Source organism: Bradyrhizobium sp. SZCCT0148 (assembly GCF_018129985.1).
GTDB lineage: Bacteria > Pseudomonadota > Alphaproteobacteria > Rhizobiales > Xanthobacteraceae > Bradyrhizobium > Bradyrhizobium japonicum_H.
In genome coordinates this window covers 342,192-457,534 of record NZ_JAFCKT010000004.1, presented here as the reverse complement: position 1 = coordinate 457,534, position 115,343 = coordinate 342,192, and the positions used below count along the sequence as shown (strand labels likewise).

92 protein-coding genes (2 of these 92 cut by a window edge) are annotated in these 115,343 nt (G+C 65.1%); 46 read left to right on the top strand and 46 right to left on the bottom strand.

All coding sequences use genetic code 11. From position 1 onward, the window contains the following. Positions 1-2,611, top strand: the 3' portion of a protein-coding gene (gene ppc, locus JQ580_RS16825) for a phosphoenolpyruvate carboxylase (RefSeq protein ID WP_212281167.1). Its footprint begins 182 nt before the window's first position; the window shows 2,611 of its 2,793 coding nt (coding positions 183-2,793); its start codon lies beyond the left edge, outside the window; it ends in the stop codon at positions 2,609-2,611. A 128-nt stretch (positions 2,612-2,739) separates the two neighbouring features. Here the strand turns inward: ppc and JQ580_RS16820 are convergent, their stop codons facing one another. From JQ580_RS16820 to JQ580_RS16805, 4 genes are all read right to left on the bottom strand, one after another. Beyond that, positions 2,740-3,852 (bottom strand): SMP-30/gluconolactonase/LRE family protein, encoded by a 1,113-nt coding sequence (locus JQ580_RS16820; RefSeq protein ID WP_212281166.1) that lies wholly within the window; start codon positions 3,850-3,852, stop codon positions 2,740-2,742. A gap of 134 nt (positions 3,853-3,986) precedes the next feature. Next, positions 3,987-4,901, bottom strand: a complete 915-nt coding sequence (locus JQ580_RS16815; RefSeq protein WP_106950003.1) for an SDR family oxidoreductase — start codon at positions 4,899-4,901, stop codon at positions 3,987-3,989. Positions 4,902-5,038: 137 nt separating this feature from the next. Then, on the bottom strand, positions 5,039-6,178 hold the full coding sequence (locus JQ580_RS16810) for a thiolase C-terminal domain-containing protein (protein ID WP_212281165.1): 1,140 nt from the start codon (positions 6,176-6,178) through the stop codon (positions 5,039-5,041). Positions 6,179-6,181: 3 nt separating this feature from the next. Next, on the bottom strand, positions 6,182-6,595 hold the full coding sequence (locus JQ580_RS16805) for a Zn-ribbon domain-containing OB-fold protein (protein ID WP_015687523.1): 414 nt from the start codon (positions 6,593-6,595) through the stop codon (positions 6,182-6,184). 178 nt (positions 6,596-6,773) lie between these two features. On the opposite strand from JQ580_RS16805, the gene JQ580_RS16800 reads away from it, so the two are divergent. The 4 genes from JQ580_RS16800 to alkB all read left to right on the top strand — a co-directional run bounded on the left by JQ580_RS16800 (position 6,774) and on the right by alkB (position 10,323). After that, positions 6,774-8,123 (top strand): amidase, encoded by a 1,350-nt coding sequence (locus tag JQ580_RS16800; RefSeq protein WP_212281164.1) that lies wholly within the window; start codon positions 6,774-6,776, stop codon positions 8,121-8,123. Beyond that, a complete protein-coding gene (locus JQ580_RS16795) occupies positions 8,116-8,802 on the top strand; it encodes a DUF2848 domain-containing protein (protein WP_212281163.1) in 687 nt (228 codons plus the stop codon). The genes JQ580_RS16800 and JQ580_RS16795 overlap by 8 nt, the downstream gene beginning before the upstream one ends. 111 nt (positions 8,803-8,913) lie before the next feature. After that, positions 8,914-9,660, top strand: coding sequence for a 2OG-Fe(II) oxygenase (locus JQ580_RS16790; RefSeq protein WP_212281162.1), 747 nt, complete (start codon positions 8,914-8,916; stop codon positions 9,658-9,660). Positions 9,661-9,669: 9 nt separating this feature from the next. Beyond that, positions 9,670-10,323: a DNA oxidative demethylase AlkB gene (gene alkB, locus JQ580_RS16785; protein ID WP_212281161.1), complete on the top strand. Its 654-nt coding sequence runs from the start codon at positions 9,670-9,672 to the stop codon at positions 10,321-10,323. Between the two features lie 123 nt (positions 10,324-10,446). Here alkB and JQ580_RS16780 read toward each other — a convergent pair whose 3' ends face one another. The 6 genes from JQ580_RS16780 to hpaH all read right to left on the bottom strand — a co-directional run bounded on the left by JQ580_RS16780 (position 10,447) and on the right by hpaH (position 16,852). After that, positions 10,447-12,075, bottom strand: coding sequence for a thiamine pyrophosphate-dependent enzyme (locus tag JQ580_RS16780; RefSeq protein WP_212281160.1), 1,629 nt, complete (start codon positions 12,073-12,075; stop codon positions 10,447-10,449). A 20-nt stretch (positions 12,076-12,095) separates the two neighbouring features. After that, positions 12,096-12,965, bottom strand: coding sequence for a fumarylacetoacetate hydrolase family protein (locus JQ580_RS16775; RefSeq protein ID WP_212281159.1), 870 nt, complete (start codon positions 12,963-12,965; stop codon positions 12,096-12,098). Further along, positions 12,965-13,948 carry a 3,4-dihydroxyphenylacetate 2,3-dioxygenase gene (hpaD, locus tag JQ580_RS16770; RefSeq protein ID WP_212281158.1) on the bottom strand — a complete coding sequence of 328 codons (984 nt, stop codon included), beginning with the start codon at positions 13,946-13,948 and terminating at the stop codon, positions 12,965-12,967. The genes JQ580_RS16775 and hpaD overlap by 1 nt, the downstream gene beginning before the upstream one ends. Positions 13,949-14,083: 135 nt before the next feature. Next, complete coding sequence (gene hpaE / locus JQ580_RS16765; RefSeq protein WP_212281157.1) at positions 14,084-15,622, bottom strand: 5-carboxymethyl-2-hydroxymuconate semialdehyde dehydrogenase; 1,539 nt, start codon at positions 15,620-15,622, stop codon at positions 14,084-14,086. After that, complete coding sequence (locus JQ580_RS16760) at positions 15,615-16,013, bottom strand: 5-carboxymethyl-2-hydroxymuconate Delta-isomerase (protein WP_212281156.1); 399 nt, start codon at positions 16,011-16,013, stop codon at positions 15,615-15,617. Before JQ580_RS16760 ends, hpaE begins: the two co-directional genes overlap by 8 nt. Positions 16,014-16,045: 32 nt before the next feature. Continuing rightward, positions 16,046-16,852: a 2-oxo-hept-4-ene-1,7-dioate hydratase gene (gene hpaH / locus JQ580_RS16755; RefSeq protein WP_212281155.1), complete on the bottom strand. Its 807-nt coding sequence runs from the start codon at positions 16,850-16,852 to the stop codon at positions 16,046-16,048. 111 nt (positions 16,853-16,963) lie between these two features. Between hpaH and hpaR the strand changes: the two genes are divergently transcribed. The 8 genes from hpaR (at position 16,964) to JQ580_RS16715 (ending at position 28,945) form a co-directional block, all read left to right on the top strand. Beyond that, positions 16,964-17,518, top strand: coding sequence for a homoprotocatechuate degradation operon regulator HpaR (gene hpaR / locus JQ580_RS16750; protein ID WP_212281154.1), 555 nt, complete (start codon positions 16,964-16,966; stop codon positions 17,516-17,518). 115 nt (positions 17,519-17,633) lie between these two features. Next, positions 17,634-18,410, top strand: coding sequence for an HpcH/HpaI aldolase family protein (locus JQ580_RS16745; protein WP_212281153.1), 777 nt, complete (start codon positions 17,634-17,636; stop codon positions 18,408-18,410). Between the two features lie 170 nt (positions 18,411-18,580). After that, on the top strand, positions 18,581-20,104 hold the full coding sequence (locus tag JQ580_RS16740; protein WP_212281152.1) for a UxaA family hydrolase: 1,524 nt from the start codon (positions 18,581-18,583) through the stop codon (positions 20,102-20,104). Positions 20,105-20,282: 178 nt separating this feature from the next. Further along, on the top strand, positions 20,283-20,804 hold the full coding sequence (locus tag JQ580_RS16735; protein ID WP_212281151.1) for a PAS domain-containing protein: 522 nt from the start codon (positions 20,283-20,285) through the stop codon (positions 20,802-20,804). Then, positions 20,782-22,086, top strand: a complete 1,305-nt coding sequence (locus JQ580_RS16730; protein ID WP_212281150.1) for a methyl-accepting chemotaxis protein — start codon at positions 20,782-20,784, stop codon at positions 22,084-22,086. Before JQ580_RS16735 ends, JQ580_RS16730 begins: the two co-directional genes overlap by 23 nt. A 164-nt stretch (positions 22,087-22,250) precedes the next feature. Next, positions 22,251-25,520, top strand: coding sequence for a transglutaminase family protein (locus tag JQ580_RS16725; protein ID WP_212281149.1), 3,270 nt, complete (start codon positions 22,251-22,253; stop codon positions 25,518-25,520). Positions 25,521-25,547: 27 nt separating this feature from the next. Beyond that, positions 25,548-28,070, top strand: coding sequence for a circularly permuted type 2 ATP-grasp protein (locus JQ580_RS16720; RefSeq protein ID WP_212281148.1), 2,523 nt, complete (start codon positions 25,548-25,550; stop codon positions 28,068-28,070). After that, positions 28,067-28,945, top strand: coding sequence for a transglutaminase family protein (locus JQ580_RS16715; protein WP_212281147.1), 879 nt, complete (start codon positions 28,067-28,069; stop codon positions 28,943-28,945). The genes JQ580_RS16720 and JQ580_RS16715 overlap by 4 nt, the downstream gene beginning before the upstream one ends. A 362-nt stretch (positions 28,946-29,307) precedes the next feature. Here JQ580_RS16715 and JQ580_RS16710 read toward each other — a convergent pair whose 3' ends face one another. The 5 genes from JQ580_RS16710 to JQ580_RS16690 all read right to left on the bottom strand — a co-directional run bounded on the left by JQ580_RS16710 (position 29,308) and on the right by JQ580_RS16690 (position 34,480). Continuing rightward, positions 29,308-30,132, bottom strand: coding sequence for a phosphodiesterase (locus JQ580_RS16710; protein WP_212281146.1), 825 nt, complete (start codon positions 30,130-30,132; stop codon positions 29,308-29,310). Between the two features lie 113 nt (positions 30,133-30,245). Beyond that, positions 30,246-31,526 (bottom strand): ABC transporter substrate-binding protein, encoded by a 1,281-nt coding sequence (locus JQ580_RS16705; RefSeq protein WP_212281145.1) that lies wholly within the window; start codon positions 31,524-31,526, stop codon positions 30,246-30,248. A gap of 29 nt (positions 31,527-31,555) precedes the next feature. Further along, on the bottom strand, positions 31,556-32,392 hold the full coding sequence (locus JQ580_RS16700; protein ID WP_212281144.1) for a carbohydrate ABC transporter permease: 837 nt from the start codon (positions 32,390-32,392) through the stop codon (positions 31,556-31,558). After that, positions 32,389-33,336: a carbohydrate ABC transporter permease gene (locus JQ580_RS16695; RefSeq protein ID WP_212281143.1), complete on the bottom strand. Its 948-nt coding sequence runs from the start codon at positions 33,334-33,336 to the stop codon at positions 32,389-32,391. Before JQ580_RS16695 ends, JQ580_RS16700 begins: the two co-directional genes overlap by 4 nt. After that, entirely contained in the window at positions 33,329-34,480 is a 1,152-nt protein-coding gene (locus JQ580_RS16690; RefSeq protein WP_212281142.1) for an ABC transporter ATP-binding protein, read from the bottom strand. The genes JQ580_RS16695 and JQ580_RS16690 overlap by 8 nt, the downstream gene beginning before the upstream one ends. A 151-nt stretch (positions 34,481-34,631) precedes the next feature. On the opposite strand from JQ580_RS16690, the gene JQ580_RS16685 reads away from it, so the two are divergent. Both JQ580_RS16685 and JQ580_RS16680 read left to right on the top strand, forming a co-directional pair. Beyond that, on the top strand, positions 34,632-35,531 hold the full coding sequence (locus tag JQ580_RS16685; protein ID WP_212281141.1) for a LysR family transcriptional regulator: 900 nt from the start codon (positions 34,632-34,634) through the stop codon (positions 35,529-35,531). A gap of 221 nt (positions 35,532-35,752) precedes the next feature. Then, entirely contained in the window at positions 35,753-36,580 is an 828-nt protein-coding gene (locus tag JQ580_RS16680) for an HD domain-containing protein (protein ID WP_212281140.1), read from the top strand. A gap of 58 nt (positions 36,581-36,638) precedes the next feature. Here the strand turns inward: JQ580_RS16680 and JQ580_RS16675 are convergent, their stop codons facing one another. Beyond that, positions 36,639-38,213, bottom strand: coding sequence for a cryptochrome/photolyase family protein (locus tag JQ580_RS16675; protein ID WP_409363207.1), 1,575 nt, complete (start codon positions 38,211-38,213; stop codon positions 36,639-36,641). Between the two features lie 146 nt (positions 38,214-38,359). Here JQ580_RS16675 and JQ580_RS16670 point away from each other — a divergent pair, with 146 nt between their 5' ends. The 5 genes from JQ580_RS16670 (at position 38,360) to JQ580_RS16650 (ending at position 43,711) form a co-directional block, all read left to right on the top strand. Beyond that, positions 38,360-39,259 (top strand): alpha/beta fold hydrolase, encoded by a 900-nt coding sequence (locus tag JQ580_RS16670; RefSeq protein WP_212281139.1) that lies wholly within the window; start codon positions 38,360-38,362, stop codon positions 39,257-39,259. Between the two features lie 127 nt (positions 39,260-39,386). Further along, a complete protein-coding gene (locus JQ580_RS16665; RefSeq protein WP_212281138.1) occupies positions 39,387-40,598 on the top strand; it encodes an ABC transporter substrate-binding protein in 1,212 nt (403 codons plus the stop codon). Between the two features lie 103 nt (positions 40,599-40,701). Then, on the top strand, positions 40,702-41,916 hold the full coding sequence (locus JQ580_RS16660) for an acyl-CoA dehydrogenase family protein (RefSeq protein ID WP_212281137.1): 1,215 nt from the start codon (positions 40,702-40,704) through the stop codon (positions 41,914-41,916). Positions 41,917-42,174: 258 nt separating this feature from the next. Then, positions 42,175-42,567 carry a response regulator gene (locus tag JQ580_RS16655; protein ID WP_212281136.1) on the top strand — a complete coding sequence of 131 codons (393 nt, stop codon included), beginning with the start codon at positions 42,175-42,177 and terminating at the stop codon, positions 42,565-42,567. 181 nt (positions 42,568-42,748) lie between these two features. Beyond that, positions 42,749-43,711 (top strand): alpha/beta fold hydrolase, encoded by a 963-nt coding sequence (locus tag JQ580_RS16650; RefSeq protein ID WP_212281135.1) that lies wholly within the window; start codon positions 42,749-42,751, stop codon positions 43,709-43,711. A gap of 163 nt (positions 43,712-43,874) precedes the next feature. Here the strand turns inward: JQ580_RS16650 and JQ580_RS16645 are convergent, their stop codons facing one another. Beyond that, positions 43,875-45,614 carry a methyl-accepting chemotaxis protein gene (locus tag JQ580_RS16645; RefSeq protein ID WP_212281134.1) on the bottom strand — a complete coding sequence of 580 codons (1,740 nt, stop codon included), beginning with the start codon at positions 45,612-45,614 and terminating at the stop codon, positions 43,875-43,877. Between the two features lie 316 nt (positions 45,615-45,930). On the opposite strand from JQ580_RS16645, the gene JQ580_RS16640 reads away from it, so the two are divergent. From JQ580_RS16640 to JQ580_RS16625, 4 genes are all read left to right on the top strand, one after another. Beyond that, a complete protein-coding gene (locus tag JQ580_RS16640; RefSeq protein ID WP_212281133.1) occupies positions 45,931-47,313 on the top strand; it encodes an ethanolamine ammonia-lyase subunit EutB in 1,383 nt (460 codons plus the stop codon). A gap of 144 nt (positions 47,314-47,457) precedes the next feature. After that, positions 47,458-49,044 (top strand): B12-binding domain-containing radical SAM protein, encoded by a 1,587-nt coding sequence (locus JQ580_RS16635; protein WP_212281132.1) that lies wholly within the window; start codon positions 47,458-47,460, stop codon positions 49,042-49,044. Positions 49,045-49,050: 6 nt separating this feature from the next. Continuing rightward, complete coding sequence (gene eutC, locus JQ580_RS16630) at positions 49,051-49,836, top strand: ethanolamine ammonia-lyase subunit EutC (protein WP_212281131.1); 786 nt, start codon at positions 49,051-49,053, stop codon at positions 49,834-49,836. A 207-nt stretch (positions 49,837-50,043) separates the two neighbouring features. Next, a complete protein-coding gene (locus JQ580_RS16625; RefSeq protein WP_212281130.1) occupies positions 50,044-52,410 on the top strand; it encodes an efflux RND transporter permease subunit in 2,367 nt (788 codons plus the stop codon). 110 nt (positions 52,411-52,520) lie between these two features. Here the strand turns inward: JQ580_RS16625 and JQ580_RS16620 are convergent, their stop codons facing one another. Next, positions 52,521-53,018 (bottom strand): hypothetical protein, encoded by a 498-nt coding sequence (locus tag JQ580_RS16620; protein WP_212281129.1) that lies wholly within the window; start codon positions 53,016-53,018, stop codon positions 52,521-52,523. Between the two features lie 460 nt (positions 53,019-53,478). Between JQ580_RS16620 and JQ580_RS16615 the strand changes: the two genes are divergently transcribed. From JQ580_RS16615 to JQ580_RS16590, 6 genes are all read left to right on the top strand, one after another. Further along, entirely contained in the window at positions 53,479-53,712 is a 234-nt protein-coding gene (locus tag JQ580_RS16615) for a hypothetical protein (RefSeq protein WP_008144014.1), read from the top strand. 191 nt (positions 53,713-53,903) lie between these two features. Next, positions 53,904-54,788: a squalene synthase HpnC gene (gene hpnC, locus JQ580_RS16610; RefSeq protein WP_212281128.1), complete on the top strand. Its 885-nt coding sequence runs from the start codon at positions 53,904-53,906 to the stop codon at positions 54,786-54,788. Next, the gene (gene hpnD, locus JQ580_RS16605) at positions 54,778-55,617 is read left to right on the top strand and encodes a presqualene diphosphate synthase HpnD (protein WP_212281127.1); all 840 of its coding nucleotides are present in this window, start codon (positions 54,778-54,780) and stop codon (positions 55,615-55,617) included. Before hpnC ends, hpnD begins: the two co-directional genes overlap by 11 nt. Next, positions 55,617-56,873, top strand: coding sequence for a hydroxysqualene dehydroxylase HpnE (gene hpnE, locus JQ580_RS16600; protein ID WP_212281126.1), 1,257 nt, complete (start codon positions 55,617-55,619; stop codon positions 56,871-56,873). Before hpnD ends, hpnE begins: the two co-directional genes overlap by 1 nt. 64 nt (positions 56,874-56,937) lie before the next feature. Beyond that, complete coding sequence (gene shc, locus JQ580_RS16595) at positions 56,938-58,920, top strand: squalene--hopene cyclase (protein WP_212281125.1); 1,983 nt, start codon at positions 56,938-56,940, stop codon at positions 58,918-58,920. Further along, a complete protein-coding gene (locus tag JQ580_RS16590) occupies positions 58,917-59,666 on the top strand; it encodes a phosphorylase (protein ID WP_212281124.1) in 750 nt (249 codons plus the stop codon). The genes shc and JQ580_RS16590 overlap by 4 nt, the downstream gene beginning before the upstream one ends. A gap of 1,157 nt (positions 59,667-60,823) precedes the next feature. On the opposite strand, the gene hpnH is transcribed toward JQ580_RS16590, so the two are convergent. Together hpnH and ispH are read right to left on the bottom strand one after the other, a co-directional pair. Further along, on the bottom strand, positions 60,824-61,984 hold the full coding sequence (gene hpnH, locus JQ580_RS16585; RefSeq protein WP_212281123.1) for an adenosyl-hopene transferase HpnH: 1,161 nt from the start codon (positions 61,982-61,984) through the stop codon (positions 60,824-60,826). Positions 61,985-62,020: 36 nt separating this feature from the next. After that, positions 62,021-62,947 carry a 4-hydroxy-3-methylbut-2-enyl diphosphate reductase gene (ispH, locus tag JQ580_RS16580; protein WP_212281122.1) on the bottom strand — a complete coding sequence of 309 codons (927 nt, stop codon included), beginning with the start codon at positions 62,945-62,947 and terminating at the stop codon, positions 62,021-62,023. A 449-nt stretch (positions 62,948-63,396) separates the two neighbouring features. Here ispH and hpnN point away from each other — a divergent pair, with 449 nt between their 5' ends. Continuing rightward, positions 63,397-65,985, top strand: a complete 2,589-nt coding sequence (gene hpnN / locus JQ580_RS16575; protein ID WP_212281121.1) for a hopanoid transporter HpnN — start codon at positions 63,397-63,399, stop codon at positions 65,983-65,985. Here hpnN and JQ580_RS16570 read toward each other — a convergent pair. Continuing rightward, positions 65,953-66,579, bottom strand: a complete 627-nt coding sequence (locus JQ580_RS16570; RefSeq protein ID WP_212281120.1) for a DUF2147 domain-containing protein — start codon at positions 66,577-66,579, stop codon at positions 65,953-65,955. The two genes, hpnN and JQ580_RS16570, sit on opposite strands and share 33 nt — an antisense overlap. 141 nt (positions 66,580-66,720) lie before the next feature. On the opposite strand from JQ580_RS16570, the gene hpnO reads away from it, so the two are divergent. After that, positions 66,721-68,112, top strand: coding sequence for an aminobacteriohopanetriol synthase HpnO (gene hpnO / locus JQ580_RS16565; RefSeq protein ID WP_094975218.1), 1,392 nt, complete (start codon positions 66,721-66,723; stop codon positions 68,110-68,112). 109 nt (positions 68,113-68,221) lie between these two features. Here hpnO and JQ580_RS16560 read toward each other — a convergent pair whose 3' ends face one another. The 6 genes from JQ580_RS16560 to JQ580_RS16535 all read right to left on the bottom strand — a co-directional run bounded on the left by JQ580_RS16560 (position 68,222) and on the right by JQ580_RS16535 (position 73,676). Further along, positions 68,222-68,986: an anti-sigma factor family protein gene (locus tag JQ580_RS16560; RefSeq protein ID WP_212281119.1), complete on the bottom strand. Its 765-nt coding sequence runs from the start codon at positions 68,984-68,986 to the stop codon at positions 68,222-68,224. After that, the gene (locus JQ580_RS16555) at positions 68,983-69,534 is read right to left on the bottom strand and encodes a sigma-70 family RNA polymerase sigma factor (protein ID WP_212281118.1); all 552 of its coding nucleotides are present in this window, start codon (positions 69,532-69,534) and stop codon (positions 68,983-68,985) included. Before JQ580_RS16555 ends, JQ580_RS16560 begins: the two co-directional genes overlap by 4 nt. A gap of 103 nt (positions 69,535-69,637) precedes the next feature. Further along, positions 69,638-69,973 carry a cupredoxin domain-containing protein gene (locus JQ580_RS16550; protein WP_212281117.1) on the bottom strand — a complete coding sequence of 112 codons (336 nt, stop codon included), beginning with the start codon at positions 69,971-69,973 and terminating at the stop codon, positions 69,638-69,640. Between the two features lie 12 nt (positions 69,974-69,985). After that, the gene (locus JQ580_RS16545; RefSeq protein ID WP_212281116.1) at positions 69,986-70,930 is read right to left on the bottom strand and encodes a metallophosphoesterase family protein; all 945 of its coding nucleotides are present in this window, start codon (positions 70,928-70,930) and stop codon (positions 69,986-69,988) included. A 232-nt stretch (positions 70,931-71,162) separates the two neighbouring features. After that, positions 71,163-72,044 (bottom strand): alpha/beta fold hydrolase, encoded by an 882-nt coding sequence (locus tag JQ580_RS16540; RefSeq protein ID WP_212281115.1) that lies wholly within the window; start codon positions 72,042-72,044, stop codon positions 71,163-71,165. Between the two features lie 12 nt (positions 72,045-72,056). After that, positions 72,057-73,676 carry a GMC family oxidoreductase gene (locus tag JQ580_RS16535; RefSeq protein WP_212281114.1) on the bottom strand — a complete coding sequence of 540 codons (1,620 nt, stop codon included), beginning with the start codon at positions 73,674-73,676 and terminating at the stop codon, positions 72,057-72,059. 213 nt (positions 73,677-73,889) lie between these two features. On the opposite strand from JQ580_RS16535, the gene JQ580_RS16530 reads away from it, so the two are divergent. After that, positions 73,890-75,062: a M20 aminoacylase family protein gene (locus JQ580_RS16530; protein WP_212281113.1), complete on the top strand. Its 1,173-nt coding sequence runs from the start codon at positions 73,890-73,892 to the stop codon at positions 75,060-75,062. Between the two features lie 75 nt (positions 75,063-75,137). Here the strand turns inward: JQ580_RS16530 and JQ580_RS16525 are convergent, their stop codons facing one another. The 3 genes from JQ580_RS16525 to JQ580_RS16515 all read right to left on the bottom strand — a co-directional run bounded on the left by JQ580_RS16525 (position 75,138) and on the right by JQ580_RS16515 (position 79,542). Further along, complete coding sequence (locus tag JQ580_RS16525) at positions 75,138-76,766, bottom strand: inorganic phosphate transporter (protein WP_212281112.1); 1,629 nt, start codon at positions 76,764-76,766, stop codon at positions 75,138-75,140. 98 nt (positions 76,767-76,864) lie between these two features. Next, positions 76,865-78,307, bottom strand: a complete 1,443-nt coding sequence (locus tag JQ580_RS16520) for a UdgX family uracil-DNA binding protein (protein ID WP_212281111.1) — start codon at positions 78,305-78,307, stop codon at positions 76,865-76,867. After that, positions 78,307-79,542, bottom strand: a complete 1,236-nt coding sequence (locus JQ580_RS16515; protein WP_212281110.1) for a putative DNA modification/repair radical SAM protein — start codon at positions 79,540-79,542, stop codon at positions 78,307-78,309. Before JQ580_RS16515 ends, JQ580_RS16520 begins: the two co-directional genes overlap by 1 nt. A 164-nt stretch (positions 79,543-79,706) precedes the next feature. Between JQ580_RS16515 and JQ580_RS16510 the strand changes: the two genes are divergently transcribed. From JQ580_RS16510 to JQ580_RS16500, 3 genes are read left to right on the top strand one after another with little or no spacing between them, the layout of a single operon-like run. Further along, complete coding sequence (locus tag JQ580_RS16510) at positions 79,707-80,495, top strand: ImuA family protein (protein ID WP_212281109.1); 789 nt, start codon at positions 79,707-79,709, stop codon at positions 80,493-80,495. Continuing rightward, a complete protein-coding gene (locus JQ580_RS16505; RefSeq protein ID WP_212281108.1) occupies positions 80,392-82,044 on the top strand; it encodes a Y-family DNA polymerase in 1,653 nt (550 codons plus the stop codon). Before JQ580_RS16510 ends, JQ580_RS16505 begins: the two co-directional genes overlap by 104 nt. Next, on the top strand, positions 82,041-85,499 hold the full coding sequence (locus tag JQ580_RS16500) for an error-prone DNA polymerase (protein ID WP_212281107.1): 3,459 nt from the start codon (positions 82,041-82,043) through the stop codon (positions 85,497-85,499). Before JQ580_RS16505 ends, JQ580_RS16500 begins: the two co-directional genes overlap by 4 nt. A gap of 178 nt (positions 85,500-85,677) precedes the next feature. Here the strand turns inward: JQ580_RS16500 and JQ580_RS16495 are convergent, their stop codons facing one another. Continuing rightward, positions 85,678-86,448 carry an SDR family NAD(P)-dependent oxidoreductase gene (locus tag JQ580_RS16495; protein WP_212281106.1) on the bottom strand — a complete coding sequence of 257 codons (771 nt, stop codon included), beginning with the start codon at positions 86,446-86,448 and terminating at the stop codon, positions 85,678-85,680. 198 nt (positions 86,449-86,646) lie between these two features. After that, positions 86,647-86,934, bottom strand: coding sequence for a hypothetical protein (locus JQ580_RS16490; protein ID WP_008136644.1), 288 nt, complete (start codon positions 86,932-86,934; stop codon positions 86,647-86,649). Positions 86,935-86,991: 57 nt separating this feature from the next. On the opposite strand from JQ580_RS16490, the gene JQ580_RS16485 reads away from it, so the two are divergent. The 3 genes from JQ580_RS16485 to JQ580_RS16475 all read left to right on the top strand — a co-directional run bounded on the left by JQ580_RS16485 (position 86,992) and on the right by JQ580_RS16475 (position 92,937). Beyond that, positions 86,992-88,392, top strand: coding sequence for a CoA transferase (locus tag JQ580_RS16485; RefSeq protein WP_212281105.1), 1,401 nt, complete (start codon positions 86,992-86,994; stop codon positions 88,390-88,392). Between the two features lie 145 nt (positions 88,393-88,537). After that, positions 88,538-89,782: an efflux RND transporter periplasmic adaptor subunit gene (locus JQ580_RS16480; RefSeq protein ID WP_212281104.1), complete on the top strand. Its 1,245-nt coding sequence runs from the start codon at positions 88,538-88,540 to the stop codon at positions 89,780-89,782. A gap of 38 nt (positions 89,783-89,820) precedes the next feature. Continuing rightward, positions 89,821-92,937 (top strand): efflux RND transporter permease subunit, encoded by a 3,117-nt coding sequence (locus tag JQ580_RS16475; RefSeq protein WP_212281103.1) that lies wholly within the window; start codon positions 89,821-89,823, stop codon positions 92,935-92,937. Between the two features lie 2 nt (positions 92,938-92,939). Here JQ580_RS16475 and JQ580_RS16470 read toward each other — a convergent pair whose 3' ends face one another. The 4 genes from JQ580_RS16470 to JQ580_RS16455 form a co-directional block, all read right to left on the bottom strand. Further along, positions 92,940-93,902 (bottom strand): amidohydrolase family protein, encoded by a 963-nt coding sequence (locus tag JQ580_RS16470; protein WP_212281102.1) that lies wholly within the window; start codon positions 93,900-93,902, stop codon positions 92,940-92,942. 167 nt (positions 93,903-94,069) lie between these two features. Continuing rightward, positions 94,070-95,500, bottom strand: coding sequence for a TolC family outer membrane protein (locus JQ580_RS16465; RefSeq protein ID WP_409363206.1), 1,431 nt, complete (start codon positions 95,498-95,500; stop codon positions 94,070-94,072). A gap of 186 nt (positions 95,501-95,686) precedes the next feature. Next, positions 95,687-96,466, bottom strand: coding sequence for an enoyl-CoA hydratase (locus JQ580_RS16460; protein ID WP_212281100.1), 780 nt, complete (start codon positions 96,464-96,466; stop codon positions 95,687-95,689). A 152-nt stretch (positions 96,467-96,618) separates the two neighbouring features. Then, positions 96,619-97,308 carry a hypothetical protein gene (locus JQ580_RS16455; protein WP_212281099.1) on the bottom strand — a complete coding sequence of 230 codons (690 nt, stop codon included), beginning with the start codon at positions 97,306-97,308 and terminating at the stop codon, positions 96,619-96,621. 291 nt (positions 97,309-97,599) lie between these two features. Between JQ580_RS16455 and JQ580_RS16450 the strand changes: the two genes are divergently transcribed. Both JQ580_RS16450 and JQ580_RS16445 read left to right on the top strand, forming a co-directional pair. After that, positions 97,600-98,145: a sigma-70 family RNA polymerase sigma factor gene (locus JQ580_RS16450; RefSeq protein ID WP_212281098.1), complete on the top strand. Its 546-nt coding sequence runs from the start codon at positions 97,600-97,602 to the stop codon at positions 98,143-98,145. Between the two features lie 2 nt (positions 98,146-98,147). After that, positions 98,148-98,786, top strand: coding sequence for an NrsF family protein (locus JQ580_RS16445; RefSeq protein WP_212281097.1), 639 nt, complete (start codon positions 98,148-98,150; stop codon positions 98,784-98,786). Positions 98,787-98,793: 7 nt separating this feature from the next. Here JQ580_RS16445 and JQ580_RS16440 read toward each other — a convergent pair whose 3' ends face one another. Continuing rightward, positions 98,794-99,897, bottom strand: coding sequence for a DUF2336 domain-containing protein (locus JQ580_RS16440; protein ID WP_212281096.1), 1,104 nt, complete (start codon positions 99,895-99,897; stop codon positions 98,794-98,796). Between the two features lie 63 nt (positions 99,898-99,960). Further along, on the bottom strand, positions 99,961-101,118 hold the full coding sequence (locus JQ580_RS16435) for a GGDEF domain-containing protein (protein WP_212281095.1): 1,158 nt from the start codon (positions 101,116-101,118) through the stop codon (positions 99,961-99,963). Between the two features lie 435 nt (positions 101,119-101,553). On the opposite strand from JQ580_RS16435, the gene JQ580_RS16430 reads away from it, so the two are divergent. From JQ580_RS16430 to JQ580_RS16415, 4 genes are all read left to right on the top strand, one after another. Continuing rightward, a complete protein-coding gene (locus JQ580_RS16430) occupies positions 101,554-102,123 on the top strand; it encodes a sigma-70 family RNA polymerase sigma factor (protein ID WP_162307447.1) in 570 nt (189 codons plus the stop codon). Continuing rightward, a complete protein-coding gene (locus tag JQ580_RS16425) occupies positions 102,120-102,815 on the top strand; it encodes a hypothetical protein (RefSeq protein WP_212281094.1) in 696 nt (231 codons plus the stop codon). Before JQ580_RS16430 ends, JQ580_RS16425 begins: the two co-directional genes overlap by 4 nt. Positions 102,816-102,832: 17 nt before the next feature. Further along, on the top strand, positions 102,833-104,545 hold the full coding sequence (locus JQ580_RS16420; RefSeq protein WP_212281093.1) for a S8 family serine peptidase: 1,713 nt from the start codon (positions 102,833-102,835) through the stop codon (positions 104,543-104,545). A gap of 607 nt (positions 104,546-105,152) precedes the next feature. Beyond that, positions 105,153-105,920 carry a TIGR03809 family protein gene (locus tag JQ580_RS16415; protein WP_212281203.1) on the top strand — a complete coding sequence of 256 codons (768 nt, stop codon included), beginning with the start codon at positions 105,153-105,155 and terminating at the stop codon, positions 105,918-105,920. A gap of 29 nt (positions 105,921-105,949) precedes the next feature. Here JQ580_RS16415 and JQ580_RS16410 read toward each other — a convergent pair whose 3' ends face one another. The 6 genes from JQ580_RS16410 to JQ580_RS16385 all read right to left on the bottom strand — a co-directional run bounded on the left by JQ580_RS16410 (position 105,950) and on the right by JQ580_RS16385 (position 112,299). Continuing rightward, on the bottom strand, positions 105,950-107,320 hold the full coding sequence (locus JQ580_RS16410) for a TIGR03808 family TAT-translocated repetitive protein (RefSeq protein WP_212281092.1): 1,371 nt from the start codon (positions 107,318-107,320) through the stop codon (positions 105,950-105,952). 203 nt (positions 107,321-107,523) lie between these two features. Then, complete coding sequence (locus JQ580_RS16405) at positions 107,524-108,180, bottom strand: pyroglutamyl-peptidase I (RefSeq protein WP_212281091.1); 657 nt, start codon at positions 108,178-108,180, stop codon at positions 107,524-107,526. After that, on the bottom strand, positions 108,177-109,166 hold the full coding sequence (meaB, locus tag JQ580_RS16400; protein WP_212281090.1) for a methylmalonyl Co-A mutase-associated GTPase MeaB: 990 nt from the start codon (positions 109,164-109,166) through the stop codon (positions 108,177-108,179). The genes JQ580_RS16405 and meaB overlap by 4 nt, the downstream gene beginning before the upstream one ends. A 51-nt stretch (positions 109,167-109,217) precedes the next feature. After that, positions 109,218-110,729 (bottom strand): tripartite tricarboxylate transporter permease, encoded by a 1,512-nt coding sequence (locus JQ580_RS16395; RefSeq protein ID WP_212281089.1) that lies wholly within the window; start codon positions 110,727-110,729, stop codon positions 109,218-109,220. Positions 110,730-110,736: 7 nt separating this feature from the next. Further along, the gene (locus JQ580_RS16390; RefSeq protein WP_212281088.1) at positions 110,737-111,231 is read right to left on the bottom strand and encodes a tripartite tricarboxylate transporter TctB family protein; all 495 of its coding nucleotides are present in this window, start codon (positions 111,229-111,231) and stop codon (positions 110,737-110,739) included. Between the two features lie 75 nt (positions 111,232-111,306). Then, the gene (locus tag JQ580_RS16385) at positions 111,307-112,299 is read right to left on the bottom strand and encodes a tripartite tricarboxylate transporter substrate binding protein (protein ID WP_212281087.1); all 993 of its coding nucleotides are present in this window, start codon (positions 112,297-112,299) and stop codon (positions 111,307-111,309) included. 216 nt (positions 112,300-112,515) lie between these two features. Between JQ580_RS16385 and JQ580_RS16380 the strand changes: the two genes are divergently transcribed. Next, complete coding sequence (locus JQ580_RS16380; RefSeq protein ID WP_212281086.1) at positions 112,516-112,983, top strand: SRPBCC family protein; 468 nt, start codon at positions 112,516-112,518, stop codon at positions 112,981-112,983. 7 nt (positions 112,984-112,990) lie between these two features. On the opposite strand, the gene JQ580_RS16375 is transcribed toward JQ580_RS16380, so the two are convergent. Both JQ580_RS16375 and scpA read right to left on the bottom strand, forming a co-directional pair. Beyond that, positions 112,991-113,743 carry an RsiV family protein gene (locus JQ580_RS16375; RefSeq protein ID WP_249134234.1) on the bottom strand — a complete coding sequence of 251 codons (753 nt, stop codon included), beginning with the start codon at positions 113,741-113,743 and terminating at the stop codon, positions 112,991-112,993. A 74-nt stretch (positions 113,744-113,817) separates the two neighbouring features. Further along, positions 113,818-115,343: the 3' portion of a methylmalonyl-CoA mutase gene (scpA, locus tag JQ580_RS16370; RefSeq protein WP_212281084.1), read on the bottom strand. Its footprint extends 631 nt past the window's final position; 1,526 of the gene's 2,157 nt are visible here — the last part of the coding sequence; its start codon lies off the right edge, out of view — the gene reads right to left on this strand; it ends in the stop codon at positions 113,818-113,820.

Genomic DNA, 115,343 nt, shown 5'->3' with positions numbered 1-115,343 from the left:
CCAGACCTCGATCAGGTTCCACCGCGATGAGGACCGGCTCGCCCGCCGCGAGCTCGAACAGATCCTCGACAGCATGTCGACGTCGGAAACGGTGCGGATCGTCCGTGCCTTCAGCTATTTCTCCCACCTTGCCAACATCGCCGAGGACCAGAACAACATCCGCCAGATGCGGGCACGCAGCGCCGGCAAGAGCACCGGCGTGCTGGCCGAGACGCTGGCCCATGCCAAGGCGGCGGGCATCGGTCCCGATCAGCTCCGCAGCTTCTTCAAGTCCGCGCTGGTCAGCCCGGTCCTGACCGCGCACCCGACCGAAGTCCGCCGCAAGAGCACCATGGACCGCGAGATGGAGGTCGCAGGCCTGCTCGACCGCCGCGAGCGCGTGGCGCTGACCGCGGAAGAGGCTGATGCCAGCGACGAGCAGCTGCGCCGCGAGGTGCTGACGCTGTGGCAGACCAACCTGCTGCGCCGGACCAAGCTCACCGTGCTCGACGAGGTCGCCAATGGCCTGTCGTTCTACGATTACACTTTCCTGCGCGAGGTGCCGCGGCTGGTCAACGCGCTCGAAGACCGGCTGGATGAGGGCGGCGAGCAGGCGGCCTCCGAGCTCGCCTCGTTCCTGCGCATGGGCAGCTGGATCGGCGGAGATCGCGACGGCAATCCTTTCGTCACCGCCGACGTGATGCGCGGCACGCTGCGGCTGCAGTCCAGCCGGGTGATGCAGTTCTATCTGGAGGAGCTGCATGTGCTCGGCTCCGAACTGTCGATCGCAGCCCATCTCGCCGACGTCTCCGAGGAGTTGCGCAAGCTGGCAGAGCGCTCGCCGGACACCTCGCCGCATCGGAGCGGCGAGCCTTATCGGTTGGCGGTCTCCGGCATCTATGCGCGCCTGACCGCCACGGCCGAAATGCTCCAGGTCGAGATCACGCGCCGGCCGGTCGGCAAGGGCGCGCCTTACGGCAGCGTCAAGGAATTTCAGGCCGATCTCGACGTGCTGCACCGTTCGCTGATCTCCAACAACGCCCGCGTCATCGCGCGCGGCCGGCTGCGTCTGCTGCGCCGCGCGGTGGACTGCTTCGGCTTCCATCTGGCGCGGCTCGACATCCGCCAGAACTCGGCGGTGCACGAGCGCACCATCGCCGAGCTGATGGACGCCGCCAATCCCGGCATGTCCTATCTCGCGCTCGGCGAGGACGCCCGCATCTCGCTGCTGACGAACGAGCTGCGCTCGACGCGCGCGCTGGTCTCGCCCTTCGTCAAGTACAGCGACGAGACCATGGGCGAGCTCAACGTGTTCCATGCCGCCGCGGAAGCGCATGCGAAGTTCTGCTCGGACTCCATTCCCCAATGCATCATCTCGATGTGCAAGGGCATGTCCGACATGCTCGAGGTCGCGGTGCTCCTGAAGGAGGTCGGCCTCGTTCATCCCTCCGGCCGCAGCGCGATCAACATCGTGCCGCTGTTCGAGACGATCGAGGATCTGCAGGCCTCCAGCGCCATCATGGATCGCATGCTGTCACTGCACGATTACCGCCGCCTGGTCGACAGCCGCGGCAGCGTGCAGGAGGTCATGCTCGGCTATTCCGACAGCAACAAGGACGGCGGCTTCGTCACATCCGGCTGGGAGCTCTATAAGGCCGAGATCAACCTCGTCGAAGTGTTCGAGCGGCATCACGTGCGCCTGCGCCTGTTCCACGGCCGCGGCGGCTCGGTCGGCCGCGGCGGTGGTCCGAGCTATGACGCGATCATCGCCCAGCCCGGCGGCGCCGTGAACGGGCAGATCCGCATCACCGAGCAGGGCGAGATCATCTCCTCGAAATATTCCAACGCCGAAGTCGGCCGCAACAATCTGGAGATCCTCGCAGCCGCGACGCTGGAGGCGAGCCTCCTGCATCCGCGCCAGAGCGCGCCACGCCACGAGTATCTGACGACGATGGACGAGCTGTCGAACCTCGCCTTCAAGGCCTATCGCGGCCTCGTCTACGAGACCGACGGCTTCGTGGATTATTTCTGGTCATCCACCGTCATCAACGAGATCGCGACGCTGAACATCGGCAGCCGTCCGGCTTCGCGCAAGAAGACCCGCGCGATCGAGGACCTGCGCGCCATTCCCTGGGTGTTTTCGTGGGCGCAATGCCGCCTGATGCTGCCGGGATGGTACGGCTTTGGCAGCGCGGTCGAGCAGTGGATCGCGCAGCATCCCGACAAGGGCATGCCGTTCCTGAGGGAGCTCTACCAGGAATGGCCGTTCTTCCGCATGCTCTTGTCGAACATGGACATGGTGCTGGCGAAAAGCTCGATCGCGATCGCCTCGCGCTATGCCGAACTGGTGCCGGACGAAGCCTTGCGCGAGAAGATCTTCGGCCGAATCCGCCGTGAATGGCACTCCTGCATCGAGACGTTGCTCGACATCATGGGCCAGGACCGCCTGCTACAGGGCAACCCGCTGCTGGAGCGCTCCTTGCGCCATCGCTTCCCCTATCTCGATCCGCTCAACCACGTGCAGGTCGAGCTGTTGAAGGAGCACCGCGCGCAGAACCCGGACGAGCAGGTGCTGCGCGGGATTCAGCTGACGATCAACGGCATCTCGGCGGGGCTGAGGAATACGGGTTAGCGCAACGCCGCGACCACACCCTCAGTCATCATGCCCGGGCTTGTCCCGGGCATCCACGTTGTTCGCCGCACACCAAGTCGTGGATGGCCGGGACAAGCCCGGCCATGACGAGGATGAGAGAGCACGCCTCAACAGAAATGCGCGCCTTGCGTCTCCACATAGACCGCATAGAGCGACTGGCTCGCGGTCATGAACAGGCGGTTGCGCTTCTTGCCGCCGAAGCAGACATTGGCGCAGGTCTCGGGCAGCAGGATCTGCCCGATCCTCGCGCCGTCGTTCGGCGCGAACACCTGCACGCCGTCATAGCCGGGGCCGACCCAGCCGGCGCCGACCCAGATGTTGCCCTCGGTGTCGACCCGCAAGCCGTCTGGAAAGCCCGACTTGCCGTCGAGCGTCATGTCGATCAGCTTCTTCGGATTGGACAGCTTGGCACCGTCGATGTCGTAGGCCCACACCACGTTCTTGGCTTCGGGATAATGCGTGATGCCGGTGTCGCAGACATAGAGCTTCTTGTAGTCGTGGGAGAAGGCGATGCCGTTCGGCTTGAACGGCTCGTCGGCGACCTTGGCGAGCTGCCCCGACTGGGTGTCGAGACGATAGACGGCTTCCTTCTGGTGCGGCTGCAGCGAGCCGGTGTTGGCGAGCTTGCCCTCGTAGATGCTGATCGCGCCGTAGCCGGGATCTGTGAACCAGATCGACTTGTCGTTGGGATGCACGACCATATCGTTCGGCCCATTGAGCGGCTTGCCGCCGGCCTGCTCGGCCAGCGTCGTCACCGAGCCGTCATGCTCGTAGCGGACGAGGCGGGTGCGCTCGGCGCTGAGCTGGCGGCCCTCGGTGTCGAACGAATTGCCGTTGGCCTCGTTCGACGGCTTGTGGAATTGCTCGGAGATGTGACCATCGTCGTCGAGGTAGCGCAGCTGCCGGTTGGCGGGGATGTCGCTCCAGACGAGATATTGTCCTTGCGCATTCCACGCCGGTCCCTCCGCCCACAGGCAGCCGGTGTAGAGCCGCTTGATCGCGGTGTTGCCGACCTTGGCCTTGAAGCGCTTGGGGTCGACGGCGATGATGTCGGGGTCGGGATAGCGCTGCGGCTCGGCATTGGCGCCGAAGTCGCGGGCGTCCGCATTGGAGGCGAGCAGGGTCGATGCGGCGAGTGTCGCGGCTCCCTGCAGCAACGCGCGGCGGCCGAGACCGCCGCTTGCAGTGGTGTTGTCGGAGTTGGTCAGTATTCTTGTCATGGTTTCCTCCCAAAGTGTGTTGGGAGGCGCACCATTCGCCTGCAATCAGGCTTAAAGCGGAGCGATCTCCGGCTGAGACAACCGGAGATCGCAGGGCAGGGATGCCGGAAATGCGGCTGGACGGGATCCCAAGCCTAGACTGGATCCCAGGTGAAGATGTCGGCGGAGCGGTCGAGCTTGTAGAACGACCCCTTCAGCGCCGGCATGCCATGCTCGGCGATCGATTGCGGCGTCCAGCCTTCGCTTCGCTGCACCGAACGGATCGGACGGTTCTGGCTGAACAGGAAGATCTCGTTCATGCGCACGCCGAAAATCTGGCCGGTGACGTCCTTGGCGGCATCGGAGATCAGATAGCCGCAGAGCGGCGCGATCTTCTCCGGGCCCATCTGCTTGATCTTCTCGACCCGCGCCTTTTCGGCGTCCGTCTCGGTCGGGATGGTGCCGATCATGCGGGTCCAGGCGAACGGCGAGACGCAGTTGGAGCGGACGTTGAAACGGCCCATGTCGAGCGCGATCGATTTGGAGAGCCCGACGATGCCGAGCTTGGCGGCGGCGTAATTGGCCTGGCCGAAATTGCCGATCAGGCCGGAGGTCGAGGTGAAGTGCACGAAGGAGCCCGACTCCTGCTCGCGGAAGATGCGCGCGGCGGCGTGGCTGACGTAGAACGAGCCCATCAGATGAACCTTGATGACGGCCTCGAACGCCTCCACGCTCATCTTGTGGAAGATCATGTCGCGCAGGATGCCGGCATTGTTGACGACACCGTCGAGCCGGCCGAAATGATCGGTCGCGGTCTTCACGATCTTGCTGGCGGGGATGGCTTCGGCGACCGACTCGAAATTGGCGACTGCAGTGCCGCCGCGCTTCTTGATCTCCTCAACCACCTCCTCGGCGGGCGCCGCGTTGGAGCCTGCGCCGTCGGCGGCGCTGCCGGGATCGTTGACCACGACCTTGGCGCCCTCCGCCGCGCAGAGCAGCGCGATCTCGCGCCCGATGCCGCGGCCTGCGCCGGTGACGATGATGACCTTGTCTTGCAGTGATTTGCTCATGTGGGTTCTCCGCTAGCCGTTCCAAGTTTTGCTGTCATTCCGGGGCGCGCCGCTTGGCGCGAGCCCGGAATCCATACTCCTGATCGTGGTTATGGATTCCGGGCCTGCGCCTTCGGCGCATCCCGGAATGACAGCCACTACCTCTCGTTCGTGAACACGATCGTGCCACTCGCGGCGAACATGCCGCCGACGCCATGACACACCGAAATGGTCGCGTTCGGCACCTGTGCCGGCGCGATGCCGCGCATCTGTCGCACGCTCTCCTGCAGCGCGTACATGCCGTACATGCCCGAATGCATGTAGCTCAAGCCACCACCATTGGTGTTGAGTGGCAACTTGCCGCCGGGCCGCGTGTTGCCGTCTGCGATGAACTTGCCGGTCTCCTCATGCGGCATGAAGCCGAGGTCGCCAAGGCCGAACAGCGGCAGATGCGCAAACGCGTCGTAGATCATGAGATGATCGACGTCCTTGTGCGCGATGCCGGCTTCCCTGAAGGCCAGCGGCCCCGCGGTCTTGAACGCGCGCGAGGAATTGAACGTCTCCATCTGGCTGACCATCGGCGTTTCCACGCTCTCGCCGGTGCCCATGATGTAGACGGGCTTGCGCGGAAAATCCCTGGCGCGGTCGGCCGAGGTCAGGATCAGCGCGCCGCCGCCGTCGGTGACAAGGCAGCATTGCAGCAGTCGGAACGGATACGCGATCATGCGCGAATTGAGCACGTCGGCAATCGTGATCGGGTCCTTCATCATCGCCCGCGGATTCTTCGCCGCCCATTCGCGCTGCACCACGGCCACCGAGGCGAGCTGCTCATGGGTGATGCCGTAGGTCTTCATGAAGCGCAGCACGGGGATCGGGAACATGCTGGGCGGACCGTAGACGCCGTAGGGCGCCTCGAACTGGCCCTGCAAACTGTCGGCCGGGATCGAGCGTGGCGCCTTGCCGATCATCGACTTGCCGCTCTCGGCGTGCGTGATCAGCACGGTCTTGCACAGGCCCGCTTCGATCGCCGCAGCCGCGTGCCGGACATGAAGCATGAACGAGCAGCCGCCGACCGAGGTGCCGTCGACCCAGGTCGGCTTGATGCCGAGATAGTGGCAGACCTGCTGCGGCGTCTCGACCGCGGTCGCGAAGCCGTCGATGTCGGACAGCTTGAGTCCGGCATCCGCGATGGCGTTGAGCGCGGCATCCGCGTGCAACTGGAGCTGCGAGGCATTGGGGATGACACCGAGCTCGGTGGTCTCGGCCGCACCGACGACGGCAACCTGATTGCTGCGCATGGCCTATCCCTTCGCCGGACGAAACACGGGGAGGGTGATCTTGTCGTCGAGCGCCTCGAAGGCGACCTCGAGCTTCATGTCGAGCTCGAGCGCCTCAGGCGTCTGCGGGCAGTCGATGATGTTACTCATCATCCGCGGACCCTCGTCGAGCTCGACCACCGCGATGGCATAAGGCGGCGTGAAGCCGGGCGCGGCGGGGCGATGGTTGATCACGTAGCTGTAGAGGAAGCCCTTGCCGCTCGCCTTGAAGATGCTGACCTTGCGCGAGGCGCAGGACGGGCAGAACGGGCGCGGCGGGAAGTAGACATGTGCGCAGGCGTCGCAGCGCTGTAGGCGCAATTCGCCGGCTTTGGTGCCATCCCAGAAATGCTGGGTCTCCGGCGTCGGTTTCGGTCGCGCGCGCTGCGGTTCGGCCATGTCGGAACGCCCTCCCAAAGGCTCAGGCTCACGCCCGCCCGTTTCGATCTTGATGCGACAATCGACCATGGTGCGTCAACGGTCCAGCAATACGCATGCATGCCATCATGCGCACAATGCTTGTGTCGAACTGAGGCAGCGCTATAGATTGCGCGCGACAATATTCCGTGAGACAGACATGCCCGAATTCCCGACACTGGCGAAGCTCGCCGACGACCTCGAAAGCGGCCGCACCACCTCCCGCAAGCTGGTCGAGGCCTGCATCGCCAGGATCGCCGATCCCTCAGGCGAAGGCCAGCGCGTCTTCCTCCATGTCGACAAGGACGCCGCGCTCGCCGCGGCGGACGCGATGGACGGCTTGCGCAAGGCCAAGGCGGCGCCGTCGCGCTATGCCGGCATCCCGGTCTCGATCAAGGACCTGTTCGACATCAGGGGCCAGGTGACACGCGCCGGCTCCCGTGCCCTCGACGATTCCCCGCCGGCCGAGCAGGATGCCGCGACGGTGGCGCGGCTGCGCCGGGCCGGCTTCGTCGTGATCGGGCGCACCAACATGACCGAGTTCGCCTATTCCGGCATCGGCATCAATCCGCATTACGGCACGCCGAAGGGAGCCTGGAACCGGACGGTGGGACATGTGCCCGGCGGCTCGTCCTCGGGCGCGGCGGTGTCTGTGCTGGACGGCATGGCGCATGGCGCGCTCGGCACCGACACCGGCGGCTCCTGCCGGATTCCGGCGGCCTATAACGGCATCGTCGGCTACAAGCCGACGCAGCGGCGCGTGCCGCTCGACGGCTCAGTGCCGCTGTCGTTCTCGCTGGACAGCATCGGGCCGCTGGCGCGATCGGTCAGTTGCTGTGCCATACTCGATGCCGTGCTCGCGGGCGAGCCGATCGTCCCGTTGAAGCCGCGGCCGGTTCAGGGCATGCGGCTGGCGGTGCCGACCACGATCGCGCTCGACGATCTCGACGCAGAGGTGGCCGCGACGTTCGAACGCGCCTTGAAGACGCTGTCCGATCACGGCGCGATCATCGAGCGCATCGAGATGGCGGAATTTCATGACATCGGGCCGATGAACGCCAAGGGCGGCTTTGCAGCCTCCGAAAGCTACGCCTGGCATCGCTATCTCATCACGGCGAAGGGCGACGTCTACGATCCCCGCGTCTCCGTGCGGATCATGCGCGGCGAGGCGCAGAGTGCGGCCGACTACATCGATCTCCTCAACGAGCGCCGCTCGCTGATCGCCCGCGTCAATGCGCGCATCGCGGCGTATGATGCGCTGGTGCTGCCGACCACCGCCAACACGCCGCCGAAGATCGCCGATCTCGCCGACGACAAGGCGTTCACCGCGCAGAACCTGCGCGCGCTGCGCAATTGCACCCTGATCAACATGATCGACGGCTGCGCCATCTCGCTGCCCGCGCATCGCGAGGGCGAAATTCCCGTCGGCCTGATGTTGGCCGGTGCGGGCGGCACCGACCGCCGTATCTTCGAGCTTGCTGCCGGCATGGAGGCTGTCATTCGTGTTTGACCTCACTTTCACCGTCGACGCCCAGGACAGCACCACGCCGCTGACGCTGGCGATCGAGCAGATGGTCATCGCCGGCTGGACCGGCCGCGATCCCGTCGCGCGCGACAAGCACATCAAAGAGCTGCAGGAGATGGGCATCGCCCCGCCGGCCTCGACGCCGATCTATTATCGCGGCGCGGCGCGGCGACTGACCCAGGAAGACAGCATCGAATGCACCGGCGGCGACTCGTCGGGTGAGGTCGAGTTCGTGCTGATCGGCTGGCAGGGCCGCATCTTCGTCGGCTGCGGCTCGGACCACACCGACCGCAAGGTCGAGGCCTACAACGTTACGGTGTCAAAGCAGATGTGCGACAAGCCGATCGCCTCCACGCTGTGGGAGCTGGAGGACGTCATCGGCCACTGGGACAAGATGATCCTGCGCTCCTATGCCACCATCAAGGGCGAACGCGTGCTCTATCAGGAGGGCACACTGGACGCGATGCTGCCGGTCAACGACCTGATCGCGCGCGGCTTCGAGGGCGGGAAGTTCCCCGACGGCTGCGCCATGTTCGGCGGCACGTTCGCGGCCAAGGGCGGCATCCGCCCGGCGGACCGCTTCGACTTCGAGCTGGAAGATCCCGTGCTGAAGCGGACGATCAGGCATGGGTACGACGTGGTGACGCTGCCGGTGCGGGGCTAGGTCCAGCCGGAAATCGGGTGGTCGTCGTCGCTACGATCTGCCAGACATTATCCGTCATTCCGGGCTCGCGACTGCGTGGCGCCCCGGAATGGCGGAAGGATGAATATCGTTATGGCAATCGCGAAACGTGCTCCCCCAATCGATGAAGCGATCAACCCCGCGGCCCATATTGACGCCCTCAATTGGCCCGAGATCACCGGCGAACTCGACTCTCAAGGCTGCGCCGTCCTGAAAGGCCTGTTGACGCCGGACCAATGCCGCGAGATTGCCGCGCTCTATCCCGACGACGCCAACTTCCGCAGCCGCATCGTCATGGGGCGCCACGGCTTTGGCCGCGGCGAATACAAGTATTTTTGCTACCCACTGCCCGATCGGATCGCGCAATTGCGCCCGGCGCTCTATAAGCATCTGCAAGGCGTCGCCAATCGCTGGAACGAAGCGATGGGGATCGACATCCGTTATCCCCAACAGCATGCAGCGTTTCTCGAGCGCTGCCACGATGCGGGCCAGGGCCGTCCGACGCCACTGCTGTTGCAATACGACGCGGGCGATTACAATTGCCTGCATCAGGACCTCTACGGCGAGCATGTGTTCCCGCTCCAGGTCGCGATCCTGCTCTCCGAGCCCGGCCGCGACTTCACCGGCGGCGAGTTCGTGCTGACCGAGCAGCGGCCGCGCATGCAGTCCCGCGCCGAGGTGGTTCCGCTGGCGCAGGGCGATGCGGTCGCGTTCGCTGTGCATCACCGCCCGGTGCAGGGGACACGCGGCAACTACCGCGTTAATCTGCGCCATGGCGTCAGCCGGATCAGGTCCGGCCGGCGCCATACGCTGGGTGTGATCTTTCACGATGCCAAATGAGTACTGCGATTGACGGCTGATCTGTTCGATAGCGTTGCCGAGGCGCAGCCGTCGCGCGAGGAGATCGCCGACGGCGCCGTGCTGCTGCGCGGCTTCGTCAAGCCGATCGAGACCGAACTGATCGCCGCCGTGCGCACGATCGTGGCGCAGTCGCCATTCCGCCGCATGACAACGCCCGGCGGTCATCTGATGTCGGTGGCGATGACCAATTGCGGCGAGCGCGGCTGGATCACCGATCACACCGGCTATCGCTACGATCCCATCGATCCGCGCACCGGCGCGCGATGGCCGGCGATGCCTCCGGTGCTCCGCGATCTCGCGCGCGGCGCAGCTGAGCAAGGCGGCTTCCAAAACTTCGCGCCCGATGCCTGCCTCGTCAACCGCTACGAGCCCGGCACGCGGCTGTCGCTGCATCAGGACAAGGACGAGCTGGATTATACGGCGCCGATCGTCTCGGTCTCGCTCGGCCTGCCCGCGGCCTTCCTGTTCGGCGGCATGGCGCGCAGCGACAAGCCGCGCCGCTTCCGCCTGGTGCATGGCGATGTCGTGGTCTGGGGCGGGGCCAGCAGGCTTGCCTATCACGGCGTCGCGCCGCTCGCCGATGGCGAGCATCCGCTGCTCGGGCGCAAGCGTATCAACCTGACGTTTCGCCGGACACGGTAGAAGCCCGTCATTCCAGGATGCGCCGTGAGGCGCAGGCCCGGAATCCATACTCCCGATCGTGGTTATGGAGTCTCAATGCGCAATTGCGCATCATGGTTCGCGCTGCGCGCGCTGCTGAACGCGTCAAGGCTTCGGCGGATGAATGAACGCCCACGGGCTGACTTCCGAATCCCTGGTCACCTCGACCGAGATCAGATACGGCCCGCCATGGGCCAACGCCTTCTCCATCGCCGCCTTGAACTGATCCGGTGCGGTGACACGCGCCGCCGCCACGCCGAAGGACTCCGCGAGCTTGACGAAATCGGGATTGACAAGGTCGGAGGCGACCACGCGGCCGTCGAAGCGCTCGCGTTGGTCGCGGCGGACGTTGCCATAGGCGTTGTTGTTGAACACCAGCGTCACCACGCCGATGTTGAACTGCACGGCGGTCGACAGCTCCTGCACGGCGAACATGAAGCCGCCGTCGCCGGTGATGGCGACCACCGGCTTGTCGGGATTGGCGACCTTGGCACCCAGCGCGGTCGGGAAGCCCGAGCCGAGCGTGCCCTGATAGCCCGAGGTGATGAAGGTACGCGGCTGGTAGACCGGAAAGCCGTACCAGGAGGCGAAGCCGACTTGCGACAATTCATCGGTCACGATCGCGTTCGGCGGCAGCACCTCGCGCAGGATGTCGAGATAGGCCATCTGCGGCTGGATGCGCTGGATCTCGGCTTGCGCGGTCGCGGTGGCCTTGCGGATGTCCTCCCGCCGGTTCCGGGTTCGCGCATAGCCGGCTTTTTTCACGGCTGCGACGAGATCGGCGGTGCCGTCACTGGCGTCGGCGACGATGGCGACATCGGCGACGAGGCGGCGCATCTCGACCGGATCGATGTCGATCCGAATGGATTTCAGTCCGCTCGGTTGATAGGGCCAGCGGAAGCCGGATGCCGGAAGCTCCGCGCGGGTGCCGATGGCGATCATCAGATCGGTTGTCGGCCACAGCTTGTAGGCGGCCGCCATGGTGAGCCCCAGCTCATGCGCATTGGAGACGATGCCGCGGCCGCTGCGGAAGGCGACGACGGGCGCGTCGATCGTCTCGGCGAGCTCGAGGATCTCCCCGCCCGCCTCGATCGCGCCGCTGCCGACGAAGATCATCGGCGCTTTGCTCGCCTTGATCAGCGTGGCGGCCTGCTTGACGAGATCCGGATCGGGCTGCGGCGCGGGCAGCGGCTCCAGCATCCGGGCAGCGGCGGTGTCCGCGCGCTGGGTGAAGACGTCCCAGGGCATCTCGACCGAGGCGGGGCCGCGCCGTCCGGACATCATCTCCTGGAAGGCGCGCGCCACGGTGGTCGGTGCGTTGCCGGGATATTCGATCCGGTCGGCCCATTTCACGTAGGTGCGCAGGGTCGCGAGCTGGTCCGGCATCTCGTGCAGATGGCCGCGGCCCTTGCCGAGGAATTGCGTCGGCACCTGGCCGGTGACGCACAGCACCGGCTCGTTGCAGCCGAACGCGGTGAGCAGCGCGGCGCTGGCGTTGAGCACGCCGGGACCGGGCACCACGCTGAACACGCCGGGCCTGCCGCTGGAGCGCGCGTAGCCGAATGCCATGTAGCCGCAGGCCTGTTCGTGCCGCGCGCCGATCACCTTGAGCTGGGCCTGGTGGAAGGCGTCGAACAGGCCGTAGACCTGCGCGCCGGGCAGGCCGAACACGGTGTCGACGCCGTGGGCGACCAGGCCGCTTACGATTGCTTCGCCGCCGGTGAGGGTGGTCATTGCATCATTTCCAATCTTGTTCAGGCTTCGTCGACGACGCCGTTGCGCAAGCTGCCGATGCCCTCGACCGCAATCTCGACGACGTCGCCGGGCTTCAGGTACCGCGGCGGATCGAACCGGGCACCGGCGCCGGTCGGCGTGCCCGTGACGATGATATCGCCCGGGACGAGCGTTGCGAAGGTGGAGATATAATTGATGAGGGTGCGGAACGGAAAGATCAGCCGACTGGTGCGATCGTCCTGCCTGAGTTCGCCGTTGACATGCGTGGTCAGCCTGACGTCGGCGATCTGGGATTCCCTGACGTAAGGGACGAGCCAGGGACCAAGGCTGCCGCTGGAATCGAAGTTCTTGCCCTGGGTGACGTTGAACTTGGCGTGGCGCAGCCAGTCGCGCACCGAGCCTTCGTTGCAGAGCGTGAGCGCAGCGATGTGGTCGAGCGCGCTGCTTTCGGGGATGTGCCGGCCCGACTTGCCGATCACCAGCACGATCTCGCCTTCATAGTCGAGCTGCGCGGAGGCGCGCGGACGCACCAGCGGCGTGTCGTGGCCGACGAAGGAGCGGGGCGAGCGCATGAACATGCTCGGATATTTCGGCGCCTCCTGACCGTCCTTGTATTCGGCGTTACGATCAGGGTAGTTGACACCGATGCAGATGATCTTCTCCGGTGCGGGCACCGGCGGCAGCCAGGTGATGTCGTCGAGCGCGTGGTCCGGCGTGCGACCGGCGGCTTCCTCGGCAAGACTGACGAGCTTGCCGGCTGCGATCACCTCGCGCAGCGTCGGATAGTCCTTGGCGTAGCGTGCGGAAAGGTCGACGATGCCACCCTGCAGGACGGCACCGTAGCCGATATCACCCTTGGCGGAATAGGTGGCGAGGCGAGGGAGCTTCATCAGTCGGCCACCAGCACGTCGGCCACGAATTTCGGCTCTCGCACTGCCTGCCCGCTAAACGGCGAGCCCTGCTCGAACCAGGAGCGCGGGGCGGGTGCGCCCCAGAGCGTCTGGCGGCGCGGATCGCGCAGCGACCAGCGCAGCGGCTCGTGGTCGTGATCGCCGGTGAAGTAATCGCTGGTGTAGAGCTCGAGGCGGTGTCCGTCGGGGTCGCGCACATAGAGGAAGAACGCGTTGGAGATGCCGTGACGTCCGGGGCCGCGCTCGATGTTCTTAACGAAGCCTTGCGAGGCCATGACGTCGCAGAGATGGATGATGTTCATCGCCGTCGGCGTCCAGTAGGCGAAATGGTGCAGGCGAGGGCCCTTGCCGTTGGTGATGGCGAAGTCGTGGACATTGCCCTTGCGATGCATCCAGGCGGCGGCAATGCGCCCGTTCGGTCCATCCTCCTCGGCGTATTCGGTGAGGCGGAAGCCGAGCCGGGCGTAGAAATCGACGGTGTCCTGCACCTCGGCGGCGAAGACGTTGAAATGATCGAGCCGTTGCGGGTGGCAGCCCCTGTAAAGATCATAGCGGCGCAGGAGATGCGGCCGGCGGTCCATCGACGCATAGAGCTCGATCTGGAAGCCGAAGGGATCGGTGAACTGCAGGGTGCGGCCCTGGAACGGCTGGTCGACAAAGGCGTAGGCGAGGCCGTTTTCGGACAGGAAGGCGGCAGCCTTGTCGAGATCTCCGTCGTTGCCGACCTTGAAGCCGAGCCGGGCGCATGCCGGCGCTGCCGCTTTCCGCAGGACCAGAGAGTGATGCTGATGCTCCTCGGCAGCGCGCAGGTATACCACCTTGTCGTCGGCGTCCTCGACATGCAGGCCGACGGTAGTCTCGTAGAAATCGCGGCTCAGCTTCAGATCGGTAACGTCGAGCACGACGTGACTGGAGCGGATGATGTTGAATGGCGGCTCGAAGACGTGTTGCGGTACGGGCATTGGCGTTTTCCCCCTCGGTCTCCCGTCATTCCGGGGCGGCTTGAAGAGCCGAACCCGGAATCCATTGCGCAGCAGAGTTGGTTGATGGTTGGATTCCGGGCTCGGACTTGGTCGCGCCCCGGAATGACACTGCCGCTAAATTCCCAGTTTCTGAATCTTGTGCGTGCCCCGCGCCAGCGAGACGTGCTTGGTTTCCATGTAGAAATCGAACGAATAGTCGCCGCCGTCGCGGCCGATGCCGCTGGCCTTCATGCCGCCGAACGGCGTCGGCAGATGGCGCACGTTTTCTGAGTTCAGCCAGATCATGCCGGCCTCGAGCGCATCCGCAACGCGCAGCGCGCGGCCGACATCGTTGGTCCAGACATAGCCGGTAAGGCCATAGCGGGTGTCGTTGGCGATCTCGATCGCATCAGCCTCGTCCTTGAACGGCAGCACGGTGAGGAACGGACCGAACACCTCTTCCTGCGCCACGCGCATCTTGCCATGCGCACCAGTCACCAGCGTCGGCTCGACATAATGTCCGCCGCCCGGGCCGTCATGGGCCTTGCCGCCGACCGCGATCACGGCGCCCTCCTGGCGTGCGACATCGAAATAGGAGCAGACTTTTGCCAGATGGCGTTCGTGGATCAGCGGCCCGATCTCGGTGGCGGGATCGAGGGGGTGGCCGACCTTCAGCGCCTTCACGCGCGCGGTCAGCTTCTCCGTGAACGTTTCGGCAATGCTGGCCTGCACCAGGAGGCGGCTCGATGACGTGCAGCGTTCGCCGTTGAGCGAGTAGATCATGAAGACGACGGCATCGAGGGCGCGGTCGAGATCGGCATCGTCGAACACGATCACGGGATTCTTGCCGCCAAGCTCGAAATGCACGCGCTTCAAGGTCGGCGCGCCCTGCACCATGATCGCCGAGCCCGTGGCGCTTTCGCCGACGAAGCCGATCGCCTTGATCGCGGGATGCTCGGTCAGGGCTTTGCCGGCCTCTTCGCCGAAGCCGTGGACGGTGTTGAGCACGCCGTCGGGCACGCCGGCTTCCTTGACCAGCTTGGCCAGAATGGACGCCGTCACCGGCGACCACTCCGCCGGCTTGTGCACGACCGTGCAGCCGGCCGCCAGCGCCGGGGCGATCTTCCAGGTCGAGAGCATGAACGGCGTGTTCCACGGCGTGATCACGCCGACCGGGCCGATCGGAACGCGCGTCGAGATGTTCCAGTGCTCGTCGCTCGGCGTGTTGAGGCCGTCGCGCGCCTCCGCGCATTTGTCGGCAAAGAAGCGGAAATTCTCGGCGGCGCGGACCGCAGCCTTGGCCATGAAGCGGTAGGCCTGGCCGGTGTCGATGCATTCGAGCACCGCGATGTCGTCGGCATTGTCCTCGATCGCGTCGGCGACGCGGTGCAGCAGCTTCTTCCGCATCGCCGGGCCCATGTCGCGCCAGGACTTGAAGGCGAGCGCCGCGGCCGTTGCGGCGCGGTCGATGTCCTCGGCGGTGCCGCGCGCGACGCTCGCAAGCGTGCTGCCATCGACCGGCGATTTCGTCTCGAAAGTTTCGCCGGAGATCGAGGCGACGGTCTTGCCGTCGATCATGTGACCGATGCCGTCAGCCCGCAGCTTCTTCAGCAGCGGTGCGACGCGGTCGCGATTGGCCTGGAACACATCGGCTTTCGGGCTCGGTTTATCCATGGGCAGCTTCCACTTTCAATGCATCGTGGATGTTGTTGCGCTTCCAGCTGGTGTCCTTGTCGTTGATCTGCATGTCGAACGACAGAGCGAACTTGCTGTCGGCAAAGACGGGATCGAGATGGCGGGACAGTGCCTGGAAGACGTGCTCGCCGGCTTTTTTGCGGGTGGGGAGGTCGCGGCCTTCGCCGATGCGCAGCACCATGTCGAGGAAACCATAGTCATTCCGCGCGTCGGCGATCGCATAGTGCTCGCAGCGAATGGCGCGGACGCGGATGCCGCCGAGCGGAAAGATGCCGGTCTCGACTGCCGCCTTGCGCACGACTTCGCAGACCAGCTTCATATCGAGGCGGCTGTCGAGATTGGCGGAATATTCGATCGTGAAATGCGGCATCGCGGTTTCACTCCCTGTGTCGTCTTGTTGCTTTACGCGAAGTAGCAGCTCACCGAGCCGTAGGCGCCATAATCGGCCTGAATTGTGTCGCCTCTGCGGGTCTCGATCGGGCGGATGAAGGAGCCGGCAAGCACGACCTGTCCGGGCTCGAGCGCAAGACCGAGCGGCGCGATCTTGTTGGCGAGCCAGGCGACGGCGGTCGCGGGATGATTGAGCACGCCGGCGGCGAGGCCGGTCTCCTCGAGCTGGCCGTTCTTGAAGCACAGCGCGCCGATCCAGCGCAGGTCTGCATCCAAAGGCCGGATCGGCCGCCCGCCGAGCACGATGCCGGCATTCGCCGCATTGTCGGCGATGGTGTCGAAGATCTTTCGCGTTGCCTTGGTTTGGGGATCGACGCGCTCAATTCGCGTGTCCAGAATCTCCAGCGCGGGAACCACGAAGTCGGTGGCGTTGAGCACGTCGAACAGCGTGCTATCAGGCCCTGCGAGCCGCTTGCTCATGACGAAGGCGAGCTCGGCCTCGACGCGCGTGGCGATGAACCGGTCGGTCGGAATGATCCCGCCATCGGCGAAGAACATGTCGTCGAGCAGCACGCCGGAATCCGGCTCGTCGATGTCAAGCGCGCTCTGCATCGCCTTCGAGGTCAGGCCGATCTTGTGGCCCTTGACGATGCGCCCCTCGGCGATCTTGACGTCGACCCAGGCCTTCTGAATCGCGTAGGCGTCGGCGATGGTGATGCCGGGGAAGTCCTGCGATAGCTGCCGGATCTGCAGGCGGGTTTTCTCCGCCTGGTGAAGACGCCTTGCGCAGGCTTGGATATCGTCGTTGGAAAGCGCCATTTGTGATCTTACAAATTGGGGTGCCGGAAATTGCTTAACATGTTAAGTGAATGCGTCCAACACAATTCCTGCTTGCTGCACTGCAAACATTTTGCGGTTTGAAAGGGCGTCATGGTGAAGAGACCGGCTGATCCAGCCAACGGAAGTGTGCCGGCCGCAGGACCTGTCTCAAGGCCTGTCTCAAGGCCTGCCGCAAGGCAGGTGCCGATGCGCGATTTCTCGCGCTCCCTGCCGATGTCGCTGCTGCGGGCACGCGAAGCCGTGATGCGGCAGTTTCGCCCCGCGCTGCGCGAACACGGCTTGACCGAGCAGCAATGGCGCATCCTGCGCGCGCTGGCGGCGATCGACGCGGTCGAGGTCACGGAACTGGCGCGCACCGCGTTCCTGCTCGGGCCGAGCCTGTCACGCATCCTGCGCGATCTCGAGGCGCGCAATCTGATCGAGCGCAAGACGGCCAAGGCGGACCAGCGCCGCAGCATGGTCTCGATCTCCAAAGAGGGCGTGAAGCTGATGGCCTCGGTGGCGCCGAACTCGGAGGCGATCTATGCCGAGATCACGCGACGCTTCGGCGCACGCAAGCTCGCCGAATTGCAGGAGATGCTCGGCGCGCTCGAACTGTGTCTTGCAGAGCTTGGCGGCGCGGACGATACAATCGCGGAGGGATGAACCCAGATATGCGTGCGTGCGTGGCGAGAGCCATGGACATTCACGGTTTTTTTCGCTCAAAGTGCGGCCCGACCCGATCCGCGGCGAGTGAGAGCAACAGGGAAGGAAAGAGAACGTGGCGAACAAAGTCAAAGAGATCTGGAAGTCGGGCAAGGCCGTGGTCAACGCGTGGCTGGCTATTCCCTCGGGCTTCTCGGCCGAGATGATCGCGCAATGCGGCTTCGACAGCGTCACCGTCGACATGCAGCATGGCGTGCAGGATTATCTCTCGATGGTGCAGTGCTTCCAGGCGATGGACAAGCATCCGGTCACGCCCATGGTCCGCGTGCCCTGGAACGAGCCCGGCATCATCGGTAAGGTGCTGGACGGCGGCGCCTATGGCGTGATCTGCCCAATGGTCAACACGGCGCAGGAAGCCAGGAACCTCGTTTCCTATTCGAAATATCCGCCGCAGGGCGTCCGCTCCAACGGCCCGATCCGCGCCGGCATGTACGGCACCGCGGGCTCCTACCAGAAGACCGCGAATACCGACACCATCCTGCTGCCGATGATGGAGACCAAGACCGCGGTCGAGAACATGGAAGCGATCCTCGATGTCGAGGGCATCGACGGCGTCTATATCGGACCGTCCGATCTCGGCTTCTCCTACGGCCTCGAGCCCAAGCTCGACCGCAGCGAGCCCGAGATCCTCGCGATCTACGAGAAGATCATCAAGGAATGCGGCAAGCGCGGTCTCAACCCGGGCATCCATTGCAGCGGCGCCGAAGGTGCTGCGCGTGCCATCAACATGGGCTTCAAGCTGGTGACGCTCTCGAACGAGGTCGGCCTGATGACCACCTATGCCAAGATGCAGGTCAATGCCACCCGCAAGGATTCGGGCGGCAAGGCCTGATGCTCTCTCTGTGTCCCGGACGCGATCCTGCGCGTAGTGCTGCTTCGCAGAGCCGGGACCCAGAAGCCAGCGACGTACATGACGTGACAACCGGGCCCCGGCTCAGCAGCGCATCGTTTCACGCTGCGCTGCGTCCGGGGAACGATACTTGAAGACCCAAGGAGACTGCCATGACCATCAGCCCCGTCATCCGCTTGCATCCCGATGATGGCGTGCTGATCGCGCGCGCCAGCCTGCCGCCGGGAACGCTCGTCGCAGACGGCGTGACCACGGTCGAGCGCATCCCCTCAGGCCACAAGGTTGCGATCAAGCCGATCGCAATGGGCGAGCCTGTCATCCGTTACGGCCAGATCATCGGCTTTGCGACCCAGGCCATCGCACCGGGTCAGCACGTGCACGTGCAGAACATCGGCATGGGCGATTTCGCCAAGGACTATGCCTATTGCGCCGACGTCAAGCCGACGCCGAATTTCGACCTGCCCGCGACCTTCGAGGGCATCCGCCGCCCGGACGGCCGCGTCGCGACGCGCAACTATATCGGCATCCTCACCTCGGTGAACTGCAGCGCGCATGTCGCAAGCCTCGTCGCCGACGTGTTCAAGAAGAACCCTTTCACCGGCGACAATCCGCTGGCCGATTTTCCCAATGTCGACGGCGTGGTCGCGCTGACCCACAAGACCGGCTGCGGCATGACCCAGAACGAGCCGCTGGCGCTGCTCCGCCGCACGCTCGGCGGTTATGCGCGGCATGTGAACTTCTCGCATGTGATCGTGCTTGGCCTCGGCTGCGAGGTGAACCAGATCGGCGGGCTGATGGAGGAGCAGAAGCTCGCAGGACGCCTGCGCGCGATGGACATCCAGGAGGTCGGCGGCACTCGCAAGACGGTGGAGGCCGGCATCGCCTTCGTGCGCGAGGCGCTCGCGGATTCCAACAAGGTCACACGGGAGTCCGTGCCTGTGAGCGAACTCACCGTCGCCCTGCAATGCGGCGGCTCCGACGGCTATTCCGGCGTGTCGGCCAATCCTGCGCTCGGCGCCGCCAGCGATCTCATCGTGCGCCACGGCGGCACCGTGATCCTGTCGGAAACGCCGGAGACCTACGGCGCCGAGCATCTCTTGACGCGCCGCGCGGTCAGCCGCGAGGTCGGCGAGAAGCTGGTCGACCTGATGCGCTGGTGGGACGAATACACGACGCGCGAAGGCGCCGAGATGAACGCCAATCCGAGCCCCGGCAACAAGGCCGGCGGCCTCACCACCATTCTGGAGAAGTCGCTCGGCGCGATGGCGAAGGCCGGCACGACCAACCTCGTCGAGGTATTGCGTTACGCCGAGCCCGTCACCAAGAAGGGTTTCGTCTTCATGGACACGCCCGGCTACGATCCGGTCGCGGCGACCGGGCAGGTCGCAGGGGGCGCCAACCTCGTCTGCTTCACCACGGGTCGCGGCAGCGTGTTCGGCTGCAAGCCGGCCCCCTCGATCAAGCTCGCCACCAACACGCCCATGTACAAGCGCATGGAAGACGACATGGACGTCAATTGCGGCACCATTCTCGAAGGCGAGGAGAGCGTCGAGCAGTGCGGCCAGCGCATCTTCGAACTCATCCTCAAGACCGCCTCGGGGCAGCCGACCAAGAGCGAGAGCTTCGATTTCGGCGGCGCCGAGTTCGCACCCTGGGTGCTCGGCGCGACCATGTGATCGCGTACGGCCCGACGCGGAATTTGCCGGACGGGCAAGGCGCCTAAGTAATCTTACGTAGGTGTCAGATCGCCGCGCGGGTTCCCGCGGTCACCGATGATTAAGACTTCTTGCCGTATTCCGATAGCGATGCGGGCGGTCCCTCGTGGGCGCTGGCTTTCGTGAGGATCCGTCAACGATGACGCGTGCGATACGGCCCACCGGCGTGGAAAATCTCCTCGGCGAGGAGGAGCTGATCGTGTCGAAGACCGATCTCAAGGGCCGCATCACCTACGCCAACGACGTCTTCATGCGCATGGCGAAATACCCATGGAAGCAGCTGATGGGCGCGCCGCACAGTCTGATCCGCCATCCAGACATGCCGCGCTGCGTCTTCAAGCTGCTGTGGGACACGCTACAGACCAAGCAGGAAATCTTCGCCTACGTCGTCAATCTCGCGGGGGACGGCAGCCATTATTGGGTGTTCGCCCACGTCACCCCGACGCTCGACGATCGCGGCAACATCACGGGCTATCACTCCAATCGCCGCAAACCCGATCCGGCGCCGGTCGAGAAAATCAAGCCGATCTACAAGGCGCTCTGCGCGGAAGAGGCGCGGCATGCCAATGCCAAGGACGGCATGCGTGCGGGCTTCGACATGATGGTCGGTTTGCTCAAGCAAAACGGTGTCGGCTACGATGAATTTGTGCTCTCTCTCTAAGGCGCAGGCGGCGACCGCCGGCGCGTGTTTTCTCGCCGCCGCCGCGTTCGTCCTCTCGCTGCTCGGCTGGACCGGCATCGTCAGTACCGCGACGCTCGGCGCCGCGATCCTGCTGCTCGGCTATGCGCTCTGGTGCCAGCATCGCACGGCGATGGCCGTCGATGAGGTGGCCGAGGTCTGCCGCAAGGCGGCGCGTGGCGATCTCGAAGCGCGGATCCTGAGCGAGCGACAGGCCGGGCGGATCGGCGCCATCCAGAAATCGGTCAACGACATGCTCGACATCGCCGACGCCTTCGTCCGCGAGGCTTCGGCGTCGATGGACTATGCCAGCCGCGGCAAGTATTTCCGCAAGATCCTCGCGCGCGGATTGCCCGGCTCGTTCCGCCGCTCGGCAACCGTCATCAATGCGGGCACGGACAGCCTCGGCCGCCGCGTGGTCGAGATCGCCGGCCTCGCAAAGCAGTTCGGCACGCATCTCGACGACGTCGCAGGCAGCCTGATGAGCGCCGCGACCGACCTCGAATCCGACGCCGGCCAGATGGCGACCGCGGCGGAGACGACGAACCGGCAGACTTCCAGCATGCGCCATGCGTCCGATCAAGCCTCGAGCAACGTTGCGACGGTGGCGAGCGCGGCGGAACAGCTCGCATCCTCGATCACGGAGATCAGCCGCCAGGTGGCCGGCTCGACCACGAGCACCGGGCGTGCCGTCGACGAAGCCAATCGTGCCGGCAGCGAGATTCGCAGCCTCGCGGAGGCCGCGATGCGGATCGGCGACGTCGTCAAGCTGATCAGCGAAATCGCCTCGCAGACCAACCTGCTGGCGCTCAACGCCACGATCGAGGCGGCGCGGGCGGGTGAGGCCGGCCGCGGCTTTGCCGTGGTGGCGTCCGAGGTCAAGAGCCTCGCCAATCAGACCGCGAAGGCGACCGAGGAGATCAGCGCCAAGGTCAGCGAGATGCAGCAATCGACCAGCAACTCGGTCGCGGCCGTCGAGGCCATCGCGCAGACCATCGCGGAGATCGACGGCATCACGGCAAGCATTGCGGCCTCGATCGAGCAGCAGGGTTCCGCGACACGCGAGATCGCGCGCAGCGTCCAGGAAGCCTCCGCCGGCACCTCGCAGGTGTCCTCCAACGTGTCAGGCATCAGTGAGGCCGCCGCCGACACCGGCCGCGTCGCTGCCCGCGTCAACAGCGCCTCCGAACGCGTCCACGGCGAAGTCGAGACGCTTCGCCGCGAGGTGACGCAGTTCCTGCAGCGGCTGACCTCGGCGGCCTAGGGCTCTCGCCGGCAGGACGATGCCTCCTTTCCCTCTCCCGCAAAGGAAGAAGGAAGAAGACGGTCAACCCGCACTTTACCTAGGCACTCTCTGCCCGTTGTTAGTGCTTGATCGCGCTGACATCAGGTGTTCTGCTCAAAAAAGCTGCTGGAGCATTGCACCCCGTGTCGATCTACGTCGCATTACACCACGTCACCCACTACAAATACGACCGACCGATCGATCTCGGCCCGCAGACCATCCGCCTGCGCCCGGCGCCGCATACGCGGACGCCGATCCTGAGTTATTCGCTCAAGGTCACGCCATCCAATCATTTCGTGAACTGGCAGCAGGACCCGCAAGGCAACTGGCTCGCCCGCTACGTCTTTCCGGAGAAGACGACCGAGCTGAAATTCGAGGTCGACTTCACGGCGCAGATGACCACGGTCAATCCGTTCGACTTCTTCGTCGAGCCTTACGCCGACAGCTTTCCGTTCGACTATCCGAAGGATCTGAAAACGGAGCTGGCGCCTTATCTGGAGACCATCAAGCCCGATCCTGCCTTCGCAAAGTATCTCGCCTCGATCCCGCGCGAAGCCCCGAACACGGTCAATTTCCTGGTCGATCTCAACAGGCAGTTGCAGCAGAAGATCAGCTACGTCATCCGCATGGAGCCGGGCGTGCAGACGCCGGAGGAGACGCTCACCTCCGCGGCCGGCTCGTGCCGCGACTCCGCGTGGCTCCTGATCCAGACCTTCCGTCATCTCGGTCTCGCCGCGCGCTTCGTCTCCGGCTATCTGATCCAGATCCGTCCCGACATCGATCCGATCGAGGGGCCGCCCGAGGTCGAGAACGATTTCACCGATCTGCATGCCTGGGCCGAGGTCTACCTGCCGGGCGCGGGCTGGATTGGGTTCGACGCGACCTCCGGCATGCTCGCGGGGGAGGGACACATCCCGGTTGCCGCCACGCCGCATTATCGCTCCGCCGCGCCGATCTCCGGCGGTGCCGGCTTTGCCGAGGTCGAGTTCGATTTCGACATGAGCGTCAAGCGCATCCGCGAGGCGCCGCGCATCACCAAGCCGTTTTCGGATGATTCCTGGACGCGGCTCAACGATCTCGGTGAGCTGGTGGATGGCGATCTCGCCGCGCAGGACGTGCGGCTCACCATGGGCGGTGAACCCACCTTCGTCTCGGTCGACGATCTCGAAGCTGCCGAATGGAATACCGAGGCCGTCGGTCCCACCAAGCGCGCGCTCGCCGACGATCTGATCCGCCGTCTGCGCACACGCTTCGGAGCGGGTGGGCTACTGCACTACGGTCAGGGCAAATGGTATCCGGGCGAGAGCCTGCCGCGCTGGGCCTTCGGCCTTTATTGGCGCAAGGACGGCGTGCCGGTCTGGAAGAACGCAGACCTCATCGCCAGCATCGAGAATCCACGGCGCGCCCAGGTCGAGGACGCCGAGGATTTCATGGAGGGCACGGCGGCCCGGCTCGGGCTCGATCCCGGCTACATCATTCCGGCCTATGAGGACACCGCCTATTGGCTGCTGAAGGAGGCCGAGCTTCCTCTCAACGTCGATCCCTCCGATTCCAAATTGTCCAATCCGGAGGAACGCGCGCGCATGGCGCGGGTGTTCGATCAGGGCCTCCGCGCGCCGCGCGGCTTCGTGCTGCCGGTGCAGCGCTGGAACGCGCCGCCACGCTGGCGCAGCGAACGCTGGCAACTCCGGCGCAACCATCTGTTCCTGGTGCCGGGCGATTCCCCGCTCGGCCTGCGCTTGCCGATCAATTCGCTCGGCTACGTTCCGCCGAGCGAATATCCCTACATCGTCGAGCAGGATCCGATGGAGGCGCGCGGCAAGCTGCCGGTGTTCACGCTGCCGGAGCGCCCGAAGGCACCGCCGCGCGTCGCGTCCGAGAAGCTCAACACGACCGTCCCCGTCCGCACTGCGCTGTCGATCGAGGTCCGCGATGGCGTGATCTGCGCCTTCATGCCGCCGGTCGAGCGTATCGAGGATTATCTCGAGATGATCGCGGCGGTCGAGGCCACGGCCGAGGAGATGCAGCTCCAGGTCCATGTCGAGGGCTATGCGCCGCCGTTCGATCCGCGCATCGAGGTCATCAAGGTCACGCCGGATCCCGGCGTCCTCGAGATCAACATCCAGCCGGCGTCAAGCTGGCGCGAGGCGGTCGAGATCACCACCGGCCTCTATGAGGATGCCGGCAAGGTGCGGCTCGGCGCCAACCGCTTCCTGGTCGACGGCCGCCACACCGGCACCGGTGGCGGCAATCACGTCGTGATCGGCGGCTCGAGCCCGCAGGACTCGCCGTTCCTGCGCCGGCCCGATCTGCTCAAGAGCCTCGTGCTGTACTGGCAGCGGCATCCGTCGCTGTCCTATTTCTTCTCCGGCCTGTTCATCGGTCCGACCAGCCAGGCGCCGCGCCTCGACGAGGCCCGGCACGACAGCATGTACGAGCTCGAGATCGCGCTCTCGCACGTGCCGCCGCCGGGCTACCAGGTGCCGCTGTGGCTGGTTGACCGGCTGTTCCGGCATTTGCTCGTCGACATCACCGGCAACACTCACCGCGCCGAGATCTGCATCGACAAGCTCTATTCGCCGGATGGTCCCACCGGCCGCCTTGGCCTGGTCGAATTCCGCGCGCTCGAAATGCCGCCGGATCCGCGCATGTCGCTGGCGCAGCAGCTCCTGATCCGCGCGCTGATCGCAAAATTCTGGCGCGAGCCTCAGCAGGGCAAGTTCGTGCGCTGGGGCACCGCGCTGCACGACCGCTTCATGCTGCCGCATTTCATCTGGGAAGATTTTCAGGACGTGCTCTCGGAGCTCAAGAGCTCCGGCTATCCGTTCGAGCCGGAATGGTATCTGGCCCAGCTTGAATTCCGCTTTCCCGCCTTCGGCCGTGTCCATCAGGGCGGCGTGACGCTCGAATTGCGCCAGGCGCTGGAGCCTTGGCACGTGCTCGGCGAGGAGGGCTCGGCCGGCGGCACCGTGCGTTATGTCGATAGCTCGGTCGAGCGGCTCCAGGTCAAGGCGGAAGGCTTCGTCGAGGGCCGTCACATCGTCACCTGCAACGGCCGCCGCCTGCCGATGACCTCGACCGGCCGCTCCGCCGAGGCCGTGGCCGGGGTCCGCTTCAAGGCCTGGCAGCCGGCCTCCGGCCTGCACCCGACCATTCCGGTGCACGCGCCCCTGACCTTTGATCTCATCGATACCTGGAACGGCCGCTCGCTCGGCGGCTGCGTCTACCACGTCGCCCATCCCGGCGGGCGCAACTACGACACCAAGCCGGTCAACACCTATGAGGCCGAGGCGCGGCGGCTGGCGCGCTTCCAGGACCACGGCCACACGCCGGGGCCAATGCAGCCGCCGCCCGAGGAACGCACAAATGAGTTTCCGCTGACCCTCGACTTGCGGACCCCGCTCCTGCAATGAGTATGATGGTGGGGCAGGGAGAGGCGCATGGGCGAGGGCGCAGCCGAACAGGACAAGGCGAGTAAGGCGCAAAGCCAGCGTGAGGGCCAGCGCCGGCTCGCGCAATGGGTTCGCGACTATCGCCGCCTGCCCGGCATTCCTGACGAATTCCTGGCCGCCGACGGCGTCCCGCGACCGGTCTGGAACCGCTTCTTCGAGGCCTTCGGTGCGCTTGCGACCGATGAGGTCGAGCGGCGCTTCGGCATGGCCGACCGCCACCTCCGCGAGGCCGGCGTCACCTACCGCGCGCCCGGCGACAGCGCCGACCGACCGTGGTCGCTCAGTCATCTGCCGCTCCTGATCGACGAGGCCGACTGGAAGCAGCTCTGCGCCGGCATTACCCAGCGCGCCGAGCTGCTCGAGCGCGTGCTGCGCGACATCTACGGCGAGGGACGGCTGGTCGCCGAAGGCGCGCTGCCTGCGGGCGCGATCGCCGGCAGCCCCGAATATCTCCGTCCCGTCTGTGGCGTGCCGCCGCCGGGCGGGCGCTACCTCTCGCTCTATGCCGCGGATGTCGGGCGCGGGCCCGACGGCCGCTGGTGGGTGCTCGGCGACCGCACGCAGGCGCCGTCGGGCGCGGGCTATGCGCTGGAAAACCGCCTGGTGCTGTCGCGCGCCTTCTCCGACCTCTACAAGTCGATGAACGTGCCGCGCGTCGCGCCGTTCTTCGAGGCGTTCCGCGACAGTCTTCGCGCCCGCGCCGATCGCGACGAGCCGCGGATCGGCGTGCTCACGCCGGGCAGTTTCAGCGAGACCTATTTCGAGCACGCGACGCTGGCGCGCTATCTCGGCTTCCTGCTGGTCGAGGGCGACGATCTGGCGGTCAGCGACAATCGCATCCACATCCGCACGGTCGCGGGGCTGAAGCGGCTCGACGTACTGCTGCGCCGGGTCGATTCCAATTCGCTCGATCCGCTCGAGCTCGATGCCTCCTCCCACCTCGGCGTGCCCGGCCTGATCGACGTGCTGCGCAAGGACGGTGTCGTCGTCGCCAACATGCCGGGCTCGGGCGTGCTGGAGGCGCGGGCGCTGCTCGGCTTCCTGCCGGCGCTCAGCCGCCGCCTGCTTGGCGAAGAGCTGAAGATGCCGCACATCGCGACCTGGTGGTGCGGTCAGAAATCCGCGCGTGACGAGGTGTTGTCGCGGCTCGACGAGGTCGCGATCGAAGGCGCCTACCGGCGCGGCGTGACCGGCTTCGACAGCAACGGCCCGGTGCTTGCCAGCGAGCTCGACGCCGCCGGGCGTCAGCGCCTGATCGATGCCATCAGCGCGCGCGGCATGGATTATGTCGGCCAGGAGGTGGTGCGTCTCTCCACCATGCCGGTGTGGGAGCACGGGCAGCTCACGCCACGTCCCTTCGTGCTGCGCGTGTTTGCCGCCGCGACGCCGGACGGCTGGGCCATCATGCCCGGCGGCTTCTGCCGGATCGCCGAGCAGCCGGATGCGCGCGCCGTGTCGATGGGCGACGGCGCACGCGCCGCCGATGTCTGGGTGGTCTCGGAGAAGAAGGTCTCGACCGCGTCGCTGCTGCCGGCGACCGACAAGGTGCGGATCCGCCGCATCGCCGGCGTTCTGCCGAGCCGTGCCGCCGACAATCTGTTCTGGCTCGGCCGCTATCTCGAGCGCGCCGAGGCGACGCTGCGGCTGGTGCGGGCGGTGGGCTCGCCAAGCGGCCCGAACAAGGGCACCGCGGCCTCACTGCAATCGGCCGAACGAATCCAGCGCCTGCTCGTGGCCTGGGGCGCGATCTCGCAAGCCTCCCGCGCGACACCCGGGCGCATTGCCGCCGAGGCGTTGCAGAGCACGGAGCAGCCGGGCTCGGCGTTGTCGCTGGTGCGTGCGGCTCAGCGCACGGCGACCTCCTTGCGCGAGCGGCTGTCGCCCGATGCCTGGCAGGTCATCACCGAAATGGCCGACCGGCTCTCCTACGAGGTCGAAGACGACGACAGCGTGCTGAGTGTGGCCGAGCTGACCTTGCAGGAGCTTGCGAGCTTCGCGGGTCTTGCGCAGGAAAACATGAATCGCGCTGCCGGCTGGCGTTTCCTCGATGTCGGCCGCCGCGCCGAGCGCGCCATCAACACGACGCGCTTCGCCCGGCAGTTCGCCTATGACGAGGCCGGGGACGAGGATCTCGACATCCTGCTGACGCTGGTGGATTCCCAAATCACCTATCGCTCGCGCTATCTGCTGGCGCCGATCCTGGCCCCGGTGCGCGACCTCGCGGTGCTCGATCCCTACAATCCGCGCTCGGTGGCATTCCAGGTGACGACGCTGAACGAGCATATCGCAGCATTGCCCAGCCTGAAGGAGCATGGCCTGATCGAGCGGCCGCAGCGGCTTGCGCTGGCGGTTCGGGCGATGCTGACCACCGCCGAAGCCGAGACACTCGAAGTCAGGACCCTGTTCGCGCTGGAGCAGGATCTGCTCAGCCTCGCCGACGCGATCGGGCTGCATTACTTCCCGCACGGAACCAATGCCAGCCGGCCGGAAAAGCTGACGGGGCTGGCGTGATCTACGACATCAGGCACGTCACCACCTACGAGTACGAGAATGCCGTCAGCTTCGCCCGCTGCACGCTGCGGCTGGAGCCGCGGAGCGGCGGCGGCCAGGAACTGATCTCGCACAAGGTCGAGATCCGTCCGAGGCCCTCCGAGCGCAACGTCCGCCGCGACTTCTTCGGCACGCTGACGGAGAGCATCGTGATCGAGGCCGCGCATCGCAATTTGCGCATCGACTCGCGTTCGCGTGTCTCGGTGTCGCGTAAGCCGCAGGCGCGCGACGCCGTCAGCCCGTCCTGGGAGAGCATCCGCGACATCGCCTTCGAGGCCACCAGCCTCGGGCCGTCCTCGCCGGTCGGTTATGTCTTCGCGAGTCCACTCGTGCCGATGCTGCGTCCCGTCAGCGCCTATGCGGCGACGAGCTTCGCACCGGGCGCGGGCGTCCTCGAGGGTGCGGTCGATCTCATGCATCGCATCCACACCGAGTTTCGCTATGATCCCAAGGCCACGGTGATCTCGACGCCGCTGGACGAGGTTTTCGACAAGCGACACGGCGTCTGCCAGGACTTTGCCCATGTGATGATCGCAGGGCTGCGCGGGCTGGGCCTGCCGGCGGCCTATGTCAGCGGATATCTGCGCACGATTCCGCCGGCCGGCCAGCCGCGCCTGCAAGGCGCCGATGCCACGCATGCCTGGGTGTCGCTGTGGTGCGGGGCGGAGCTTGGCTGGGTCGATTTCGATCCGACCAACGATCTCTTGATCGCCAACGACCATATCGTGCTTGCGGTCGGGCGAGACTTCTCCGACGTCTCGCCGGTCGACGGCATCATCGTCGGCTCGCCGAAGCAGAAGCTCGGCGTCGCCGTCGACGTGCTGTTGTTGGAGTAGGGCGTGTCCTCATAAGCGCCGGGCTTGCCAGCGCACAGCGGAAGTCTGTCATCTCGAATGGGGTCGGCGGCTTGTGACCCCTGGCGGGAATGCCGTCGTGCGGTGGATGCGGCGTCCGTGAGGGAGTGACGCCGCTCCTACAAACACGCGGCACAAGGTGCACATGGACTAGCACGTTTATACGAGTGCGCCGGCTGAACACGATTTGATATGGTCCCTGAGCCGACGGCGTACAGAGTGGTTGTCCGCATGCCTACTTTGTCACCGTTTGCAGGACCGCCGCCACCCACCCCCCAGCCCCCGTGGCGGCGGTCTGTCTTGCTGACTTTTGACGGCCCAGAGCGTCCGGCGGCGCTCGCCGGTCACCGCACCATGGTCTCGCGATCCCAGGCCTGATAGTCGGGCGAGCCTTCGATGCGGATCGGACCATCGTAGCCGTACTCCACCATGTGCACGGTCACATAGTCTTCTCCGAAAAACACCACGCCATAGGATTGCGGCAGGTCGGACGCGCTCAGCAGCTTGGTCTCCGAGAACAGGGGATAGCTTGCATGATTGGTGCCGCGCAGCGACGAGACGGGCACGCCAGCGACCGAACCGGCCAGCGGCAGATGACAATGCCCGAAGAAGACGTGACGGATCTTCGACCGGTTGCGGCCGACGAGACGCCGGAACGGTGCGTCGTCGAGCAGGCGGATCTGGTCGAGCGGCGCCAGATGCACCGGCATCGGGTTGTGATGCATGAACAGCAGGAATGGCCCGCCATGCTCGGCAAGCCGTGCCTCGAGCCAGCCGAGGCGCTCGTCGCAATAGCGGCCGGCATGCGTGTCCGGATGAGCGGTGTCGAGGAACAGGCAGCGACCGGCGACGGTGTCGTGGATGCCCTGGACGAAGCCGTTGTCGTCGGCGAGGTCGGGGAAGACGCTCAGGAAGGCAGCGCGCCGGTCATGGTTGCCGATGCACAGCCGGACCGGCAGCGGATATTCGTCGAGCTGTTGCTTCAGCCAGTGATAGTCGGCGGCATCGCCCCAATCCGAGAGATCACCGGTGATCACCATCAACTCGGCGTCGTGGTGATCCTTCAGGGCATGCGCCAGCGCCCGTTCGAAATTGGCGCGCGGATCGCGCCCGCCGATGGTTGCGCCGGGCGCCGTCAGGTGAATGTCGCTCAAGTGAATCAGCTTCATCGTTCTTTCCCGTTCCTGCGGCACGGGGCGCCGGTGGCGCCCCGTGATTGGCAGGCGTTGTGGGCTCAGCGCGCGGCGCCGGTGGCGCCCCGTGATTGGCAGGCGTTGTGGGCTCAGCGCGCGGCGCCGGTGGTCTTCGGCAGCAGCTTCTGCACATCCGCGGTCATGTCGGCGAGGACGGCCTCGGGCTCCCTGGCGCGGGCGCCCGAGACGATCGAATTGAGGTGATCCTTGATCACGTCGGTGATCTTCAGGCCGTTGTCGCCGGGGAAGGCGTACCATTTGGTGAGCAGCGGGAGCTGGCCGACCGCGGTGTAGTTGTTGGGGTTCTTGACGTAGAAGTCCTTCAGATAGACCTCGTTGGCGACCTTGTTGGGCGGCATGTAGCCGGTGGTCTCCGCCATGATCGCGGCGCCCTTGGCGCCGGTCCAAAACTTCACCGCTTCCCAGGCGGCGTCGCGCTTGGCCTTGTCCTTGGCGAGGATCAGCACGACATTGCCGCCGGCCGGCAGCCTGCCGTTCGGGGAAGCCACGTCCGGGAACGGGATCGTCTTCAACGCGAACTTGCCGCCCGTCATCTGGGTGACCTTGTTGAGGTCGGAAGTCGAGGTGATGTGAAAGCCGGTCTTGCCGGCCGCGAACGCCGCGCGCATCGACGGCTGGTCGAGATTGGGCATGCCGCCCTCGTTGACGAGCCGCGCTATCGTGTTGATGGCGAACTTGCCTTCCGGCCCGTCGAAGGCGACCTTGGTCTCGTCGGCATTGAGCATGGTGCCGCCGCGCGCGAAGACCGGGGCTTGCCACAGCCAGTTGCCGGTGATGTCCCAGGCATAGGTGACGCCGTTGGTGTCGTTGCCGAGCGCCTTGATCTTCCTGGCGAGCGCGATCAGTTCGTCCCAGCTCTTGGGCAGATTGTCCACGTCGCCGCCGGCCTGCTTCACGAGGTCGAGATTGACGTAGACGATCGGCAGGGAGATCGCGAACGGAAGGGCGTAGACCTTGCCGCCGGCGGTGCCGATGTCATACATCGCCTGGTGGAAGCCCTGCTTGTCGAAATCCTTTTCGGCGGCGATGTAGCCGCCGAGCTCGGCCGGGATGTTCTTGTCGACCAGCACGCGGATGCGGTTCAGGCCCTGGAAGGACACGTCGGGCATCTGATTGGTGACGGCCTCGCGCAGCACCTTCTGGGTGGCGTCCTCGTAGGATTCGTAAGGCGCGCGCATGGTGACCTTGATCTCCGGGTGCACCTTGGCGAACTCCTCGGCGATGCGCTTGTGGGTCTCGGTGAACAGCTCCGGATAGGGATACTGCATCACGATCTCGGTCTTGGTCTGCGCGAGCGCAGAGCCGGCCGCGAGCGACAGAGCCGCCGCGGCGATGATCGACTTCAGCATGGATAGTCTCCTGTTTGAGGTGGTTTCGGTTACTTGATCCCGGTGAGGGTGATGCCCTCGATGAAGCGGCGCTGGGCAAAGAGGAAAGCGATCACGAGCGGGGCAATGATCACCATCGCCGCGGCCATCAGCGGTCCGTAGCTGGTGCCGGCCTCGTTGTTGCGGAAATGGGCGACCGCAAGCGGCGGCGTGCGCAATTGCTCGCTGTTGAGCACGATCAGCGGCCAGAAATAGTCGTTCCAGTGCGCAACCACGGAGAAGATGCCGAATGCGGTGACGGCCGGGATCGCGGCCGGCAGCATCACCTGCCAGACGATGCCGAATTCGGAGATGCCGTCCATGCGCGCGGCATCGACGAGATCGTCCGGCACGGTCTTGAAGAACTGGCGCATCAGGAAGATGCCGAACACCGAGATCGTGAAGGGCAGGACGAGCGCGGCATAGCTGTCGAGCAGACCGGCCTCGTGCAGCAGCAAGAAGACGGGGATCGCGGTCGCCTGCGGCGGGATCAGGATCCCGAACAGCACCAGCGCAAACAGCGTCTCGCGGCCGAGGAAACGGAGTTTTGCGAGTGCGTAGGCCGCCGGCAGCGCCACCATCACCTGCAGCACGAAGATCGAGACCGTGACGATCACGCCGTTGAGCAGGAAGCGCAGCAGATTGGCCTTGGCGAACGCTTCGCGCAAATTGTCCCGCAGCGCGAACTGGTGCGGGATCAGGTGCAGCTCGCTGGAGAAGATCTCGGTCTGCGGCTTCGACGCGGTCGAGATCATCCAGATGAAAGGCGCGAGCATGACCGCGGCGCCTGCGATCAGCAGGAAATGGCGAAGGATCGCCCGGACCGGGATGGGATGCGCGTTGTTCATGTGTAATGCACGCCGCGATCGGCGAGCCTCGACTTAATCAGCGTGAGGGCGAGAACGAAGACCAGGAAGACGACCGTGATCGCGGCGGCGTAGCCGGAACGGAAGAACTCGAAGCCTTCCGTGTACATGGTGTGGATCAGCACCTCGGTGGATTTCGACGGGCCGCCCTTGGTCAGCACGTGCACAGTGTCGAACACCTGGAAGGAGCGGATGCCGGAGATGACGACGACGAAGGTCGTGACCGGCCCGAGCATCGGCCATGTCACGAGGCGGAAGCGAGCCCAGCCGCTCGACGCGCCGTCGATTTCGGCGGCTTCGTAGAGCTGCTTGGGGATCGAGACGAGGCCGGCGAGGAATAGCACCATGTTGAAGCCGACCGCCTGCCAGATGCCGATCGCGCACAGCGCATAGAGGGCGGTGCTGCGGTCCTGCAACCACGCGAAGGCCGGCAGGCCCGCATTGCGCAACAGCCCGTTCACCAGGCCGAATTGTGGATGCAGCATGAACTCCCACACCACCGCCATGGCGATCAGGGTCGCCATCACTGGCAGAAAATAGATCGTGCGATAGAGGCTGCGCAGGCTCGTGCCGCTCTGGATCAGCAGCGCGATCGCAAGGCCTGCGATCACGGCGCCGGGCACCACGACCACGACATAGGTCAGCGTGTTGCGCAGTGCCGTCCAGAACACCCTGTCGGCGAACAGGTCCTGGTAGTTGGCGAGCCCGATCCAGGAGAAATGCGGCGCGCCGAGCTGATAGTCGGTGAAGGAGAGGGCGATCACGCCGGCGAGCGGACCGAGCAACATGATCAGCATGAGGGCTGCGCCCGGCGCCACAAGGGCGTAGGCGGCGTATGTGCGCCTGCTGCCATGAGCCGGCAGGCTGCGCCGTGCGGTGCGGGCGGGGACGACAGCCGCGTCGATGGTTATCGCGCCGTCAGACATGGGCGGGCTCTCGGATGCGCTCGGACTGCTCCGCTCGCAGCGGAATGCGCTTTCCGGCCGGATCGAAAGCCCGCACGGCGTCGGACGCGAAGCCGAAGGCGACGGGACTGCCCATCGCGGGCAAGTGCCTGACGTCGGCGAGCCGCGCGATCAGGCGCAGCCCGGCGTCGCCGATCGCAAGGTGCACGAAGGCCTCCGCGCCCAGGTTTTCGAGATGGACGACGCTTCCCGAGAACGGCCCCGTGCCGAGGTCGATCCGCTCCGGGCGCACGCCGACTCGGCATTCGCCCGCGGTCGCGCCGCACGCAAGCCGCAAGGCGGTCCCCAGCACGTCGATGCCGCCGTCCTTCCGGATGCGGCCGGGCAGGATGTTGATCTTCGGGCTGCCGATGAATTCGGCGACACGGATATCGCCGGGGTCGTTGTAGATCTCCGCGGGCGTGCCGGCCTGGATCAGTTCTCCGCCCATCATGACGGCGATCCGGCTCGACATGGTCATCGCCTCGGCCTGGTCGTGCGTGACGTAGACGAACGTCGCCTTGAGACGGCGATGCAGCTCGGCGAGTTCGGCGCGCATGTGGACGCGCAGCTTCGCATCGAGATTGGAGAGCGGTTCGTCGAACAGGAAGGCGAGCGGTTCGCGCACCATGGCGCGTCCGACCGCGACGCGTTGGCGCTGTCCGCCGGACAGTTGCCCGGGCTTGCGCCGCAGCAACGGCGCGATGTCGAGCTGCTCGGCGATGGTCTCGATGTCGGCGCGGATGCCCCGCTCCTTGGCGCGCCGGCCCGGCAGCAGCGGGCCGAGCAGCGGCAGCCGTTCGATCGCGGAGAGGCGCCGCATCCGCAACGGCACCGCAATGTTGTCGAAGGTACTCAAATGCGGATAGAGCGCATAGGACTGGAATACCATCGCCAGATTGCGCGCGCTCGGGCGAATGCCGTCCACGGGGCGGCCGTCGATGTGGATTTGCCCGGAATTCTGTGGCTCGAGCCCGGCGATGATGCGGAGCAGGGTCGACTTGCCGCAGCCGGACGGACCGACCAGCGAGATGAACTCGCCGTCCCCGATCCGGAAATCGATGCCGTTCAGGACGTCGGTCCCGTCGAAGGATTTGCGGATTGCGGAAAGCTCGATCTGCGCCATTCGCGCTGGTCCCCTGCTGCCTGTTGCGGCGCGCGAGGAGTAGGGACGGCATCTGACATTCACATAACGGTCAATGGCATTGCCTATGCTGATCCCAGGTTTTGCTTTTGCGGGCCCGTGAGGCCGGCATATCGGTCGTGGAGTTGTCGTCGTGGCGTTGACGTCGTCGCGTGTCCGGGCGGTCAATGCGGTGTTCGACACCGGCAGCTTTGCCGCCGCAGCCAGGAAGTTGGGTGTGTCGCAGCCCGCCGTTGCGCAACTGGTGCGCGACCTCGAGGCCGAGTTCGGTGTTGCCCTGTTCGATCGGCACGGACAGAGCCTGATCGCGACGCCGTTGTGCAGGAGGCTCTATGCTGCAACGAGCCGCATGCAGGCGATCGAGGCCGATGCGATGGCCATCCTGTCGCAGCGTGACGAGCTGACGGGGGGCGAAATTCGCATCGGGCTCGGCAACGCCATGCCGGGCATGGCTCTGATCGCGGCGTTCCGCAATCTGTATCCGAAAATCCAGATCAACATCGAGATCGGCAGCTGGTCGGCCATCATGGCAGCGGTGGTCGACCAGCGCGTCGACGTTGCCGTGCTGCCGGAAGTGCCGCAGGACAACCGCTTCCGTCGCGAGGCCTGCGTGCAGCAGCGCGTCGTCGCGATCTGCCATCCCTTTCACGACCTCAGCCGGGAGTCGCGCGTGTCCGCCCTCAGCCTGATGCAATATCCGCTGGTGTTTCGGACCCGGGATTCCGCGACCCAGCGCGTCGTGGACAGGGCGTTTCGCGCCGTCAATCTGCGCGCCACTCCGGCGATCGTCGTCAACACGCGCGAGGGAATGCTGGAGGCTGTGGCCAACCGGCTCGGTGTCGGCTTCGTCTGGGAGCACGGCTCGAGCCGTATCGATCGCATCGCCAAGGTGGCGATCGCGGAAATCGAGGCGGAAACGCCCGAATACATCTTCTCGTTGGCGGGCAAACGCGGCAAGCTGGTCGAGCTGTTCTATCTGGCCAGAAGTCTGTCGCGCTCGGCGGCCGGTGCCGACATCCTGTCCGCCCCGTGAAGCGGCCGGGCCGGTGGCCCTCGTTGTGCCGTTTCCTTAAAGGTGTGACGGTCCTTTGCTGCAACCGGCATGCTGCGCAGCGAGATGCTACAATTTTGCGAATTTTTGCTCCGAAATTTGGTCAGCCGGCCCAAGATGGGCTATGCTTCCCGTTGCGTCGAGGACAAGAATGAGACGGCGGGAGGAGCCATGGGACACCACCGACGGACGGGGCCGCATCCATGATGACGTTGCCGAGACTGGCGGCTGAATCCCTGGAGGATTTCCTCGGCAAGTTCATGCGTCGCCGGTACGACGAGTCTTCTGCCAGCATCGTCGCGAGCGCGACCCGCACCGCGATGGAATGCATCGGCAACAGCGATGCGCTCTACCACAACATCGAGCATACGATGCTGGTGACGCTGGCGGCCCAGGCCATCCTTCGCGGGCGGAGTCTCCATACCCATCTGTCGGCCGAGGATTACGTCCACGTCCTGATCGCCTGCCTCGCCCACGACATCGGCTATGTGCGCGGGCTGTTCGAGGAGGACGACGCCGACGGCTTCGTGATCGACGCGGCCAACACCAAGGTGTCGCTGCCGCGCGGCGCATCGGACGCCAGCCTGATGATGTATCACGTCGATCGCTCGAAGCTGTACGTGACGCGGCGGTTGCGGCATATCCCCGGGCTCGATCCGGAGCGGATCGCCCGCGCCATCGAAGGCACGCGGTTTCCGGCCCGCGAAGGGCAGGACTATGACGACGAAGCCTCGATCCTGCGCGCCGCCGATTTCATCGGACAGCTCGGCGATCCCAACTATCTCCGCAAGGCCAACGCGCTTTATTACGAGTTCGAGGAGGTCGGCATCAACCGCCAGCTCGGCTACGATTCGCCGGCCGACATCGTGAACCGCTATCCACAATTCTATTGGAATAGCGTCGCACCGCACATCCAGACCGAGATCGGCTATCTCAACAAGACCGAGATCGGCCGGCAATGGATCGCCAATCTCTACAGCAACGTGTTCCGCGCCGAGCGCGACATCTCGCTCTCGGGACCGCAGCGGTAGGTCCCTTCGCGTCGGGGCGTTGGGCGAAAGCTGTCGATCCCATGTCTCGCAAAATGGCTTACGTCACGCTTTCGGTGATCGTGTCCGCCTGGCGCCGGATCGCACGCAGCTCTGCGCCGTCCTTGCGCGCCAGATTGCTGTACTGATTCTTCATCCGGATGTTGGACGCGAACCGCCGTCGGTACTTGTCCAGGAAGTTCCAGTACAGCGTCGTGAAGGGGCAGGCGTACTCTCCGACGGACAGCTTGGGATCGAAACGGCAGTGCCGGCAGTGGTCGCTCATGCGATTGATGTAATTGCCGGAGGCCGCGTAGGGCTTCGTGCCGACGATCCCGCCGTCGCCATGCTGGCTCATGCCGAGGGTGTTGGGCAGCGAGACCCAATCGATGGCGTCCCAGAACATCGACATGTGCCACCGATGTACGTCGTAGGGCCGAACTCCCAGGAGCAGGGCGAACAGCCCAAGCACCATCAGCCGTTCGATATGGTGCGCATAGGCATGGTCGATGGTGTGGCCGATCGCTTCGGCGAGACAGCGCATGTCCGTCTGGCCGGTCCAGTAGAATTTGGGCATCGGCAGGTCGGCATCGAGCGCGTTCTCCTCGGCATAGTGCGGCATGCGCTGCCAATAGATGCCGCGCACGAACTCCCGCCATCCGATGATCTGGCGCGTGAAGCCCTCGAGGGCGTTCAACGGCGCGCTCGTGTTGCGCAGCGCGGCTTCGACGACTTCGAGCGGGCGCAGTCGGTGGAGATTCAACGGCCCAGACAGAACGGAGTGAAAGAGGAAGGGTTCGCCGGACCGCATGGCGTCCTGGTAGGTCCCGAACAGCGGAAGCCGTTCGCTGACGAAATCGTCGAGCTGCGCCAGCCCCTGTTCCCGCGTGACCGGAAGGTCGAAATCGCCGATCTTGCCGGGACTGTCGGCGAAGCGCTGTTCGACCAATCGCAGGACGTCGGTCGTGATCCGGTCCGGAGCACAGGTCGGGCGCGGCGGGATCGGTGGGCCGATCTTGCCAAAGGCCTTGCGGTTCTCCCGGTCGAAATTCCACGCACCGCCGACGGGTCGGCCCGCGCGGTCCATCAGCAGGCCGGTCTTGCGCCGCATGGCGCGATAGAATGTCTCCAGCACCGGGCGGGGATGCTGCTCGGAGAAGCGTGCGAACTCTTCCCTCGAGCACAGGAAATGACGGTCGGTGCGTATTTCGGGTGTTTCGGGCAAGCGGCGCAGCATCTCGGCGACACGCCAGTCGCCGGGTTCGAGCGCGACGGTTCGCTGCGGCCTGAACGCGCGCTGGGCCCTGGCAATCTCGGTCTCGAATTGCCCGGTATTCGAGGGATCGTCGATCTCGACATAGTGCACGCGGCGACCGCGGGCGACGAGTTCGTGCCTGAAGTGGCGCATCGAGGCGAGGAAGTAGGCGATGCGTTTCTTGTGCTGGGGGATGTATGACGCTTCCTCCATCACCTCCATCTGCAGCACGACATCGTGGTCCGGATCGAACCCATCGAATGCCGCACTGTCGGCATCGAGTTGATCGCCGAAGACGATCACGAGATGCCTGATGTCCTTTGTCGTGCCTTGTTCCACAAGTGCTCCGGGGCCGAAATTGTAGCGCAACGTCGAGGTCAACGGCAGCTATGGCGCATGGTTGCAGCTTCCGTCAGTGGAAACGATCATTGCCACACGTTGGATCATGGACCCTGAGACAGCGGTCAAGCAAAAGGGAGATTGGATCATTCGCGGCGGCGGGTTTATGCTGAGCAAAAAGGTGCGACATGCGACAAAAGTCAGTGACCACGGATGTCCTCGACATCACCTATCGCGAATACGGCGCGCCCGACGGCTGGCCCTGCATCATGGGTCACGGCTTTCCCTATGACGTGAACGCCTATGCGGAGACCGCGCCGATCATGGCGGAGGCCGGCGCGCGCGTTCTGGTGCCCTGGCTGCGCGGCTACGGGCCGACGCGATTTCGCTTCCCGGACACGCCGCGCTCCGGCGAGCAGGCGGCGCTCGGGGCCGATCTGCTGGCCTTCATGGACGCGCTCGGCATCGAGCGTGCCGTCGTCGGCGGCTATGATTGGGGCGGCCGCGCGGCCTGCGTGGTCTCGGCGCTCCATCCGGAGCGCGTGATCGGGCTCGTCTCCGGCAATTCCTACAACATTCAGAACATCGCCCGCGCCATGGAGCCGGCCTCGCCGCCGGAGGAGGCTGCGCTCTGGTATCAATATCTCTTTCACAACGAGCGTGGCCGCCGCGCGCTGGAGCGCAACCGGCGCGGCTTTGCCCGCCAGCTCTGGGCGATGTGGTCGCCGACATGGACGTTCGACGACGCGACGTTCGAGAGAAGCGCGGTGTCGTTCGACAACCCCGATTTCGTCGACGTCGTGATCCACTCCTACCGCCATCGCTACGCGCTGGTCGAAGGCGACCCCGCCTATGCGGGAATCGAGGCGAAGCTCGCAAGCCAGCCGCCGATCCGCGTTCCGACCATCGCGATCGACGGCGACAGCGACGGCGTCAATCCCGGCACCGGCCATCACGCGCGCAAGTTTGAGGGCCCGTTCGAGCGGCGTGTCTTCACGAATGCCGGTCATAATTTGCCGCAGGAGCGCCCGGCCGAATGGGCGCAGGCGGTGCTCGACGTGCACAAGGCGGCGTCGCCCCCACGCTGAGAGGCCGCAGCGCCATCAGCAACTCGACGCAAGACCATCTTGCGGAAGTCCGCTGAGCTGACGTGCTGACAAAAAGCAGCACGCCGCGCGGCCGCCTCGTGCCGGCGATGATCACCGGGGAGAAACCATGAAAGCCGCCTTGGCCCTGGCGGCAGCGCTCGCTGCCGCCTGCCTGTCCACGCCAGTCTCCGCGCAGAAATCCTACGGTCCCGGCGTGAGCGATACCGAGATCAAGATCGGCAACACCATGCCCTATAGCGGGCCGGCCTCGCCGCTCAGCATCACGGGCCGGGTGATCGCGGCCTATTTCGACGAGGTCAACGAGAAGGGCGGGGTTGGCGGCCGCAAGCTCAATCTGATCTCGCTGGACGACGCGTTCTCGCCGCCCAAGACCATGGAGGCCGCGCGGCGCCTCGTCGAAGGCGACGGCGTCGCCTTCATCTTCGCGACCATGGGCACGGCGCCGAGCTCGGCGATCGCAAAATATCTCAACAGCAACAAGGTGCCGCAGCTGTTCCTGATCAGCTCGGCCTCGAAATGGAACGACCCCGCCAACATGCCGTGGTCGATGGCGCTGCCCTGGGCGCCGAATTACACCAGCGAGGCCGCCATCGACGTCGCCTATGCCCGCGCCAAGAACCCGAACGCGCGCTTCGCGGTGCTCTACCAGAACGATGACGCCGGCAAGGAATATCTTCGCGGGGTCAAGGAAGCGCTCGGTGCCGACGCCGACAAGGCGATCGCGATGGCCTCGAGCTTCGAGGTCGCCGATCCCACGGTCGATTCCCAGGTGCTGACGCTGGCGAACACCAAGGCCGACGTCTTCATGATCTATTCGGTGACGCCGCGCGCCTGTGCGCAGGCAATCCGGAAAGCCCACGAGGTCGGCTGGCAACCGACGCGCTTCCTCGCCAGCGGCTGCGCCAACAAGGCGACCGTGATGGTGCCGGCGGGACTTGAGGCCGGCAAGGGCGTGCTCTCGCTCGGCTCGCTCAAGCCCTTCGTCGAGCAGCCGAAGGACGACCCCGCGATGACGGCCTATATCGACTTCATGAAGAAGCGGCTGCCCAATGCCGACGTCAACAACGTGGCCGGCCTCTACGGCTACACCGTCGCCGAGGCGCTGGTGGTGCTGCTGAAGCAGTGCAAGGACAATCTGACGCGCGAGAACATCATGGCACAGGCCGCGAATTTGAAGAACGTGCCGCTGTCGCTGCTGATGCCGGGCATCACGCTCAACACCACGCCGCAGGATTTTCGTCCGATCAAGGACGGCTACATGCTGCAATTCGACGGCAACGACTGGGTGGTCGCAAGCGAGCTGTTGCGCGGGACGTGAGACGCGGCGGAACGCCCGCTTCGGGGATGTCGTTGTTTCCACATCGTCATGCCCGGGAAAGGCCCGGGCATGACGACCTCAGATGTTGCGAACAGGGGATCCCATGGACTTCCAGCACTCCGCCCGTTCGCTCGAACTGCAGGACCGCGTCCGGCAGTTCATGCGCACCCATGTCGAGCCGGTCGAGGAGCTCTATTGCGAGCAGGTGAAGCCGGACGCTTCGCGCTACAGGACGCCGCCGGTGCTGCAGGACCTGAAGCGGCTGGCGCGTGAGCAGGGGCTGTGGAACCTGTTCCTGTCCGGCGAGCACGGACCGGGGCTGACCAATCTCGAATACGCGCCTGTAAAGGAGATCATGGGCCGCATCCTGTGGGCGCCCGAGGTCTTCAACTGTTCCGCGCCCGACGTCGGCAACATGGAGGTGCTCGCCAACTACGCCACCAAGGCGCAGCAGGAGCGTTGGCTGAAGCCGCTGCTGGAGGGGCGGATCCGCTCCGGCTTCTCGATGACCGAGCCGCAAGTCGCCTCCAGCGATGCCACCAACATCGAGTGCGCCATCACGCGCGACGGGGACGACTACGTCATCAACGGCCGCAAGTGGTTCACGTCAGGCGCGATGAACGAGGATTGCGAGATCCTGATCGTGATGGGCAAGACCGCGCCCGACGATCCCGACCGCCACCGCCAGCAATCCATGATCCTGGTGCCCCGAAATACGCCGGGCGTCCGCATCATCAGAGACATGCTCACCTATGGCTACGACGACGCCCCCAGCGGCCATCCCGAAATCGTCTACGAGAACGTCCGCGTGCCCGCCGAGAACATCCTGCTCGGCGAAGGACGCGGCTTCGAGATCGCACAAGGCCGGCTCGGCCCCGGCCGCATCCACCATTGCATGCGGCTGATCGGCTGCGCCCAGCGCGCGCTCGAATTGATGTGCCGGCGCGCCGTCTCCCGCGTCGCCTTCGGCAGGCCGCTCGCCGAGCAGGGCTCGGTGCGCGAGGACATCGCCAACTCCTTCTGCGAGATTGCGCAGGCACGCTTGCTCACGCTCCAGGCCGCCGACAAGATGGACCGCGGGGGCAACAAGGCCGCGCGCGATCTGATCGCGGCGGCCAAGATCGTGGTGCCCGGCATGGCTGCGCGCGTCATCGACCGCGCCATCCAGATCCACGGCGCCGCCGGCGTCTCGCAGGATACGTTCCTGGCGCGTGCTTACGTCTACGCCCGTTTCATCCGCATCGGCGACGGACCGGACCAGGTGCATCTGGCTGCGGTCGGCAAGGAGCTGATCAAGCGGGGCGGGGTGGCAGGATAGAGACGTCAGCGTCCGCCGTCTGTGCTTGCCTGTGCATGAGACGCATGCCGCGCGCCGTGGCGGCGCGAACCGCAGCGTCGAGGCTGCACTGTCTCCGCGCGTAGAGCAGCGTATCGTCACCTCTTGATTGAAAGAGCCGCCAATATGGCATTGCGGTTGTGGCGAACTCGTTCGGGCTGGCCAAGCGCGCTCGGCTCCAAGGGAACAAATGTTCACTTTTGGACTTAAGCCTGCTTGATGTGGGTTGGGGGATAGGGCGTGCAGGGTTCGGTCGTGGTGATTCTCGTCGTCGAGGACGACTTCCTCATTCAGGATATGGTCCAGGGCGCGCTTTCCGAGGGCGGCTTTGAAAGCGAGGTGACCTCATCGGGGGAAGAGGCTGTGACCCTGCTCCTGGGCGACCAGAACAATTACCGTGCGCTGGTCACGGACATTCATCTGCAGGGCGCGCTCACGGGATGGGATGTTGCGAAACGCGCCAGAGAACTCAATCCCGACCTTCCGGTGATCTACATGAGCGGAGCAGGGGCCGATCAATGGCCTTCGCACGGTGTGCCGAGCAGCCTGCTCTTGCAGAAGCCTTTCGCACCGGCGCAGCTCGTGACAGCCGTGTCGCAGCTCCTCAACCAGGCGCCGCCGCCTCACGAATGAGGCGGTCTCCTGCATCATCCTCGATGCAGGCGCTCCCCATCCGCAAAAGAGAACGAGCTCGAGAGCTGAAGCATCAGCAGCAGTTGCTTAAAGGTAGCATGGTGCTTTATGGTGCCGCGAATAATGTGATGCAGGCACTGCCGACGTCGTTGCGCTCGGCATATCAGCGAGCAACGCGACAATGCACAGTTCTGCCCAAGCCGGCCGGTCGTCCGGCGTGCGACCCATTGCGGCTATTTTTGCCTCTCTCCTGATCCTGTTGCTCATTTGTAGCGGTTCATCGGCCTTTGCAGCAGTCGAGCCCTTTCCCTCAGCCTTCAGGATCGAGCGCATCTCGGTCAACGGAGCGACCCTACATGTCCGCGTCGGCGGCAAGGGTCCGGCGGTCGTGCTCCTGCACGGCTTCGGCGATACCGGCGACATGTGGGCGCCGCTCGCCAAGGTGCTCTACAAGGACCACACGGTGATCGTCCCGGATCTGCGCGGCATGGGGCTGTCGTCGCAACCCGCCAGCGGCTACGACAAGAAAAACCAGGGCGTCGACATCGCCATGGTCATGGACAAGCTCAACGTCCAGAAGGCCGATCTGGTCACGCACGACATCGGCAACATGGTGGGCTATGCGCTGGCGGCGCAATATTCCGATCGCATCACCAAATGGGTCGTCATCGACGCACCGCTGCCGGGCATCGGGCCCTGGGACGAAATCCTGAAGAGCCCCATGCTGTGGCATTTCAATTTCCGCGGCCCCGACGTTGATCGCCTGGTCAAGGGCCGCGAGCGCATCTATCTCGATCGCTTCTACAACGACCTGTCGGCCGATCCCAAGGCCATCGACGAGGCGACGCGTAATCATTACGCAAAGCTCTACGCCCGGCCCGGCAACATGCATTACGCCTTCGAGCAGTTCGCGGCGTTCGCGAAGGACGCGACCGACAACAAGGCTTTCGCCGCGACCAAGCTGACCATGCCGATCCTCGCCCTCGGCGCCGAAAAGTCCTTCGGCGATCAGCAAGCTGCGGTCATCCGCGAGGTCGGCACCAAGGTCGACGGCGGCATCATCACCGGCTCCGGACATTGGATCATGGAGGAGCAGCCGGCGCAGACCGTGAGCAAGGTGCGCGCGTTCCTCGACGGGAAATGAGAGCGAGCTGGTTGGCCCCTCTCGTCGGTTCAGCCGTGCTGCGATGATGTGAGCAGACGCTGGTCGCCCGCTGCATCGTGCGTTGCCAAAGCGCAGGAGTGCGTCGGATCGCAGGCCGAAGCGGTTTGAACGCGGCGCGCAGTTCCTCGCCGCCTCCGCGCCGTTACCCCGCCTTTGCGATACGTCCGTCCGCCGCGCCCGAGCGCAGGTTCTGGAAGAACTTCTCCACCTCGCGCGACAGCGTGTCCGCGGTTTCGGTCAGGCTGCCCGCCGCCGTCAGCACCGAGGATGCGGCGGAATCGGTCTCGCCGATGGCGTCGCGCAGCGAGGTGATGTTGGCGACCAGCGTCTCGTTGCCTTGCGCGGCACTTTGCGCGTTGGATGAGATCTCGCGCGTGGCGGCGTCCTGCTGGCCGATGGCGCCGGCGATCGCGGAGGTGACCTCGTTGATCTCGCGCACCGCGCCGCCGATCTCGCGCACGGCATCGACCGCGTTGCGGGTTGAGGCTTGGATCATCGCGACGTTCTCGCTGATCTCCGCGGTGGCCTTGGCGGTCTGGCCCGCGAGCGCTTTCACTTCGTGGGCGACCACGGCAAAGCCGCGACCGGCTTCGCCGGCGCGCGCGGCTTCGATGGTGGCGTTGAGCGCCAGCAGATTGGTCTGCTCGGCGATGGCCTGGATCAGGTTGAGCACGCCGTCGATGCGCTGCGTGGCTGCGGCGAGGCTCTCGATCTCGGAGATCGACTTCTCGGTGCGCTGGCCGGTCTGCTCGACCGCGCCGGCGCTCTGCCGCACCTGGCGGCCGATCTCCACCACCGAGGCCGACAGTTCCTCGGCCGCGCCTGCCACGGCCGTGACGTTGTGCGAGGCCTGCTCGGTGGCGTTCGCCGCCGTGTCGGCGCGGCTGCTCGCATCGGCGGTGACGCGGGTGATGGTCTGCGCGGTCTCGCGCATGGTGGCGGCGTTGTCGCTGAGGCCGCGCATGATGGCGCCGATCGCTCCGCGAAACTGCTCGACGGACTGTTCGATATGACGCGCGCGCTCCTCGCGCGCGGCGGAGCCCTGCGAGACCTCCGAGGCGAGATTGCGGTTGCGGCCCATCGCCTCCTGGAACACCTGGATCGCGCGGGCGAGCGCGCCGATCTCGTCGGCGCGGTCGGAGTGCGGCACCACGACATTCTCGGCGCCGTCGGCGACCTGCTTGATGGTTGCGGTGATCGCGGCGAGCGGCCGGGCCACCGAGCGAGCGATGATGACGATTCCGATCACGACCAGGGCCAGCGCCACGCCGCCGAGGCAGGTCAGCACGAAGGACAGGGTGCGATTGGTCTCGGTCTCGAGCGCGATCTGCTTGGCACGCCCGGCATAGACCTTGGACAGCACCTCGAGATCCTTGTTCAGCGCCGAGCGCACCGCGCGGTTGGCCTCGTTGTCGCCCCATTCGCGGCCCGCGGCGGCGTTGATCTCGACGCCGCGCCGCACCAGTTCCTTGCGGAATTCGACGAACTGCTCGATGCGCTTCTTGAAGATGGCGAACTGCTCGGCATCGTCGGCCTTGACGATGGTCTCCCAGCGCTTCACGACATCGAGGATCTGCTCGTTGAACTTGAGCAGGCCGTCGCCGTATTTCTTCACCACCGCGGGCTCGGTCGACATGTAGACGCCGCGCGATTCCATCACGACCGCGTAGACCAGCGAGTTGACGCGCTCGACGTTCAGCGCGGCCGCGTTCGCCGTCTCGATCGCGTTGGTCAGGTCGGCGCCGCGGCGGCTGTTGTAGTCGGACAGCATCGCGATCGCCGCCGTGAGCAGCGCGAACAGCGCGAAGATCGCATAGAGCTTGGCGGCAAGCGTGAAACGGCCGGCCAGCTTGGCGGCATTCCCAGATCGGTCTGATGTCATGATGTTCAAGGGCCCGGAATGGCCAGAAACGGCCGGTGAGCGGGGTCGTTCGAATTTAATGCAAAACTATGCAGAACGAAGATGGACGCGGCGTTAACGCCGGAGCCGCGCGAAGAGACGCCGGTTCGGCAGAATAACCAACCAATTCAGCTGGTTGCCCGTGTCTGATCGGTGTCCCGCAGATCGCCCCGTCATTTCGCGGGGGTACCCCAAACGTCGGCGTGCATGCCGGCCGCCAAGCGCGTATTCCTGAGATCGGGATCGCCTTCAGATCGCTTTGGACTCGGCCACCGGCCGACGCACCCCGGAGAGGCCCTTGGTCTACCGCCACACCATCGACGCCACGACCCACACCTTCCCGGACCTGCGCGATCTCCTGGCCAAGGCGACGCCGCCGCGCTCCGGCGACCGGCTGGCCGGGATCGCCGCCGACACCGCCGAGCAGATGATCGCGGCGCGGATGGCGCTGGCCGACGTTCCGCTCGGCCAGTTCCTGCAGGAAGCCGTGATCCCCTATGAGGCCGACGAGGTCACCCGCCTCGTCATCGACAGTCACGACGCCAGGGCCTTCGCGCCGGTGGCATCCCTGACGGTCGGCGGCTTCCGCGACTGGCTGCTGTCGGATGCCGCCACGCCGGACGTCCTGCGCAAGCTGGCGGCCGGCATCACCCCGGAGATGGCGGCCGCGGTGTCGAAGCTGATGCGCAACCAGGATCTGATCCTGGCGGCGCGAAAATGCGAGGTCGTCACGGCCTTCCGCAACACCATCGGCCTGAAGGGCCGGATGAGCACGCGGCTGCAGCCCAACCATCCGTCCGACGATGCGAGGGGCATCACCGCCTCGATCCTCGACGGCCTCCTGCTGGGTGCCGGCGATGCCTGCATCGGCATCAACCCGGCCAGTGACGATCCGGCCGTCATCGCGCAATTGTTGCGGCTGCTCGACGAGATCATCACGCGGCTCAAGATCCCGACGCAGGGCTGCGTGCTGACCCACGTCACGACGACGCTGTCGCTGATCGGGCAGGGCGTGCCGGTCGATCTCGTCTTCCAGTCGGTCGCGGGCACCGAGGCCGCCAACCGCAGTTTTGGCGTCGATCTGGCGCTGCTGAAGGAGGCGCATGAGGCCGGGCTGTCGCAGCGGCGCGGCACCGTCGGGCAGAACGTGATGTATTTCGAGACCGGGCAGGGCTCGGCGCTGTCGGCGGGCGCCCATCACGGCGTCGACCAGCAGACCTGCGAGGCGCGCGCCTATGCGGTCGCCCGCGCCTTCGCCCCGCTGCTGGTCAACAGCGTGGTCGGCTTCATCGGCCCGGAATATCTCTATGACGGCAAGGAAATCATCCGCGCCGGGCTGGAAGACCATTTCTGCGGCAAATTGCTCGGCCTGCCGCTCGGAATCGACATCTGCTACACCAATCACGCCGAGGCGGACCAGGACGACATGGACAATCTGCTGACGCTGCTCGCCGCCGCCGGCGTCACCTTCATCATGGGCGTCCCTGGTGCCGACGACGTCATGCTGAACTACCAGTCGACGTCCTTTCACGACGCGCTCTATGTCCGAGACGTCTTCGGTCTGCGCCGTGCTCCGGAATTCGACGACTGGCTGGTGCGGTCGGGCATCGCTGGCGCCGATCTGCGTCTTGCCGGAGATGCAGGCCTGCTGCCCGATTTTGCCGCGCGGCTGATCGCCTGATGCGCAAAATTCTTCTCGGGAAACTATCTGCGCCTCCCGGAATTATGGTCACGCCACAATATTGAGAAATTCCAGCGACAGCATTACGCTATGTGTCTGGCTGGCAATTTCCGCAACCAGATCGAGTGTGGCGGGGGAGCTTTGATGCGAGCTGAAAGTAACGGAACGTCCCGGCGGATTCTCTGTGTGTTTCCGCGCTATACATCGTCGTTCGGTACGTTCGAGCATTCCTATCCCCTGACCGATGGCGTCCGTGCCTTCATGCCGCCGCAAGGGCTTTTGCTGCTCGCGGCCTATCTTCCGCAGGAATGGCAGGTCAAATTCGTCGACGAGAACCTGCGTCGTGCGACCAGGGAAGAGTTCGAATGGGCGGAAGCCGTCTTCGTCAGCGGCATGCACATCCAGCGCCAGCAGATGAACGACATCTGCCGCCGCGCGCATGAATTCGATCTGCCGGTCGCGCTCGGCGGTCCGTCCGTCAGCGCCTGTCCCGACTATTATCCGTCCTTCGACTATCTTCACGTCGGCGAGCTCGGCGATGCCACCAACCAGCTGATCGAGATCCTGTCGCGCGACACCTCGCGTCCCGAGGCCCAGGTGGTGCTGACCACCAAGGATCGCGTGCCGATGACGGAGTTTCCGATCCCGGCCTACGAACTTGCCGACGTGAAGAGATATTTCCTCGGCAGCATCCAGTATTCCAGCGGCTGTCCCTATCAGTGCGAGTTCTGCGACATCCCCGGCCTCTACGGCCGCAATCCGCGCATCAAGTCGCCGGAGCAGATCATCGCCGAGCTCGACCGCCTGCGCGAATGCGGCATGACCGACACGGTCTATTTCGTCGATGACAATTTCATCGGCAACCGCAAGGCGGCGCTGGATCTGCTGCCGCATCTGATCGAATGGCAGAAGCGGACCGGCTACGTGGTGCGCTTGGCCTGCGAGGCGACGCTCAACATCGCCAAGCGGCCCGAAATCCTTGAGAAGATGCGCGAGGCCTATTTCGTCACCATCTTCTGCGGCATCGAGACGCCGGATCCCGACGCGCTGAAGGCGATGCAGAAGGACCACAACATGATGGTCCCGATCCTGGAGGGTGTGCGCACCATCAATTCCTACGGCATGGAGGTCGTGTCCGGCATCATCATGGGGCTCGACACCGACAAGCCGAATACGGCGGAGGCGCTGCTCGGTTTTGTCGAGGAGTCCCGGATTCCGCTGCTCACGATCAATTTGCTTCAGGCGCTGCCGAAGACGCCGCTATGGGACCGGCTGGAGCGCGAGGGGCGCCTCGTCCACGACGACGGCCGCGATTCCAACGTCGATTTCCTGTTGCCCTACGACGAGGTCGTCGCGTCCTGGAAGCATGCGATGGCGGTCGCCTATGCGCCCGAGAAGGTCTATGCGCGCTACCAGCATCAATGCGACAATGTCTATGTGCGCCGTCTGAAGATGCCGGTACCGGATGAAATGAAGACCTGGCCCAACATCAGGCGTGGCCTCGTCATGCTGCGCAACATCTTCTGGAAGGTCGGCGTGCTCGGCGACTACAAGCGCGTGTTCTGGAAGTTCGCCTTGGGGCGCATCAAGCGCGGCGACATCGAAGGCCTGATCGGATGCACCCTGATCGCGCACCACCTCATCACCTTTGCGCGCGCGGCCTCCAGCGGCAAGCAGAACGCCTCGAACTACTCGATCCGGCTGCGCGAGGCCGCCGTTCCCGCCGAATGACGCGACATGTCTGATCCGGCCCTGCCGCGCCGTCCGACCCTCGATCTGCGGGCGTTCACGCCCGCGCGCGTCGCGATCGGCCGCAGCGGCGCGAGCGTGCCGACCAAGGCGCTGCTCGATTTCACGCTCGATCATGCCCGCGCCCGCGATGCCGTGCATGCCGCCTTCGATGCGCCGCGTCTCGCCGCCGATCTCGGCGCGATGAGCCTTGCCGTCACCGAGGTGAGGAGCCAGGCCGTCGACCGCAAGGACTATTTGCGGCGGCCGGATCTGGGACGGCGGCTCGCCCCCGGCTCGGTCGAGGTTTTGGCGCAAGCAGCCTCGACCCCGTGCCGGCTCGCGCTCGTGATCGGCGACGGCCTGTCCGCCGCGGCGGTCCACGCCCATGCGGCAGCCCTGGTGTGTCGTCTGCTGCCGCTGCTTGCGGGAGGCAGCGACGTCGCGATCGACCAAGCCGTCGTCGCCTCAGGCGCGCGCGTTGCGCTCGGCGACGAGATTGGCGCCCTTCTCGGCGCGCGCATGGCCCTGATGCTGATCGGCGAGCGGCCGGGCCTGTCCGCGCCCGACAGCCTCGGCGCCTATCTGACCTTCGCCCCGAAGCCGGGCCGCAGCGACGCCGAGCGCAATTGCGTCTCGAACATCCACCGCGCCGGGTTGAGCTATGACGAGGCCGCCTTCAAGATCGCCTGGCTGGTTCGCGAGGGGCTGGCGCGGCAGATCAGCGGCGTGGCGCTGAAGGACGAGAGCGCGGACCGCGCGCCGCGCCGAATTGGCACGGCGCAGCCCGAATGACCGGCGCATCGGCCCAAATCGCCACTTCTTGATCGATTCGGCCACACTTCGCCTGCTTGCGAAAAGACCGCTTCACCTGCTAAACCCCTCGCGTCGAATTCCCGCGCATTTTCAAAGGGCAAGCCTCCCATTGGTATGGCGTTTTCAAGCCGTTCGCGGGGCGCGCAATATGCTCTCAGACCGAGCCGATTAGGAACTGGATAAGGCATGCTCGAAAAGCACAGCGAGAATGAGGTTCATGTCGACAAGATCGAGCAGGGGCCTACGTCCTCGATCGCCTTCGGGCTGGAGCGCATCGGGCTGATCGCCGTTCGGGCGCCGATCGTCTCCTGCATCGTCCTGCTCGTCCTGATCGTCGGTGCCGTGTTCGGCATCCACCGGATCAAGATCGACGATTCGCTTTCGCAGCTGTTTCGCTCCGATACCCGCGAGTTCAAGCAGTACGAAGAGGTGACCAAGAAGTTCCCGGCCGAGGAATTCGACGTTCTCGTCGTGGTCGAGGGCAAGAATCTGCTGGCGCGCAACAATCTCGAGAAGCTGCGCGACTTCGTCACCGATTTGCAGCTGGTCGAGGGCACGCGCGGGCTGGTCTCGCTGTTCTCGGCACGCCAGGCGCCGGCGCCGGGCAAGCTGCCCGCGGCGCTGTTCCCGGCCGAGCTGCCCGAGGGCGAGGCCTACGACCAGTTCATCCAGACCGTGAAGAACAACGAGATCATCCGCGGCAAGCTGCTGTCCGAAGACGGCACGCTGGCGCTGATCGTGCTCTCGCTCGATCCGGAAATCGTCGGCTCCAACAAGCTGACCAAGACCGTCGCCGACATTCGCGCGTTGATGAAGGAAGACCTCAGCGAGACCGGGCTGAACGTGCAGCTCTCCGGCGTGCCGGTGATGCAGCTGGAGATCCGCAACGCGGTCGAGCGCGACGGCCTGACCTACAACATCCTCGGCATTCTCGCCGGCTGCATCATCGCGATCATCTTCTTCCGCAAGATCTCCTTCATGGTCGCGGCGGCGTTCCCGCCGATGATCGCGATCCTGCTGGCGCTCGGCGCGCTCGGCTGGGCCAACTTCAATCTCAACATGTTCCTGAACGTGATGACGCCGCTCATCATGGTGATCAGCTTCTCGGACTCGATGCAGCTCACTTTCGCGGCGCGCGACCGGCTGATCGCAGGCCAGGACAAGTACACCGCGTTCAAGAACGCGGTGCTGGTGGTGGGCCCGGCCTGCGTGCTGACGCACGGCACCGCCGGCATTTCCTTCATCGCGCTGCAATTCTCCGACTCCGATCTGATCCGCAAGTTCGGCGAAGCGGGCCTCGCCGCCACAATCATCGCGCTGGTCGCGGTGCTGTCGCTGGTGCCGGTGTTCGGCGTGCTGTTGGTGCGAAACGAGAAGCTGTTCGCCGTCAAGTTCCAGAGCGCGGATGCCGGCGTCCAGGCGCTGCGCAATTTCTGCTACTGGATCGCGGTGCGCATGGTCGGCCGTCCCGGCCTGTTCAGCCTGATCGCGCTGCTGTTCGTCGGCAGTCTCGGCATCGTCTACGCCAATCTGGAGCCGCGCTATCGGCTCGCCGACCAAGTGCCGGACAAGCGCCAGGCCGTTGCCGCCAGCGACCGGCTCGACGCCAAGCTCACTGGCGCCAACCCGGTCAACGTGCTGATCCAGTTCCCCAAGAACGAATCGCTGTATTCACCGGAGACGCTGCAGACCATCGCGGACGTGCATTCGACCGTGGAGAAAGCGGCCGGCGTCGGCAATGTCTGGTCGGTCGAGACCCTGCGCCGCTGGCTCGCGGAGAAGGCCGGCAGCGCCGACGTCGCGACGCTGAAGGAGTATGTCAGCGTCATTCCCGAACATCTGGTGCGACGCTTCATCGACGCCCAGCAGGATGCCGTGCTGGTCGCCGGCCGCGTGCCGGACAAGGATTCCAGCCAGCTCCTGCCGATCGTCGACAAGCTCGATGCCGAGCTCGACGCCGTCCGCAAGAAGCATCCCGGTTATGAGATCGCGGTGACCGGTCTCGCCGCCATCGCAGCGCGCAACTCGGCCAGCATGATCGAGAAGCTGAACCACGGCCTCACCATCGAATTCGCGCTCGTCGCGATCTTCATCGGATTGGCGTTCCGTTCCTGGGTCGTGATGCTGGCCTGCATCCTGCCGGGCATCTTCCCGGTGGTGATGTCGGGAACGGTGCTGTGGGCGATGGGCGAGGGGCTGCAATTCGCCAGCGTCGTTGCGCTCACCGTCTCGTTCGGCCTCGGCCTGAGCGCCACCATCCACTTCCTCAACCGTCTCCGGCTGGAGAGCAAACCGGGCGTGGGCTCGGCGCTTGCGGTGGAGCGCGCGACCGTGCTGGTCGGCCCGGCGCTGATCCTGACCACGGTGGTGCTGGCCTGCGGCCTCGTCGTCACCGTGTTCTCCGATCTGCCGTCGCTGCGGCTGTTCGGCTGGCTCGGCGCCTTCTCGATGATCATGGCGCTGGTCGCCGACCTCTTCATCCTCAGGCCGACGGCGATGTGGCTGATCAACCTGCACGCCAGGCTGCAGGGGACCGACAAGCCGGCGATCTGAATCTGATCGCGACGGGCGACCTTGCCCTGAGACACGAAAAACCCTTGGCTCGAGAGAGCCAGGGGTTTTTGATTTGAGCGTTTTGTTTGAAGCGTCGAAGGGTGAAGGCGTCAGCTCTTCGTCATGGTGATGTTGACGCCGCGGATCTCGCCCTTGGAAGAGATCTGCACCGTCTGCTTGGTCCCGTTGGTGCGCAGCGAGAGGTTGGCGGCAAAGCCGTTGGCCTCGACGAACACGTCGATCTGGCCGCCGCCGGCGGTGCCCTGCAGATTGCCGAAGATGTTGCGGCTGGACTCGCTCCAGTTTCCGGAGATGCGCTCGCCCTGGCTCGTCACGTCGCTGGTGAGGTCGAACTTGTAGCTGTCGGAGGCGCAGTGCAGGGCCTGCTTCAGATTGAGGCCGCTGCCGGCGACCTTGTAGTCGGCCTTGCAGCGAATGCGCTCGGTGGAGCCGTCTGACAGCGACACCGTGCCGGTGCCGGTCCACGCGCCGTCGAAACCGGCAAAGGGGCTGGCCGACTGAGCGTGGCCTGCCGAAACCGAGAAGAGCAGCGCCGCGCCGATGCCGGCCGTCTTGATTGCCAGTCCAGATCGCCCAAAGAATTTCATCTCAAAATATCCCGTTTTGGAACGACGTCCGCTTGCGCGCGATAACGTCTCGCCACATCGAAAGTTTAGTGCTCCGAGCCGGTGTCAGGTTCAAAGCAAGGCTGCCAGAGACGGCGGTTCACAACGCCTCCCGCGATGCCTGGATCCCCCGATTTGACTCGTTTCGGCATGTTTCTGCTTGGAAAGGCGGGGTGGACAGATGCAGCTCTGCAACAGGTCTGCAGTAAAACGCAGAGCTTCCGAATTATGACGTAGTATCAAGCTCTTGCATTTGCCAAGGAAGGCGCGGGGAAGACCTGATTTGGTGGGCGCGGCGCCAATTTGGCCGCATTTGCCAGCGCTTGTGCCTTCCCTGAGGCCGCTGATCCGCGGCGACTTGCCATCAGAACAATCCGCTCCGGTCATCCGCCCTGTGCAGTCCGGGTCCGGTGCGATTCTGCCGTCAGAATGAAGGAATACAATGCGTAAGCTTCTCGTCGCTCTCACCCTGCTGTCGGCTTCCCTTTCGACTGCGGCGTTCGCCCAGGCAGGGCGCGGCACGGATTCCGAGCAAAAGGCCTGCACGCGCGACGTGCAGAAGTTCTGCCGTCCGGTCATCGATCAGGGCGATTTCACCATCCTGGCCTGCCTCAAGGAGAACCGGGCCAAGATTTCGCAGGCCTGCGACCAAGTCCTGAAGAACCACAACCAATAAGCTCGGCCATTGGCCCACAAAAGGCGGTCCCGGGCCGCCTTTTCGGGCTCGATCCGCGAGGGGCAGCCATCGAGAGACAGGATTGGTTTTGCGGTCGTATTCCCCTATATGGGGGCCGCGGCGGATCGCCGGCATGAGCCCGCGCGAGCGAAGAAGCCCCTCCTGTCCAAACGATTGTAAACCAGCCCTCGATGACCTCTGCGAGCGAATTGCGATCCGGCAAGGGTGACCGCGACGAGAATTTTCCCGTCGCGTCCTGGATCATTCATCCGCGTCATCGCGCCCTGATCCTGGCGTACTACAATTTCGTCCGCACCGCCGACGACATTGCCGATCACGCGACCCTGCCGCCCGATCAGAAGCTCGCCTATCTCGACCTGCTCGAGGCGGAATTGCTCGGCAAGGGCGACACCCAGGCTGAAGCCGTCATCTTGCGCCGTGCAATGGCCGAGCGCGGCATGGCGCCGCGCCACGCCCTCGATGTGCTGATCGCGTTCCGCATGGACGTGACCAAGCTGCGCTACGAGAATTGGGACGAGGTCATCCACTATTGCCGTTACTCGGCGATGCCGGTCGGCCGCTTCATGCTCGATGTCCACGGCGAGAGCACCTCGACCTGGGCCGCATCCGATGCGCTCTGCGCAGGCCTGCAGATCAACAATCACCTGCAGGATTGCGGCAAGGATTTCCGCGAGCTCAATCGCGTCTATCTGCCGCGCGACGCGCTGGCGGCACATGGCGCCTCGGTCGAGCAGCTCGGGCTGTCGCAGTCGCCGCCGGCGATGCTGGCCTGCCTGCAGGGGCTTGCCGTTCGCAACGAAGCGCTGCTCGGCGAGGGCAGGGCGCTCGCCGGGGAGATCCGGGATTTCCGTCTCGGCGTCGACGTCGCGGTGATCCAGGCCTATGCCGACCGCATCGTGCGCCTGTTGAAGGTGCGCGATCCCCTGCGCGAGCGGGTGCACCTGAACAAGTTCGAGCTGCTCGTGTTCAGCCTTGCCGGAATGCTCAGCGAAGCCGGGCGCCGCGCGATGGGACGCAAGGCCATGACCAGACCGGGGGCCGCACATGACGCTTGAGGCGACCGCGCCTGGTGCCGATTATGGCTCGAGCGCATCCGGTAGCTCGTTCTACGCCGCGATGCGCATCCTGCCGCATGACCAGCGCGAAGCGATGTTCCAGATCTACAGCTTCTGCCGCCAGGTCGACGACATCGCCGATTCCGACGGCCCGCGCGCGGAGCGGCTCGCTGCGCTTCAGCAGTGGCGCGACGACATCGACGCGCTGTACCAGGGCAATCCGCCGCCGCGGCTGAAGGACTACGTCGCTTCGGTGAAAACCTTCGGCCTCAAGCGCGAGGACTTCATCGCCATCGTCGACGGCATGGAGATGGACGTGCCGCAGGACATCCGCGCGCCCGACATGGCGACGCTGGATCTGTATTGCGATCGCGTCGCCAGCGCCGTGGGACGGCTGTCGGTGCGGGTGTTCGGCCTGCCGGAAGCGGACGGCATCGAACTCGCGCACCATCTTGGCCGCGCGCTCCAGCTCACCAACATCCTGCGCGACATCGACGAGGACGCCGGCCTCGGCCGGCTCTATCTGCCGCGCGAGGCGCTGCTGCATGCCGGCATCACCTCCGACGACCCGAACCGCGTGATCACCGAGCGCGCGCTGCCGAAGGTCTGCCTGCCGCTGGCGCAGCGCGCCAAGGCCTATTTCGAGAAGTCGGACGAGATCATGAACCGCAACAAGCGCCGCACGGTGCGCGCGCCGCGGATCATGTCGAAATATTATCATTCCATTCTGGATCTGCTGATCGCGCGCGGCTTCACCGCGCCGCGCCAGCCGGTGCGTGTGTCGAAGATCACGCGCATCCTGATCCTGCTTCGCTACGCTTTCATCTGATGCAAAACACAGCTCACATCATCGGTGCTGGAATTTCCGGCCTCTCCGCCGCCGTGCGGCTTGCCAACGCCGGCTTCAAGGTCGCCGTGCACGAGGCGACGCAGCAGGCCGGCGGCCGCTGCCGTTCCTATTTCGACGGCGCCACCAATCTCACCATCGACAACGGCAATCATCTGCTGCTGTCGGGCAACAGTCATGCCCGTGCCTATGCGCGCGCGATCGGCACCGAGGCGGGCCTTGTCGGCCCCGAGAGCGCGCAATTTCCCTTCGTCGACCTCACGACCGGGCAGCGCTGGCAGATCGATCTCGGCACCGGCCGGCTGCCGACCTGGGTGCTCGACGAGAGCCGCCGCGTGCCCGACACCGGACTCACCGATTATCTGAAGCTCGCGCCGCTGATCTGGGCCTCCGAGGACACGCTGGTCGGCAAGTCGATCCCCTGTGAAGGCGTGCTCTATCAGCGCCTGGTGCAGCCGCTGCTGCTGGCGGCGCTCAACGTCGATCCGCCCGAGGGCTCGGCCGGACTTGCCGGCGCCATCGTGCGCGAGACGCTGCTTGCCGGCGGACAGGCCTGCCGTCCCTTGATCGCGCGCGACGGTCTCAGCACCGTGCTGATCGAGCCGGCCGTGAAGTTCTTGGGCGACCGTGGCCACACGGTTCAGCTCGGCCATGAGCTGCGGTCGTTCACCAGCACCGACGGCAAGGCCAGTGCGCTGAATTTCGGCGGCGAGGATGTGATCCAGCTGGGTAAGGGCGATGTCGTCGTGATGGCGGTGCCGCCGCGGGCTGCTGCGAGCCTGCTGCCGGGCGTGAAGACCCCGACCGAATTCCGCGCCATCGTGAACGCGCATTTCCGGATCACACCGCCTCCGGGCTCGGCGGCGATCCTCGGCGTGATCGGCGGCGTCGTGGAATGGCTGTTCGCGTTCCCGAACCGGCTCTCCGTAACCATCAGCAATGGCGACCGTCTGGTCGACATGCCGCGCGAGGAATTGGCGCAGGCGATCTGGAACGACGTCTGCAAGGCCGGCGGGGTGTCCGGCGAGCTGCCTCCCTGGCAGATCGTACGTGAGCGCCGTGCCACATTTGCAGCGACGCCGGCCCAGAATGCCCTGCGTCCGGGGCCGGTCACTGCGCTGAAAAACCTGTTCCTTGCCGGGGATTGGACTGCTACGGGATTGCCTGCAACCATCGAGGGATCGGTCCGGTCGGGTGATCGCGCCGCAGATCTGGTTATCGCCGCCAAAGGAACCTGAAAGGCGGCCCTGACGGGCAGACGTCCCGGCCAATTTCAATCGACTATCGGAGCAATCGAGCGAGATGGATTCCGTGAACGCGACCAGCCGTGAAGGCCTTCAGCCAGGGATCTTGCAACCGGGCGTCCTGGAATCGAGCATTGCATCGGCGACCGAGGGCGTCATCGGCTTCCAGCAGGCCGACGGCCATTGGGTGTTCGAGCTCGAGGCCGACTGCACGATCCCCGCCGAATACGTCCTGTTGCGCCACTACCTCGCCGAGCCGGTCGATGCCGTGCTCGAGGCCAAGATCGCCAACTATCTGCGCCGCATCCAGGGCGCCCATGGCGGCTGGCCGCTGGTGCATGACGGCGAGTTCGACATGAGCGCCAGCGTGAAGGCTTACTTCGCGCTGAAGATGATCGGCGATTCCATCGACGCGCCGCACATGGTACGTGCGCGCGAGGCGATCCATGCGCGCGGCGGCGCCATTCACAGCAACGTCTTCACGCGCTTCATGCTGGCGATGTTCGGCGTGGTGACCTGGCGCGCGGTGCCGGTGCTGCCGATCGAGATCGTGCTGCTGCCGTTCTGGTCGCCGTTCCACATCAACAAGATCTCCTACTGGGCGCGCACCACCATGGTGCCGCTGATGGTCATCGCCGCGCTCAAGCCGCGCGCGAAGAATCCGAAGGGGGTCGGCATCGACGAGCTGTTCCTGCAGGATCCGCGCTCGATCGGCATGACCGCGAAGGCGCCGCACCAGAGCATGGCCTGGTTCCTGCTGTTCCGCTCGCTCGACGCGATCCTGCGCGTCATCGAGCCGATGTTCCCGAAGAGCCTGCGCAAGCGTGCGATAGATGCCGCGCTCGCCTTCACCGAGGAGCGGCTCAACGGCGAGGACGGCATGGGCGCGATCTACCCGCCCATGGCCAACATCGTCATGATGTACGACGCGCTCGGCAAGGACGAGAACTTCCCGCCGCGCGCGATCACGCGCCGGGGCATCGACAAGCTGCTGGTGATCAAGGACGACGAGGCCTATTGCCAGCCCTGCGTCTCGCCGGTGTGGGATACGACGTTGACCGCGCATGCGCTGCTGGAAGCCGGCGGCGACAAGGCGGTGCCTGCGGCAAGGCAGGGCCTCGACTGGCTGATCCCCAAGCAGGAGCTTCAGGTCAAGGGCGACTGGGCGGTGAAGCGGCCTGACGTGCGTCCGGGCGGCTGGGCCTTCCAGTACAACAATGCGCATTACCCCGATCTCGACGACACCGCCGTGGTGGTGATGTCGATGGACCGCATGCGCCGGGAGCATGGTGCGACCGGCTACGACGCCGCGATCGCCCGTGGCCGGGAGTGGATCGAGGGCATGCAGAGCGACGACGGCGGCTGGGCTGCCTTCGACGTCAACAATCTCGAATATTACCTGAACAACATCCCGTTCTCCGACCACGGCGCGCTGCTCGACCCGCCGACCGAGGATGTCACGGCGCGCTGCATCTCGATGCTGGCCCAGCTCGGCGAGACCGCGCAGACCAGCAAGCACGTGGCCGACGGGGTCGCCTATCTCAGGAAGACCCAGCACCCGGAGGGCTCCTGGTACGGCCGCTGGGGCATGAACTTCATCTATGGAACCTGGTCGGTGCTCTGCGCCCTCAACATGGCGGGCGTCCGCCACGACGACCCCATGATTCGCAAGGCCGCGGCCTGGCTAGCCTCGATCCAGAACAAGGATGGCGGCTGGGGCGAGGACGCCGTCAGCTACCGGCTCGATTACAAGGGTTGGGAGGCCGCCCCCTCGACCGCCTCGCAAACGGCATGGGCCTTGCTTGCCCTGATGGCGGCAGGCGAGGTTGATCACCCGGCCGTCGCCCGCGGGGTGGAGTACCTGATTGCAACACAAAACAAAAAAGGACTGTGGGACGAGCAGCGGTACACTGCCACAGGCTTCCCCCGCGTGTTCTATCTGCGGTATCATGGTTACCCAAAGTTCTTTCCGTTGTGGGCACTGGCGCGGTATCGGAACTTGCGGAACACCAACAGCAGGGTGGTAGGGGTCGGGATGTGACTTTGGGGACGGGGGACTTTTTCACCGCGGGCAACGCCATTGATCCGCGGCCGATCTTGATCGTGACCGGACTGGTTCAAGAGGCCCGCATCGCAGCCGGGCCGGGAATGGCCGTGATTTGTTCGTCCAGCAGCCCGACCCAGTTGCGGGCGCTGCTGACCGTGGTGGATCCCCAGACGATTCGCGGCGTGATCTCGTTCGGCGTTGCCGGCGGGCTCGACCCGAGCTTGCGCTCGGGCGACGTGGTGCTCGCGACCGAAGTACTCTCCGGGGATACCCGCTGGGCCGCGGGGCTCTCGCTCGGCGACGATTTGATCGACCGCCTGACCTCGGGCCGCCGCCGCGTGGTGCGCGGCAGCCTGGCCGGTGCCGAGGAAGTGGTCACCAAGCGCGCCTGCAAGGCGGCGCTGCATTCGGAGACCGGCGCCTCTGCCGTTGACATGGAAAGCCACATCGCGGCCGCCTACGCCGCCGAGGCCGGCTTGCCGTTCGCCGCGGTCCGCGTCATCAGCGATCCCGCCCATCGCGCCCTGCCGGCACTCGCCCGCGCCGCGATCAAGCCGAACGGCCAGATCGACCTTGCCGCTGTGCTGTTCGGCATCGTGCGCAATCCCGCCGCGCTACATGGACTGGTCTCGACCGGCATCGACTTCAACCGCGCGCTGCGGAGCCTGCGCGGCTGCCGCGATTATCTGATCGGGACGGAGCTGATCGAGAGCGAAGTGCTGGTGTCGAAGGCGGCGTGAGCGGAGCAGCGAGCTGAGAATAAAGGAAAGCCCGGTCTTGCGACTGGGCTTTTTGTTTTGCCGTGAGCGATTGACCCATAGAGCGCATATGAAAACCAGCGGATTTCACTTGTCGGCCCTGTCAGTGGCTTTTACGTCGAGTTTCTCGGTCCAGGATTTCGGCTCTGGTGCAATCTGGGAGAGTCGTCGGCAATGGATCTGTCCGTCGACGACGTGCGTGCGCTGTTCACTTCTAGCCTGTGAACGTCAAGAAGCCATCAAGACCAGAATTGGGCGTTTGTCATGGACGACGGATGCCAGAGCAACCGAAGCGTCTCCTTGTGAAGTTCAGCGCGCCAAGCGGCTGGTCAAAATGACCCGTCGGGCAAAACACCCCAACACCCGTCAATCCCTCCGCGCAAAAATATTCCACTTTCCCGAATTTCGGATTTGTGACATAGAGCGTTTATCCCGGCCCTGCCAGAGGGGCGCTTCGCGATCGTCACGAGATGCGGGCCGGGGAGCGGTGGACGCGGCAGCGCCGGCGCGGAAGGGCGATGACAGGGACGGGCGACCGTTGAGTCATGCGCGACGCGAACGACACGGCGCCGTAACAGCGGCCGCGCTGGATATCGGGGGCGAGCACACGCGAGCGTCCGATGCTTTCGGCGAGGCCGTCCGCGGACGGAGAAGTCGTGTGGTCCCGGCGCCCGGGGTTCTGGCGTCAAGGCTCGCGGTGATGTGGCCGCCAACCGGTGCGCGCATCGATCAGCCGTGAGGCGACGGGGGCAATAGTGCAACGCTCCCCGAGGAGAGCACGAAGGACACCGTTAAAACCATCCGCGCAGGGAAGGCCGGGCGACCGGCAACACCTGTGATCCACCCCGTGTGCGTTTTCGATGCACGCGGACCGCGGGTGCCGCCGGCGCCCGGCCTTCCCTGCGCCCTCTGGTCCAGTTGAGGGCGGCAACGATCAGCAACACTCGGGCGAAATGCGCCGCGGGGATGCGAAGGCGCGCCTGCGATGAAGAGCGTTCATGGAGAAAGCGGGCCGTTGCCGCATACGCCGTCATTGCGAGTGAGCATCGTGCCTCGATGTCTCACGCGACTGGCGCAAAGGAAAAGGCCCGGTCGCGTTCGCGGCCGGGCCTTTGTCGTTTGTACGTATGATTGACGCTTTACGCCGCCGTCGACGCCTTCCGCGCGGCCTTTGCCTGCGCGGCTTCGGCCTCGTCCTTGCGGATCTCCGACAGGCGCTTCTGCACTTCCGACGAGAAGATGTACTGCGCCGGGCGCTGCTTGCTCATGTCGATCTCCGGCGCCATCGGACCCGTGGTCCTGATGCCGCGCAGCGAGACCCACATCGCCTTCAGCGGGTTGTTGAGCGCCGCAGTCGCCGCCGTCGGTTCGTAGCCGCAATGGGCCATACAGTCGGCGCACTTCTCGTAACGGCCGGTGCCGTAGCTGTCCCAGTCGGTGGTCTCCATCAGCTCCTTGAAGGTCTTGGCGTAGCCTTCACCGAGCAGGTAGCAGGGCTTCTGCCAACCGAAGATGTTGCGCGCGGGCATGCCCCACGGCGTGCACTCGTATTCCTGGTTGCCGGCGAGGAAGTCCAGGAACAGGCCGGAATGCATGAAATTCCACTTCTTGCCCTTGCCCATCGCAAAGACGTCGCGGAACAGCTTCTTGGTCTTGGTGCGGTTCAGGAAGTGCTCCTGGTCCGGTGCGCGCTCATAGGCGTAGCCCGGCGACATCGAGACGCCGACACCGAGCTCGACGGTGAGGTCGAGGAACTTCGCGATCTCCTCGGCCGGATGGCCGTCGAAGATGGTGGCGTTGACGTTGACGGTGAAGCCGCGCGCCTTGGCCGCCTTGATCGCGGACACCGCGCGGTCGAACACGCCCTTCTGCGACACCGCCTTGTCGTGGTGATCCTTCAGGCCGTCGAGATGGACGGAGAAGAACAGGTACGGGGAGGGCTCGAACAGATCGAGCTTCTTCTCGAGCAGCAGCGCGTTGGTGCAGAGCGAAACGAACTTCTTGCGCTCAACGAGGCCGCGCACGATCTCGCCGATCTCCTTGTGGATCAGCGGCTCGCCGCCGGGAATGGCGACCATCGGTGCGCCGCACTCGTCGGCCGCGTCCCAGCACTCCTGCGCGGTCATGCGGCGGTTGAGGATCGCATCGGGATAATCGATCTTGCCGCAGCCGACGCAGGCGAGGTTGCAGCGGAACAGCGGCTCCAGCATCAGCACGAGCGGGTAGCGTTTGCGGCCAAGCATCTTCTGCTTGAGCAAGTAGGCGCCGATACGCATTTCCTTGAAGAACGGAATAGCCATTACAAGTTTCTTTCTGGGCTTCTGAATTCGGGTGGGTCAGCTCGCAGCCAATTGGGCCGGAAGCCGGAATTCGATGTTTTCCTCGCGGCCCGGCAACACCTGGACCTTCACCGGTCCGATTCGCCGCATCGCTTCGATCACGTCATCCACGAGTACCTCGGGCGCCGAAGCACCGGCCGTGATGCCGACGCTCTCCGCATTCTTCAACCATTCCGGATTGAGCTCGCTGCCGTCGGCAATCAAATAACTCGCGACGCGGGCCTCGGTGCCGATTTCGCGAAGCCGGTTCGAATTCGAGCTATTGGCAGCGCCCACTACCAAGATCACGTCGACCAGCTTGCTCAAGTCCCTTACCGCAGATTGGCGGTTCTGTGTCGCATAGCAGATATCCCGGATATCCGGGCCTTGAATATCTGTAAAGCGGGCGTGAAGGGCCGAAATGATATCTTTGGTGTCGTCGACCGACAAGGTGGTCTGGGTGATGTAGGCCACTGGCGTATCTGCCGGCAAATTCAGGGTCTTAACCTCTTCGACGCTTTGAACGAGCAGCACCGGGGCGGGAACCTGGCCCATGGTGCCCTCGACCTCGGGGTGGCCGGCATGGCCGATCAGGATCAACGTGCGGCCTCTCGTGATGTAGCGCTTCCCCTGATTGTGAACTTTCGTGACCAGCGGGCAGGTGGCATTGAGCACGGGAAGGTCGCGCGCGGCGGCCTCTTCCTCGACGCTGCGGGCGACACCATGGGCGCTGAAAACGGTCACCGCTTTTGGTGGCACCTCGGAGAGTTCCTCGACGAAGATGGCCCCTTTGTTCTTCAGGCTCTCGACGACGTACTTGTTGTGCACGATCTCGTGGCGCACGTAGACGGGCGGCCCGTACTTCTCCAATGCTCGCTCCACGATTTCGATCGCACGCACCACGCCGGCGCAGAAGCCGCGCGGCTGCGCCAGATAAACTTCCATTGGACGTCCATCACGCAAGTTGCACCCATCCACTCCGTAAGGCGGACCTTGATACCAAGGCGCTGCAATATCCGCACCATTGGTTCGCGCACGCGGTAGCCAACCACCCCCACCGGGGCTCGGCGCATGGAGGCGCAATACTTTGTGTCAAAAAATCGGCAGAGGGGAAAGCTCGATGTTCCAAGTTCCCCGAGGCGGTTGAATTCGCGGTATTATAGTAGCGATATGGGTTAGCGCAACCCAGCGACATCAGTGACAAGCCCTTCGTCACTTTCCCGCCTCAACTCCCCGGCTATACCGGCCCCCCGCATGATTTTGCCACGGTCTTCCGCCGTTTACCTCGAACCTCCCGGCGGCGAGTGCCACTCAAAACAGCAATAGGTTTCGCCTGGGAACTCCGATAAACAGCGGGCGTTTCCGGCAAGCTGTTAACCGCAGAAAGAAAAGAAGTGCTGCAAAGCGTAGTCGTTGCCATCGTCAGGGCCTGCACCCGGTTTGCCTCCCTCGTCGTCGTTCTCGGGCTCCTGCTGTCGGTGGGAGCGGGCTATTACGCTGCGCGCCACTTCGCCATCAACACTGACATCAACTCGCTGATTTCCCAGAATCTCGACTGGCGCAAGCGCGACCAGCAGTTCGACAAGGCGTTCGATCAAAACGAAACGATCATCGCGGTGGTCGAGGCCCGCACGCCGGAGATGACGAGTGCGGCGGCGGACGCGCTCTATGCCCGGCTGAAGGATGACAAGACCAACTTCCAGTCCCTGCAGCAACTCGGCAGCGGCGAGTTCTTCGAGAAGAACGGACTGCTGTTCCTGCCGACCGAAGAGGTCGGCAAGATCACCAGCCAGTTCGAGTCCGCGGCGCCCCTGATCGAGATCATGGCCGGCGATCCCTCGATCCGCGGCCTGACCGGCGCGCTGGAGACCGGACTTGCCGGCGTCAAGCGCGGCCAGGTCAAGCTCGACAACACCGCGCGTCCGTTCAACCTGATCGCGCAGACCGTCGAGACCGTGCTCAACAAGGGCGATGCGAGCTTCTCCTGGCGCGAGCTCGTCAGCGACGAGCCGCTGAAGGATTCCGACAAGCGCGCCTTCATCGAGTTCAAGCCGATCCTCGACTACAACGCGCTGGAGCCCGGCAAGGATGCCACCAACGCGATCCGCAAGGCCGCAGCCGATCTGGATTTCGCGGACAAGTACCAGGCGCGGGTGCGCCTGACCGGTCCGGTCCCGATCGCCAACGAGGAATACGCCACCGTCCAGGAAGGCGCCGTCGTCAACGGCATCGGCACCGTGCTCGTCGTGCTGCTCATCCTCTGGATGGCGCTGCACTCGTCGAAGATCATTTTCGCGGTTTTCGTCAATCTCTTCGTCGGCCTCGCGCTGACGACCGCGGCCGGCCTGATGATGGTCGGATCGTTCAATCTGCTGTCGATCGCGTTTGCGGTGCTGTTCGTCGGCCTCGGCGTGGATTTCGGCATCCAGTACAGCGTTCGCTACCGCTCGGAGCGCTACAAGCACAACGATCTCACGGGCGCGCTGGTGCTGGCCGCGAAGCGCTCGGCGGTGCCGCTGTCGCTCGCGGCGATGGCGACCGCGGCCGGCTTCCTCTGCTTCATGCCGACCGATTACAAAGGCATCGCAGAGCTCGGCCAGATTGCCGGCGTCGGCATGCTGGTGGCGTTCCTCTCCTCGATCACCATTCTGCCGGCCATGCTGAAACTGCTCAACCCGCCCGGCGAGAAGGAGCCGGTCGGCTACGCCTTCCTGGCGCCGGTCGATCACTTCCTGGAAAAGCATCGCGTGCTGGTGGTGGGCGGCACGCTGCTGCTGGCTGTCGCCGGCCTGCCGCTGCTCTATTTCATGAAGTTCGACTTCAACCCGATGAACCTGCGCAACCCGAAGGCCGAATCGATCGCGACCTTTCTCGACCTGCGCAAGGACCCCAACACCGGCGCCAACGCCATCAACGTGATGGTCACGTCCGAGGAGCAGGCCAAGCAGGTCGAGGCCAAGCTGGAAAAGGTGCCTGAGGTGCTGCGGGTGATGTCGCTCAACAGCTTCGTGCCGGAGGATCAGCCGCCGAAGCTGAAGCTGCTGGCGCAGGGCGCCAAGGTGTTGAATCCCGCACTCAACCCCGATCAGATCGATGCGGCGCCGACCGACAAGGAAAACGTCGATTCGCTGAAATCCTCAGTCGACAATCTGCGCCGGACAGCGGGCGAGGCGACGGGCCCGGGCGCCATCGCCTCGCGTCGCCTGGCTGACGCACTCGAAAAGCTCGCCAACGGCGACGAGGCTACGCGCAACAAGGCGCAGAACGTCTTCGTCGCGCCGATGAAGATCGTATTCGACCAGCTCAGGAACGCGATGCAGGCCGGGCCGGTCACCCTCAATTCACTGCCGCCCGATCTCGTCAGCGGCTGGAAGAGCAAGGACGGCATCATCCGGGTCGAGGCGCTGCCCAAGGGCGATCCCAATGACAACGACACGCTGCGCAAATTTGCGGCGGCGGTGCTGGTCGCCGAGCCGACCGCGATCGGTGGGCCGGTCTCGATCCTGAAATCCGGCGACACCGTGGTGAAGGCGTTCATCCACGCCGGCATCTACGCGCTGCTGGTGATCGGCCTGCTGCTGTGGATCACCTTGCGCCGCTTCGTCGACGTGTTGATGACTCTGGTGCCGCTGCTGGTTGCCGGCGCGGTGACGCTCGAGATCTGCGTGTTGGTCGGCCTGCCGCTCAACTTCGCCAATATCGTCGCGTTCCCGCTGCTGCTCGGCGTCGGCGTCGCCTTCAAGATCTATTACGTCGTGGCCTGGCGCTCAGGCAGGACCAACCTGCTGCAGACCAGCCTGACGCGTGCGATCTTCTTCAGCGCGCTGACGACCGCGACCGCGTTCGGCAGCCTGTGGCTGTCGAGCCATCCCGGGACGTCCAGCATGGGCAAGCTGCTCGCACTCTCGCTGGTGACGACGCTTGCCGCCGTGCTGCTGTTTCAGCCCGCCCTAATGGGCAAACCCCGCAATCTCAGGGAGTAGGCAGATGTCGCCGACCGGATCGGCCGCGCCCTTCTGACCGGGCTTGGCCGCGCCGGCGGGTTTCGGGGCTGCGGGCGCAGGCGCGGCGGCAATCGTCGTACCTGCGGCCTTCGGCGCCGCGCCGGCAGACTTCGGCGCGCCCTTGGCCATGGCGTTGGCGGTGCTTGAGGGGATCGGCGGGCCGACCCGGGTCCAGGTTTCGCCGCCGCAGAGGAACCCCATCACGCAGCCCTTGATTTCGAGCTGGTCGGTTCCGGCCGGCGTGATGGTCGCGCTGTAGAGCTGGCCGTCCTTGGCGTTGTAGACCTGCCCTTCCCACTGCTCGGCGCCGGGCTTCTTCTTCATGTCGATCAAGGTCACCATGCCCAGCGTGGGCCTGGTCTTCTTCGAGGCATCAGGATTGTTCTCGTCGCGGCCGCCGGGCTGCTTTTCCCAAGAAACGGCGCCCCACATGCTGCCATTGCATTGGGCAACGCGAATGTTGGCAACGCCGTCGGCGACCCGCCAGTCGCCGGTGGGATCGGCGGCGAGCGCCGGTGTCAGGCAGGTGTAACCGCCAGCCAGTATTAGTCCGGTGTAAAGGGCTAAACGCATGATAGTTCCTTGGCAGTGCAACATGGGCTAAAGCTGTGCTTGCGAAGATGGTCCGAAAAAGGGCAAAAGGCCGCACAGACCGTTTTCTGTCACGGTCCGTTTTCTGTTGACGAGACGGCCCTCAAGCGAAGTATGTAGCGGATGCACAGCCCAAATCCAGACATGTCTCAGCTTTTCGCGGACCGTCAGGCCCAGCGCAGCACCCTGCATAATCGGTATCTGAACGAGCAGTTCGTTCGGGTTCTCAAGACCATCGGCTACGATGTCGGCTTCCAGAAGGGGCAGGGGCAATATCTGTACGATCGCGACGGCGCGCGCTATCTCGACCTGCTGTCCGGCTTCGGCGTGTTCGCGATCGGGCGCAATCATCCGGTCATGCGCGATGCGCTCAAGAGCGTGCTCGATGCCGACCTGCCCAACCTCGTCCAGTTCGACGTCTCGGTGCTGGCCGGCGTGCTGGCCGAGCGGCTGCTGAAATATGTCCCGTATCTGGACAAGGTGTTCTTCGCCAATTCCGGCGCCGAATGCGTCGAAGCCGCGATCAAGTTCGCGCGAGGCGCCACCGGCCGTCCCGGTATCGTCTACTGCGCCCACGGCTATCACGGTCTGACCTATGGCGCGCTGTCGCTGACGGGTGATTCGAACTTCCGCACCGGCTTCGAGCCGCTGCTGCCAGGCTGCACCTCGATCCCGTTCAACGATCTGGCCGCGCTGGAAAAGGCGCTGGCCTCGCGCGAGGTCGCGGCCTTCGTTGTCGAGCCGATCCAGGGCAAGGGCGTCAACATGCCCACCGACGAGTTCCTGCCGGGCGCCGCCGCGCTCTGCAAGAAATACGGCACGCTGTTCGTCGCCGACGAAATCCAGACCGGCATGGGCCGCACCGGCCGCTTCCTCGCGGTGGAGCACTGGAACGTCGAGCCCGACATGGTGCTGCTGTCGAAGTCGCTGTCCGGCGGCCACGTGCCGGTCGGCGCGGTGCTGACGCGCAAGGCCATCTTCGACAAGATTTTCAATCAGATGGATCGCGCCGTGGTGCACGGTTCGACCTTCTCGAAAAATGACCTCGCCATGGCCGCGGGCATTGCCACGCTCGACGTCATGGAGTCCGAGAAGCTGATCGAGTCCGCGGCCAAGCGTGGCGCCGAGCTTCGCCTCGCGCTGACGCGCATGGTGCCCGGCTACGAGCTGATGAAGGAAGTGCGCGGCAAGGGCCTGATGATCGGCGTCGAGTTCGGTCCGCCGAAATCGCTGCGGCTGCGTGCCTCCTGGAACGTGCTGGAAGCCGCCAACAAGGGCCTGTTCTGCCAGCTCATCACCGTTCCGCTGTTCAAGGATCACAAGATCCTGACCCAGGTCGCCGGCCACGGCAGCCACACCATCAAGCTGCTGCCGCCGCTCACCATCACCGAGGAAGATTGTAGCTGGATCGAGAAGGCGTTCGACGACGTCATCGCCGGCAGCCACAAGGTCCCCGGCGCGATCTGGTCGCTCGGCAAGACGCTGGTGGACAACGCGGTGCGGCGGTCGGCATAAGACGCCGATCTGTTTCAACGATCGTCATTGCGAGCGCAGCAAAGCAATCCAGTATCCCGCTGAGGCGTTCTGGATTGCTTCGCTGCGCTCGCAATGACAGCCGAGACCGCTACCCCTCCACATTCGCCTTCATCGCCGCCTCGAACTTGTCGACGAACTCGGCGAGCTCGTCGGCGCCGATATCGCTGACGGCCCAGAAATTCAGGCCGCGCTCGCCCCAGCGGCGGCAGTTGAAGCCCTGCATGGTCTGCGTCTTCGGCGGCCGGTGTTCGGTGCTCGAGGTCTGCGATACGAACAGGTTGATCACATGCTGGCGCCGCTTGTAGACCACGGCGCCGATGGCGCGGGCGTCGATGTAGTCGAGCCGGCCGCCGATGAGCGTGAAGCCTTGCGCGGTGAGGTCGATCACGGGCGGAGCGACGTCGAGCTTGCCGTTGAACCACGGCTTGACCGTGTGCCGGTCGGTCGAGACCACGTCGATGAGATGGCCGGCCTGCAGCGAGCGCAGATGCGCCGAGACGACCTCCGAGAGGATACGCTGCTGGTCGTCCTGGCGCAGCACCACGGCGACGATGCCCGTTGCGGCGAGCGCTGAGACCGCCGAGCCCATCGCAAAGCCACGCAGCACGGAGCGGCGGCTCGGCTGGCGTCGCGGCTCTGGCAATGACGCCTCGATCCGCTCGCGCAGGCTGGCGGGCGCGGTGTAACGCAGATTGGTGTCGGCGAGCACGCGCTGCATCTCGCGCTGTGCGGCAAACTCAGCCGCGCAAGCCGTGCAGCCGGCGATATGGGCTTCGACCTCGCGCGCATGGCCAGCGTCGAGTTCGCCGTCGAGCAGCGCGTGAAGCATGATCCTTGCTTCGTCGCAAGTCATCTGGAGTGCTCCTCTTCCGCCGTCCATGCCGCGCGCAACATGGCGCGGGCACGGGCGAGGCGGGACATCACGGTGCCGATGGGCGCGCCGACGGACTCTGCGATTTCACGATAGGACAAATGGTTGATCTCGCGCAGCACGAAGGTTTCCTTGAAAGGTTCGGCGAGCGCGTCGATCAGCTTGCGGATGGCGCCGGCATCGCGGCTGCGCAGCACCTCAGTCTCCGGGCTCGCCTCGCTCTCCTGCCAGATCGGTGTCTGCTCGGCGGCACCGGGCATGTCCTCGAGCGCGCTGGGCCTGTGGGCGCGCCGTGCGTATTCGGCGTTGCAGACATTGCGCAGGATCGCGAACAGCCAAGGCTTCATCGCGGGCCCGCGATAGCTGTCGAAGTGCTTCAGCGCGCGCAGATAGCACTCCTGCACCGCATCTTCCGCGTCGGAGGCGTCGCGCAGCAGGTAGCGCGCGAGCGTGTAGACATCGTCGAGATGGGGCAGCGCCGCTTCCCGAAAACGCCGCGCCTTGTCTGGATCGTCGCTTGTCGCTGGCATCGCCGCTCGCTTTGCCGTTTCACCTGTTGTCGCCGGAGACGCAGGAGTTCGGCCGGCGGGGGACCACCGGCCGGGCAGGACGTTGATGCCTGGGTTGGAGACGTTACTCAACCTTGATCATCCCCGTCATGTGCGGGTGCAGCGAACAAAAATATTTGTAGTCGCCCGCATTGGTGAACGTGAAGGAGAACTTGTCGTCGGTGTCCAAGGTCTTGGACCTGAACTTGCCGGCCGACACCACGGTGTGCGGGATGTCATCCCGGTTGGTCCAGGTCACGGTGGTGCCGGCCTTGATCTTGAGCTCGGCCGGCTGGAAGACGAAATTGTCGATATGGACCTCCATGTCGTCGGCACGGGCGGTCGTCGCGGGCAACAGGATGGCCGCGGCCAGGGACAGGCCGAAATCGACACTGAAGTCGCGACGGTTGAGAATCTTCATTGTCAGCTCCACTCAGCCCTGGAGCGGCGTGTCGATGATCGCCAGCCGCTGCTCGTTCTGCTTGAAGTTGATGCTGGCGACGCCGAGCATGGAGCGCAGCTTTGCGTCCTCGACCTTCATCGGGCCCGGCGATGAGGCAGCTCCCGGCGCCGGCTGCGGGAAAGCGGTCGAACGCGCGGTGTGGAAGGTGACGTTGCCCTCGACCTTCTGCATCACCTGGTGGATGTGCCCGTTCAGCACGGTGACCGAGCCGAAGCCTTTCACCTGCTCGAGCGCACGGCCACCGTCCTCGGTGCCCCAGCCCCATTCCGGATAGACGGTCCAGAGCGGGATGTGCGCGAACAGCACGATCGGCGTCGATTTCGACTTGCCGCGCAGATCGTCCTCGAGCCAGGCGAGCTGCTCGGCGCCGAGATTGCCGAGGCCTCCGGCCTTGAGATCGACGACGTTGACGAGGCCGATGAAGTGCACGCCACCGGCGTCGAAGGAATACCAGCCCTGGCCCTTGCTGCCACGGCCATAGCGTTCGCGATAGAATTTCACCTCCTCATCCAGGAAGTCATGCTCGCCGGGCACGTAGTGCACGTCGAGCTTGCTCTGCGAGATGATGCGATCGGCATTGTCGAACTCGGCGGCCTTCGACAGATGGGTGATGTCGCCGGTGTGGATCATAAAGGCCGGCTTTGTCGGCATCGCGTTGATCTTGCCGACGGCCTCCTCCAGCGTGCCGAGCGCGTTGGGATTGGCCGGCTTGTCGAAGCCGACATGGCTGTCGCTGATCTGCAGGAACGTCATGCCGGGCGTCACTGCGGTCGCAGCCTGCGCGGAATCGATGATGCCGAGCGAGCGCGGCACGCCGCCCGTGACGGTCCAGAGCACCCCGGTGCCGGCCCAGGTCATGCATTCCAGCACCTTGCGGCGGTTGACGCCGTTCTCCCCGTGATCGTGTCCGCTCATCGCATCCTCCGCCTCGCCCGGAATTGGGCTTCGGGGAGGTGATTGGCGGAATGGGAGGCTTATTCCCGGATGGGATGACGTTTTCGTGAGGTAGCCTCGTGTCCCGGAGGCGCTGCACCGCGTAGCGTTTGCTGCGCAAAGCCGGGACCATAGAGCTAAACGGCACGCGGTAAGATTGGCCCCGGCTCAGCGCGGCAGCTTTGCACGCTGCAGCGCGTCCGGGGCACGGGATCTACTTCGCGAATTCCCGCACAGCTTTCACCACACACTCCGGCACTTCCTGCGCTACGCAGTGCCCGGCGTCGTCGAAGACGAGCGTGCTGACCCGCGGAATCAGCGCGACCGCGCGCCTTGCCATCTCCTTATAGATCGGTCCCGACTTCGCGGCCGTCGTGACGCGGACCGGGCAGTCGATCTCGGCAAGCTTCGTAAACGGATTGCCGCGGGCGTCGCCGAGGTAAACCTGCTCCATCGCCTCGTAAATCGGACGCAGGATCGCCGACTCGATCTCAGGCGTGCAGCAAAGCCGCACCCGGCCATCGTCAAGCGTCGTGAAGCCATGGCGCACATATGCCTGCAGCGAGGTCTCTGTCCAATCCGCAAAGGACGGCGCGGCGCGGTAGCGCGCGAACACGGCGTCGGCGTTCTCGAACTCAGCACGCCGGCGCAACGTGCCTTGGACACGGGCGACGGATTCGTCGTCCAATCCCCCGGTACGCGCGGCACGCGGGTCCATCACCGTCGGCTCCATCACGAACAGGCGTGCGAAGCGCCCGGGCACAAGGTTTGCCGCGAGCAGCAGATCCGTCGCACCGGCGCTGTGACCGATCCCGTAGACATCATGCAGATCGAGCGCGTCGATCACCCCGCAGACATCCTCGGCATAGTCCAGAAAGTGATAGGCGCCGGGCTTGTCACTCGCACCGTGGCCGCGGCGGTCGAGCGCATAGACGGTGTAGCTTGATGCAAGCTCGCGCGCGACATCTTCCCAAACAGCAGCGACGAAGCCGGTGCCATGCACGAGCAGGGCAGGCGGCTTGCCGCTCTCGCCCCATTGCAGCATGGCGATCTCAGTCTTGGAGGAGCTGATGGAAAAACGACGAGGGCTGATCATGTCGACGGGCCGCTACTTCGCATCCTCCAGGATCATCGTCGCGCCCTTCTCGGCGATCATCGCTGTTGGCGTGTTGGTGTTGCCCGAGGTGATGGTCGGCATGATCGAGGCATCGACGATGCGCAGGCCTTCGAGCCCGTAGAAGCGCAGGCGCTCGTCGACCACCGCCATTGGATCGTTCACCGCGCCCATCTTGGCGGTGCCGACGGGATGGAAGATCGTGGTGCCGATATCGCCGGCGGCTTTCGCGAGCGAGGCATCGTCATCGCCGACGGAGGGGCCCGGCAAATATTCGCTCGGGCGATATTTGGCCAGCGCCTTCTGCTGCATCAGGCGTCGCGTGGTGCGGATGGCGTCGGCGCCGACCTGGCGGTCGTCGTCGGTCGACAGGTAGTTCGGCGCAATGATCGGCTTCTCGTCGGGGCTCGCCGAGCGCAGCCGCACGGTGCCGCGCGAGGTCGGTTGCAGATTGCAGGCGCTGACGGTGATGGCGGGGAAGCGGTGCAGGGGATCGCCGAACTTGTCGAGCGACAGCGGCTGCACATGGAACTGGATGTTGGCGCGCGCGCGGGTCGCGTCCGAGCGCGTGAAGATGCCGAGTTGCGATGGCGCCATCGTCAGAGGGCCGCGGCGGCGGAAGGCGTAGTCGAGCCCCATCAGGCCGCGGCGGACCAAATTGTAATAGGTCTCGTTGAGCGTCCGCACGCCCTCGACCTTGTAGATCGCGCGCTGCTGCAGGTGGTCCTGCAGATTGCGCCCCACCCCGGGCTTGTCCATGACGATGTCGATGCCGAGCGGCGACAGCCAATCCGCCGGGCCGATGCCGGAGCGATGCAGCACCTGCACCGATCCGATCGAGCCTGCCGAGAGGACCACTTCGCGTTTCGCACGCGCTTCGATCATCTCGCCGTTCTGGATGAAGCGCACGCCGACGGCGCGGCCCTGCTCGATGATCAGGCGGTCGACCAGTACATGCTTCTCGAGCCGCAGGTTCGGGCGCTTCAGGGCGGGCTTGAGGAAGCCGCGCGCCGAGGACCAGCGCCGGCCGCGCTTCTGGTTGACGTGGAAATAGCTGGTGCCTTCGTTGTCGCCGGTGTTGAAATCAGGGATGCGCTTGATCCCCATCTGCTCGGCGGCATCCCCAACGGCATCGAGAACGTCCCATGACAATCGTGGCGCCTCGATGCGCCAGCCGCCGCCCGCGCCGTGATGCTCGCTCGCCCCCAGGAAGTGATCTTCGAGCCGCCTGAACAGCGGCAGCACATCCTCATAGCCCCAGCCGGTCATGCCGAGCTGGCGCCAATGATCATAGTCGGCGGCCTGGCCGCGCATCGAGATCATGGCGTTGATTGCCGAGCAGCCGCCGATCACCTTGCCACGGGGATAGGCCAGCGACCGGCCGTTCAGGCCGGGCTCGGCCTCGGTCTTGAACATCCAGTCCGAGCGCGGATTGCCGATGGCGAAGAGATAGCCGACGGGGATGTGGAACCAGATCCAGTTATCATCGCCGCCTGCTTCGAGGACCAGGACGCGTTTGCCGGGATCGGCCGACAGGCGGTTGGCGACGATGCAGCCCGCCGTACCTGCGCCGACGACGATGTAGTCAAATTCACCTTCGAGCCGTCTCGGCATCCTGCTTCCACCCAACAAGCGCTTCATGTCCGGGCATATCCCAGGCATCCACGTCCTTTCCGATCTAATAGTCAGACGGGGATGGCCAAGACAAGCCGGCTACGAGCCCGGCCATGACGAGAGGACAGGGTTACCCTCGGCCCGCGGCAGTTGGGTGGACTGGCGCTTGCATGTTAGACAGTCCTGCATTTTCAACAACGTCTGAGACCCTCCATGCCCATCGTGAACCGCGTCGCCGACCTTCAACCCGATATTCAGGCCTGGCGCCGGGACATCCATGAGCACCCCGAGCTTCTCTATGACGTGCACCGCACTGCAGCATTCGTCGCGGACCGGCTGCGCGAATTCGGCTGCGATGAGGTCGTCACCGGCCTCGGCCAGACCGGCGTGGTCGGGGTGATCAAGGGGAACAAGCCGGCCGGCGAAGGGCTCAAGACCATCGGCCTGCGCGCCGACATGGATGCGCTGCCTGTCGAGGAGCAGACCAACCTGCCTTACGCCTCCAAGACTCCGGGCAAGATGCACGCTTGCGGCCATGACGGCCACACCGCGATGCTGCTCGGGGCCGCCCGCTACCTCGCCGAAACCCGCAACTTCGCCGGAGATGCGGTGGTGATCTTCCAGCCCGCCGAGGAGGGCGGCGCCGGCGGCGCGGCCATGGTCAAGGACGGCCTGATGGAGCGCTTCGGCATCGAGCAGGTCTACGGCATGCACAACGGTCCGGGCATCCCGATCGGCTCGTTCGCGATCCGGCCGGGCCCGATCATGGCGGCGACCGACGAGGTCGACATAATGATCGAGGGCCTCGGCGGCCATGCCGCGCGTCCGCACAAATGCATCGATTCCGTGCTGGTCGGCGCACAGGTGATCACGGCGCTGCAGTCGATCGTCGCGCGCAGTGTCGATCCGCTGGAGTCGGCGGTGATCTCGATTTGCGAATTCCACGCCGGCAACGCCCGCAACGTCATTCCGCAGACCGCGACGCTGAAGGGGACCATCCGCACGCTGTCGCCGGAGGTGCGCAAGCTGGTCGAGAAGCGCGTGCATGAAGTGGTGGCGGGCGTCGCGCAGATCACCGGCGCCAAGATCGACCTGCGCTACCATCGCAACTATCCCGTCGTGAACAACCACGCTGCGGAGACCGAGGTGGCGCGGCGCATTGCCAGGCAAGTCGCGGGCGATGCCAATGTGCACGAGATGCCGCCGCTGATGGGCGGCGAGGATTTCGCCTACATGCTGGAAGCGCGCCCCGGCGCCTTCATCTTCTGCGGCAACGGCGACAGCGCCGGGCTGCATCACCCCGCCTACAATTTCAACGACGAGGCGATCGTGTTCGGCACGTCGTATTGGGTGAAGCTGGTCGAGGAATCGCTCGCGGCGTCTTGAAGCCAAGCCGGAAGCACATGATGAAAAGGGCCCGTGCACCGCATGGGCCCTTCGTTTTGAGGGATCCAATCGGCTTCAGAAGATCCGCGAGAAGATCACGTAGAGCGTGGCCGACAGCATGATCGCGCAGGGCAGCGTCAGCACCCAGGCCATCAGCAAATTGCGGATGGTCGACCATTGCAGGCCCGAGCCGTTGGCCGCCATCGTGCCGGCGACGCCGGACGACAGCACGTGGGTGGTGGAGACGGGCAGGCCGAACACATCTGCGGCGCCGATCGTCGCTGCGGCCACCAGCTCGGCCGAAGCGCCCTGTGCATAGGTGAGATGGCTCTTGCCGATCTTCTCGCCGACCGTGATCACGATGCGCTTCCAGCCGATCATGGTGCCGAGGCCGAGCGCGATCGCAACCGCAACCTTCACCCAGGTCGGGATGAACTTCGTGGCGCTGTCGAGTCCGCCCTTGTAGGCGTTCAAGGTCGCGACCTCGTCCTTGCTGAGGTCGTTTTCCTTGTCCTTCATCAGGTAGCGGATCGCTTCGGAGGCCAGGTACATGTCGTTACGGGTGTTGCCGACCGCTTCAGCCGGTACCTTGTTGAGCGAGCCGTATTTCGCGACCTGGTCGCCGACATCCTTCACCAGCACCGACAGCGAAGGGTAGGTTCCCTCGCTGATGTGGTGCGAGGTGATGTACTGGGTCACCGCAGGACGGGGGTCGCCGATGATCGAGTGGCCGGCGCCCTTGGCCGCGATCACCTTAGAGGCCGCATCGGAGACCTTCTGAAACTGGGCGACCTGGGACTCCGGCAGCGCGCGGTTGAGCGCGTAGGCCGTCGGCACGGTGCCGATCAGGATCAGCATGATCAGGCCCATGCCCTTCTGGCCGTCGTTCGAGCCGTGAGCGAAGCTGACGCCGGTGCAGGTCGCGATCAGCAGGCCGCGGATCCAGAGCGGCGGCGCCTTGTTGCTTTCGGGCGCGGCATACAGGGCCGGGTTGCGCACGATGAACTTGAGCAGCAGCAACAGCACGGCAGCGCAGATGAAGCCGAACAGCGGCGACAGCAGCAGCGCATAGCCGATCTCGGTGGCCTTGCTCCAGTCGACGCCCGAGGTGCCGTCGCGGCCGCGCATGACGGCGTTGGCAACGCCGACGCCGATGATCGAACCGATCAGCGTGTGCGAGGAGGAGGCGGGCAGGCCGAAGAACCAGGTGCCGAGATTCCACAGGATCGCGGCGATCAAGAGCGCGAACACCATCGCGAAACCGGCGCTGGAGCCGACCTGCAGGATCAATTCGACCGGCAGCAGCGAGACGATGCCGAAGGCGACCGCACCGGAGGACATGAGCACGCCGAGGAAGTTGAAGAAGCCCGACCATATCACGGCAACTTCGGCCGGCAGAGAATGTGTGTAGATCACGGTCGCCACTGCATTGGCGGTGTCGTGGAAGCCGTTGACGAATTCGAATCCGAGCGCGATCAGGAGCGCGACGAACAGGAGGATGTAGGGCAGGTAGGTCGTCACCCGCGCGCCGGTGGCGTTGACATCGACATAGATGCTGTAGGCGACGAACAGCAGGCCCGCGGCAAGGATGCCGAAGAACAGGATCATCGTCAGCGGATTGAAGCCCTTGTCGAGATTCGGCCGCGAAGCCGGCTGGATCGGTGCGGGATCGGCTACCGCGCGGTCGAATGCAACATCGGTCATGTCTGGACGCCCCTTAACTTTGAAGTCAGGGTATTGTCCGCGATGGATTTGAAGGCCGGATGACAAGCGGCGGTTGAAAGCCGTTTTCCTGCCAGTATTTAGGCGGCCCGCGCGGCTTTCTTCTGCAAACCGGCAGCGATCTTCAAATCGTCGACGAAGCGCTGATATTCCAGCGCCTTGGCTTCCGGATCGGGCAGCCGCAGCAAATAAGACGGGTGCACCGTCACCAACGCTTTGCGTCCCTCGGGAAGGTCGATGAGCCGGCCGCGGGTCTTGCCGATGGGGGTGATCTTGCCGAACACGCTTTGCGCGGCGGTCGCGCCCATCGCCACGATCAGACCGGGCTGGATTGCCGAGACTTCCCGTTCGAACCATGGCCGGCACGCCTTGATCTCCGGCGTATTCGGCTTCTGATGCAGGCGGATCTTTCCGCGCGGGACGAATTTGAAGTGCTTCACCGCGTTGGTGACATAGACCTTCTTGCGGTCGACACCGGCTTCCTCAAGCGCACGGTCGAGCATCTGGCCGGCCGGGCCGACGAAAGGATGGCCGGCAAGGTCTTCCTTGTCGCCGGGCTGCTCGCCGACCAGCATGATATTGGCGTGCTTCGGGCCCTCGCCGAACACGGTCTGGGTCGCATCCTTGTACAGCGGGCAGGCGCGGCAATGCGCAGTCTCTTCGCGGAGCGCTTCGAGATCGTCGGCGGCAGTCGTGTGTATCATCGGAGCCTCCGGTCGCTTCTGAGGCTTGTGCGGATCGGTTGCGGCATTGGCGATCATGGCGCCGGTCATGCGTTCGGCATCCTCGATCAAGGGCCTAATGATCGAAGCCTCGGGCAGGTTCCTCCAATATTTCTTCGGCATCTCTTTCTGCATCGCCTTTACCTTCAATCGGGCCGGATTGAAGATGCTGGCATAGTAGCGCCGCCAGGTTTCCTCCAGCCGGTCTTCGCTCGGCGCCTCGCTCTTGTTGACCCCCGGTGTGAACGAAAGCGCAAGGCCATCCCAATGCGCACTGAGATCCGGCGTCAGGATCGACCACGGCATATCGGCGAACCGCTTGGCGAAGAATGGCGCGGCGAGCTCGACGATGTGATGCTCTGGTTCGAACCAGGCGACGAAATGCGCTGCGCGTTCGCGTCCTATCTCGCGGAAGCGGACGAAGGCATGCATCTTGTGCTCGTCGCGGCGGACTCCCTTCGCCATGGCCGCGACCTGCGCGACATCAGGATCGATCGCGACGTCCATGAGATCGTGATTGTCTTTCAGGCGCCAGAGCAGGCGATAGAGGATCGCAAAGCGCTCGGGATCGCGATGCAGGATCGCGGTCCTGGCGAGATCGACGAATTTGCCTGATACGTTGAAGGTGCCCTCGTTCACCGCGAGGATCGGAGACGGCGCTTGCGGCGCGAATAAGTCCGCGTCGCGGCCCTGCACGGTCCAGGCGACGTCGGCAGGCTGCACATGATGAAGCGCGAGGCTGCGCGCGGCTTTGCGCCAGCCATCGAAATCGGTTTCGGTGTCGAGGGTGATATACTGCATCAGAAGCCAAACCCCAATTGCGTTGCCTTCGGCTTGAATCGCTCGATCAGCCCGGCGGCATCGAGGCGATGCGGCGAGGGGCGGTGGTCGCTGAGGACGATGAACGGCAGCGCCTTGTTGCGGGGCACGTGCAGCCGGGCGAGATCGGCGAGGCGGATCGTGGTGGTGCGCCGTGTCGCGATGATGCGTTCGACGGCCTTGGTGCCGAAGCCCGGCACGCGCAGCAGCTCCTCGCGGCTGGCGCGGTTGATGTCGAGCGGGAAGCGGTCGCGATGGCGCAGCGCCCAGGCGAGCTTCGGATCGATGTCGAGCGGCAGCATCGCGCTATCGTCGACGATCTCGCCGACATCGAAGCCGTAGTACCGCATCAGCCAGTCTGCCTGGTAAAGCCGATGCTCGCGCAGCAGCGGCGGTTGCACCAAAGGCAAGGCGCGGCTGGCGTCGGGAATCGGGCTGAAGGCGGAATAATAGACGCGCCTTAACTTGTATGATCCGTAGAGATTGGAGCTGGTGTGGAGAATGGTATGGTCGGAGGCGCTATCGGCGCCGACGATCATCTGCGTGCTCTGGCCTGCCGGCGCGAAGCGTTGCGGCCTGGCTTTCGTCTTCGCTACGCGGTTCTCCTCAGCCTCGTCCAGCTTCAGCCGCAGCCGGCCCATGGTGCGGCGGATCGCGCGCACGTCCTTCTCCGGCGCGAATTGCTGCAGGCTTGTCTCCTCGGGCATCTCGATGTTGATGGAGAGACGATCGGCATATTTGCCGGCCTCCGTGATCAGCGCGTCGTCGGCCTCGGGAATGGTCTTCAGATGGATGTAACCGCGGAAGTGATGCTCCTCGCGCAGTTTTCGCGCGACGCCCACCACCTGCTCCATCGTGTAGTCGGGGCTGCGGATGATGCCGGAGGAGAGGAACAGGCCTTCGATGTAATTACGCCGGTAGAAGTCGAGCGTCAGCTTGACCACCTCCTCGACGGTGAAGCGGGCCCGCGGCACATTGGAGGAGGCGCGGTTGACGCAATAGAGGCAATCGTAATTGCAGGCGTTGGTCAGCAGCACCTTGAGCAGCGAGATGCAGCGGCCGTCCGGCGCATAGGAATGACAGATGCCCATGCCCGGCGCGGTCGAGCCCATGCCCTTGCGGTCGCTGGAATCCCGCTTCTCGGTCCCGCTGGAGGCGCAGGACGCATCGTACTTGGCGGCGTCTGCCAGAATTTCCAGCTTGCGTTGCACGTCCATCTTGAAATCCCTTTGATTCAACTGACGAATCTGACGGAGCACCAATTCGATTGACTCCCCGGCCGCCGTTAGCTTTATATTAGAACATATCATGAACAAATGAGCCAGCCGCTGGTTCTTATTTTTAAGAGCCATCGGCAATCACCCCTGAAGGAGCGGCGAGCATGAGCGGCGCACGCATGAGCGCGCTTGCGACCTTGCGCGGCCAGATCGAGCGCATCGAGACGGCCGCGGTCGTGCATCCGCACGATCGGGTTGCGCTCGGCCACAACCAAGCCGATAGCGCACTGAAGGGCGGCCTCGCGCGCGCGGCGATCCACGAGGTGTTTTGTGCTGGGTCTCAGGGGACGGCCGCCACCGGCTTCGTCATGGGCCTCGCCGGGCGCGTCTCGGCGCAGCGGCCTCTGCTGTGGATACGGCAGGATTTCTCGGAGATAGAGGCGGGCGCACTGTCGATGAGCGGGCTCGCCGAGCTCGGCCTCGATCCACGCCGTGTGGTGATGGTGCGCGCTGCCGATGTCGAGAGCGCGCTGCGCAGCTCGGCCGATGCGCTGGCCTGCGATGCGCTCGGCGCCGTCGTGCTCGAGCTCTGGGGCGAGACCAGGCAGTTCGATCTGGTGGCGAGCCGCAAGCTGACGCTGGCCGCGCAAGGCTCCGGCGTCACCGGCCTGATGCTGCGCATGGCGGCGCAACCGCTGCCTTCGACTGCAGAGACACGATGGATGCTGCGCGCGGCGCATTCTCCGCCGGGGTCAGTGTGGGACGCCTGGGGCGCGCCGCGCTTCGATGCCGAGCTGTTGCGTAATCGTCATGGCCCGTGCGGCCGGTGGATCATGGAATGGAATTGTGATGAGTGCCAGTTCAGTGAACCGTCGACGTATTCTCAGCCTTTGGCTGCCACGCCTGCCGATCGACAGAATTCAACGTTTCTTCGACAGCGTCGGGCTGGGTAAAGTCAGGGCGTTTTCAAGCGAAGTGGGTCGCGGTGCGCGTGAAGAAAGCGCGTCAAAACAAAAAGACGAGCCCTGCATCGTCGTCATCAAGGACAACAATGCACTGGTCATCCATGCGCTGGACGAGGCCGCCGAGCGCCTCGGGCTGTATATCGGTCAGCCCCTGGCCAATGCGCGGGCGATGTGTCCGGACTTGAAGGTGTTCGACGCCGATGTCGTTGCCGATGCGAAGACGCTCAGCGACATCGCCGACTGGTGCGATCGCTTCACGCCGCTGGTGGCGCTGGATCCGCCGCATGGGCTGTTCCTCGACATCACCGGCTGTGCGCATCTGTTCGGCGGCGAGGCCGCGTTGTTGCAGACGCTGGTTCGTGCGCTCGGCCGACAAGGCTTTGCCGTCAGCGCGGCGATCGCCGGCACCTCGGTCTGCGCGCGCACGCTGACGCGGCAGGCCGCGGGCAGCATCGTTGCAGATGGCGGGGAGGCGGCGGCGATCCGCCGGTTTCCGGTGTCCGCGCTCGGTGCGGGTGAGGCCATCACCACGGGCCTGCGCCGCGCCGGGCTAAAGACCATCGGCGATGTCGCCTCCCGTTCGCCGAGCGAGATCACGGCGCGGTTCGGCGCGCGGTTCTCCACACTGCTCGCGCATGCGCTGGGGCAGGGCGATGCGCCGATCAGCCCGCGCAAGCCACTGCCCGATTACATCGTGGAGAAGCGCTTTGCCGAGCCGATCGCGACCGACACTATGATCGCGATGACGCTGTCGCGGCTGGCGGACACGCTGATTGCGTCGATGGAGAAGCAGGGCAAGGGCGCCCGCAGGCTGGAAGCCGCGTTCTTCCGCACCGACGGTGTGGTGCGCGCGATCATGGTCGAGGCCGGGCGGCCGGTGACGCAAAGCAAGGTCATCGACCGGCTGTTCCGCGAGCGCCTTGACGCGCTCGCCGATCCCCTCGATCCCGGTTTCGGCTTCGACATGGTGCGCCTGTCGGCAAGCCGCACCGAGATCGTGGTGCAGGAGCAGCGCGATCTCGATGCCCATGTCCATGACAATGACGAGCTCTCCGCCCTGATCGACCGCATCGCCGCGCGCATCGGCGGAAAACGTGTCGTCGTGCACCTGCCCGAGGACACCCATATCCCCGAATGCGCCGTGATGGCCGCCTCGGCGCAGCATCGTCTCGCTGCTGCCATGCAGGCCGAATGGCCGGCGCGGACCGAAAGCGAGCCGCCGCTGCGTCCCTTGCGGCTGTTCGACAAGCCGGAACCGATCAAGGTGCCGTTCGCGGCCGTGCCCGATGGACCGCCGCATCAATTCACCTGGCGTCGCGCGCTGCATGCCGTGGTGCGGGTGGAGGGGCCCGAGCGTATCGCGATGGAATGGTGGCGGCAGGACGGCAAGCAGCTGACGCGGGATTACTTTCGCATCGAGGACGCCGAAGGCCTGCGCTTTTGGATCTTTCGCGACGGACTTTACGAGGGGGAGGTGTTCGACGGCGACGGCGAGGCTGCTTCTCCCGGCTGGTATGTGCATGGCCTCTTCGCATGAGTACGCCTGCTTATGCCGAAATCGGCATCACCACCAACTTCTCCTTCCTGCGTGGCGGCTCGGATCCGCGCGCCTATGTGCATCAGGCCAGCGAGCTCGGCCTTCCCGCGATCGGCATCGCCGATCACAACACGCTCGCCGGCGTGGTGCGGGCCTGGAATGAGCTCGATAACGACAAGGTGCTGCACAAGCCGAAACTGCTGATCGGCACGCGCATCGTCTTCAGCGACGGTACGCCCGACATTCTGGTCTATCCACGCGACCGCGCCGCCTATGGCCGGCTGTGCCAGCTCCTGACCCGGGGCAAGCGTGGCGACGACATCACGCGGATCGAGAAGGGCGAATGCCGTCTCGCCTTCGCCGATCTCCTGGAGTTTTCGCAAGGCCAGCTCCTGGTCCTGACGTTGCAGCATCGCTTCGAGCCGGCGCAGGCGCTGGATGTGCTTGCAAAGCTGAAGGCAAGCCGCGCCGGGGGCGTGTGGCTGGCGGCGAGCCTGATCTATCGCGGCGACGACCGCCGCCGCTTGGCGCGGCTCGATGATCTCGCGGCCAAAGCAAATGTGCCGCTGCTCGCGACCAACGAGGTGCTCTATCACGAGCCCGGCCGCCGTCCGCTTCAGGACGTGCTGACCTGCATCCGGGAAAAGACCACGATCGAGGCGATCGGGAAGAAGCTGGAAGCCAATGCCGAGCGGTTCATGAAGACACCGCGTGAAATGGCGCGGCTGTTCCGCGATTTTCCCGAGGCGATCGCGGAGACCATGCGTTTTGCGGGGAAGATCGACTTCTCGCTCGACCAGCTCAAATACCAATATCCGGACGAGCCGGTGCCGCCGGGCAAGACCGCGCAAGGACATCTGGAGGATCTGACCTGGGCGGGCGTCGACAAATATTTCGGCGGCATCGAAAACATTGACGCGAAGCTGCGCGCCACCTTGCATAAGGAGCTCGCGCTGATCGCCGAGCTGAAATACGCGCATTACTTCCTCACCGTGCACGACATCGTGCACTATGCGCGCAGCCAGAATATTTTGTGCCAGGGGCGCGGCTCGGCGGCGAATTCGGCCGTGTGCTACGTGCTCGGCATCACCTCGGTCGACCCGACCAAGGTCGATTTGTTGTTCGAGCGCTTCATCTCCAAGGAACGGCTGGAGCCGCCTGACATCGACGTCGATTTCGAGCATTCGCGGCGCGAGGAGGTGATGCAATATGTCTATCGCCGCTATGGCCGCCACCGCGCCGCGATCATCGCGACCGTCATTCACTATCGCCCGCGCAGCGCCATCCGCGACGTCGGCAAGGCGCTGGGTCTGACCGAGGACGTCACCGCAGCGCTCGCCGACACCGTCTGGGGCAGTTGGGGCAAGGGCCTCAACGACATGCAGGTCAGGCAGGCCGGGCTCGATCCCAGCAATCCCATGATCAATCTTGCGGTCGAGCTTGCGACCGAACTGATCGAATTCCCCCGTCATCTCTCCCAGCATGTCGGCGGCTATGTGCTGACCCAGGACCGGCTCGACACCTATGTGCCGATCGGCAATGCCGCGATGGACGACCGCACCTTCATCGAATGGGACAAGGACGACGTCGACGCGCTCAACATGATGAAGGTCGACGTGCTCGCGCTGGGCATGCTGACCTGCATCCGGAAATGTTTCGATCTGATCGACCAGCACAAGGGCGAGCGTCTTGCGTTGGCGAGCGTTCCGCAGGACGACCCGAAGGTTTACGACATGCTGTGTGCCGGGGAGTCGCTCGGCGTGTTCCAGGTCGAGAGCCGCGCCCAGATGAACATGCTGCCGCGCCTCAAGCCGCGAACCTTCTACGATCTGGTCATCGAAGTCGCGATCGTGCGGCCCGGACCGATCCAGGGCGACATGGTGCATCCGTATTTGCGCCGGCGGAAGATGAACCCGGAGGATATCGAGTATCCCTATCCGAAGGGTGGCAACAAGAACGAGCTTCGCGAGGTCCTTCACAAGACGCTCGGCGTGCCCCTGTTTCAGGAGCAGGCGATGCGGATCGCGATCGTGGCCGCAGAGTTTTCTTCGGAGGAGGCCAATGGGTTGCGGCGTGCCATGGCGACGTTTCGCAATGTTGGGACCATTGGCAGTTTCGAAGAGAAAATGATCGGCAATATGATCCGCAGAGGGTATGATCCTCAATTCGCGCGAAACTGCTTCGATCAGATCAAGGGTTTCGGCTCCTACGGTTTCCCGGAGAGCCACGCCGCGAGCTTTGCGCAACTCGTCTACATCTCGTCATGGCTGAAATACCATCATCCCGACGCCTTCTGCTGCGGCCTCTTGAACTCGCAGCCGATGGGGTTTTATGCGCCGGCGCAAATCGTCGGCGATGCCCGCAAGAACGGTGTCAAAGTGCGGGACATCGACGTGTCCTATAGCTTTGCGCAGAACACGCTGGAGAATACGGACGGCAAATATTGCGCCGTGCGCCTCGGTTTCCGCCAGATCGACGGCTTCCACTGGCTGGACGAGGATGAAGAGCAGTTGAAACGCTCTCAGTCGTCACTCCATGGCGCGAAAAGCGCGAACCCGGAATCCATCAGGCAGCATATGCCGGGCGGAATGGATTCCGGGTTAGATGCTGACGCATCGCTCCGGAATGACAATGTGGAGAGGGTGCCCGACTGGGCCGACCGCATCGTTGCCGCGCGCAACCGCCGGCCCTTCACCTCGCTCGAGGATTTCGCCCGCGATACCGGCCTGCCCAAGCGCGCGCTGATCCTGCTGGCAGATGCCGACGCGTTCCGCTCGCTCGGGCTCGACCGCCGCGAGGCGCTGTGGCAGGTGCGGCGGCTGCCCGACGACGTGCCGTTGCCGCTGTTCGAAGCCGCGACTGCGCGCGAGCAGCCGGACGAGCATGCCAAGCCGCTGCCGGCAATGCCGCGCGCCGAGCAGGTGGTCGCGGACTACCAGACCATCCGGTTATCGCTGAAGGGCCACCCGATGGAATTCCTGCGCGAGATGTTTTCGCGCGAGCGCGTCGTCGCCTGCAGGGAGATCAGCCACGAGAACGAGCGGCGCCGCGTCCGCTGTGCCGGCGTGGTGCTGGTGCGGCAACGGCCGGGCAGTGCCAGCGGCGTCGTATTCATGACGCTGGAGGACGAAACCGGCATCGCCAATGTCGTGGTCTGGCCCAAGATCATGGAGCAGTACCGGAAAGAGGTGATGGGCGCACGCCTCATCGAGGTTCAGGGTTATATCCAGAGCAGCCCCGAGAAGGTAACGCATCTCATCGCCCAGCGCTTGATCGACCGCTCGCACGATCTGGTTGGCCTCGCCAACGACGCGCTGAGCCGGAAACATCCGATGCCGCTTGAGACCGGGGGCGAGCTCAATGACGATCGTCGCGATCTTCCGGACATGCCCGCGCAGAAGATTCGCCATCCTCGCAACGTCCGCATCCTGCCGCCGTCGCGGGATTTTCATTGAGCAGGGGGCGGGATGCTGCCGCACTGACCAAGTTGTTGAGACGGCCGTGCTTCACAAACTCGGTGTCATACCCCGCGGAGGCGGGGTATGGAGTACGCTGCGGCTTCTCGGCGCAATCGCTGTCGTCTCGGAAAACTGGGTCGCCCGGTCAAGCCGGGCGATGACAGTATGGTTGCCTCTAGAAATTCACCCGGTTCGAGATCGCGCCGTCCACGACGAGATTCGATCCCGTGGTGAATCCCGACACCGGGCTTGCCAGAAACACGGCCGCACTCGCGATTTCCTGAGGCGTCGCCATGCGTCCCGTGGGATTGCGCTTCATCGCGTCGTTGTAGCGTTCGGGCATGTTCTTCTCGACCATCTCCCAGACCCCGCCCTTGAAATAGACCGTGCCGGGCGACACGACATTGACGCGGATCTTCTTCTTCGCATGTTGCCGCGCCAGTCCCTTGGCCATGTGGATCAGCGCCGCCTTGATCGGGCCGTAGGAACTGGCCGTGTCGGCCTGCGCCGCCGAGATCGAAGAAATGATGACGAAGGCAGCATCCCCGCTTTTTTCTCCGCTCGCTTCGAGGAACGGCCGCGCGGCGTCGAACGCGTGCACGGCGCCGAGCAGGTCGAGCCTGAAGTTCTGCTCCCATGATGCAGCATCGTGGCCCTGCGCCATCGCGCCGGCATTGGAGAACAGCATGTCGATGCCGCCAAGCTCTCTAGCCGCACCCTCGATCCAGGATTTCAGCGCCACGCCGTCGGTGACGTCGACCGGGCCGCCGGTGGCGTTGACGCCCTGCGCCTTCAGCTCGGCGACGGTGGCTGCAACCTGATCGGCATTGCGCGCGCACACCGCGACATTGGTGCCTTCACCGGCCAGCGTCGCCGCAATCGCTCGCCCGATGCCGCGCGTGCCGCCAAGCACGATGGCGTTTCTTCCCTTGAGACCGAGATCCATTGTTGGTTTTCCTTTTTGTTAATCGTACGCAACTTAGTTGTTTCAACTAAGATGTCGAATTCATTCTCGGGTCATACCCCTCGAAATCGGGGTATCCAGTAATCCCTGACGTCGCGGCTCTATCACCAGCGCCTCTGGAATACTGGATCATCCGCCTTCGCGGATGATGACACGTGCGAGACCGAAGAGCGCGTCCGCTCACTCCGGCGCTGCGCCGACCGGCGGACCGCCGGGCGGGCGGTGCAGGAACGTGAGCGAGGCATAGGCACCGGCCCAGGAGCCGATCGCGGCGAAGGCAACGTAAAAGGCGTTCTCGGTGTAGCTGATGACGGCATAGGAGGAGAGCAGGTACCAGACCGCGCTCCAGTTCGCCGCCGGCACGCGTTTTCGTGCGATCACGGCCGAGGTGAACATGACATAGACTGCGTCTGTGGCAGCCGTCGCGATGAATACGGCGCCCGCGGTGAGAGGATCGATGGCGGCCATTGCAATTCCTCATGCGCTGATGGATGGTCGCGGAAAAGCTAGGGGAGAGAAGCGGCCATGCAAAGCCCTGCCGACATTCTCAAGGACATCTGGACCTCCGCCGGTGGCGATGCGCCGGCGCTCGGACGCGTCCGGCTGAGCGGCGAGGAGCCTCAGCTTCCGTCCTCGTTTCGCGTCGCAATTGCCGGACAGACGACCATCGCCGCTGCCGGCCTTGCCGCCGCGGAGATCTGGCGGCTGCGCAGCGGACAGGCGCAGGACGTGAGCGTCGATCTGCGCCACGCCGTCGCCGAATGCCGTTCCGAGCGGTATCTGCGCGTCGACGACAAGCCGCCGCCGCCGGCCTGGGACGCCATCGCCGGCGTCTACAGGACCGGCGACAATCGGTTCGTTCGTTGCCACACCAATTTCCCGCATCACCGCGATGCCGTCTGCAAGGTGCTCGGCTGTGATGCGGAGCGCGACAAGGTGCAGGCGGCGCTGATGCAATGGAAGGGCGAGGATTTTGAAGCCGAGGCCTACGCCGCGGGCGGCGTCGTTGCGCTGATGCGCTCCCACGACGAATGGTCGGCGCTGCCCCAGGCGCGCGCGCTCGCCGAATTGCCGCTGATCTCGATTGAGAAGATCGGCGAAGCCCCGCCAAAGCCGTGGCCGGAAGGCGATCGTCCGCTCGCAGGTCTTCGCGTGCTCGATCTCTCCCGCGTCATTGCGGGCCCCGTCGCAGGGCGCACGCTCGCTGCGCATGGTGCGGATGTGCTGCTCGTCTCAGGACCGGGGCTGCCCGCGATCGACTGGCTCACCATCGACACCGGCCGTGGCAAGCTGACCACCTTCATCGAGTTGAAGAGCGAGACGGGCAGGGCGCAATTGCGCGACTTGTTGCGGGACGCCGACATCTTCTCGCAGGGTTATCGCCCACGCGCGCTCGCTGCCCTCGGCTTTGCGCCCGAGGACGCGGCCGAGATCAACCCGGGCATCGTCTACGTGACGCTGTCGGCCTATGGCCATGCCGGCCCCTGGGCCGGGCGTCGCGGCTTTGATTCCCTGGTGCAAACCACCACCGGATTCAACCACAACGAGGGGTGTGCTGCCGGCCTCGATGGCCCGAAGGAGTTGCCGGCGCAGATGCTCGACCACGCCACCGGCTATCTAATGGCGTTCGGCGCGATGATGGCGAAGATGCGCCAGGCGCGCGAAGGCGGCAGCTGGCACGTGCGCGTGTCGCTGGCGCAGACCGGACGATGGCTTTGGAATCTCGGCCGCCTCGCTAGCGGACTGAACACGCCGGATCTTACGGGCGAGGCCGTACATGCTGCGTTCATCGAGAGCATGCCATCTGGCTTCGGCATGTTGAAGGCAGTGCGTCATGCGGCGTTGCTGTCGACGACACCGGCGCAATGGTCTCGTCCGGCCATGCCGCTCGGCAGTCATCCGGCGCAGTGGCCGGCGCGAAGCTGACATGAAACTGACATGTCGCAAAATTTTAACGCAAACCGAAAGGCGCGCAGCGTTTTTTAGGTTGTTTGAAATCCTAATTCGGCACTATTAGCGCGACCGATAAGGCAGGCATCTGCCAAGATCGTCGCAGACACGACCGGGCTCCATGGTAGTTGAAAATACCAAGCGATTGCAGGTGTTTACAAAGCAACGGGTGATCGCATCCGTAGTTCTACTATCCCTTGCCGGCGCCGGTGCCTACGGCTTCCTTGGTTCGGGCTCGAAGGACAAGAAGCACTCCGAGATCTCCAGCCAGTCGCGCAGGAATGCGCAGAACTTCACGCCGACACCGTCGGAATGGGCGTCGCTGACGATCGAGCCGGTCAAGGCCAGAGCCTTCCGCGCCGAATATGTCACTGAAGGCAAGGTCGCCGTCGACGAGGACCGTTCGACGCCGGTGTTCTCGCCCTATGCCGGCCGGGTTACCAAGCTGCTCGCCAAGCCGGGTGAGATGCTGAAGCAGGGCCAACCGCTGTTCACGATCGAGGCCGCCGATACGGTGCAGGCCCAGAACGATTTCATCGCAGCAATGACCGCGCAGAACAAGGCGAAGTCGGCGATCGACCTTGCCGACATCCAGTTCAAACGGGCCAAGGACCTCTATGAAGGCCGCGCCATTCCCTTGAAGGATTATCAGCAGGCGGAAGCGACGCAGGTCCAGGCGCAAAACGACATGCGCTCTTCGGCGACCGCGCTGGAAGCTGCGCGCAACAAGCTGCGCATCCTCGGCTTCACCGACGAGACCATCAAGGCGTTCCAGGACAAGGGTGTCATCGATCGGGAGATCACGATCCACTCGCCGATCGCCGGCACGGTCGTGCAGCGCAAGATCGGCCCCGGCCAATATGTCAATTCCGGCGCCAGCGATCCTGTCTTCGTGGTCGGCGATCTCTCGACTGTCTGGCTCACCGCCTTCGTGCGCGAGAGCGATGCCGCTGCGGTCTGCGTCGGCCAGGACATCACCGTCAACGTGATGGCGCTCCCGGGCCGCCCCTTGACCGCCAAGATCAATTACGTTGCTGCCGCGATCGACCCCAACACCCGCCGCCTGATGGTCCGCGCCACCATCGACAACAAGGACGGGCTGCTCAAGCCCGAGATGTTCGCGAACGTCACGATCTATTCCGCGGGTGACCGCGCCGCGCCCGCGGTGCCGAAGCAGGCGCTGATCTACGAGGCCGACAAGGTCCGCCTCTGGGTCGCACGTGAGGACAAATCGGTCGAGCTGCGCGAGATCAAGATCGGCCTCATCAACGGCAACCTCGTCGAGGTCACCCGCAATCTGAATCCCGGCGAGCAGATCGTCGTCAAAGGCAGCCTGTTCATCGACCGCGCGGCGTCCGGCAGCTGATCGACCGCCCAAGAAAACGAAACAAGCTGAAGACCTGAATGGATCGCCTCGTCGCCCTTGCCGTGAACCGGCGCTTCCTGATGGTCGGGATGTTCGTCGCCGTGCTGATTGGCGGCGTCATCGCGTTCAACCAGCTCAACATCGAGGCGTATCCCGATCCGACCCCGCCGATGGTCGACATCGTGACGCAATCGCCGGGGCTGTCGGCGGAGGAGATCGAGCGCTACATCACGATCCCGATCGAGACCCAGGTCGCAGGCCTGAAGAACATCACGACCATCCGCACCATCTCGCTCTACGGTCTTTCCGACGTCAAGATTCAGTTCTCGTTCGCCTACACCTATGACGAGGCGTTGCAGCAGGTGTTGAACCGCCTCGCGCAGCTCGCGCCGCTGCCGGGCAACGTGCAGCCGCAGATCTCGCCGCTCAGCCCGATCGGCGAGATCTTCCGCTACCGTCTCGTGGGCCCGCCGAACTACAGCGTGCTCGATCTCAAGACCATCCAGGACTGGATCCTGCAGCGCCGCTTCCGAGCCGTGCCGGGGGTCATCGACGTCACCGGCTGGGGCGGCAAGAGCAAGACCTATGAGCTTCAGGTCGACTTCAACAAGCTGGTCGCCAACGGCCTGACGCTGCCGCAATTGCTCCAGGCGGTCGGCAATTCCAACGTCAATGTCGGCGGCAATACCGTCAATATCGGCCAGCAATCGGCCGTGGTGCGCGGCGTCGGACTGATCCGGTCGATCGACGATCTCGCCAATACCATGGTGGCGCAGAGCGGCGGCAATCCGGTGCTGGTCAAGGACGTCGCCACTGTCACCGTCGGCCAGAAGCCGCGCCTTGGCATTGCCGGCCTCGACGAGTCCGACGACATCGTGCAGGGCATCGTGCTGATGCGCCGCGGCGAGCAGAGTTCGCCGACCATCAAGCGCGTCCACCAGCTCGTCCGGCAGATCAATAACTCCAGCATCCTGCCGCCCGGCGTGCGCATCGAGCGCATCTACGACCGCGGCGACCTGATCGCGCTCACCACCCACACCGTACTGCACAACATGGTGGTCGGCATTCTCCTGATCGTGCTGTTGCAGTGGATCTTCCTGGGTGACCTGCGGAGCGCGCTGATCGTCGGCGCCACCATTCCGTTCGCGCTGTTCTTTGCCGTCATCATTCTGGTGCTGCGCGGGGAATCGGCCAATCTGCTGTCGGTCGGCGCGATCGATTTCGGCCTGATCGTCGATGCCACCGTCATCATGGTGGAGGCGATTTTCCGCCGTCTGACCCAGACGACGCCGATGTCCGAGACCGAACATATGTCCAATGAGACGCTGTTCGGCATGAAGAGCCACGCCATCCTCAGCGCGGCCGCCGACGTCTCGCGCTCGATCTTCTTCGCCGCGGCGATTATCATCGCGGCCTTCCTGCCGCTGTTCACGCTGTCCGGCGTCGAGGGCAACATCTTCGGACCGATGGCCCGCACCTATGCTTATGCGCTGGCCGGCGGGCTCCTTGCGACCTTCACCGTCACACCCGCGTTGTCCGCGATCATCCTGCCCGCGCATGTCGAGGAAACCGAGACCAGGGGGATGCGGATTCTGCACCGGCTGTACTCGCCGTTGCTGCGATGGGCCGTCGCCAACCGCAATATCGTGCTCGGCGGTGCGGTCGGTCTCGTGCTGATGACGGTGGCGCTGAGCCGGCTGCTCGGCCTCGAATTCCTGCCCAAGCTCGAAGAGGGCAATCTCTGGATACGCGCCACGCTGCCGCCGACCATCTCGCTCCAGGAGGGCAACTCCTACGTCAACGAGATGCGCAAGCTGATCCGCGCCCGGCCCGAGGTCGAGTCCGTGGTGTCGCAGCACGGCCGTCCCGACGACGGCACCGATGCCGCCGGGTTCTTCAACGCCGAGTTCTTCGCGCCGTTGAAACCGATCAGCGAATGGCCAGGCACCCGCGACAAGGAGGAGCTGACCGCGCAACTGCTCAAGCAGCTCGACGACCGCTTCCCGGGCGTCGAGTTCAACTTCTCGCAATATCTCCAGGACAACGTCTCCGAAGCCGTCTCCGGCGTGAAGGGCGAGAACTCGATCAAGCTGTTCGGCAGCGACCTTCAGGCGCTCACCGACACCGCCAACAAAATCAAGTCGGTGCTGGCCACGGTGCAGGGCGTCACCGACCTTGCGGTGTTCACCTCGCTGGGGCAGCCGACCGTCCAGATCGACATCGACCGCGCCAAGGCCGCGCGCTATGGCCTCGCGCCGGGCGACATCAACGCCACCATCAAGGTCGCGATCGGCGGCGATACCGCGGGCGATCTCTACGAGTCCGGCTCCGATCGTCACTTCCCGATCATCGTCCGGCTCGCGCCGGAATATCGCCGCAGTGCCGAGGCGATCCAGAATTTGCGCATTGGCGCGCCCGGACCGAACGGCACCGTCACGCAGATTCCGCTGAGCGAGGTCGCCACCATCAGCCTCGTCTCGGGCGCGGCCTACATCTATCGCGAGCAGCAGGAACGCTATCTGCCGATCAAGTTCTCGGTGCGCGAGCGCGACCTCGGCAGCGCCATCAGCGAGGCCCAGCAAAAGATCGCCGAACAGGTGCAGCTGCCGCCTGGCTCGCGCATGGAATGGGTCGGCGAGTTCGGCAACCTCCAGGACGCGATTCGGCGGCTCTCGATCGTGGTGCCGATCTCGCTGGCGCTGATCGGCGTGCTGCTCTGGTTCAACTTCGGCTCGATGACGGATACGCTGCTCGCGATGAGCGTGATCCCGATGGCGATCTTCGGCGGCGTTCTGGGGCTGTTGATCTCAGGTACGGCATTCAGCGTCTCCGCGGCGATCGGGTTCATCGCGCTGTTCGGCATCGCCGTGATGGACGGCATTATCATCCTGTCGCAGTACAACCAGCTGATCGAAGAGGGCATGGACCGCATGAGCGCGGTGGTGCGGACCGGCGAGCTTCAGCTCCGGCCCGTGCTGATGACCTGCGTCGTCGCCGGCGTCGGGCTGCTGCCGGCGGCGCTGTCGGAGGGCATCGGCTCGCAGGTGCAGAAGCCGCTTGCGGTCGTCGTCGTCACCGGCATGATGCTGGCGCCGATCGTGATCCTCGTGACCTTGCCGGTCCTGATCTCGTTCTTCTCGCGCCGCGCACGCTGAGGTCAGAACCCGTAAAGTCGTGCCGGGTTGTCGACCAGGATCTTCTTGCGCACATCGGCGTCCGGTGCCCACACCGGAAGCTGGTTGAGCAGGCGGCCGTCGTCGATCTGATAGAGCGGCGCGATGTCGGTGGGCTTGCGTCCCTCGACACGGCTCGAATCCGGATGCGGCCAGTCAGTGCCCCAGACGATGCGGTCCGCATTCGCCGCGATCAGCGCCCGTGCATAGGGCACCATGTCCTGATAGTCGGGCGCAAGCTTCGACGAGCGATACGCGCCGGAGATCTTCACATAGGCCTTGCCGGATTTGACGAGCGCGACCAAGTCCGCAAATCCCGGTTGCTCCAGCCCGAGCGAGGCCTCGAGCCCGCCGAAATGGTCGAACACGGCGGGCACCGGCGCGGCCAGCACGAGGTCCTTGATCGCGGAAATCATCGGCAGCGTCGTATAGAGTTGCACATGCCAGCCGCGTGCCTTCATGCGCTCGACGGCAGCGGTGAAGCGGGCGCGGCCGACGTCGGGATCGCTGATGCCGCCGGTCGCCAGATTGATGCGGATGCCGCGGAAACCTTCCTGCTGCATCGTATCGAGCTGTGCCTCAGTGGTCTTGTCGTCGATCACGGCCACTCCGCGCGCGGTCGCGCCGCGCGCCTTCATGCCGAATAGCGTCGAGGAATTGTCGGTACCATAGACGCTCGGCGTCACGATCACCACGCGCTCGATATGCAGCGCCTTGTGCAGTGCGGCCATTTCCTCGGGGCTCGCCGGCTCCGGCGTATAGACGCGCCCCGCGAAGAATGGAAACTTTTCGACATCGCCATGGATATGGGTGTGACAGTCGCAGGCGTGCAGCGGGACTTCGAAATTGACCGGCGTTGCGGGCTGCGAAGCACGTGCGTGGGCTTTGTTGGTCATGGCTGCTCCGGCGGCAAGGGAGGCGAACAGGACGCCGCGTCGGCTGAGCATGGTTTCTCTCCTGCTTCGTTATTTGAAAACGATGCCGAGACAGTATCACATCGGCCTGGCAACCGCCGCACTTCGCTGCATAGCTGCTCGACGAGATCCGCAAGCGGGCGTGAGCCGTCAACGCGCAACGTCGGGCAGGGCGCTCGAAGGCTCCCCGTTGCGAACCGCTACTGCCCGGACGGCGTGCGCAGCCCGTGCCAGGCGTCGCGAACCTGGTGGTAGTGCACCTCCGGCAGATAGTCGGGCGTGTTCAGGCTGAGCGTCTTGACGTCGAGATGACCGATGGCGCTGAGCAGCGTGTAGGAGGCGATGACGCGGTCGCGGTTGGCGCCGATCAGGCGGGCCTTGGCCTGGATCAGATCGGCCTGCGAGTTCAAAACATCGACCGTTGTGCGTTGTCCACCGGCAGCCTCGCGCTGCACGCCCTGGAGTGCGACGGTCGCGGCCTTCACTTCGGATTCCGAGGCAGACACGGTGATTTTGGCGCCCTCGTTGGCGACCCAGGCGCTCACGGCCGCCGTGCGCGCCTGATTGCGGACCTGGTCGAGCACGAGGCGGCTTTGCGCCGTAATCTCCTTGGCCTGCCGGGTCTGCGCGGCGGCCTGGCCGCCGTCGTAGATCGGCGCGGTGATGTTGGCGACGATCGAGGCCTGGTCCTCGGCGAAGGTGCCGAGGGTCGGATCGTTGTTGCGGCTCTTGCTTGCGCTGCCCTGGATGGTGGCGCTCGGCAGCAGGGTGCCTTCCGCGATGCGGATGTTGGTGGAGGCGACGTCGACGTCGAAGCCGGCGGCCAACACCGCCGGATGCTGGCGGATGGCCATTGTCATCGCGTCGTCGCGGCTCTTCGGCAGATAGCGATCGACCGTTTCGGCGGGCCGAAGCTGCGACGGCGCATTGCCGATCACCTGCGCGTAGGTCGCCTGGCTGATGGCAAGCGAGACTTCGGCCGCGTTGAGATCGGCAAGGCCGCGGTTGAGGCGCGCTTCGGCCTGCGCGCTGTCGGTCGGCGTGACATCGCCGGCGTTGAGGCGGCGCTGGGTGACCGAGAGCGTCTCGCGCAGGAAAGCGACGTTGGAACGCTGCGCCTCGACCAGCGACTGGTTGGCCAGCACGTTGGTGTAGGCGGTGACCGCGTCGAGCAGCACGCCCTGGCCCACATTGCGCAGCGCCTCGCGGCCCGACTGCACCTGGAGCTCGGCGGCGCGCACATTGTTGGCGGTGCGGAAGCCGTTGAACAGGGTCTGCGTCACGGTGACGCCGATGATCCATGGCTTCAGATTGCCGGTCTGAATGGTGTTGTCGGGCAGCAGATTGCGCACCGATTGCAGGCCGGCGCTAAGGCTCGCCACGATCTGCGGCCGGTAACCCGCGAGGGCCTGCGGCACGTTCTCGTCCGTGGCGCGTTGTCGCGCACGTTCGGCATTGAGCTGCGGATTGGTCTGGTAGGCCTTGGCGAGCGCCTCGGGCAGAGCTTCAGCCCCGGCGGCGGACGGCAAGGCGCAGCACAGCACCAGCGCGGTCCATGTCGCAAGCGCAGGACCCACGCCTGATCGATGCCGCGTCATCTCGCGACCAGCTCTGGCGGTACGCCCAATCATGTAATCCCGTTTAACCCGGCTGTCCGCCCCCGCCGACGGTGGCCTCTTAACTGTTTAACCAGCCGAGGTCCCGCAGGCAAACTGCCGCGGGGGAAACCCCCATGAAATCCGTGCTTGTTGCAGCTTCGTCACAGGGAGTCCGCGGGAACGCGGTCGAGCCTTACACCAGCCTGACCGTGCGCCGGATTACCTGTTCTTGTTCACCGGCTTGCGCTTCTCGATGAACGCCGCCATGCCCTCGGAGCGGTCCTCCAGCGCGAAGGTCGAGTGGAACAGGTTGCGTTCGACGCTCATGCCCTCGGCAAGCGTGGTCTCGAAGGCGCGGTTCACCGCTTCCTTGGCCATCGCGGCCGCAGGGCGCGACATAGCGGCGACCTTCTCGGCCGCCGCCATCACCTCGTCCATCAGCTTGTCGGCGGGCACGATGCGGCTGACGAGGCCGCTTCGCTCGGCTTCCGCCGCATCCATCATGCGGCCGGTGAGGCAGAGGTCCATCGCCTTGGACTTGCCGATGGCGCGCGTCAGGCGCTGGGTACCGCCGATGCCGGGAATGGTGCCAAGCGTGATCTCGGGCTGGCCGAACTTGGCGGTGTCGGCGGCGATGATGAAATCGCACATCATGGCGAGCTCGCAGCCGCCGCCGAGCGCATAGCCGGAAACAGCGGCGATGGTCGGCTTGCGGCAGCGCGCGACTCGGTCGCCGCCGATCGCGGCAAAATCCTCCGAGAACATGTCGATGAAGCCCTTCGGCTGCATCTCCTTGATGTCGGCGCCGGCGGCAAAGGCCTTCTCGCTGCCGGTCACGACGATGCAGCCGATGGCGTCATCGGCCTCGAGATCGTCGACGGCAGCTGCGATCTCGCGGAAGACGCCGAAGGAGAGCGCGTTGAGCAGCTTAGGCCGGTTCAGCTTGATGATGCCGACCGCGCCTTTGCTCTCGACGATGATGTGTTCGAACGTGCTCATGCTCCACCCACGTTTTTTGATCAGGCGGGCAATGTGCCCGCTGGCGCGGTGGGCTTCAAGGGGGCTGAGAGAGGCCAAAACACACAGCGGGATGCGCGTTCCGGTGACGGTCTCTCAAGCCAGAAATCCAGTCTCGGAATTCGGGCCAGCGCTCACGCCATGAACATGCGCGCGGCGGACGCCAGCGTTAGCAGCGTGCCGACGCCGATGAAGATCTTGCCGATCAGGGAGCTCTGGTCCCAGGCCGAGCTCTGCTGGCTGCTGGCCATCACCGGTGCCGGTCGGGGCTGTGCCTCGGTTGCGGCGATTACCGCCTTCTGCGCCGGTGGACTGTCCTGTTGCGCGGCGCGGTCGATGTCGTTGAGCTGATCGGGGGCGATGACCTGATTCTCGGCGTTCTGGCTCTCGCCATTCGCAGCGTTGGTATCGTCGGCCGCTGCCTGGACATTGCCGTTGGCGCGATCCGTCATCGCGGAGGCCGCTGCCGCAGTCGGGGTATCGGCGGCGGCGAGCTGCGCATTGGCGTTGGCAACCGCCGGCGGCATCTGGCTCGAGACCGCCACGTTGGTGTCGGTCTTGGTGTCGGCTTTCGGCTCGTCCTTTGCGGGAGCATCAGCCTTGTCCACCGAAGCCTTGTCGGCCGATTTCTGCACCGTCTTGCTGCTGACGTTGCGGCGTGACTCGTGGCGTCGGTGCTTGCTCGGCTTGGCCGCATCGGCCTGCTTGCCCGCGCCGTCCGATTTGGTGGTGGATGAGGCTGGTGCCGCCTGTGCAAAGCCGCCGAACAGCAAAAAAAGCCCGGCCAGAACAATCAGGGCCGCGCGCCCGCTGGCTTTCATCATGGTGATGATCTCCCCAATTCCGCCCGTCCCGGGACCGAACAGAGACCCTGGGGCGTGACGACAGCGGGGCAGAAAATGGGAATCTTCGGGCTACACCGGGCAAAACCGGGGCAAACCGGCACTCATGGAGCCAGCCGCCCGGTGCGGGACGAGCCGATCTCTGTTATGAGCCGGCGCATACGTCGATGGCCGGGCCGAAGACGACGCCGGCACTCGATCACGAATTCGTGATCTCGTCGGGCTGGCGTAACAATTTGAACGAGCGGCCGAATTGCTTTGTGAGGGGCGCGCGTGCGCGGACGTGAGGACGAATGGACCGGCCTGATGCGGTCGGCCATGGCTGGCGATGATGCGGCGTATCATCGCCTGTTGAGGGCGGTCACGCCGGTGCTGCGCGCGGCTGCGAGGCGAGGCCTGGCCCGGGCCGGCCAGCCTCCCGACCAAGCAGAGGATATCGTGCAGGAGATTCTGTTGGCGGTGCATCTGAAGCGGCACACCTGGGACAGCGAAGCCCCCTTCGCGCCCTGGCTGTTTGCCATCGGCCGCAACAAGCTGATCGACGCGCTGCGCCGGCGCGGCAGGCGCGTCTTCGTCAACATCGAGGATTTCTCCGAAACCCTGCCGGGCGAGGCGCCCGAGGAAACGGCCTCCGCGGGCGAGGTCGCAGCCCAGCTCAACACCCTGCCGCAGCGCCAGCGCGACGTGCTGCAGTCGATCGCGGTCGAGAGCGCTTCGATCAAGGACACGGCGACGAAGTTTTCGATGAGCGAAGGCGCGGTGCGGGTCGCACTCCATCGCGGACTTGCGGCGCTGACGGCCAAACTGCGGGACCACTAGTCATGGACACCGATCAACTCATCCGTTCGCTCGCAGCCGACAACCCTCATCGCGTGCCGCGCGTCGGCGCCGTGCTGACCATGGCGCTGCTGGTGGCCGCGCCCTTGTCGATCCTGATCTTTGCGACGTTCCTCGGCGTGCGGCCGGACGTGATGACGGCCATGCACAACCCGTTCTTCGACATGAAGTTCGCGGTGACGCTGTCACTCGCGATCCCCGCAATCATCGTCAGCCTGCATCTGTCGCGCCCCGAGGCCCTGCTGCGTGGTTGGGGCTGGCTGCTGCTGCTTCCGGTCGGGCTGCTGGCAGTTGCGATCGGCAGCGAGGCGATGATGGCGCCGGCCATGCCGATGACGATGCGCTTGATGGGCAAGAACTCCAGGGTATGCCTGGTCGCAATTCCGGCAATGTCGCTGCCGCTGCTTGCGGGCGCGCTGTTCGGCCTGCGCCATGGCGCGCCCTCGCATCCCGCGCTGGCCGGAGCGCTCGCTGGCCTGGTGTCGGCCGGGCTTGCCGCGACGCTTTATGCCTCGCACTGCACCGACGATTCTCCCCTGTTCGTCGCAACCTGGTACACGCTCGCGGCGGCGGTGGTGACTGCGATCGGCGCGGCGGTCGGGGCGAGGGTTCTGCGATACTGACCGGGCCTCACGCCGCCGGGATCGTGCCCTGCTGCATGCGGTGGAAGCGCAGCACCTGCTGCGCGGTTGAGCTGCGCAGCGCCTCGTAGGCGTCGCGCAGCGTCAGCATGTCGGTCTGCGAGCCGCCGGAGAGCTTCTCGCGCATCGCGATGACGGCGCGCACGCTTGGCCAGGACATGCCCGCGACCTTGGCGAGGATCATCACGCCCTCGGTGCGGCTTTCGATCATCATGGTTTCGGCGGTCTCGACGGCGACGCCCGCGAGCGCCGCGAGCCCCGCATTGGTTTCGTCGAATTTGCCCTGCTCGGCGAAACTGGTGACCTGGAATTCGTTGAGACGGCCGTCCTCGTGCAGTGACCTCACCAGCGCGCGCGCCATCTCGGTCTGCTTCGTCATGGCGGCGGCGCGGGCCCTCTGGGCCACCTCCTGCACAACGCTCGACACCTCGTCGGCGAGCTCCGGATGCGCGGCCTCGAGCTTCCTGCGTACGCTCAGGGACGCTTTCGCGATCAGCTTCAAATAGTGATGGCGCGGCAGGTCCGGCCGCTCGCCGATGCAGGTGGCGAGGTCATCGTCGCGTTCGGCGCGGGTGACGAGATCGGCGAGGCTTCCCTCGGAGAGCCGCGCGCCCGGATTGCCGACGGTCGACTGCACCACGTCCTCATTGCCGCGCGTCACCAGCACGTCGGTCAGCGCTTCCGACAACACCCGCCTGAGCGAGATCGCCTTGAGATGCGCCTGGCCCCTCGTGCGCGCGATCTCGATCAGGGTCGTCTCGTCCAGCCGTTCCGATTTCGATAGCACGGGGCCGGAGACCTCGATGACCTCGTCGAGCGCGAGCGTGCGGATGATTTTCGGCGGCGCGGCCGCGATCGGTGCGAGGCGATCGGCGAGCAGTGCTTTGGCCGAGGTCTCGATCCGCTCGATCAGGCACTGGAACACGTCGTCGAACACGCGGATGTGGTCGTCGGAATAGTCCACCGCGTTGCCCACGAACAGATCGGTGACGCGGCGCAGCGTCTCGACCCGGCGCGCGACGGTGCCGTGCGAGAGCGCGGCCTGCAGTTCCTCGAGCAAATTCTCGGATGTTTTCGCGGATCTGGATCTCATGGCCCTGTCCTGGAGCGCTTGGTCCGGCGGCGGCTTCTGCCGCAGCGGGAATAAATGGAGTGGTCAGCTCGTTGCAATGCGGTTGCGCCCTTGCGCCTTGGCGGAATAGAGCGCGCGATCGGCGCGCGCGAGAAACGTGTCGGCAGTATCGACGTCGTGCAGCGTCACAACGCCCGCGGAAATGGTCACGTGCATAGTCAGGGAAAAAGCGCTCCAGTCGAGATCGGCGACGATGCTGCGCAAGCGCTCGAGCATGCGCTGTGCGGCGTCACCCGAGGTGTCCGGCAGCAGCAGCAGGAATTCCTCGCCGCCATAGCGGCCGAAGCTGTCGGCCGGCCGGATATTGGCGAACATGGTGATCGCGAAGGTGCGCAGCACCTCATCCCCGACAGGGTGGCCGTGGGCGTCGTTGATGCGCTTGAACCAGTCGAGATCGATCAGCGCGATCGCGAAAGGTCTCGATGCCTGCCGGGACTTTTCGATCTCGGCGTCGAGAAGCCGCATGATGCAGCGGCGGTTGTAGGAACCGGTGAGCTCGTCGAGCTCGGCCAGCTCCTCGATGCGCTGATAGGCATCTTTCAGCTCGATGCTGCGCCGGTACAGGATCTTGCGCAGGGTGGCGCCGAACAGGCCGAGGAAGGCGCACTGGCCGATCACCAGCACGAAGCAGAGCATCGCGGCAGTTCGCTCCAGGCGAGTGGCAACCGGCAATCCGATCGGCAGGTCCGAACCGAGGAAGACCAGAGCGAGCCCACAGGTGGCAAGGCCCCAGGTGAGCATCGCCTGGCTCGAGGTCATCCTCAGCGTGCCGAACGCGAAGATCAGAAACAGCACGGCGATGAACGAGACCCCGACCGTGGGGACGGCGAGCAGGAACACCAGCTGCAGCGCCATATGTGCCGAGATCTGGAAGACGGTGAGGTAATGGTCCTGGAACCGGTCGCCGAAGCCGGCTTCCGACAGCACCGTGAACGTCCCGATGATCAGGAGGCCGCCGAGCCAGAACAGCGACGGAACGGCCATGGAGACTGCGCCGGCATAGGCGTAGAGCAACAGGACTGAGGCACCCAGCGAATAGCTCGCCACCTGGCCGATATACATCTGGCGGCGCTGCCGGGCCCGGCGCGCCAGCACCTCGGGGGCCGCGGCACCGGGCGAGAGCACGAGATCCGCGGCCTCAGCGGCATTCCTCTCGGGAAAGGACGTCGCGGCCGTGCTCATGGTCCCGCCAATGGTGATGTCAGCGCAAAAATCTACGTGGCAAGCCTTTAGGTTTGGTATCCTCTGAAACCGAATCCGAACCGTGCAGCGCAAAACAAGGTGCACGGCTCGGACGATGCGCTTTTGCCGGCGACCTGGCATCGCTCTGCGAGGCGATCGAGCCTAAGCCGGGCTTGGCGAGACATACGTCGTGCAGGACTGCTATGGAACCGGACGAGGTCGGCTTGTGCCGGACATGCATTCCGCAGGGAAGTATCGCAGTATTATGTTACCGATCTGGATGAAGGCGGCCAAGGGCCGCGGGTGGGATGAGAAAAACCCGCGTATGTGGGGTGGATCACACGGGCTCCCGTATGACTGCGGTAGGCTGAACAATTTTGCACCCCCGGTCGAACCGTCCGCCGCGCCGACCCGACCAACTTTGCGAGACGGGCATTGAGCGTGACACAGGCGGCTTCGGACGAGGTCCTGATCGCCAGGATCGCTCAAGGTGACCGGCTTGCCATGCAGGTGTTGTACGGGCGGCACCATGTCAGGGTGTATCGTTTCGGGCTGAGGCTCGTGCGGGACGAGCAGGCGGCGGAAGACCTCATCAGCGAGGTGTTTCTCGACGTCTGGCGTCAAGCCGGCAAGTTCGAGGGCCGATCCGCCGTTTCTACCTGGCTGCTGGCGATTACCCGGTTCAAGGCCCTGTCTGCGCTCCGGCGCAGGAAGGATTTCGAGCTGGACGAAGATGCCGCCAACGCGATCGAGGATACGTCCGACAATCCGGAAACGGCGGTTCAGAAGAAAGATACCAGTGCTGCGTTGCGGGAGTGTTTGACGGGCCTCTCGCCGGACCACCGGGAAATCGTCGATCTCGTCTACTACCACGAGAAGTCCGTGGAAGAGGTGGCCGAAATCGTCGGGATACCGGAGAACACCGTGAAGACGCGCTTGTTCTATGCGCGCAAGAAATTGGCCGAACTGCTGAAGGCAGCCGGCGTTGAGCGAGGCTGGCCATGATGGCTTTGAGCAAGAAGATGCTGGAGCAAGAGCCCGGTGACATTGAACTGCTGCTGCCGTGGCACGCTGCCGGCACGCTGAACGCGCGCGATGCGCGGCGGGTCGAGGAAGCGCTGGCGCGCGACCCCGAGCTTGCCAGGCAATATGCGGCGATCCGCGGCGAGTACGAAGAGACCATCCACCTGAACGAGAGCCTCGGGGCTCCCTCGGCGCGCGCGATGCAGAAATTGTTCGCCGCGATCGACGCCGAGCCGGCGCGGACGAGCGGCTCGCTGCCTCTGTCGGCGCGCATCTCGACCTTCTTCGCGAGCCTGTCGCCGCGCACGCTGGCGTGGTCGGCGGGCCTCGGTGCCATCGCGCTGATGCTGCAGGCCGGAATCATTGGCGCCGTGCTGATGAAGAACCAGCCTGCGACCTTCCAGACAGCTTCGCTCTCGACCAGCGGTCCGATCACCCGCGAACTCGGCACGGCCGTTCCGCCGGCGCGCGCGCTGGTGCGCTTCACGCCCGAGGCCCGCGTCGGCGACATCACCGCGTTGCTCGACAGCTACCAGGCTTCGATCATCGGCGATGCCAAGGGCGGCATGTTCCGCCTCCAGTTCGACAAGGCGATGAGCCAGGACGAGCTTGCTTCGCTGCTCGGCAGGATGCAGCGTGAGAAGTTCGTCAACCTCGCCGTCGCAGCGCCTTGAGCCGCGCTGCTGATCCGATGACACGCAAGTCCGAGAGCAGGGTGCGCGCTGGGGCCTACGCTTCATCGGTCGGCGCCGCGCTTCTGATCGCGGCCTGTCTCGGCATTGAGGTTGCGCAGGCGCAGGCGATCATGCGCACGCCGACGATCAGCGTGCCCACGCGAACGCCGACCATCTCTCCCAACATCGCCTCGCGTGTCGGTCCGACCGTCTCGGCCAGGGCGGTGTCCGTCGATCGCGGGCCGCGGACGATTGCGACCATTCCCCGCACCACGACGTCGCGCCTGCGGCCGACGACGGTGCTGCCCTATGCGCGCTATTCGCCGAACCTGTATCCGGCCTGCACCGCGCCCTATCGCGATGCCGGCGGCGAATGCCTGGCGCAGCCGAATGCAGGCGGCGAGGGCACCGGCAAATCCAGCAAGAAGAGCGCCGGCAAAGGCCGCGGCAATGCCACGCCGGCCGCCGCCAATCTGCAGAGCTTCGCCAACGAATTCGTGGCCGAGATCGACGGCACAATGTCGCCCGGTGATGCCGACGCGCTGGCCCGCCGGCACGGCCTGACGCGAATCTCGTCGGAGAGCTTCCCGCTGATCGGCGCCACGTTCGGTCTGTTCCGCATCACGGATGGCCGGCCGTACGAGACGGTGCGGCGCGAATTCGCGACCGACGGCAGCGTGCGCTCGGTCCAGCCGAACTTCCGCTATGTGCTGCAGGACCAGAAATCGACGTCTCCGCGCGAAGGCGATCCAGCGCAATATGCCCTGACGAAGCTCCGCCTGCCGCAGGCGCATACGCTGGCGCACGGCGCCAACGTCACGGTTGCCGTGATCGACTCCGGCATCGACACCAGGCATCCCGAACTCGCCAATTCCATCGCCGACAATTTCGATGCGCTCGGCAGCGCGGAGGGACCCCACGTCCACGGCACCGGCATCGCCGGCGCCATCGTGGCGCATGACCGGCTGATGGGCAGCGCGCCCGAGGCGCGCATCATTGCGATCCGCGCGTTCGGCGGCGCCAATGGCGGCGCCGAGAGTTCGTCCTACATCATCCTGCGGGCGCTGAATTACGCCGCCGAGCACGGCGCCCAGATCGTCAACATGAGCTTTGCCGGTCCCAAGGACGCGGTGATCGAACGGGCCATCGCGGCGACCGCCGCGCGCGGCCTCGTCCTGATCGCGGCTGCCGGCAATGCCGGCGCGAAATCGCCGCCGCTCTATCCGGCCGCCAATCCCAACGTGATCGCGGTCAGCGCGACCGACCAGCAGGACAGGCTGTTCACTGCGTCCAACCGCGGCAACTACATCGCCGTTGCGGCGCCGGGCGTCGACATCTTCCTGCCGGCGCCGGATGGCAAGTACCAGATGACGTCTGGAACATCGTTCTCGGCCGCCTATGTCTCCGGCGTCGCGGCGTTACTGCTCGAGCGCAACTACGCCTTGAAGCCGGAAGCACTGCGCATGACGCTGGCGAAGACCGCACGCGATCTGGGCTCCCCCGGGCGCGACGAGCTTTTCGGCGACGGACAAGCCGATGCGTTCGCCGCGGTCATGGCTGTTCCCGCCGAGAACGCCACACCGGTCGCGGCTGCGTCGGGTACAACAAAACGTGAAGATGCCGCCAAGCGTCGCGATGAGCCCAATAGCCGCGCGATCGAACAACCTTCATTGTCGAGCGCAGACGATAAAGCCACGGTTTCTCAGACGGATAAGTCTGCGACGCGATAGTGCCTGCGGCAAAGATGCGCGCGTTGCGAAGGTCAAAAAATCGAACGCGGCATTGAACGTTCACCCGGCTGCCACGACCAAATTATGTGGGAGCGGTCATCCCTCCCCATCAGTCATATTAGGCGCGAGCGCCCATCCACCCCAAGCGCCCATATGGCTCGACCCGTCCGGTTGTCCCCCCGGACGGGTCTTTTCTTTTCAGGGCACTTTCAAGCGAAGTGGAGTCCGGTCGCGGGACGAGAGCGCGTCAAACCAGAAGCCAGAGCTTCCGATCTGGCTCCATCAGAACGAAGCTCTGGGTGTCCGGCTTGCGGCGTCGCGCGCGGTCAAAAGATAGCCGCGGCTCCCCTTCGTCGGTCCGGCGGCGAGCCGCAAGTCGGCTATGCTTGCGCGAAGCTTGACTCGAAAACACAGCAAATCTCCGCACGACTACGGTGATTGACGACCAAAGCCGCGTCGTTGCTGGACAAGTCAAAACTTTTCCACAAAATATTCATGTCGCTCCTAAATTGATTCGTGTGCGTTGCGTCCCCCGCGTCCGTGTTTTTCCCTGACGGGCTGGTTCATGACACATCGCCAAGAGTCTAACTGCGCGTCTGCGCGTGCCGTGCTTGCTGGCCGCGACGTCGCGGCGCGCTGGTGCGCTCTCGCCGAGCAGCGGCTGCAACATCTCTCCGAAATGTTCGAGACCGGCCGCTGGCGCCGTTATCATTCCGAGATCGCGTTCCTCGAAAACATCCAGGAAGCGAAGCGCGCCGTCCAGACCTGGCGCGCGCTGGCGACCGGTGCCGATGTCGCCGAGGCCGCTGCAAGCGTGACGCCGGCATTCGGCTGGACGCCGGCGACCATGCCCCGGGTGTTTCCGCGCGAGCAGCAGGCGCAGATCGTGGAATCCAGGACTTTGCAGCCCGAGACCTTGCAGGCCAAGACCCTGCAACCGAAAGCCGTCCACATCGCCCCCGAGACCGCCGTGCCGGTCAGGCTCGACGCGCAGCCGGACGTTCTCGCCGAGATCACCGAAGCGCCGTTTCCCCCGCCTGCCGCTTCCGCCGCAATGGCGTCGTTTGTCGCGCCTGCCGAGATGCCGCCGCTCAAGGCTCCCGCGGCGCGGGCACCGTTCATTGCACCCGCCGTGAGGTCGCCGCTCGCGGCGCCTGCCGCAACGGCGTCAGTCACCGCGCCTGAAGTGAGGCCGCCGCTCGCGGTCGCTGCAGCGAAGCCGCCGAAGACCGCGCCTGCCGCGATGGCAGCCCTCCTGCCGCAATTCGCCCCGCCGGCCGAGGAAATCGTCGCAGCCCCCGAGCGCGTCGTCGAATTCACCTTCAGCCTCGACGGCCTGGAAGCCAAGTACCCGCTGCTCAGGAACGCGTTCTAGCGTCTGGCGGCCAAAGGCGAGGGGCGGCTTTAGCGCCGAACCGCATTGCCGCCGACCATCACCTGCGCGAATCGCTGCGCACCGTCGGCCGACAGATCCGAGGTCACCGCACGCGCATGGTCCAGGCCGACCACGGCGCCGCGCGGAGTTTCGGAAATCAGGTTGTTGTTGACCAGCGCGATGCCTGCGCCCGGCACGACGGAGACACCGACGCCCGCCAGCGCCTTGCGGATCACGTTGCCGGTGATTGCGACGTCACGCAGATATTTGCCCCAGCCGGCGACGATGCCGTAGGACGGCGCATTTTCGATCACGTTGCCGGTCACGGCAGAATCCGCCTCGATATAGATGCCGACGCCCGCATCGTCGTCGGGCACGGTGCCGATCGGTCGTTTCGGGATCAAATTGCGGATGATGTTGCCCTGGACCACCGCAATGCGACCGCCTTCGTTGAAATTGCAGACTGAGACGCCGACAGCTGCGCCGTCCACGGTGTTGTTGGCGATCACCGCGGCCTCGAACGCGAATTCGGAATAGAGCGCGACCTCGCGTACGTCGCTGACGCTGTTGCCGGTGATCTGGATGTTCGAGGCCGAATTGCCGCGCACCGCGGAGTAGTCGCAGTTCCTGATGCGGTTGCCGCGCACGATCACGTTGCCGGCGCGGAAGGCGTTGATGGCATTGCCGTACTGACCGGAGCCGCCAGGACCGGCCTTGATGTTCTCGATGCGGTTGTCGGCGACCAGCGTGCCATCATCGCCGATCGCGCTGCGCAGGATCTCGATGCCGTTGTCGTTGGTGCCGATGATCGTGTTGCGGGACACGCTGAGGCCCTTCGCGTCGAACGACACCACCGCAGTCACCGCAATGCCGGTGAAGATGTTGCCTGAGATGTCGCCGGAGACCTGCTCGAGCCAGATGCCGCTGCCGCCCGAGTTCGTGATCTCGCAATCGGCGATGCGGATGTCGCGCCCGCCGAGCACATGGACCAGCCCGCGACGCGTCGGCAGCGGAATGCCGCCGCCGTCGAAGGTGATGCCGGTGAGGCCGATGGAGTCCGAACCGTCGCTCTGGATCGCGGAGGCGCCGCCGGTAAAGAGGAGTTTCGTCGCGCCGCGCACGCCGATCAATTGTGCGCCGTTCGGCAGCCGCAACAGCCCGGTGCGGTAGACGCCGGGCGGCAGCGCAAGCGGCATCTGCGCCCGAGCCGCTTCGTCGATCGCGCGTTGCAGCGCGCGGGTCTGATCTTCGCTGCTGCCGGGCCGCACTCCGTATTGCGTGGCGTCGCGGCCGAGCAGGGACGTCAGCGGCGCCGCGCGTGCGGCATCGGCCGGCATGGCGAGCGCGCCCGCGATGCCTGCGGTCGAAGCTCCGATGATATGACGGCGATTGAGGTCCATGACACGTCCTCCGGCGGACGCGGGCGTCCGCGACCGACTTGGTAACGCAGGGCGGGCGAGGGCGCGGGGATTGTTCGCGATAGGGTTAAATGTTTACCCCAGCAGAGGTGCCGTAGGGTGGGCAAAGCGCAAGCGTGCGCACCATCGAACGGCAGATCGGAACGAGATGGTGGGCACGGCGCGAGCGCGCGCCTTTGCCCACCCTACAAGACCTCCGTGTTCCGCGATTTCCGTGCCAACCCCACCACCTCCATCAGCATGGCCTCGCCCGCATCCACCAGCTCCTCCAGCGTGATCCGGGCTGCGCCCTTGCGCCGCACCGCACCGCCGCGTGCGAGCAGGGGAATGTGGATGAAGGCCGCAAGCTGGGGCCCGCCGGCGCGCACATTCTCGATCGCGCGCCAGCTCAGATAGTTGCAAAGATAGGCGCCGGCATCGCGCGACGGACGCGCGTCGATACCGGTGAGGCGCGCGGCGCGCAGCAGCCGCGCCGTGTGCGGACCGAACGTCATCGCATCCGCATGAGCTGCGATGCCGCGCTTGCTCGATCGGGTGTTGGCGGCATCGGGCCAGAGCATGGTGACGGCGTTGCGCGCGCGGGTTTCTATGCGCAGGTAGGGCGTGCGTGCGGCGAGGCCGAACATCAACAGCGCATCCGGCTTCACTGTCGCGAGCACATCCGGCAATTGCCGGTCGACCGCGGCATAGGTGACCGGGAAGATGTGGCTGGACAGCGCAACGTCATCGAGGGCCGGCCGGCGCAGTTGCGCGAGCCGCGCGACCAGCGGCTGCGTCGGGTTATAGGGCGCGCCGGGGAAAGGCCCGAACCCGGTGAGGAGAATGCGGAGCTTCTCGCTCATTTCAGCAACTCCAGGATCTGCTCGGCGGCGAGCGCCGGGGTGAGATGGCCGTCAGCGACTTCAGTCTCGATCTTCCGGACCTTGCTGCGAACCGAGGCCTCGCTGCGCAGCCGCGCCAGCATGCGCTGCTCCAGCATCGACCACATCCATTTCACCTGCTGCTCACGCCGCCGCGCGGCGAAGTCGCCCGATGCGTTCATCGCCTTGCGGTGATCGAGAACCTTCTGCCAGAGGTCGGCGATGCCGGTGCCGGCCAGCGCCGAATAGGTGACGACGGGCGGATGCCAATGCTCGGACCTCGGTGCCAAAATATGCAGCGCGCCGCGATAGTCGGCGGCGGTGATGTTGGCGCGCTTGAGATTGTCGCCGTCGGCCTTGTTGATGGCGATCATGTCGGCGAGCTCGACCAGGCCCTTCTTGATGCCCTGCAATTCGTCGCCGCCGCCCGGCAGCATCAATGCGAGGAAGAAATCCGTCATGTCGCAGACGGCTGTCTCGGACTGACCGATGCCGACGGTCTCGACCAGCACGACGTTGAAGCCGGCCGCCTCGCACAGCAGCATCGCCTCGCGCGTCTTGGCCGCGACGCCGCCGAGCGTGCCCGAGGACGGCGAGGGCCGGATGAAGGCATTGTCGGAGGCCGAAAGCCGCGCCATCCGCGTCTTGTCACCGAGGATCGAGCCGCCGCTGCGCGCCGAGGACGGGTCGACGGCGAGCACGGCGACCTTGTGACCCTGTTCGATCAGATGCGTGCCCAGCACGTCGATGGTGGTGGATTTACCGACGCCGGGCGAACCGGTGATGCCGACGCGAAACGCCTTGCCGGTGTCGGGCAGCAGCATCTGCACCAGCTCGCGCGCCAGCGCCTGATGGTCGCCGCGCCGGCTTTCCACCAGCGTGATCGCGCGAGCGAGGGCAGCGCGGCTACCGGCGCGCAGCTCTTTGGCGAGGGTAGTGATGTCCAGCGAGGCCTTCTTCTCAGTCATGCCCTGCTTTACAACGCCGAGGCCGGGCAGGCGAGGGCCGCTCGGTCGGAATCACCTGCTCGTCGCCGCCGCCGTCTGTGCCGGTTTCATCTTGCGCCAGACCCAGACCATTACCGGCCAGAGCAGGGCACCGATCGCCATCGCGGCGAGGATTGCGGCGACCGGGCGCTCGAAGAACGGCAGGATACTGCCGTCGGACTTGATCAGCGAGGTCACGAAGGCCTGCTCCACCATGGTGCCCATGACGATGCCGAGCACCATCGCGGCGACGGGATAGCCGTTCGCCTCCATGACGTAGCCGATGATGCCGAAGGCGGCGACCGTGACGACGCCGAACATGTTGTTGCCGATCGCGAACGAGCCGACCGCGCAGCACAGCATGATGACCGGCATGATCGCCGAGCGCGGCGCCAGCAGGATGTAGGCCGCGATCCGGATCATGGCGATGCCGAGCGGGATCATCATGATATTCGCGATGATGAACATCAGGTAGATCGCGTACATGCTCGACGCTTTTTCGGTAAACAGCGTCGGGCCTGGATTGAGTCCCTTCATGTAGAGCACGCCGATCGCAATCGCGGCGATGGTGTCGCCGGGAATGCCGAACAGCAGCGAGGGCACCCAGCCCGAGGCGATGCTGGCATTGTTGCTGGCGCCGGCCTCGACCAGGCCTTCGACGTGGCCGGTCCCGAATTTTTCCGGCTCCTTGGAGAAGCGCTTCGACATCGCATAGGAAACCCAGGCGGCCATGTCGGCGCCGGCACCCGGCAGAACGCCGATGATGATGCCAACGATGTTCCCGCGTGTCATCTGCCAATGATATTTCTTGGTCAGCTTCCACTGGCCGGCCATGATGCTTCCGAACTTGCGCCGCGGCAGCGGCGGGGGCTCGGGCGTCAGCATTGCGCGCATCACCTGCGCCACCGCGAACACGCCGACCAGCGCCGGGATCGGCTCGATGCCGCCAAAGAGATCGGTGAGGCCGAAGGTGAAGCGCGGCACGCCGCCGGGATTCTCGATGCCGATGCATGACACGAGCAGGCCGAGGAACATGCCGGCGATTGCCTTCACCGGCGAGGAGCGCGCCACCAGGGTGGCGCACATCAGGCCGAGCAGCGCCAGCCAGAAATATTCGAAGGTCGAGAAGGAGAGCGCGACCTCGGCGAGCGGCGGCGCCAGGATCATCAGAGAAAGCACGCCGGCGATGCCGCCGACGGCAGAGAACCACACGCCGGCCCCGAGCGCGAGCTCGGCCTGGCCCTTGCGCGTCATCGCGTAAGCTTCATCCGCGTAGGCAGCGGAGGCGGGCGTGCCGGGGATGCGCAGCAATGCGCCCGGAATGTCGCCGGAGAAGATCGCCATCGAGGACGCCGCGACGATGGTCGCGATCGCTGCGATCGGCGAGAGATAGAAGGTGACGGGGACGAGCAGGGCGGTCGCCATCGTTGCCGAGAGGCCGGGCAGCGACCCGATCACGAGGCCGTACACGGAGGCCGCGAACATCGCGATGATGACCTCCCAGGTGGAGATCAGGGCGAATGCTTCAATCAGGGTCTTGAGCATGGGGAATTTACCAGGGCGTCGGCAGCAGGCCGGCAGGAAGCGGCACACGCAGCAACTTGCCGAAGATGAGGTGGATGGCGAACGGCGACAGCGCGGCAAGCGGCAGCGCCAGCTTCCACTTGGCCCCGAGCGCAGTCGAGGTGACGTAGACCATGAGCGCCGCGGTGATGATGAAGCCGAGCCGGTCGGCGGCGAGGACGTAGAACAGCAGCAGCGCCGGCGGCAGCAAGGCGCGCAGGCCGTAGAGCTTGCCCTGCGGCGGTGGAGCGGCCGCCGCCTGGCCGTCCTCCAGCGGGATCAGCTCTTCCTCCTCCTCGAAGGAGTGGCCTATTCCGAACACGATCGCGAGCCCGCACAGCGCGAGGCCGCTGCCGATCACCAGCGGAAACACGTTTGGCCCGACCGGCTGGCCGGGCACAGGCGGCAGGATATAGCCGCCATAGGCAGCCGCCGCGCCGAGCACGACGAGAAACGATCCCGTGACGGAGTCGGGAAGACGCATGGGAGGAATCCTACGAAAGAAGCGTTCCCTCTCCCCGCGCACGGGGAGAGGCGGTCAGAGCGCCGCAGTGTCTGGTCACGCCTTGCTGAGGCCGGCCGCCTTCATCGCTTCGCCCATCTGGGCGTCGCCCTTGTCCATGAAGCCTGCGAAGTGACCGGCATCGCCCCAGACGGTGCCGAAGCCGCGATTGGTCATGAAGTCCTTGAACTCGGCGGAGTCGTAGACCTTCTGCAGCGCAGCGGTGAGCTTGCTCGCGATCTCCGGCGGCAGGTTCTTCGGTCCGGCAATGCCGCGCCAGGCGCCGGTTGCGTAGTCGATGCCCATCGCTTCCTTCAGCGTCGGTACGTCCTTGAAGACCGGGTTGCGCGCAGGCGCCATGATGGCGAGGCTCTTGGCCTTGCCCGCCTCGATGATGGCGCGCGCCTCCGGCACCGAGCACGTCGTGAGGTCGAGGCCGCCGGCGGCCAGATCCTGCATCGCGGGTGCCGCGCCGTTCGACGGCACCCAGGCGACCTGGTTGGCGGGCAGGCCCATCGCCTGCATCCAGCCGACCAGCGCCAGATGCCAGATGCCGCCCTGGCCGGTGCCGGACGCCTTGAACTTGCCGGGAGGCGCGGCCTTGATCGCCTCGGCGAGCTCCTTGACCGTCTTGTAGGGCGAGGAGGAGGAGACCTGGATGCCCGGGGGGTCCTCGTTCATCAGGGCCAGCGGCGTGTAGCTCTTCGGCGTCAGCTCGGTGAGGCCCTGCCAGTGCATCATCGAGATTTCGACGGTGAGCATGCCGATGGTGTAGCCGTCGGGCTGTGCGGTCGCGATCGCGCTGTGGCCCACCACGCCGGAGCCGCCGGTGCGATTGACGACGTTGAAGGGTTGGCCGAGATCCTTTTCCAGCAGCGCTGCGACAATGCGCGCCGTCGCATCGGTTCCGCCGCCGGCGCCCCAGGGCACGATCACGGTCACCGGCCGGGCCGGATAGGCTTGTGCGCGTGCGGGCTTGAAGCCGAATGCGGCGGATGCGGCGACGGCGGCCGTCGAAGCCGCAAAGCTGCGGCGCGAAATCTTGGACATTGAATGCCTCCCAACGGCGCCCGTGATGTCGGGCGCTCTTGTCAATGGCGACATTCTAGTCGGCTTTGCAGGGGTGCCGCAAGGTAGCGCTACCAACGAGATCGACATGTTGTGTGGAAGTTGGATGCCCACAGGATGGGCAGTCGGAAATCGGGTGGGTTTTTCCCGCCCATTCGCCAACTTGGGCGCACAACGAAAGCCAAAGGCAAGCCCTCGATGACCAAAGCCTATTACAGCGCCGTGCTGGATCGTCCGCTGGACGAAGTCTGGTCGCTGATCCGCGACTTCAACAACTATCCCGCTTATATCGACGGCGTGAGCGAAAGCGTGATCGAAGACGACAGGCGCGGCGACGAAGTCGGCGCCATCAGGCGCTTCTGCTATCTCGGAAACTGGATCCGCCAGCGCCTGGTCAATCACTCGGACGAGCAGCGCACTCTCACCTATGCGGGTCTCGAAGCGCTGCCGTATCCGCAGGATGATGGAAGCCGGACGCCGGCGCCGACGCGCTATCAAGGCACCATGCAATTGCGCCCGATTATCGAGGGCAACCGTACCCTCATCGAATGGGCGGTCATCCTCGATACCGAACCCGCAGATGCCGATCGCTGGCAGGCGCTATTCGCCTCCTGGATTCCCGACTGGACGAACTCACTCGCGCGGACGCTGGCGCGTTCCAATTAGCGGCCGCTCACGGCTCCTGGGCGTCGCCCTTCGGCCGCGCGCCGCCGAAAATGCGGGTGCCTTCCGCGGTGAGATACGGCTTCAGCGTCTCCCACGGCACGAAGGCGACATACTCGCCCTCGGCATAGGGACCGACGGCGTAGGGCGGATAGTGGAAGGTGAGGCCGGAGCTCTTGCCCGCTGCAGTCGATGGGGTGAGCGTCACCGCACCGATCTTGAGCAGGCTCGGTTTCAGCTCCTTGAACCATTCGTCGGTTGCAGTTTCCCCGGCGTCGCGCTTCTTTTTCTCGGCTTTGAGCGAGGTGATGATGGCCTTCACCATCGCCGTCATGGTTGCGCCGTTGTCGGCGGTTTCGGTGAAGAACGGGCGGATCGAGATGCGCTTGTTGTCGGCCTTATCCCACAGGATCGTGTTCACGTCCGAGTTGGGATGCGCGCCGCGCGTGTTCATATAGTCGTCGCGCAGGACGCTGACATAGCGGTCGGCGACGACAGAGCGGATCTCATATTTGCGCTCGAAATCCCAGCCGCCGTCCTTGAAGAACTGCGGGTCGGCCTTGCGCGCGGCGGCAGCCTCGGCGGCATTCTTGTCGAGCCACCTCTTGCCCTCGGCCAGGCAATCCGCCGCCAGCGGTGCATCGGCCTTGATCCTGTCGTCGAGGTAGACGCGCGCCTCGATGCTCGTGGTCTTGACGATGGCGTCGGGCTTTGGGTCGGCGGCATGGGTCGCACCCTGAAATGCGACGCAAGCCACAACCATGGCCAGCGCACGCACGAATGTTGGCGCGGAGAACATGACGCGTATCCTTTGTTATCCGGAGATCGGCGGCGGACTTACTCCGCCGCCTCGCTATGCCCGAGCCGCGCGTTCAGCTTGCGGATCAGTTCCTCCGCGGCTTCCGCGATCACGGTGCCCGGCGGGAATATCGCCTCGGCGCCTGCGGCATAGAGTGCGTCATAATCCTGCGGCGGCACTACGCCGCCGACGATGATCATGATGTCGTCGCGGCCCTGTTTTTTCAGCGCGGCCTTCAGCTCCGGCACGGCGGTGAGGTGGGCGGCGGCGAGGGAGGAGACGCCGAGAATGTGCACGTCGTTCTCGACCGCCTGTCGCGCGGCCTCGTCGGCGGTCGCAAACAGCGGTCCGATGTCGACGTCGAAGCCGATATCGGCGAACGCCGAGGCAATCACCTTCTGACCGCGGTCATGGCCGTCCTGGCCGATCTTGGCGACCAGGATGCGCGGGCGGCGGCCTTCTGCCTCTTCGAAGGTGTCGATCAGCGCCTGAACTTTCTCGACCTGGTTGCCCATGCTGGACGCCTCCCGCTTGTAGACGCCGGTGATGGATTTGATCTCGGCGCGGTGCCGGCCGAACACCTTTTCCATCGCGTCCGAAATCTCGCCGACAGTCGCCTTGGCCCGCGCCGCGTCGATCGCGAGCGCCAGCAGATTGCCGTTGCCTTCGCCGGCGGAGCGCGTGATTGCTGCGAGCGCGGCATCGACGTCCTTCTGATTGCGCTCGCTCTTCAGCCGCGTCAGCTTGTCGATCTGCAGGCGCCGGACATTGGAGTTGTCGACCTTCAGGATGTCGATCGGCGCCTCATCGGTCGGCTTGTACTTGTTGACGCCGATCACCGCCTGCCTACCGGCGTCGATCCGCGCCTGCGTCTTGGCGGAAGCTTCCTCGATACGCAGCTTCGGCAGGCCGGCTTCAATCGCCTTCGCCATGCCGCCGAGCTCCTCGACCTCCTGGATGTGGCCCCACGCCTTGACCGCAAGATCGTGCGTCAGGCGCTCGACGTAATACGAGCCGCCCCAGGGATCGATGATCCGAGTGGTGCCGCTCTCCTGCTGCAGGAACAGCTGGGTGTTGCGGGCGATGCGCGCCGAGAAATCGGTCGGAAGCGCCAGCGCCTCGTCGAGCGCATTGGTGTGCAGCGACTGGGTGTGGCCTTGCGTCGCGGCCATCGCCTCGACGGTGGTCCGCATCACGTTGTTGAAGACGTCCTGCGCGGTCAGCGACCAGCCCGAGGTCTGGCTATGCGTGCGCAGCGACAGCGAGCGCGGGTCTTTCGGATTGAACGGCTTGAGCAGCTTCGCCCAGAGCAGGCGTGCGGCGCGCAGCTTGGCGACTTCCATGAAGAAGTTCATGCCGATCGCCCAGAAGAACGACAGCCGCGGCGCGAAACGATCGACATCGAGACCGGCGGCAAGGCCGGCGCGCAGATATTCGACGCCGTCGGCAAGCGTATAGGCGAGTTCGAGGTCCTGCGTCGCGCCGGCCTCCTGCATGTGATAGCCGGAGATGGAAATGGAGTTGTATTTCGGCATCCTCTGCGAGGTGTAGGCGAAGATGTCCG

Bases quoted from the DNA above. Each gene is read 5' to 3' on its own strand.
- hpaR (WP_212281154.1), top strand. From the start codon at position 16,964: ATGGTGAAGAGACCGGCTGATCCAGCCAACGGAAGTGTGCCGGCCGCA.
- JQ580_RS16700 (WP_212281144.1), bottom strand. From the start codon at position 32,392: ATGAACAACGCGCATCCCATCCCGGTCCGGGCGATCCTTCGCCATTTC.
- JQ580_RS16540 (WP_212281115.1), bottom strand. From the start codon at position 72,044: ATGATCAGCCCTCGTCGTTTTTCCATCAGCTCCTCCAAGACTGAGATC.
- JQ580_RS16660 (WP_212281137.1), top strand. From the start codon at position 40,702: ATGGACTTCCAGCACTCCGCCCGTTCGCTCGAACTGCAGGACCGCGTC.
- JQ580_RS16495 (WP_212281106.1), bottom strand. From the start codon at position 86,448: ATGGATCTCGGTCTCAAGGGAAGAAACGCCATCGTGCTTGGCGGCACG.
- shc (WP_212281125.1), top strand. From the start codon at position 56,938: ATGGATTCCGTGAACGCGACCAGCCGTGAAGGCCTTCAGCCAGGGATC.
- JQ580_RS16680 (WP_212281140.1), top strand. From the start codon at position 35,753: ATGATGACGTTGCCGAGACTGGCGGCTGAATCCCTGGAGGATTTCCTC.
- JQ580_RS16465 (WP_409363206.1), bottom strand. From the start codon at position 95,500: ATGATTGGGCGTACCGCCAGAGCTGGTCGCGAGATGACGCGGCATCGA.
- JQ580_RS16515 (WP_212281110.1), bottom strand. From the start codon at position 79,542: ATGGACGTGCAACGCAAGCTGGAAATTCTGGCAGACGCCGCCAAGTAC.
- JQ580_RS16695 (WP_212281143.1), bottom strand. From the start codon at position 33,336: ATGTCTGACGGCGCGATAACCATCGACGCGGCTGTCGTCCCCGCCCGC.
- JQ580_RS16790 (WP_212281162.1), top strand. From the start codon at position 8,914: ATGGCAATCGCGAAACGTGCTCCCCCAATCGATGAAGCGATCAACCCC.
- hpaH (WP_212281155.1), bottom strand. From the start codon at position 16,852: ATGGCGCTTTCCAACGACGATATCCAAGCCTGCGCAAGGCGTCTTCAC.
- JQ580_RS16720 (WP_212281148.1), top strand. From the start codon at position 25,548: ATGGGCGAGGGCGCAGCCGAACAGGACAAGGCGAGTAAGGCGCAAAGC.
- JQ580_RS16480 (WP_212281104.1), top strand. From the start codon at position 88,538: ATGGTAGTTGAAAATACCAAGCGATTGCAGGTGTTTACAAAGCAACGG.
- JQ580_RS16405 (WP_212281091.1), bottom strand. From the start codon at position 108,180: ATGAGCGAGAAGCTCCGCATTCTCCTCACCGGGTTCGGGCCTTTCCCC.
- JQ580_RS16740 (WP_212281152.1), top strand. From the start codon at position 18,581: ATGACCATCAGCCCCGTCATCCGCTTGCATCCCGATGATGGCGTGCTG.
- JQ580_RS16380 (WP_212281086.1), top strand. From the start codon at position 112,516: ATGACCAAAGCCTATTACAGCGCCGTGCTGGATCGTCCGCTGGACGAA.
- JQ580_RS16615 (WP_008144014.1), top strand. From the start codon at position 53,479: ATGCGTAAGCTTCTCGTCGCTCTCACCCTGCTGTCGGCTTCCCTTTCG.
- ispH (WP_212281122.1), bottom strand. From the start codon at position 62,947: ATGGAAGTTTATCTGGCGCAGCCGCGCGGCTTCTGCGCCGGCGTGGTG.
- JQ580_RS16385 (WP_212281087.1), bottom strand. From the start codon at position 112,299: ATGTCCAAGATTTCGCGCCGCAGCTTTGCGGCTTCGACGGCCGCCGTC.
- JQ580_RS16735 (WP_212281151.1), top strand. From the start codon at position 20,283: ATGACGCGTGCGATACGGCCCACCGGCGTGGAAAATCTCCTCGGCGAG.
- JQ580_RS16780 (WP_212281160.1), bottom strand. From the start codon at position 12,075: ATGACCACCCTCACCGGCGGCGAAGCAATCGTAAGCGGCCTGGTCGCC.
- JQ580_RS16435 (WP_212281095.1), bottom strand. From the start codon at position 101,118: ATGAGCACGGCCGCGACGTCCTTTCCCGAGAGGAATGCCGCTGAGGCC.
- JQ580_RS16665 (WP_212281138.1), top strand. From the start codon at position 39,387: ATGAAAGCCGCCTTGGCCCTGGCGGCAGCGCTCGCTGCCGCCTGCCTG.
- JQ580_RS16490 (WP_008136644.1), bottom strand. From the start codon at position 86,934: ATGGCCGCCATCGATCCTCTCACCGCGGGCGCCGTATTCATCGCGACG.
- hpaD (WP_212281158.1), bottom strand. From the start codon at position 13,948: ATGCCCGTACCGCAACACGTCTTCGAGCCGCCATTCAACATCATCCGC.
- JQ580_RS16810 (WP_212281165.1), bottom strand. From the start codon at position 6,178: ATGCGCAGCAATCAGGTTGCCGTCGTCGGTGCGGCCGAGACCACCGAG.
- JQ580_RS16530 (WP_212281113.1), top strand. From the start codon at position 73,890: ATGCCCATCGTGAACCGCGTCGCCGACCTTCAACCCGATATTCAGGCC.
- JQ580_RS16505 (WP_212281108.1), top strand. From the start codon at position 80,392: ATGAGTGCCAGTTCAGTGAACCGTCGACGTATTCTCAGCCTTTGGCTG.
- JQ580_RS16485 (WP_212281105.1), top strand. From the start codon at position 86,992: ATGCAAAGCCCTGCCGACATTCTCAAGGACATCTGGACCTCCGCCGGT.
- JQ580_RS16475 (WP_212281103.1), top strand. From the start codon at position 89,821: ATGGATCGCCTCGTCGCCCTTGCCGTGAACCGGCGCTTCCTGATGGTC.
- JQ580_RS16460 (WP_212281100.1), bottom strand. From the start codon at position 96,466: ATGAGCACGTTCGAACACATCATCGTCGAGAGCAAAGGCGCGGTCGGC.
- JQ580_RS16645 (WP_212281134.1), bottom strand. From the start codon at position 45,614: ATGACATCAGACCGATCTGGGAATGCCGCCAAGCTGGCCGGCCGTTTC.
- JQ580_RS16440 (WP_212281096.1), bottom strand. From the start codon at position 99,897: ATGAGATCCAGATCCGCGAAAACATCCGAGAATTTGCTCGAGGAACTG.
- JQ580_RS16520 (WP_212281111.1), bottom strand. From the start codon at position 78,307: ATGCAGTATATCACCCTCGACACCGAAACCGATTTCGATGGCTGGCGC.
- JQ580_RS16395 (WP_212281089.1), bottom strand. From the start codon at position 110,729: ATGCTCAAGACCCTGATTGAAGCATTCGCCCTGATCTCCACCTGGGAG.
- JQ580_RS16550 (WP_212281117.1), bottom strand. From the start codon at position 69,973: ATGAAGATTCTCAACCGTCGCGACTTCAGTGTCGATTTCGGCCTGTCC.
- meaB (WP_212281090.1), bottom strand. From the start codon at position 109,166: ATGACTGAGAAGAAGGCCTCGCTGGACATCACTACCCTCGCCAAAGAG.
- JQ580_RS16625 (WP_212281130.1), top strand. From the start codon at position 50,044: ATGCTCGAAAAGCACAGCGAGAATGAGGTTCATGTCGACAAGATCGAG.
- JQ580_RS16375 (WP_249134234.1), bottom strand. From the start codon at position 113,743: ATGGTTGTGGCTTGCGTCGCATTTCAGGGTGCGACCCATGCCGCCGAC.
- hpnC (WP_212281128.1), top strand. From the start codon at position 53,904: ATGACCTCTGCGAGCGAATTGCGATCCGGCAAGGGTGACCGCGACGAG.
- JQ580_RS16650 (WP_212281135.1), top strand. From the start codon at position 42,749: ATGCACAGTTCTGCCCAAGCCGGCCGGTCGTCCGGCGTGCGACCCATT.
- JQ580_RS16410 (WP_212281092.1), bottom strand. From the start codon at position 107,320: ATGGACCTCAATCGCCGTCATATCATCGGAGCTTCGACCGCAGGCATC.
- JQ580_RS16500 (WP_212281107.1), top strand. From the start codon at position 82,041: ATGAGTACGCCTGCTTATGCCGAAATCGGCATCACCACCAACTTCTCC.
- JQ580_RS16705 (WP_212281145.1), bottom strand. From the start codon at position 31,526: ATGCTGAAGTCGATCATCGCCGCGGCGGCTCTGTCGCTCGCGGCCGGC.
- JQ580_RS16800 (WP_212281164.1), top strand. From the start codon at position 6,774: ATGCCCGAATTCCCGACACTGGCGAAGCTCGCCGACGACCTCGAAAGC.
- JQ580_RS16510 (WP_212281109.1), top strand. From the start codon at position 79,707: ATGAGCGGCGCACGCATGAGCGCGCTTGCGACCTTGCGCGGCCAGATC.
- JQ580_RS16390 (WP_212281088.1), bottom strand. From the start codon at position 111,231: ATGCGTCTTCCCGACTCCGTCACGGGATCGTTTCTCGTCGTGCTCGGC.
- JQ580_RS16730 (WP_212281150.1), top strand. From the start codon at position 20,782: ATGAATTTGTGCTCTCTCTCTAAGGCGCAGGCGGCGACCGCCGGCGCG.
- JQ580_RS16425 (WP_212281094.1), top strand. From the start codon at position 102,120: ATGATGGCTTTGAGCAAGAAGATGCTGGAGCAAGAGCCCGGTGACATT.
- JQ580_RS16470 (WP_212281102.1), bottom strand. From the start codon at position 93,902: ATGCTCAGCCGACGCGGCGTCCTGTTCGCCTCCCTTGCCGCCGGAGCA.
- JQ580_RS16815 (WP_106950003.1), bottom strand. From the start codon at position 4,901: ATGAGCAAATCACTGCAAGACAAGGTCATCATCGTCACCGGCGCAGGC.
- JQ580_RS16560 (WP_212281119.1), bottom strand. From the start codon at position 68,986: ATGACTTGCGACGAAGCAAGGATCATGCTTCACGCGCTGCTCGACGGC.
- hpnO (WP_094975218.1), top strand. From the start codon at position 66,721: ATGCACAGCCCAAATCCAGACATGTCTCAGCTTTTCGCGGACCGTCAG.
- JQ580_RS16445 (WP_212281097.1), top strand. From the start codon at position 98,148: ATGGACACCGATCAACTCATCCGTTCGCTCGCAGCCGACAACCCTCAT.
- JQ580_RS16545 (WP_212281116.1), bottom strand. From the start codon at position 70,930: ATGAGCGGACACGATCACGGGGAGAACGGCGTCAACCGCCGCAAGGTG.
- JQ580_RS16820 (WP_212281166.1), bottom strand. From the start codon at position 3,852: ATGACAAGAATACTGACCAACTCCGACAACACCACTGCAAGCGGCGGT.
- JQ580_RS16420 (WP_212281093.1), top strand. From the start codon at position 102,833: ATGACACGCAAGTCCGAGAGCAGGGTGCGCGCTGGGGCCTACGCTTCA.
- eutC (WP_212281131.1), top strand. From the start codon at position 49,051: ATGTCTGATCCGGCCCTGCCGCGCCGTCCGACCCTCGATCTGCGGGCG.
- hpaE (WP_212281157.1), bottom strand. From the start codon at position 15,622: ATGGATAAACCGAGCCCGAAAGCCGATGTGTTCCAGGCCAATCGCGAC.
- JQ580_RS16710 (WP_212281146.1), bottom strand. From the start codon at position 30,132: ATGAAGCTGATTCACTTGAGCGACATTCACCTGACGGCGCCCGGCGCA.
- JQ580_RS16635 (WP_212281132.1), top strand. From the start codon at position 47,458: ATGCGAGCTGAAAGTAACGGAACGTCCCGGCGGATTCTCTGTGTGTTT.
- hpnH (WP_212281123.1), bottom strand. From the start codon at position 61,984: ATGGCTATTCCGTTCTTCAAGGAAATGCGTATCGGCGCCTACTTGCTC.
- JQ580_RS16570 (WP_212281120.1), bottom strand. From the start codon at position 66,579: ATGCGTTTAGCCCTTTACACCGGACTAATACTGGCTGGCGGTTACACC.
- JQ580_RS16535 (WP_212281114.1), bottom strand. From the start codon at position 73,676: ATGCCGAGACGGCTCGAAGGTGAATTTGACTACATCGTCGTCGGCGCA.
- hpnE (WP_212281126.1), top strand. From the start codon at position 55,617: ATGCAAAACACAGCTCACATCATCGGTGCTGGAATTTCCGGCCTCTCC.
- JQ580_RS16805 (WP_015687523.1), bottom strand. From the start codon at position 6,595: ATGGCCGAACCGCAGCGCGCGCGACCGAAACCGACGCCGGAGACCCAG.
- JQ580_RS16760 (WP_212281156.1), bottom strand. From the start codon at position 16,013: ATGCCGCATTTCACGATCGAATATTCCGCCAATCTCGACAGCCGCCTC.
- JQ580_RS16555 (WP_212281118.1), bottom strand. From the start codon at position 69,534: ATGCCAGCGACAAGCGACGATCCAGACAAGGCGCGGCGTTTTCGGGAA.
- JQ580_RS16620 (WP_212281129.1), bottom strand. From the start codon at position 53,018: ATGAAATTCTTTGGGCGATCTGGACTGGCAATCAAGACGGCCGGCATC.
- JQ580_RS16455 (WP_212281099.1), bottom strand. From the start codon at position 97,308: ATGATGAAAGCCAGCGGGCGCGCGGCCCTGATTGTTCTGGCCGGGCTT.
- hpnD (WP_212281127.1), top strand. From the start codon at position 54,778: ATGACGCTTGAGGCGACCGCGCCTGGTGCCGATTATGGCTCGAGCGCA.
- JQ580_RS16525 (WP_212281112.1), bottom strand. From the start codon at position 76,766: ATGACCGATGTTGCATTCGACCGCGCGGTAGCCGATCCCGCACCGATC.
- JQ580_RS16775 (WP_212281159.1), bottom strand. From the start codon at position 12,965: ATGAAGCTCCCTCGCCTCGCCACCTATTCCGCCAAGGGTGATATCGGC.
- JQ580_RS16690 (WP_212281142.1), bottom strand. From the start codon at position 34,480: ATGGCGCAGATCGAGCTTTCCGCAATCCGCAAATCCTTCGACGGGACC.
- JQ580_RS16670 (WP_212281139.1), top strand. From the start codon at position 38,360: ATGCGACAAAAGTCAGTGACCACGGATGTCCTCGACATCACCTATCGC.